86 protein-coding genes, 4 tRNA genes, 2 pseudogenes and 1 riboswitch are annotated in these 99,927 nt (G+C 69.7%); of the genes and pseudogenes, 50 read left to right on the top strand and 42 right to left on the bottom strand.

The features are described from left to right. Window positions 1-314: 314 nt before the first annotated feature. From ACFYX0_RS28650 to ACFYX0_RS28630, 5 genes are all read right to left on the bottom strand, one after another. Window positions 315-854: a hypothetical protein gene (locus ACFYX0_RS28650; RefSeq protein ID WP_388974279.1), complete on the bottom strand. Its 540-nt coding sequence runs from the start codon at window positions 852-854 to the stop codon at window positions 315-317. 1,606 nt (window positions 855-2,460) lie between these two features. Next, the gene (locus ACFYX0_RS28645) at window positions 2,461-3,510 is read right to left on the bottom strand and encodes a peptidase (RefSeq protein WP_388974277.1); all 1,050 of its coding nucleotides are present in this window, start codon (window positions 3,508-3,510) and stop codon (window positions 2,461-2,463) included. A 30-nt stretch (window positions 3,511-3,540) separates the two neighbouring features. Next, window positions 3,541-4,074, bottom strand: a complete 534-nt coding sequence (locus tag ACFYX0_RS28640; RefSeq protein WP_388974275.1) for a hypothetical protein — start codon at window positions 4,072-4,074, stop codon at window positions 3,541-3,543. 400 nt (window positions 4,075-4,474) lie between these two features. Next, window positions 4,475-5,152, bottom strand: coding sequence for an AAA family ATPase (locus ACFYX0_RS28635; RefSeq protein WP_388974273.1), 678 nt, complete (start codon window positions 5,150-5,152; stop codon window positions 4,475-4,477). Further along, window positions 5,149-5,907, bottom strand: a complete 759-nt coding sequence (locus ACFYX0_RS28630; protein WP_388974271.1) for a GntR family transcriptional regulator — start codon at window positions 5,905-5,907, stop codon at window positions 5,149-5,151. The genes ACFYX0_RS28635 and ACFYX0_RS28630 overlap by 4 nt, the downstream gene beginning before the upstream one ends. A gap of 546 nt (window positions 5,908-6,453) precedes the next feature. Here ACFYX0_RS28630 and ACFYX0_RS28625 point away from each other — a divergent pair. From ACFYX0_RS28625 to ACFYX0_RS28575, 11 genes and pseudogenes are all read left to right on the top strand, one after another. Next, on the top strand, window positions 6,454-6,609 hold the full coding sequence (locus ACFYX0_RS28625; protein WP_388974269.1) for a hypothetical protein: 156 nt from the start codon (window positions 6,454-6,456) through the stop codon (window positions 6,607-6,609). A gap of 167 nt (window positions 6,610-6,776) precedes the next feature. Then, window positions 6,777-7,046 carry a DUF6284 family protein gene (locus ACFYX0_RS28620; RefSeq protein WP_388974267.1) on the top strand — a complete coding sequence of 90 codons (270 nt, stop codon included), beginning with the start codon at window positions 6,777-6,779 and terminating at the stop codon, window positions 7,044-7,046. Further along, window positions 7,043-7,903 carry a protein spdB gene (locus tag ACFYX0_RS28615; protein WP_388974265.1) on the top strand — a complete coding sequence of 287 codons (861 nt, stop codon included), beginning with the start codon at window positions 7,043-7,045 and terminating at the stop codon, window positions 7,901-7,903. Before ACFYX0_RS28620 ends, ACFYX0_RS28615 begins: the two co-directional genes overlap by 4 nt. Then, a pseudogene (locus tag ACFYX0_RS28610) lies at window positions 7,903-8,244 on the top strand (RRQRL motif-containing zinc-binding protein); the annotation flags it as partial. The gene ACFYX0_RS28615 and the pseudogene ACFYX0_RS28610, both read left to right, overlap by 1 nt. Before the next feature lie 8 nt (window positions 8,245-8,252). Continuing rightward, on the top strand, window positions 8,253-8,570 hold the full coding sequence (locus ACFYX0_RS28605; protein ID WP_388974263.1) for a hypothetical protein: 318 nt from the start codon (window positions 8,253-8,255) through the stop codon (window positions 8,568-8,570). Between the two features lie 101 nt (window positions 8,571-8,671). After that, window positions 8,672-10,789 carry an FtsK/SpoIIIE domain-containing protein gene (locus tag ACFYX0_RS28600; RefSeq protein ID WP_388974261.1) on the top strand — a complete coding sequence of 706 codons (2,118 nt, stop codon included), beginning with the start codon at window positions 8,672-8,674 and terminating at the stop codon, window positions 10,787-10,789. A gap of 204 nt (window positions 10,790-10,993) precedes the next feature. Beyond that, window positions 10,994-11,458 (top strand): hypothetical protein, encoded by a 465-nt coding sequence (locus tag ACFYX0_RS28595; RefSeq protein WP_388974259.1) that lies wholly within the window; start codon window positions 10,994-10,996, stop codon window positions 11,456-11,458. Between the two features lie 91 nt (window positions 11,459-11,549). After that, window positions 11,550-12,428, top strand: coding sequence for a bifunctional DNA primase/polymerase (locus ACFYX0_RS28590; RefSeq protein WP_388974257.1), 879 nt, complete (start codon window positions 11,550-11,552; stop codon window positions 12,426-12,428). 2 nt (window positions 12,429-12,430) lie between these two features. After that, window positions 12,431-13,903: an ATP-binding protein gene (locus tag ACFYX0_RS28585; protein WP_388974255.1), complete on the top strand. Its 1,473-nt coding sequence runs from the start codon at window positions 12,431-12,433 to the stop codon at window positions 13,901-13,903. A 417-nt stretch (window positions 13,904-14,320) separates the two neighbouring features. Next, on the top strand, window positions 14,321-14,518 hold the full coding sequence (locus tag ACFYX0_RS28580) for a helix-turn-helix domain-containing protein (protein ID WP_266995284.1): 198 nt from the start codon (window positions 14,321-14,323) through the stop codon (window positions 14,516-14,518). Beyond that, complete coding sequence (locus ACFYX0_RS28575) at window positions 14,518-15,798, top strand: tyrosine-type recombinase/integrase (RefSeq protein WP_388974254.1); 1,281 nt, start codon at window positions 14,518-14,520, stop codon at window positions 15,796-15,798. The genes ACFYX0_RS28580 and ACFYX0_RS28575 overlap by 1 nt, the downstream gene beginning before the upstream one ends. A gap of 80 nt (window positions 15,799-15,878) precedes the next feature. Here ACFYX0_RS28575 and ACFYX0_RS28570 read toward each other — a convergent pair. Together ACFYX0_RS28570 and ACFYX0_RS28565 are read right to left on the bottom strand one after the other, a co-directional pair. After that, window positions 15,879-15,951: transfer RNA gene (locus ACFYX0_RS28570), tRNA-Arg, on the bottom strand. A 230-nt stretch (window positions 15,952-16,181) separates the two neighbouring features. Next, a tRNA-Ser gene (locus ACFYX0_RS28565) sits at window positions 16,182-16,272 on the bottom strand. A 177-nt stretch (window positions 16,273-16,449) separates the two neighbouring features. On the opposite strand from ACFYX0_RS28565, the gene ACFYX0_RS28560 reads away from it, so the two are divergent. Together ACFYX0_RS28560 and ACFYX0_RS28555 are read left to right on the top strand one after the other, a co-directional pair. Further along, complete coding sequence (locus ACFYX0_RS28560) at window positions 16,450-17,091, top strand: SSI family serine proteinase inhibitor (protein ID WP_388974252.1); 642 nt, start codon at window positions 16,450-16,452, stop codon at window positions 17,089-17,091. 189 nt (window positions 17,092-17,280) lie between these two features. Continuing rightward, window positions 17,281-21,420 (top strand): PAS domain-containing protein, encoded by a 4,140-nt coding sequence (locus ACFYX0_RS28555; protein WP_388974250.1) that lies wholly within the window; start codon window positions 17,281-17,283, stop codon window positions 21,418-21,420. Between the two features lie 99 nt (window positions 21,421-21,519). Here the strand turns inward: ACFYX0_RS28555 and ACFYX0_RS28550 are convergent, their stop codons facing one another. The 5 genes and pseudogenes from ACFYX0_RS28550 to ACFYX0_RS28530 form a co-directional block, all read right to left on the bottom strand. After that, window positions 21,520-23,196, bottom strand: a complete 1,677-nt coding sequence (locus ACFYX0_RS28550; RefSeq protein ID WP_388974248.1) for a long-chain fatty acid--CoA ligase — start codon at window positions 23,194-23,196, stop codon at window positions 21,520-21,522. A 90-nt stretch (window positions 23,197-23,286) separates the two neighbouring features. Then, window positions 23,287-23,850 carry a SigE family RNA polymerase sigma factor gene (locus tag ACFYX0_RS28545; RefSeq protein WP_388974247.1) on the bottom strand — a complete coding sequence of 188 codons (564 nt, stop codon included), beginning with the start codon at window positions 23,848-23,850 and terminating at the stop codon, window positions 23,287-23,289. Window positions 23,851-24,001: 151 nt separating this feature from the next. Further along, window positions 24,002-25,168, bottom strand: a complete 1,167-nt coding sequence (locus ACFYX0_RS28540; protein WP_388974245.1) for a lipid-transfer protein — start codon at window positions 25,166-25,168, stop codon at window positions 24,002-24,004. Between the two features lie 440 nt (window positions 25,169-25,608). Then, a pseudogene (locus ACFYX0_RS28535) lies at window positions 25,609-26,598 on the bottom strand (bifunctional MaoC family dehydratase N-terminal/OB-fold nucleic acid binding domain-containing protein); the annotation flags it as partial. 268 nt (window positions 26,599-26,866) lie between these two features. Further along, a complete protein-coding gene (locus ACFYX0_RS28530; protein ID WP_355916094.1) occupies window positions 26,867-27,178 on the bottom strand; it encodes a hypothetical protein in 312 nt (103 codons plus the stop codon). 363 nt (window positions 27,179-27,541) lie between these two features. Between ACFYX0_RS28530 and ACFYX0_RS28525 the strand changes: the two genes are divergently transcribed. Together ACFYX0_RS28525 and ACFYX0_RS28520 are read left to right on the top strand one after the other, a co-directional pair. After that, complete coding sequence (locus tag ACFYX0_RS28525) at window positions 27,542-28,423, top strand: bifunctional DNA primase/polymerase (RefSeq protein WP_388974243.1); 882 nt, start codon at window positions 27,542-27,544, stop codon at window positions 28,421-28,423. A gap of 246 nt (window positions 28,424-28,669) precedes the next feature. Beyond that, window positions 28,670-29,257: a hypothetical protein gene (locus ACFYX0_RS28520; protein WP_388974241.1), complete on the top strand. Its 588-nt coding sequence runs from the start codon at window positions 28,670-28,672 to the stop codon at window positions 29,255-29,257. Window positions 29,258-29,303: 46 nt separating this feature from the next. On the opposite strand, the gene ACFYX0_RS28515 is transcribed toward ACFYX0_RS28520, so the two are convergent. Then, a complete protein-coding gene (locus ACFYX0_RS28515; protein WP_388974239.1) occupies window positions 29,304-30,215 on the bottom strand; it encodes a TolB family protein in 912 nt (303 codons plus the stop codon). A gap of 339 nt (window positions 30,216-30,554) precedes the next feature. Between ACFYX0_RS28515 and ACFYX0_RS28510 the strand changes: the two genes are divergently transcribed. Further along, window positions 30,555-30,860 (top strand): hypothetical protein, encoded by a 306-nt coding sequence (locus tag ACFYX0_RS28510; RefSeq protein WP_388974237.1) that lies wholly within the window; start codon window positions 30,555-30,557, stop codon window positions 30,858-30,860. A gap of 579 nt (window positions 30,861-31,439) precedes the next feature. Here ACFYX0_RS28510 and ACFYX0_RS28505 read toward each other — a convergent pair. After that, window positions 31,440-31,661, bottom strand: a complete 222-nt coding sequence (locus tag ACFYX0_RS28505; protein ID WP_388974236.1) for a hypothetical protein — start codon at window positions 31,659-31,661, stop codon at window positions 31,440-31,442. 1,133 nt (window positions 31,662-32,794) lie between these two features. On the opposite strand from ACFYX0_RS28505, the gene ACFYX0_RS28500 reads away from it, so the two are divergent. Then, on the top strand, window positions 32,795-33,466 hold the full coding sequence (locus tag ACFYX0_RS28500; protein ID WP_388974234.1) for a hypothetical protein: 672 nt from the start codon (window positions 32,795-32,797) through the stop codon (window positions 33,464-33,466). 268 nt (window positions 33,467-33,734) lie between these two features. On the opposite strand, the gene ACFYX0_RS28495 is transcribed toward ACFYX0_RS28500, so the two are convergent. Continuing rightward, a complete protein-coding gene (locus ACFYX0_RS28495) occupies window positions 33,735-34,055 on the bottom strand; it encodes a hypothetical protein (RefSeq protein WP_388974232.1) in 321 nt (106 codons plus the stop codon). 519 nt (window positions 34,056-34,574) lie between these two features. Between ACFYX0_RS28495 and ACFYX0_RS28490 the strand changes: the two genes are divergently transcribed. Continuing rightward, window positions 34,575-35,438, top strand: coding sequence for an HAD family hydrolase (locus ACFYX0_RS28490; RefSeq protein ID WP_388974231.1), 864 nt, complete (start codon window positions 34,575-34,577; stop codon window positions 35,436-35,438). 137 nt (window positions 35,439-35,575) lie between these two features. On the opposite strand, the gene ACFYX0_RS28485 is transcribed toward ACFYX0_RS28490, so the two are convergent. Continuing rightward, window positions 35,576-35,660, bottom strand: a tRNA-Ser gene (locus ACFYX0_RS28485). Between the two features lie 250 nt (window positions 35,661-35,910). Here ACFYX0_RS28485 and ACFYX0_RS28480 point away from each other — a divergent pair. Further along, a complete protein-coding gene (locus ACFYX0_RS28480; RefSeq protein ID WP_388974229.1) occupies window positions 35,911-36,522 on the top strand; it encodes a DUF1707 domain-containing protein in 612 nt (203 codons plus the stop codon). A 209-nt stretch (window positions 36,523-36,731) separates the two neighbouring features. Here the strand turns inward: ACFYX0_RS28480 and ACFYX0_RS28475 are convergent, their stop codons facing one another. After that, window positions 36,732-38,246: a trypsin-like peptidase domain-containing protein gene (locus tag ACFYX0_RS28475; RefSeq protein ID WP_388974227.1), complete on the bottom strand. Its 1,515-nt coding sequence runs from the start codon at window positions 38,244-38,246 to the stop codon at window positions 36,732-36,734. A gap of 279 nt (window positions 38,247-38,525) precedes the next feature. On the opposite strand from ACFYX0_RS28475, the gene ACFYX0_RS28470 reads away from it, so the two are divergent. The 3 genes from ACFYX0_RS28470 (at window position 38,526) to ACFYX0_RS28460 (ending at window position 41,533) form a co-directional block, all read left to right on the top strand. Beyond that, complete coding sequence (locus tag ACFYX0_RS28470) at window positions 38,526-39,335, top strand: glycerophosphodiester phosphodiesterase (protein WP_388974225.1); 810 nt, start codon at window positions 38,526-38,528, stop codon at window positions 39,333-39,335. 350 nt (window positions 39,336-39,685) lie between these two features. Further along, window positions 39,686-40,315, top strand: a complete 630-nt coding sequence (locus tag ACFYX0_RS28465; protein ID WP_388974223.1) for an ATP-binding protein — start codon at window positions 39,686-39,688, stop codon at window positions 40,313-40,315. 252 nt (window positions 40,316-40,567) lie between these two features. Beyond that, window positions 40,568-41,533: a DUF5926 family protein gene (locus tag ACFYX0_RS28460; protein WP_388974222.1), complete on the top strand. Its 966-nt coding sequence runs from the start codon at window positions 40,568-40,570 to the stop codon at window positions 41,531-41,533. Window positions 41,534-41,789: 256 nt separating this feature from the next. On the opposite strand, the gene ACFYX0_RS28455 is transcribed toward ACFYX0_RS28460, so the two are convergent. Next, on the bottom strand, window positions 41,790-42,398 hold the full coding sequence (locus ACFYX0_RS28455; protein ID WP_388974220.1) for a hypothetical protein: 609 nt from the start codon (window positions 42,396-42,398) through the stop codon (window positions 41,790-41,792). 57 nt (window positions 42,399-42,455) lie between these two features. Further along, the gene (locus ACFYX0_RS28450; protein WP_311693918.1) at window positions 42,456-43,121 is read right to left on the bottom strand and encodes a bifunctional DNA primase/polymerase; all 666 of its coding nucleotides are present in this window, start codon (window positions 43,119-43,121) and stop codon (window positions 42,456-42,458) included. Between the two features lie 485 nt (window positions 43,122-43,606). Here ACFYX0_RS28450 and ACFYX0_RS28445 point away from each other — a divergent pair, with 485 nt between their 5' ends. After that, window positions 43,607-45,124 carry a PP2C family protein-serine/threonine phosphatase gene (locus tag ACFYX0_RS28445; protein ID WP_388974219.1) on the top strand — a complete coding sequence of 506 codons (1,518 nt, stop codon included), beginning with the start codon at window positions 43,607-43,609 and terminating at the stop codon, window positions 45,122-45,124. 129 nt (window positions 45,125-45,253) lie between these two features. Next, on the top strand, window positions 45,254-46,744 hold the full coding sequence (locus ACFYX0_RS28440; protein ID WP_388974217.1) for an aminopeptidase P family protein: 1,491 nt from the start codon (window positions 45,254-45,256) through the stop codon (window positions 46,742-46,744). Between the two features lie 223 nt (window positions 46,745-46,967). Here ACFYX0_RS28440 and ACFYX0_RS28435 read toward each other — a convergent pair whose 3' ends face one another. Further along, entirely contained in the window at window positions 46,968-47,423 is a 456-nt protein-coding gene (locus ACFYX0_RS28435) for an ATP-binding protein (protein WP_355916139.1), read from the bottom strand. A 244-nt stretch (window positions 47,424-47,667) separates the two neighbouring features. On the opposite strand from ACFYX0_RS28435, the gene ACFYX0_RS28430 reads away from it, so the two are divergent. From ACFYX0_RS28430 to ACFYX0_RS28390, 9 genes are all read left to right on the top strand, one after another. Next, window positions 47,668-48,516: a hypothetical protein gene (locus tag ACFYX0_RS28430; protein ID WP_388974216.1), complete on the top strand. Its 849-nt coding sequence runs from the start codon at window positions 47,668-47,670 to the stop codon at window positions 48,514-48,516. Window positions 48,517-48,666: 150 nt separating this feature from the next. Next, a complete protein-coding gene (locus tag ACFYX0_RS28425) occupies window positions 48,667-49,413 on the top strand; it encodes a YcnI family protein (RefSeq protein WP_388974214.1) in 747 nt (248 codons plus the stop codon). 105 nt (window positions 49,414-49,518) lie between these two features. Beyond that, on the top strand, window positions 49,519-50,193 hold the full coding sequence (locus ACFYX0_RS28420; RefSeq protein ID WP_388974212.1) for an SCO family protein: 675 nt from the start codon (window positions 49,519-49,521) through the stop codon (window positions 50,191-50,193). After that, a complete protein-coding gene (locus tag ACFYX0_RS28415) occupies window positions 50,190-50,642 on the top strand; it encodes a copper chaperone PCu(A)C (RefSeq protein WP_388974210.1) in 453 nt (150 codons plus the stop codon). Before ACFYX0_RS28420 ends, ACFYX0_RS28415 begins: the two co-directional genes overlap by 4 nt. A gap of 127 nt (window positions 50,643-50,769) precedes the next feature. Further along, complete coding sequence (locus tag ACFYX0_RS28410; RefSeq protein WP_388974285.1) at window positions 50,770-52,764, top strand: copper resistance CopC/CopD family protein; 1,995 nt, start codon at window positions 50,770-50,772, stop codon at window positions 52,762-52,764. Window positions 52,765-52,772: 8 nt separating this feature from the next. Continuing rightward, entirely contained in the window at window positions 52,773-54,146 is a 1,374-nt protein-coding gene (gene efeB / locus ACFYX0_RS28405; RefSeq protein WP_388974208.1) for an iron uptake transporter deferrochelatase/peroxidase subunit, read from the top strand. Between the two features lie 90 nt (window positions 54,147-54,236). Next, window positions 54,237-55,169 carry a prephenate dehydratase gene (gene pheA, locus ACFYX0_RS28400; RefSeq protein WP_311693900.1) on the top strand — a complete coding sequence of 311 codons (933 nt, stop codon included), beginning with the start codon at window positions 54,237-54,239 and terminating at the stop codon, window positions 55,167-55,169. Window positions 55,170-55,703: 534 nt separating this feature from the next. Beyond that, window positions 55,704-56,981: a serine--tRNA ligase gene (gene serS, locus ACFYX0_RS28395; RefSeq protein WP_355916160.1), complete on the top strand. Its 1,278-nt coding sequence runs from the start codon at window positions 55,704-55,706 to the stop codon at window positions 56,979-56,981. Continuing rightward, window positions 56,978-57,796, top strand: a complete 819-nt coding sequence (locus ACFYX0_RS28390) for an HAD family hydrolase (RefSeq protein WP_388974206.1) — start codon at window positions 56,978-56,980, stop codon at window positions 57,794-57,796. The genes serS and ACFYX0_RS28390 overlap by 4 nt, the downstream gene beginning before the upstream one ends. A 38-nt stretch (window positions 57,797-57,834) precedes the next feature. Here ACFYX0_RS28390 and ACFYX0_RS28385 read toward each other — a convergent pair. The 6 genes from ACFYX0_RS28385 to ACFYX0_RS28360 all read right to left on the bottom strand — a co-directional run bounded on the left by ACFYX0_RS28385 (window position 57,835) and on the right by ACFYX0_RS28360 (window position 62,184). Next, window positions 57,835-57,920 (bottom strand) — tRNA-Ser (locus ACFYX0_RS28385). A gap of 345 nt (window positions 57,921-58,265) precedes the next feature. Beyond that, complete coding sequence (locus ACFYX0_RS28380; protein ID WP_311693894.1) at window positions 58,266-58,505, bottom strand: hypothetical protein; 240 nt, start codon at window positions 58,503-58,505, stop codon at window positions 58,266-58,268. Window positions 58,506-58,685: 180 nt separating this feature from the next. Beyond that, entirely contained in the window at window positions 58,686-59,405 is a 720-nt protein-coding gene (locus tag ACFYX0_RS28375; RefSeq protein ID WP_388974204.1) for an ABC transporter permease, read from the bottom strand. A gap of 10 nt (window positions 59,406-59,415) precedes the next feature. Then, a complete protein-coding gene (locus ACFYX0_RS28370; protein WP_388974202.1) occupies window positions 59,416-60,327 on the bottom strand; it encodes an ABC transporter ATP-binding protein in 912 nt (303 codons plus the stop codon). Beyond that, window positions 60,324-61,232, bottom strand: a complete 909-nt coding sequence (locus ACFYX0_RS28365; protein ID WP_388974200.1) for an ABC transporter permease — start codon at window positions 61,230-61,232, stop codon at window positions 60,324-60,326. The genes ACFYX0_RS28370 and ACFYX0_RS28365 overlap by 4 nt, the downstream gene beginning before the upstream one ends. Next, window positions 61,222-62,184 (bottom strand): ABC transporter ATP-binding protein, encoded by a 963-nt coding sequence (locus ACFYX0_RS28360; RefSeq protein WP_388974283.1) that lies wholly within the window; start codon window positions 62,182-62,184, stop codon window positions 61,222-61,224. Before ACFYX0_RS28360 ends, ACFYX0_RS28365 begins: the two co-directional genes overlap by 11 nt. 316 nt (window positions 62,185-62,500) lie before the next feature. Here ACFYX0_RS28360 and ACFYX0_RS28355 point away from each other — a divergent pair, with 316 nt between their 5' ends. The 4 genes from ACFYX0_RS28355 to ACFYX0_RS28340 all read left to right on the top strand — a co-directional run bounded on the left by ACFYX0_RS28355 (window position 62,501) and on the right by ACFYX0_RS28340 (window position 67,162). After that, window positions 62,501-64,255 (top strand): SDR family oxidoreductase, encoded by a 1,755-nt coding sequence (locus ACFYX0_RS28355; protein WP_388974199.1) that lies wholly within the window; start codon window positions 62,501-62,503, stop codon window positions 64,253-64,255. 359 nt (window positions 64,256-64,614) lie between these two features. After that, window positions 64,615-65,175: an RNA 2'-phosphotransferase gene (locus tag ACFYX0_RS28350; protein WP_388974197.1), complete on the top strand. Its 561-nt coding sequence runs from the start codon at window positions 64,615-64,617 to the stop codon at window positions 65,173-65,175. Window positions 65,176-65,253: 78 nt separating this feature from the next. After that, the gene (locus ACFYX0_RS28345; RefSeq protein ID WP_388974195.1) at window positions 65,254-66,156 is read left to right on the top strand and encodes an LLM class flavin-dependent oxidoreductase; all 903 of its coding nucleotides are present in this window, start codon (window positions 65,254-65,256) and stop codon (window positions 66,154-66,156) included. A 136-nt stretch (window positions 66,157-66,292) separates the two neighbouring features. Further along, on the top strand, window positions 66,293-67,162 hold the full coding sequence (locus ACFYX0_RS28340; RefSeq protein ID WP_388974193.1) for an HAD hydrolase family protein: 870 nt from the start codon (window positions 66,293-66,295) through the stop codon (window positions 67,160-67,162). Window positions 67,163-67,171: 9 nt separating this feature from the next. On the opposite strand, the gene ACFYX0_RS28335 is transcribed toward ACFYX0_RS28340, so the two are convergent. From ACFYX0_RS28335 to hisC, 5 genes are all read right to left on the bottom strand, one after another. After that, a complete protein-coding gene (locus ACFYX0_RS28335) occupies window positions 67,172-68,230 on the bottom strand; it encodes a peptidoglycan DD-metalloendopeptidase family protein (protein WP_388974192.1) in 1,059 nt (352 codons plus the stop codon). Between the two features lie 165 nt (window positions 68,231-68,395). Then, window positions 68,396-71,929, bottom strand: coding sequence for a thiol reductant ABC exporter subunit CydD (gene cydD / locus ACFYX0_RS28330; protein ID WP_388974190.1), 3,534 nt, complete (start codon window positions 71,927-71,929; stop codon window positions 68,396-68,398). Window positions 71,930-71,989: 60 nt separating this feature from the next. Next, window positions 71,990-73,003, bottom strand: coding sequence for a cytochrome d ubiquinol oxidase subunit II (gene cydB, locus ACFYX0_RS28325; protein WP_388974188.1), 1,014 nt, complete (start codon window positions 73,001-73,003; stop codon window positions 71,990-71,992). A gap of 20 nt (window positions 73,004-73,023) precedes the next feature. Beyond that, complete coding sequence (locus ACFYX0_RS28320; protein ID WP_388974186.1) at window positions 73,024-74,532, bottom strand: cytochrome ubiquinol oxidase subunit I; 1,509 nt, start codon at window positions 74,530-74,532, stop codon at window positions 73,024-73,026. Window positions 74,533-74,866: 334 nt separating this feature from the next. Further along, entirely contained in the window at window positions 74,867-75,946 is a 1,080-nt protein-coding gene (gene hisC, locus ACFYX0_RS28315) for a histidinol-phosphate transaminase (RefSeq protein WP_388974184.1), read from the bottom strand. 452 nt (window positions 75,947-76,398) lie between these two features. Here hisC and ACFYX0_RS28310 point away from each other — a divergent pair, with 452 nt between their 5' ends. The 4 genes from ACFYX0_RS28310 (at window position 76,399) to ACFYX0_RS28295 (ending at window position 80,628) form a co-directional block, all read left to right on the top strand. Further along, window positions 76,399-77,511, top strand: a complete 1,113-nt coding sequence (locus ACFYX0_RS28310; RefSeq protein WP_388974182.1) for a LacI family DNA-binding transcriptional regulator — start codon at window positions 76,399-76,401, stop codon at window positions 77,509-77,511. Window positions 77,512-77,837: 326 nt separating this feature from the next. Continuing rightward, complete coding sequence (locus ACFYX0_RS28305; RefSeq protein WP_388974180.1) at window positions 77,838-78,929, top strand: metallophosphoesterase; 1,092 nt, start codon at window positions 77,838-77,840, stop codon at window positions 78,927-78,929. Window positions 78,930-79,123: 194 nt separating this feature from the next. Continuing rightward, a complete protein-coding gene (locus ACFYX0_RS28300) occupies window positions 79,124-79,996 on the top strand; it encodes a hypothetical protein (protein WP_355906765.1) in 873 nt (290 codons plus the stop codon). Between the two features lie 263 nt (window positions 79,997-80,259). Next, complete coding sequence (locus ACFYX0_RS28295; RefSeq protein ID WP_388974178.1) at window positions 80,260-80,628, top strand: NUDIX domain-containing protein; 369 nt, start codon at window positions 80,260-80,262, stop codon at window positions 80,626-80,628. Between the two features lie 71 nt (window positions 80,629-80,699). On the opposite strand, the gene ACFYX0_RS28290 is transcribed toward ACFYX0_RS28295, so the two are convergent. Continuing rightward, window positions 80,700-81,197, bottom strand: coding sequence for a hypothetical protein (locus ACFYX0_RS28290; RefSeq protein ID WP_388974177.1), 498 nt, complete (start codon window positions 81,195-81,197; stop codon window positions 80,700-80,702). Between the two features lie 370 nt (window positions 81,198-81,567). After that, on the bottom strand, window positions 81,568-83,370 hold the full coding sequence (gene thiC / locus ACFYX0_RS28285) for a phosphomethylpyrimidine synthase ThiC (RefSeq protein ID WP_388974175.1): 1,803 nt from the start codon (window positions 83,368-83,370) through the stop codon (window positions 81,568-81,570). After that, window positions 83,363-83,519, bottom strand: a riboswitch (TPP riboswitch). Its footprint overlaps the gene before it by 8 nt. Before the next feature lie 71 nt (window positions 83,520-83,590). Between thiC and ACFYX0_RS28280 the strand changes: the two genes are divergently transcribed. Continuing rightward, complete coding sequence (locus ACFYX0_RS28280; protein WP_388974173.1) at window positions 83,591-85,000, top strand: YibE/F family protein; 1,410 nt, start codon at window positions 83,591-83,593, stop codon at window positions 84,998-85,000. A gap of 177 nt (window positions 85,001-85,177) precedes the next feature. Here ACFYX0_RS28280 and ACFYX0_RS28275 read toward each other — a convergent pair whose 3' ends face one another. The 4 genes from ACFYX0_RS28275 to ACFYX0_RS28260 all read right to left on the bottom strand — a co-directional run bounded on the left by ACFYX0_RS28275 (window position 85,178) and on the right by ACFYX0_RS28260 (window position 87,536). Continuing rightward, entirely contained in the window at window positions 85,178-85,615 is a 438-nt protein-coding gene (locus ACFYX0_RS28275; protein ID WP_355906754.1) for an SsgA family sporulation/cell division regulator, read from the bottom strand. Window positions 85,616-85,715: 100 nt separating this feature from the next. Beyond that, window positions 85,716-86,453 carry an IclR family transcriptional regulator gene (locus tag ACFYX0_RS28270; protein WP_388974281.1) on the bottom strand — a complete coding sequence of 246 codons (738 nt, stop codon included), beginning with the start codon at window positions 86,451-86,453 and terminating at the stop codon, window positions 85,716-85,718. A 387-nt stretch (window positions 86,454-86,840) separates the two neighbouring features. Continuing rightward, window positions 86,841-87,053: a DUF5326 family protein gene (locus tag ACFYX0_RS28265; RefSeq protein WP_311693870.1), complete on the bottom strand. Its 213-nt coding sequence runs from the start codon at window positions 87,051-87,053 to the stop codon at window positions 86,841-86,843. 165 nt (window positions 87,054-87,218) lie between these two features. Next, window positions 87,219-87,536 (bottom strand): cupin domain-containing protein, encoded by a 318-nt coding sequence (locus ACFYX0_RS28260; RefSeq protein WP_388974171.1) that lies wholly within the window; start codon window positions 87,534-87,536, stop codon window positions 87,219-87,221. Window positions 87,537-87,595: 59 nt separating this feature from the next. Between ACFYX0_RS28260 and ACFYX0_RS28255 the strand changes: the two genes are divergently transcribed. The 5 genes from ACFYX0_RS28255 to ACFYX0_RS28235 all read left to right on the top strand — a co-directional run bounded on the left by ACFYX0_RS28255 (window position 87,596) and on the right by ACFYX0_RS28235 (window position 91,394). Further along, window positions 87,596-87,976, top strand: coding sequence for a phage holin family protein (locus tag ACFYX0_RS28255; RefSeq protein ID WP_311693865.1), 381 nt, complete (start codon window positions 87,596-87,598; stop codon window positions 87,974-87,976). A gap of 9 nt (window positions 87,977-87,985) precedes the next feature. Continuing rightward, entirely contained in the window at window positions 87,986-88,477 is a 492-nt protein-coding gene (locus ACFYX0_RS28250) for a low molecular weight protein-tyrosine-phosphatase (RefSeq protein WP_388974169.1), read from the top strand. Continuing rightward, window positions 88,474-89,628, top strand: coding sequence for a cystathionine gamma-lyase (locus ACFYX0_RS28245; RefSeq protein ID WP_388974167.1), 1,155 nt, complete (start codon window positions 88,474-88,476; stop codon window positions 89,626-89,628). Before ACFYX0_RS28250 ends, ACFYX0_RS28245 begins: the two co-directional genes overlap by 4 nt. Window positions 89,629-89,876: 248 nt before the next feature. Then, a complete protein-coding gene (locus ACFYX0_RS28240; RefSeq protein WP_355906743.1) occupies window positions 89,877-90,782 on the top strand; it encodes a LysR family transcriptional regulator in 906 nt (301 codons plus the stop codon). Window positions 90,783-90,911: 129 nt separating this feature from the next. Then, window positions 90,912-91,394 carry an NUDIX hydrolase gene (locus tag ACFYX0_RS28235; protein ID WP_311693857.1) on the top strand — a complete coding sequence of 161 codons (483 nt, stop codon included), beginning with the start codon at window positions 90,912-90,914 and terminating at the stop codon, window positions 91,392-91,394. Between the two features lie 47 nt (window positions 91,395-91,441). On the opposite strand, the gene ACFYX0_RS28230 is transcribed toward ACFYX0_RS28235, so the two are convergent. Further along, window positions 91,442-92,767 carry a globin domain-containing protein gene (locus ACFYX0_RS28230; protein ID WP_388974165.1) on the bottom strand — a complete coding sequence of 442 codons (1,326 nt, stop codon included), beginning with the start codon at window positions 92,765-92,767 and terminating at the stop codon, window positions 91,442-91,444. A gap of 579 nt (window positions 92,768-93,346) precedes the next feature. Between ACFYX0_RS28230 and ACFYX0_RS28225 the strand changes: the two genes are divergently transcribed. Continuing rightward, a complete protein-coding gene (locus ACFYX0_RS28225; protein WP_388974163.1) occupies window positions 93,347-94,213 on the top strand; it encodes a GNAT family N-acetyltransferase in 867 nt (288 codons plus the stop codon). Between the two features lie 70 nt (window positions 94,214-94,283). Here ACFYX0_RS28225 and ACFYX0_RS28220 read toward each other — a convergent pair whose 3' ends face one another. Then, the gene (locus tag ACFYX0_RS28220) at window positions 94,284-95,495 is read right to left on the bottom strand and encodes an MFS transporter (protein WP_388974161.1); all 1,212 of its coding nucleotides are present in this window, start codon (window positions 95,493-95,495) and stop codon (window positions 94,284-94,286) included. 142 nt (window positions 95,496-95,637) lie between these two features. Here ACFYX0_RS28220 and ACFYX0_RS28215 point away from each other — a divergent pair, with 142 nt between their 5' ends. Then, entirely contained in the window at window positions 95,638-96,096 is a 459-nt protein-coding gene (locus ACFYX0_RS28215) for a MarR family winged helix-turn-helix transcriptional regulator (RefSeq protein WP_388974159.1), read from the top strand. Between the two features lie 53 nt (window positions 96,097-96,149). Next, on the top strand, window positions 96,150-96,602 hold the full coding sequence (locus ACFYX0_RS28210) for a GNAT family N-acetyltransferase (protein ID WP_388974157.1): 453 nt from the start codon (window positions 96,150-96,152) through the stop codon (window positions 96,600-96,602). A gap of 104 nt (window positions 96,603-96,706) precedes the next feature. Here the strand turns inward: ACFYX0_RS28210 and ACFYX0_RS28205 are convergent, their stop codons facing one another. From ACFYX0_RS28205 to ACFYX0_RS28195, 3 genes are all read right to left on the bottom strand, one after another. Next, window positions 96,707-98,092: a serine hydrolase domain-containing protein gene (locus ACFYX0_RS28205; protein WP_388974155.1), complete on the bottom strand. Its 1,386-nt coding sequence runs from the start codon at window positions 98,090-98,092 to the stop codon at window positions 96,707-96,709. 152 nt (window positions 98,093-98,244) lie between these two features. Then, window positions 98,245-98,826 carry an AAA family ATPase gene (locus ACFYX0_RS28200; RefSeq protein ID WP_388974153.1) on the bottom strand — a complete coding sequence of 194 codons (582 nt, stop codon included), beginning with the start codon at window positions 98,824-98,826 and terminating at the stop codon, window positions 98,245-98,247. Further along, a complete protein-coding gene (locus ACFYX0_RS28195) occupies window positions 98,813-99,799 on the bottom strand; it encodes a hypothetical protein (protein WP_388974151.1) in 987 nt (328 codons plus the stop codon). Before ACFYX0_RS28195 ends, ACFYX0_RS28200 begins: the two co-directional genes overlap by 14 nt. Between the last annotated feature and the right edge of the window lie 128 nt (window positions 99,800-99,927).

Genomic DNA, 99,927 nt, shown 5'->3' with positions numbered 1-99,927 from the left:
CAACTTGAGCCTAGACACCTCAAGGATCACAGGAGGCGGCGTGTTTCCTGTATCGGGGCAGTTCAGGGCGCCCACACATACGGCAGGAGAGCCTCTTTTGGCTAGTCCACTGATTGCCGGAGTGTCACAGTGCGCGGCTGTACGCCTCTGTTGATGTCAGCTACTGATGTCACGCAACATGCCCTGGAACTGCGACTTCGCTCGTGAAGCCGTGACCCCCCGGAGTAAGCCGGACGCGAGGTCGGCCTGCAAGACTGCCGTACGCGCACCGAGTGGGCATCCCCAGTGCCTACTTGACACCCGAGCCCTTCGTATCAGCCGTCCGCTTCGCACATGAACGCGTTCCCGTCAGAACTAATGTCGTCGAACGGCCACAGGTTGCGGAGCGTCTGAAGCCTCTCTGCGGGCGTCGGTAGCGGTTCAGTGCGCAGATAGGCGCCGAGGCAGGCAATGGCGTCAGCGCACAGGAGCATGATGTCAGCCCGCCTCTCTTGGCTCGTTCTCGTGTCCTCAGGCGGCGCGAGAGGCATGAAGAGGGTGTCGTCCCGCACTCGAGTACGGAGGGCGGCGTCGGGAACACGCTGCATCAGGACCTGTACATGCAAAACTCGCTCATGAAGTCGATGCATACGGTCCTCATCCAAAGGACCTGCCCGCCGTGCATCACGCTGGACTTCAAGCAGCTCCGCCAGCGCTGCCTCAACTGCCGTGGCCGCGCGCATCTGCTGATGTTCCTCACGCGCACGAACCGCTTGCTGTCGCTGAGCCATGGCGGAGGACCAGACAGACAGTCCTCCTCCGACCCCGGTGCCGACCAGGCCGAACACCGCCCCCACCCATACAGATGCGTCCATGCCAGCATCGTGGCCGAGGGCGTGGCGGGAGGAAAGATGCCGCCGTTCGAGCTGGGATCGAATCTTGCGCCGAGTAACCGGGAGCCTGGCAGCCTGTGGTGCTAGGGCGACCTGACAACGCAAGGTCGGCGGAGCGGCTTTCAAGAGCGGTGCGCTTACTGAGCGCAAACCCAAGCTGACCAGTATGTTTCTCGCTCACCGCCGCGGTGCGGATGGGCTCCTGGCCAGAGGATGGCCACAGGGCCCCGAACGATGTGTTGTTCCGTCGCCGCGCTAGACCCCCCACCGCGCCGACGAGAGGAGCCCGCAAGTGGCGCCGTACCAACTGGGTGTTGCGTTAGGACACTGGACACCCTGGATCGCCTTGGGCCTCGCGGCGGTCTGGGTGGGGACAGGCCGATGGCGAGACCACCCGCGCCCTGAAGGCAGGAGCGCCGAAGAGGCCTCATCAGTATTGTATGTCCCCTTCTGCTAACGCAGACTCGCCGAATGAGATGACCTCTTGGATCCCTTTCTCCGGCCCTGGTGCTTTCCACGGTCGGGCGCTTTTCTGCCGTGGCCATGGCAGCGCCCCTTGTGGCCGCTATGACCGTGCCCGTGGTAGTGACCGTGGCAGTCGTTCTTATGGTGCTTTTTCCTCTCCTTCACCGTAAACATGATTCCGGTGGAGGCGCTGGATTTGGCGGGCTCCGTCTGCGGGGCGGCGCTGCTAGCGCACACCCCGTCGGTGAGGGTGGCGCAGGGGTTGACGGCGGTGGTGCCGGGGGTAGCGCCTCCGGCTCGCGGATCCAGGATGCCACTCGACTCATGCCGCAGCCGGAATGCGACTCCAGTCAGTGGGGTTTCCGGATCGGTACCCTGCTTCACCGCAGGTACCGCTTCCGTGTCGGAAGCGGCCCCGCAAGCGGGAAGGCCGCCCCTGGAAGGATGCGAGTGAAGCACTTCATCCCCACCCCTGCTGTCCGGTGAGGTGCGGGCGGAGCATCCGGTGGTGACGGTACCGCCGTTTGTGCTGGACAGGCGCATGGTGACTGTACTGGCTGGGTCGCCCTCACGGGCGCTGCTCTGGAAGTTCGCACTGCCCATGGCCGTGAAAGAAGCCGCGTCGAGCTGGTTCGACGGGTCACTGTCGTCGGTACCCCTGCCGCTGTAGACCGACTTCCCTCCCCTCGGCTTGTCCCTGGCAGACGAGCCGAGCGTCAACACATGTCTATCTGCTTGCTTGACGTGGCCATATGTTTGAAAGCCGGGGGATACCGAGAACGGGCCATTGCCGCCCGACAGGCCTGCAGCCGGACACTTCGGACTAGCGCAATGGCTCAGTCTGCCAGGGGGCGGATCTGCGGAGACGGCCGGTGTCATGGTGAAAGCAAGGGACGAAGAAACAAGCCCCGTGACGATGGCGGAGCGAACTGCTCCCCTGGAGGAGTTGCGCAGCCGCCTGGCAGGCGCCGATCTGCTGTCTGGTTTCACCTTGCTCCTAGCGCAGTGCTGAAAAATCGAGTGGCTTGAGTACCACGCTCAAATGCACCAGAGTGGCGACGGGCTCACCCCAGGTCTTCCCATATGCGATCAGACAAGGGATTCGCTGCCGCTGCCAGGGCAGCTACCGCGTCGCTCCCGGTTCTCCCTGCCCCTGTTGACGGCGCCTACGCCGCCATGACATCACCGCAAAGGGGAAAGCGGCAGTGGCCAGTACCGCCCCGGCGACCTCTCCATAGAGGACCGAGTGGCTGCTGCTGGCATCGGCATGCGCCCGGGCCGGGTGCCCATATCCTGTATGAGCAGGGAAAGTTACGCGGGCGCTGTATGTCTCGTCATACATGCCGCTCTCGAGGTGAAGCCTGGCGTTCCAGGGGCCGTTCGCCATCTGGTCGGTCACTGGTACCGTCACCGGCTCGGACTCACCGGGCGCGAGGGTGGTGCCGAGTTGGATGGCGTAAGGACCGGCGCTGACGCTCCCCTTTACCTTGGTCAGATTCAGGGTTCCGTTCAAGTCCAGAGCGCGGCCTCCGGTGTTGTGGACCTGGGCCCTGACGATTGCCCGGCCAGCCTGGTCCCGTTCGCCGGTCATCGTGCTGACACTGAATTTGGTGGGCGGCGGATTGTGGCCTTCCACGGAAAGGTATACGCGGATTCCGGCCCGGTTGACGAGGGTGACACCAGGGCCGTTCCCGGAGGACATCTGTGCCCAGATAACGCCGTATCGTTCGCCGGGGGCCGCGTCCCCGGGCACGTGAATCGTCACGGTCGTACGAGCCTTGGAGTGGGCTGGCAGCACGAGCCGCTTGCTGCTCAGTGAGGTCCATGAGGTCAGTTCGCTTCTTCGGCCCCCAGGGGCCCCGATGAACGAACCTTTTCTGATTTCCGCAGCGCCGGGATACATCACCACGCGTGCCGGTCTGCTGGAGGTGTTCGCTACCTCCACGCGTCGGCGGATGGTGGTACCGGGGCGCAGGTCGTCGATGACGTAATAGCGTGCCCGTGTGTCGTCCACCAGGGACGCTGGAATGTCGACGAGCCGTACAGAGAAGCTGTCATGGCCGCCAGTCCCTTCCGCCGCGATCCGCGGGGATGCGGTCGCGGACGGAGGGGCGCTGATGGTCCCGACGAGCGCCAGCAGGCACAGCGCTCCAGCCGGAATGTACTTGTGCACGAAAGAGCCTCGGGTCGGGTTTCGGTTACGTCATGCCACGGAATGCGTGACCGTCGAGCTGTACGTCCCCGCGAGCGCGTTCGCAGGGATCGTCACCGAGATGGTGGGGTTCCAGGTGGCCGTGTTGTTGCCGCTGACACCGGTGGCGGTTACCACGGCGCCCGGCGGATACAGCGGGGACAGGGTCGTCCCGTTCGCTGTGACGGTACCGGTCGTGGTCACATTGCCCGGCGTGTAGGAACTGGAGCCCGGTGCGGAGACCGAGATGTTCTGGGGGCCCGTGAAGTCCACTGCGTTCGCCGTGACCGTCCAGCCTGCGGTGCCGGAGCGAAGGTCCGTGACAGTGACGTCACCCAGCTGACCGCTGATCTGCTGCGGGCTGCCGCTGGAAGCCACCGTGCCGAGGCTGGTTGTCCCTGTCGGCACTGTGATACCCAGGGTGCCCTGGCCGGCCACCGACAGCGTCACAGGGGTACCCCCGCTCGTGTCGGCGGAGGCCGGTGCGGGATAGCCCAGAGTGGCCACAGTGCACAGCATGACGGCCAGGGGAATGCGACGGCGCATTCTCTTTTTTCCTCTCAGGAGGAGACGAAGCAGCGTCTCGCTGCATGATCAATTGCGATTGTGGAGTGGCCGCCTCAGCGTGCACGATGGTTCCTCGTGGCGACACGATCGCAGTTAACCCTCTGGGGTAATATGCGTATATTCTCCATGAGTTCAGCCGCTGGGCATGCCAGGGACTGGTCACCTACAGACCCCATGCCCAGCCTGATCCCGCCCCTACTGGCGGAGCCTCTTACTATTCGCCCGTAGGGCCTTAAGGGACGGACTCGCTGATTGCGTTATCGAGCGCGATTGCGGGAGTGATGGTCACTCCACCCTAAAGGTGTGGCAGAACTCGCATAGCTGTGAGTCTCCCTCGCGAGAGAGAGTCACACTCTCGTCCGGGGAGGTGCATTCAGACTCAGGATCGAGTGCCGTCCAGTGCCGCGATCACGGCCGCAGGATCACCGTCGTACGTGAGGTGCGCTTCGTCCGCCTCCGGAGGGACGAAGCGAGTGCGGTAGCGCCGAAGATCACTCTCAGAGAAGTAGATCGAGTTGGGATCCTGCGCGTGGGCTTCGTTGCGTTTACTGATCCTTGACCAGAGCTCATCGTGGCTCGCTGCGAGATAGACCAGCACCGGAATAGCGCCGGCGTCGGTGGCAATGGCTCGCCATCGAGCGCGATCGTCCGGCGTCCAGAAGCCATGGTCAACCACGACGTCATGCCCGGCCTGGAGATGTTCCCGGAGTTCAACCGCGACATCCTCAAGGATCGGACGTTCGAGGGTGGGGAAGGTGCCCCGTGGAAAGTCCACCCCGTACACGCCATGGCGGCGGTACATCTCCTCATCTGGGCAAAGCCGCACGAACCCGCGAGCGGTGAGAGCGCGGGAAAGCGTGGTCTTGCCGGAGCCGGGGAGCCCGGCCATAAGGACGCAGAACGGCGGGCGTTGGAGCATCGGTCTCGTCAGGGTCTCGGAGATGGCGGAGATTTCCGCTTCGGCTTCAGGGGCGAGCGGGCCGGTACGACGCCTGGCGAGCAGGGTGTCCAACCGGTCTTCAAGCACGCTCAAGAGCGTGTCGTCCACGGTCGTCACGGAGAAACCTCCGATTCTGTCCGCCAGGTGCGACCAGGACCCCCGAGATCAACACCGTATTCCACGACGTTGCCCTCGGTGTCGGTGAACTTTGCCGTCATCACCACCACGGGTTCCACAGGTGGGTTCTCAGGGTCCAGCTCCAAGAGCCGCGCGTCTTCCGCTGTCAACAGGCGTGCCGAGGCGGTGTCGGTCCGATGACTGATCGGGAGGCCAGTTGCTTCGGCAATGAGCTGGAGAGACGTTCCCCCGGTCAACCGATCGCTCTTTGCGAGCTGGGGGATCAGCTTCCCGTACCGGGCTGGGATCCACGACGTACTGTGCGCCACGATGCCGTGCCGATCCCTGTAGACCCGGCGACGGCGGATCACGTCAGAGCGAGGCTCGACGCCGAGCGCCTGTGCCACGTCCAGTGGCGCAGGGACCACGGCAGCTTGGTGTGAGTCGGACCTTTCGCCTGATCCCCAGCTTGACCCAGTACGGCGCCCTCGGTCCTGACGCTGCGATCCCGAGGACATCGGGGCGGGTTGGTCGAGTACCTCCGTCCCGATGCCGTGGATCCCCCTGACCAGCCCTTCGTTGCGCAGCTTGCGCAAGGCCTTCTCGGCCGTTGCGGTGCTCACGCCCCACGCTTCCGAGAGGTTCTTGATGCTCGGCAGAAGTGCTCCCGGCTCTAGCTGGCCGGACGTGATCTGTTCCGTGTAGTGAGCGGCAATCTTCGCGTACGGCGCTCGATTGTCGGCCTGACCGGCCATTTCGCCAGCTCCCTCGTATCGGTTCCCTGCGGTTCCCTAGCTTACTACTTGACACCGCAGGGAACCCTAGGGAACCTTAGGGATGTGCCCGCCGGTCGGAACGAGCGATCGGGGGTCACTGCATCCCGGTGCGCCCGTGCTCAAAACGGGCGCACCGTCCTGGAGCGGCCTCAACGCTCGAAGGAAAGCCCCACGGGGTGAGTACGGAGACAGCGTCAGTTGGTTGAGAATTCAACAGAGATTCTGGTTTGACGGGACTTCGGTCCCGTCCCCTCAGCGGCCGGGTGATGGCCGCCGGCAGCCACTTCGTGGCAGGTGAACCTGTCCTGCCCTGCGCATCAGCCCTGGAGAACAGCCGTACGGATCATCCCTTCCTTGCGGGGAGGTCAGTCGTGCGACTGCCACCTGGTCCGCGCTGCCCTGCTGGCGTCAGAGCAGTGACGATGACGCGCCCGATTCCCCGGCTCGGGATCTGTGCTCCGTAGCAACGGCGCGCAGGTGAAGCCGGCCGCCAACCACCACCCACAAGGTCCGGGAGGACTGCGAATGTCCGGCAAGAGTCACCGCGTCTCCGTCGTGCCCGCTCGGGGTGGCCGCAAGTACGAGTACCGCTGCTCCTGCGGCGCCCGCGGCTGGGAGGCGGCGACCTACTCCAGCGCTCAGCAGCAGGGCGAGCAGCACAAGGCCATGGCCCGCCGCTGACCGGTGCCCGCCGGACCCGTCACCGCACGGGCCCGGTCGAGGGGAACCTGCCAGCGGCTCCAACCCAACGAGACCGCCCCATCCACACCACAACGGCGCGCACCCCCGGAGTTGCCTCTCCGGGGGTGCTGTTTGGGCCGTTCCACCTGTGAGAGGAACCACGACCCATGAGCCCCATCGTCACTGTTCAGGACGTTGTTACTGCGTTCGCGGACTGGATCGAGCCGACGGACGCTGAGCTGGACGCGATCGAGGAGGAGATGCCCGTCATCCTGGCGGACGTCGACCTGATCGACGCGCAGATCGTCACCTTGGACCGCACGCCGACCGAGCTGGACGCTCAGCGCATCCGCCGCGCCCGGCGCCGCCTGCTGACGGTCCGCCGCGAGCTGGCCAACCGCACCGCCAGCGCGAGCCTGCCGGGTGGCGCGGCGTGAAGGCCAGGACTGTACTGCCCGCCGTCGCGATGACGGCGGTGTCCATGGTGCTCACCCTCGCCGTGGTCGTGATGTGGCTGGGCACCGCGATGCCGTGGCCCGTCGCCCTGGTCGTCGGTCTGGGCATCGACGGCGGATGGCTCGCCACCCTCGCCTACGAACGCCGCCTCGCGGCACAGGGCGACCACAACCGCACCGTGACCGGTGTCGGCTGGTCGTTCGGCCTCATCGCGACCGGCGTCCTGATCGCCCACGCGCTCACCGCCGAACACTCTGCCGGTGCATGGCTGGCCGTGGCATGGCTGCCCGTCGCAGCCAAGGCGCTGTGGCTGGTGCACGGCATGTGGGAGCGCACCGCGCTCACCCCGAACGCCCTGGACACCATCCGGGGCATCCAGCAGGAGGCCCGTGATGAGGCAGCCGTGGCCCGCGCCCGGCTGCGGGCCGAGGCGTCCACCGAGGAGACCCGGCTGACGGCCGTGACGGCGGCCGGCGCCCGCGTCGCCCACGTCCAAGCGCGGACCGCGCAGACGCTCTCTCAGGCGTGGTCGACGCTGGAGATGGCCCGGCAGCGCGAGGAGACCGGCAGGGCACTGACCAGCGTGACGAGCCCCGTCACACCCGGCGTCACGGCCCGCTGGGAACTCCCGGTGTGGGGCCCGAGCGAGCCGACCGGAACACCCGCGCTGGAAGCCGCACCCGCACTCACCGACGACGCGCTTGACGTACTGGTCGACGAGATCCGTCACAGCCAGACCCCGCCCCTGTCCTACCGCGAGATGGCCGCCCGCTTCCGCGCGGCCGGCCACTCCGCATCCGAGGTCCGCCTACGTGCCGCCTGGAAGCGCGTCGCCTGATGGGCGCGCTACCGGTCTACCGGTGGCGCCTGGCCCCGGACGGCTACGCCACTCGCCGCCAACTCAGGGCACGCGGCTTGCGGCCCGGCGGTCAGGGCGTGGCCGCTCAGCTCGAACGGCCGCGCCGCCGCCGGGAACCGCTGGTCGCCTACCTCTACCGCATCGACCTCGCCAAGCCGGTCCGGCCGATGACCCCGGGCCGGTGGGCGGCCCTGGGGAAAGCGAACGCCGCCCGCCGCATCTGCCCGCAGTGCCGCCGCGATGCGGGCTACGTCATCCCCGCCTCGCTCGGTACCTGCGTGCCCTGCGCCTACCCCGACCCCGCCGACTCCCCGAGGAGTACCTGGCCATGCGCAACGCCGACATCCGTCGCCTGGACCGTGAGATCCAGGCGACGACGAAGAAGCTCGAAGCGGTCCGCCGGGGCGAGTGGTGGCCGCTGAACGGCAGCGAGCGCCGGGCCATGGCCCGCGCCCTGGCCGGCGGCGCCTACAAGGTGGCCCGGGGCCGTAGCGCGGGCCGTGCCGAGGAGCGGATGGACGCCACCGGCAATGCGGCCGAGATGCGGCTGAACGCGGAACTGACCGCCTTGCACGCCGAACGGCAGCGCCTCATCACCGAGGCCGCCCGCGACAAGGCCGCCAAGAAGTCGTCCGGCTGGTTCTGACCAGCCATCACGCCGGGGTGGCCGCTCTTTCCACGGACCCGGCCACCCCGGCCCTCTCCCTTACTCCCGCCCCTGTCGGGGCAGTCAGGAGCACTTCCAGCATGTCTGAGAACGTCGTCCACCTCCACAAGCGCACCGACCCCCCGACTGACGACACCGCCCCCACGGTGCTCACGGTCGTGCCGGACGCGCCGCCGGTCCGGCCCGTGCCGCTCTGGGTCCGCTCCGGGCGGGCCCTGAAGACCGCCGCCACGCACGAGAAGACCAAGGCGACGATGCGGGCGGCGGCCCGGCACAGCCTCTACACCTTCAACGGCAGCCGGATCGTGGCCCGCCGTACCTGGGACGGCCGTACCGGCTCCCGCTACGAACGCATGATCCGGGCGGCGGAAGCCGCGGGGAACCTGGAAGCGGCCGAAGAGTGGGAGGAGCGGTTGCAGCGCTTCCGCGCCGCCCGCCATCACCGCCGCATGGACCTCCTGCACTCGCCCGTGGAGGCCGCCAAGGGCGTGGCCGTCGGCGCCGGCATGAGCGTCGGAGTCCTCGTCGCCCTCGGAGTCGTCATGGCCATCAACACCGGCCACGTCGCCGACGTCGTCACCCCCCTGTCGGCGACGATCGACTTCATCGCCTTGCTCATCCGGATCGTGCAAGTCGTGTGGGGTCCGGCGCTCACGATCGGCCCGTTCCTGGCCCTGCTGGCCCTGTGGTCCGTGGGCCGCAAGCAGCAGGCCGCCCCGAACTGGGCACTGCCGGCGAACGTCCGCAACGGCGAGGGTGAGCCCATCACGCCGTCCATCGTGGTCAAGGCGCTGCGCGACCTCGGAGTCCCCGCCCTGCGCAACGCCATCAAGGAGATGGGTGACGCCGGCGCGAGCATGCTCGGACCGATCACCATCGCCGGATGCGGCGTCGAGGTCGACGTGACCCTTCCCTCCGGGGTGTCGACCAACGAGGTGCAGAACAAGCGCCGGAAGCTTGCCGAGAACCTGACCCGGCACGAGCATGAGGTGTTCATCACCATCCCGACCGCCGCGCGGACGGTGCGGCTGTGGATCGCGGACTCGGGCGCGCTGGATGAGCCGATCGGCCCGTCTCCGCTGGTCACCGACGACACGATGACCGCCGACTACGCCAAGGGCAAGGCCCCGTGGGGTCAGGACCTGCGCGGCGACGCCGCCGCACTGAGCCTCTACCAGCGCCACCTGCTCATCACGGGTCTGTCGAACCAGGGCAAGACCGTGGCCCTGCGCTCCCTGGCCCTGTGGCTCTCGCTGGACAAGTCGGTGCAGTTTCTCATGGGCGACCTCAAGGGCGTTGGTGACTGGGCCATGTTCGACGGGCTCGCCACGACCCTGATCCAGGGACCGACGGATGAGCACGTGATCCAGGTGACCGAGATGGTCGAGGGCGCCGTCGATGAGATGAACCGCCGTATCCAGGCGCCGCCCGGCACCGTGTTTCCGCCGCTGATCGTGCTGGTCGACGAGGCACAGGTGGCGTTCATGTGCCCGGCCAAGGATGAGGACAAGCGGCCCTATGGCGGGTCGAAGGCCAACTCCCGGTATTTCATGGCCGTCCGGAAGATTCACAACCAGGGCCGTGCGGTGAACGTGCTGATGTGGCAGGGCACCCAGGACCCGACCAACGAGAACCTTCCCAAGCTGGTCCGCGAGGGCGCCCACACCCGCGCCTCCCTCGCCCTGGGCACCGAGTCGCAGGCCCGCATGGCGCTGGGAGACAAGGCGGTCGACGGCGGGGCGGCGCCGAACCTGCTGCGTCCGGGTCTGGACCGGGGAACCCTGGTCGTCGCTTCCGACGGCATCACCATCCCGGCCGGACAGTCGTCCATCACGGTGCGCACGCACTACATCGACGACGACGCCGCCGCGGCCATCACCGACCGGGCCAAGGCGATGCGCGACGGCGTGACCACCCTGCACGCCATCGAGCGGGGCGACGAACACGATCCGCTCGCCGACATCGCCGCCGTCGTCGGCGACGCGCCCCGCGTGCGGACCAAGGACGTGCTGGCGCGGCTCGCCACGCGGAACGCGGACGCCTACGGCGGCTGGTCGTTCATCGACCTCAAGCGCGTCCTGGACGACGCCGGCGCGGAGCCCTACAAGTCCGACGGCGTGATGGTCGTTGCCCGCGACCGGGTTGCCCGCGCCCTCGCCAACCGCGACACCGAGGGTTCCGCTTCCGCCGACGGATGACAGGGAGCGCAACGCCGACGGGTCAGGGAGGCAGGGAGAACTCCCTGAACACCTCCCTGCCCCGCATCCCTGGCCCTGACCTGCACAAATGATCGCTCAGGGAGTCAGGGAGGCACCCCAGGTCAGACCCCTCAAACCCCCCTCTCAGCACCCCCGGCAGGGGGTGTCTCTGCCTCCCTGAACCGACACCGGAAGGAATTCCGCATGTACCCCGAGCACACCGGCCACGCCCCCGCCGTACGGGCCCCGGAAGTCCACTACCCCGCCCCCATCACCCCCGCCGCGCCGTACGCGGCGCCGCTCGTTCCCGTCCAGCCGCACGGCATGCCGGCGGTCGCGAGCGTCGTCCTCCCAGACGGCCGTGTCGTCACCGGCTACGCCATCGAGCCCGCCAAGCCGGAACCAGTCGCGGCCAAGCCGGCCGTCTCCCGCGCAGCGGTCAACGTCGCCCTAGGAGGTGTCGGGTTCCTCGCGGTGTGCGGCGGGCTGCTCCTACTGACCACGTTCATCGCCGCCCTCACCGCGCTGGTCACTCAGCTCATCGTGCTCGCCGCCGTCATCTTCGGCGGTTGGATCGCCGTGCAGGTCTTCAGTGCAGGTCGCAACGGCGCGGGGACGACGGTCAACATCCGCAAAGCCGTCTTCAAGCGCAACCACTTCCACGGCTAGCCACGCCAAGGGCGGCCCCTCATCGTCTCGCCAAAGACCGGGGCCGCCCTTGCCCAACCAGCCCTCTCAGACCTGTTGGAGGTCACCCAGAATGACGCAACCGACGGCCATTCGGCGAGCGCTCGCCACGACCGGCGAGCATCTGCCCACTGCTCTGCGTCTCGCGGCCGACGGCCTGCCGGTGCTGCCCCTGCGCCGGGGCAAGCTGCCGTTCGGGAACTGCCCCGCCTGCGCGCACAACGCCTGCGGGGGCCGGCCGAACATGAAGACCCCCGGATCCTGCGCCTGCCCGCAGCCGTGCCACGGCTGGGCCGCCGCCACCACTGACCCGCACGTCATCGCCTCCCCCGCGTGGACGACTGCATGGCGGCACGCGGCGGCCGTGGCCTACCACCCCGGCGGCGCCGGCGTGACCGTGGTCGACCTGGACGACCCCGCCGCCGTCCAATGGGCCCGCGCGACTCTCCCGGCGACCCGGACCGTGACCACCACCCGGGGCGAACACTGGATCTACCGGGGAACCATGCCGTCCTCGAACGCTGTACGACCCGGCATCGACATCAAGTCCCTTATGCAGTACGCCCGTTGGCTCGGAAACGGCGCGGGCGTCACGGCCCCTCTCCCGGCCGTGGTGCGCGCGCTGGCAGTAAAGGAACCGGCCCCGGCCCGTAGGACGCCACAGAGCCTCACAATGCCTCTGAGGGGCCGTGAGGGCGAGTGCCCGCACCGCACGCCCACCTACCTGGAGCGGGGCATCGCCATGGGCGTGCAGCGGATCAGCGAGGCCCGCAGCGCCGTCCACGCGACCGTGTACCAGACGTTCCTGGCCGTGCTGTCCACGCACGGCCGGTGCGGCTGCCTCACCGACGCCCATGTCACGCGGCTGTTCACCGCCGCGCAGGCCAAGGGCGAAACCGTCCGGCACTGCACCGACGCGTGGAGCAACGCCCTGACCGCGTTGGGACTGTGACCGTGGCCGACGACGACAAGAACCCCGCGCGCGAGGTCATCACCGACTACGCGCAAGCGCACTTCCGGTACTTCCGCACCGCTGACGGCACCGTGTACGCGCAGCGCAACGGCCACCCCGTCGCCCGCCCCATCCGCTCCCAAGGCACCACCGGCAGCCACCGCCAAGAACTCATGGTCGGCCTGTTCCGGGACGGGCTCGGGGTGTTCAACGGGACCGCGTTGAAGGAGGCACTCGACTTGATCGAAGCACTCGCGCTCACCGAGGACGTGCAGCCCGTGCACATCCGCGTCGCACCCGGATTCGACGGCGCCAGCTGGTTGGACCTGGGCCGCGCCGACGGGCAGTCCGTCCGTATCCACCCCACCGGCTGGGACATCGCCGTCCCCGACCCGCGTGAGGTGTGCTGGCGACGCACCCAGCTCACCGGCGAACTCCCGCTGCCGGTCAAGAACACCGACGGCAAGGGCATCGACCTGCTGCTTAGGCTCTGCAACTTCGCCACCGCCGAAACGGAGTGCCTGGCCATCGCGTGGCTGGTCGGATGCCTCGGGCCGTCCGTGCCCGTCCCCGCGCCGTTCCTCACCGGCCCGCAGGGCGCGGGCAAGTCGACCGGCGGGAGGATGCTCGTGCGGATCATCGAGGGCATGACCGGCGACCTCCGCCGCGCCCCGAAGGACGAAGAGAACCTGCTCGCGGCGGTGGCGGCCGGCTGGGTGACCGCGCTCGACAACCTCTCCCACATGAGCCCGGACCTTTCCGACGCCATGTGCTGCATCGTCACTGGAGCCGAGAACGTCAAGCGCGCCCTGTTCACCGACGGAGACGTCTTCCGCGTCGGCTACCGCCGGCCCCTGCTCCTGACCGGCATCGACGTCGGCGTGATCCGGCCGGACCTGGCGGAACGGCTGCTGCCCTTGCGGCTGGAGCGGCCCCAGGTGCGGCGCACCGAGGATGAGCTGTGGACGGAGTACGCAGAGGTTCTGCCCGTGATCCTCGGATCGCTCCTGGACCTGACGGTCAAGGTCCGGGCGGTGGAAGCAGAGACTCCCACGGACCTGCGAATGGCGGACTTCGCTCACCTATGCGCGCAGCTCGATGCGGCGACCGGTCTGGGTGCGCTCGCTGCCTACCGGGCCAGTCTGGACGATCTCAACGACGACGTCATTGAGGGGGACCTGTTGGCACAGACGGTGTTGCAGCACGCCGCCAGCATCGAACCAGGTGCCGAGCAGCGGATGACGTCCACGGAGTGGCTGCACTGCCTCAGCCGCGTCTACACCGGCGACGACTTCCGTCCCCTGCCCAAGGGCTGGCCGACCACGGGCAAGGTGCTCTCCGACCGGCTCAAGCGGCTTCAGCCCACCCTCGCCGCGCGGGGCGTGGTCATCGATTCGGGCCGCACCCGGGAGGGCCGCTACATCGTCATGACCCGCACGCTCAACGCGCGGCCGCACGAGCAGCAGGCGTTCTGACCGGCGCCACGGCCGTACAAGCAAGAGGAGCACCACGCCCCCGCGTGCTCCTCTTGCTGTTCGGCGCTCGCGCCGCCCAAAGGTCGCGCCGCGAAGCGGCTCCTTCTTCACACCCTGAGCCGCTACAGCACTACAGGCACCCCCTCTTTTTCCTAAGTAGGGGAACGCCGCGTCACAGCGTCACACGATCTTGGAAAACGGCCGGTCACCTGCACAGACAGGCGTGACGCAGACGCCCCATCTCTGCGTCACGCCGCGTCACCTGCGTCACGCGTGACGAACAGCCTGCGTCACGCGTGACGCACCCCCACCCCTCTCCGTCACCTCAAACCCGCAGGTCAGAAACCTGCGTGACGCAGGTGACGCTGTGACGCAGAAATCCACACCTCGGACAGACCGCCCCAGAGGAGTCCCCGCATGACCACCGCCATGCCCCCGAGCCACGAGGCGCTCAAGGTCCCCGAGGTCATGTCCGCCCTGCGCCTCAGCCGCAGCAAGGTCTACGACCTCATTCGCTCGAAACAGCTCGAAAGCTTCACGTCCGGCCGCGCCCGCCGCGTCCCGGTCGACGCCGTACGCCAGTACATGCGCAACCGCATTGAGGAGAGCGACTGATGGCCAAGCGCGCCAACGGTGAAGGAACGATCAGCAAGCGCGCGGACGGCCGGTATCACGCCGCCGCCTACGTCTACCGCCCCGACGGCACCCGCACCCGGAAGTTCGTCTACGGCAAAACCCGCAAGGAAGTGGCTGACAAGCTCACGGAGTTGCAGGAGAAGACCCGCCACGGCATCCCGGCCGCAGAGTCCACCATGGCGTTCGGCGACTACCTGACCTACTGGCTCGCCACCATCGCACCGGCACGGCTCAAGCCGTCCACGCTGAACAGCTACGAGGGTCTGACCCGCCTGTACATCCGCCCCGCCCTCGGTAAGAAGCGGCTCAACCGGTTGTCGCCGGCGGACGTGCGCCGATTCCTGGCGGAGTTCAAGGACTCCTGCCTCTGCTGCCTACGCGGTGCAGACCAGGAGCGCCCCGAGGGCAAGCGTTCGTGCTGCGCCGTGGGCCGCTGCTGCAACCGTCGCCCGTCCGCCCGGACCGTCCAGTACATCCACGCCGTCCTCCGGTCCTCGCTTCAGCAGGCGATCCGGGAAGAGCTGATCGCCCGGAACGTCGCGCGGATCGTGGAAACCCCCACCGTCGCCCGCAAGGAGGTGCGTCCGCTAGACGCCGCAGAGGCACGTCTCATGCTCAAGACCGCCCGGTCCCACCGCCTCAACGCCCTGTGGCTGCTGCTCGTGTCCACGGGCCTGCGGCGGGGCGAGGCGCTCGCCCTCACGTGGGCAGACGTCGACCTGCCGAACGGTCAGCTTCGCGTCCGGCGGAACGTGCAACGCATCCGACGTGAGCTGATCTTCGGCAGCCCCAAGACGATGCGCTCCATCCGTACGGTGTCCCTCCCGAAGCGCTGCATCCAGGCACTCACTCACCACCGAGCCCAGCAGGAACGGGAACGCATGGTCGCGGGGAAGAAGTGGCGGCCCGCCCCGGGGCAGCCCGACGGGCTGATCTTCACCACGCCGACCGGCCGCGTCACGGACCCCCGCAGCCTGAACCGGATGCTCACCATCCTGTGTCGGGACGCCGGCGTACGACGCGTGCGCGTGCACGACCTCCGACACACGTGCGCCTCACTCCTGCTCGCGCAGGGCGTGGACGCTCGCACGATCATGGAAACCCTCGGGCACAGCACGATCACGATGACGCTCGACACCTACGCTCACGTCATGAGCACGACACTCAAGGCCGCCGCCGACCGGATGGACGATGCCCTCGGACTCGACGAGTTGGAGGAGGAATCAGACGGCGAGCAGGAGCCGCGCGCCGAGGAGTAGTCGGCACTTCGGGCCGCGTTGATGTCAGCGGTTGATGTCAAAGGCCCCTTGGGATCATCCCAAGGGGCCTTTGACCTGTGCGCACTCGGCAGGATTCGAACCTGCAACCTTCTGATCCGTAGTCAGATGCTCTATCCGTTAAGCTACGAGTGCTTGTTTTTTGTTTTTTGTCTTCGCTCCCGGCCCTTCCGGCCCGCTCGCGGCGACAGGAAGAACATTACATGACTGCCGCCGCCATGTGAAATCCATTAGGCACACCCCTTGTGACCTGCGAAAACACCCTGCGGGTGAGTGGGGAGGCGGTGAGCCGCGGGGGCACCGAAGCCCCGGGCCCGGGAACGCCGAAGCCCCGGTCGCGGGGACCGGGGCTTCGGGATGAGGTGCGGAGGCGGAGGGATTTGAACCCTCGATGGGCTTTAAGGCCCAAACCGCATTAGCAGTGCGGCGCCATAGACCGGACTAGGCGACGCCTCCAGCACAACCATCCGCGCGAGCGCGAATGGTGCGTGCAGATGATGACACAGCCGAGTGGGCTGTCACCAATCGCCCCCCACGGTACTAGGCAGGAAGGCCACGGGGCAAAGCACAGGGCCGCTGATCCGGGGCGGGATCCGTCGAAGGTGGCACCGGGGGGACGGCGAGGGGCGGTTCATGACCGTTCCGCCCGGCTTTTCCGTGGATCTCCCCAAGTGGATCTCCCGGCCGGGCGTCCTCGCGATCACCGTCGAGGTGCTTTCCGGTTCGCCACGGCAGCCACCTCCGCCACTCGGGTCACATCCGAAACCGTCCCGCTCCGCCACCGTTAGTCAGGGCATGCTCCAGTTCTCCTCGCGCGCCGTGCTCCTCGGGGCCGTCGCCGTCCTCGCCGCCGTGGCGGCGCCCGCACCGGCGAACGCCCACGGCACCCCGCCCCTGCCCCGCGGCGACCAGCTCGTGATCACCGTCCGGAACGCCGGGCGCGCCGACGGGACGTATGTGCTGCGCTGCCACCCGTCGCACGGCACTCACCCGAGCCCCGCCGCCGCGTGCGCCGCGCTCGACCGGCGCACCGTCTGGGGCCGCGACCCCTTCGCCCCGGTGCCGCCGCGCGCCCTGTGCACGATGCAGTACGGCGGCCCGGCCACCGCGCGTATCTCCGGGACCTGGGCCGGCCGGCCGGTCGACGCGCGCTACGACCGCCGCGACGGCTGTCAGGTGGCCCGCTGGGACAACCTCGTGCCGCTGCTGCCGGTGGTGCGTGCGCGGGACGAGCACCACCCGGCCACCGCCGACGCCGGGACGCGTCCGAGCTGATCTCGGGGGGGGTTCCGCGACGACCTGCGCGGTCACAGCTTCTGCGTCACTTCCGCGTGCGACCTCCCTCTCATCCGGCGCCGCACGCCGGGCCGGTGCCCGTAGACTCCCTCGCGTGACACGCTGCGGGCCGGTTGGCAAGATGGCCTCCGCGGTCGGCAAGGTGCGGTAACAGGGAGGAAGCGTCTCGTGAGCAGCAGGCCATCCCGAGGGGCTGCTCGCCTCGCTGCCATACTGGACGCGCTTCCCGACGCATTGGTGCTGGTCAACGCCAACGGGACGGTCGTCAACGCCAACACCATCGCCCTGGAGGCCTTCGAGACGCCCGGCACCGCCCTGGTCGGACGCGGGCTGCTCGACCTGCTGCCGGAGTTCGACTCGCGGCTGATCCCCGGGTCCATGCGGCGCCCCGACTCCACGGACACACGCGGACGCACCAAGCCGACGCGGATGATCGCGCGGCGCACGGACGGGAGCGAGTTCCCCGTCGAGGTCACGAGCGCCAACCTGGAGGACGGCCGGCAGGCCTACGACGGCTACGGCTACACCGGCGACGAGCTGCTCATGCTCGTCGTCCGCGATCTGTCCGGCACCGTCGACACCGAGGCCGAACTCGCCCGCTCCCAGCGGCAGACCGAGATGATCCTGCGGGCTGCGGCCGAGGGCGTGGTGGGCACGGACACCGACGGGCGGATCGTGCTCGTCAACCCCGCAGCCGCCCAGATCCTCGGATACCGGGCCAGCGACCTGGGCGGCAAGGAGCTGCACACCCTCGTCCTGCACTCGCGGGAGGACGGTGGCCCCTTCCCGTACACGGAGTCGCCGCTGCACGACACCCTGCGCTCCGGGCGCAAGCACCGGGTGCGCGGGCAGGTGCTGTGGTCGAAGTCCGGGGGCAAGGTGCCGGTCGACCTGACGACCTCGCCGGTGCGCGACGGCGACCAGATCGTCGGCGCCGTGATGACGTTCACCGACCGGCGCCCCTTCGACGCGCTCGCCGCGGAGAAGGAGGAGGCGGACCAGCAGCACCAGCAGGAGCTGGAGCGGATCACCAAGGAGCACGAGGAGGAGCTCGCGCGGCTGCGCGAGGAGCACTCCGCCGAGCTCGCCGAGGTGCGCGAGCGGCACGCGGAGGAGATCGCGGCCGGTGAGGAGCGCTACGCCGCGCTCGGCGAGCGCGAGAAGGACCGCTTCGAGGCCCTGAGCGCCCGGCACGACCAACTGCTCGCCGTGCTCGGCCAGTCGCTGCGCGGCCCCCTCGACGAACTGCGCGGCGAGCTGGCCAAGCTCGCCGCGGACGACGCCGGACAGCTGTGGCCCGAGGCCAACCAGGTGCTCCACCACCTCGCGGCCGGCTACTCGCGGATCACCACGCTCGTCGACAACGTGCTCGGCTACCAGCAGCTGGACGCGGGCGACGACCAGCTCGTACGGGCGACCGTCATGCTCGACGCGGTCGTCGCCGCCGGTGTCGACGGCGCCGTCGAACTGATCGGGCCCGGACGGGTGCAGTTCGCCGTCCACGCCCCGCCCATCGAGGCCGAGGTCGATCCCCGGCGGCTCGCCCAGGCGCTCGCGCATCTCGTCGCGGACGTGACGGGTGTCGACGCCACGGGCAACGCGCCCGTCTCGGCGGGCGGTTACCTGGACAACACCGTCGTCGTGGCGGCCGCGCAGCGCGGCGAGGTCGTACGCATCGAGGTGCGCGGCCCGTACGCCGGGGGAGACCCGGTGCACCAGCCGATCGTCGCCGGGATCGTGCGCGCGCACGGCGGTGTGCTGCAGACGCACGAGGTGCCGGGGATGAGCGGCAGCGCGTATGTGCTCGAGGTGCCGCTCGGCGGCGGCGCCGGCACGGTCGCGCCTCCGTCGATGGCGATCGCCGTGGTGGAACCCGGCGGCGAGAGCGCGCAGCCGGAGCAGCAGCCCGCCCAGCAGAGCGGCGGCCGGCGGCGGGCCCGCCGGTCGTCCGTGGACGCGTTCCTGGAGAGCGAGGTCGGCGCCGCGTCGGCCCCGTCCGCCGAGCCGGCTGCGGCGCCCACCGGGCGGCGCAGGCGGCGTGCGGCGGAGGAGGCGGCCGAGGCGCCGGCTCCGGCAGGGACCCCCGAGAGCGAGAACGCGGTGGACGCCCCGGCCTCCGGTGGCACGGGACGGCGGCGCGGGCGGCCGAGCCCCGCCGAGGGCGTGTCCGAGGGCGCGGTGGTGACCGCGGCGGAGCATGCCGCCGGAACCCCCGCGTCGGCCAGCGGACTGGGCGAGGCCGTACCGCCGCAGGGGGTGCCGGTGCCCACCGGCCGTCGCGCCCGCCGGGACAGCGAGCCGCAGGCACTGCCACCGGCGCTGCCTGCGGCCCCCGATACGTCGTCCCCCCAGGACTCCGGTGCCGCGGACACACCGGCCGGACGCCGTCGGCGTGCGCTGGCCGCCGCGAACGAGCGGGCCGCCGCCGCGGATTCCGGTCCCCGGCCCGTGTTCGCACTGCCGCCGGCTGAGGCGGACCGCACTCCGGAGCAGCCCGCCCCTGCCGCCCTCGTTCCCGCTCCCGGCCCTGCGGACGACAGCCGCCATGACGCGGTGGCGCACGACACGGCCAACGACCACACCCCGCCGCAGCCGCACCCGGTCGCCGCGCCCACGGGCCGCCGCCGCGCCCGTCCGGCCGCCGCACCCGGGCAGCAGCCGGACGCCGCAGGAACCGTGCCCGCCCAAGGTGTGCCGGCACAGGGCGGCCCCGCACCCGAGGTCCCCCAGCCCGTCCCGGTGCCCGGCCTGCCCGGGGCGCCTCCGTCGGCCGTGCCCCCGCAGGGGCTTCCGGCGCGGACCGCACCGGAGCTCCCGGGACAACCCCTTCCGGTCCAGGCGGGAGCAGACAGGTCCGGCGCCGCTGACCAGCGCCTGCCCGCCGTCGCGGGTCGGCCGGCCCCCGCAGTCGGTCAGCCCGTCCCCGGTCAGCCTTCCGTCGCTCCGCGGCCCGCGGCACAGGCGGAGCCGGTGCTGCCCGCCCAGGCCACGCCCGCGACCCCGGTGCCCCCGCGGACCTGGTCCGGCTCGGGTGAGACCTCCGGGGCCGGGGCCGGGATCCCGCTGCCGCAGCCCACGCCGTCGGCGGGTACGCCGCTGCCTCCGGAGCGCGCCGCCCAGCCGCGGGCCGCCCAGCCGCTGCCGGCCGAGGCCGCCGCGTCCATGGACTCCAACTCGACGCAGGGCCGGGCGATCAGCGTGCGGACGCTCGGACAGGGCGTGCCCTTCGCGCGTCAGGGGACGGCCCAGCCGCCGGCCCAGCCCCGCCCCCAGTCGTCCACGCCGCCGCCGCACGCGTCGAACGGTTCCGGACGTCGTCGCAAGCTCGGCACGCCTCCGGACCCCGCGGGCGAGCGCCCGGAGACGGCGGCGCGTCCGCACCCCCAGTCCGCCACGGCTCCGCTCCCGCCGCAGCCCTCCCTGGCCGGGCAGTCGCGCCTGGCCGGCACCACCGAGGGCAACGGGCGGTCGTACGCCATAGGGGCTCCGGACGTGAACGCCGCCGAGGGGCCCGAGCCGCTGGACGGTCCCGGTGGCGCCGTGGAGATCGCCGACCAGCCCCAGTCACGGCCGATGGACGACGAGCTGCCCCCGGAGCCGCTCGACAACCCGCGTCGGCTGCTCGTGTGGCCCGCGCCGGACGTGACGACTCAGCAGGCGCTGAGCGACCGCGGCTACCGGCCCGTCATCGTCAACTCCCGTGAGGAGGTCGACGCGCAGATCGCCGCCTTCCCGGCCGCGCTCTTCGTCGACCCGCTCACCGGCCCGATCACACGGACCGCGCTCCAGTCCCTGCGTCAGGCGGCGGTGGCCGCCGAGGTCCCCGTGCTCGTCACGGCGGGGCTCGGGCAGGCGACGCGTGAGGCGGCGTACGGCGCCGACCCGGCCGTGCTCCTGAAGGCCCTCGCCCCGCGCGACTCCGAGCAGCACCCGCCGCGGGTACTGCTCATCGAGGAGCACGCGGAGATCGCGCTGGCCATGACGGCGACCCTGGAACGGCGGGGCATGCAGGTCGCGCGGGCCGCGTCGGACGCGGACGCGGTCACTCTGGCGGCGCAGATGCGGCCGAATCTCGTGGTGATGGACTTGATGCAGATGCACCGCCGGCAGGCCGGGGTGGTCGACTGGCTGCGCGCGAACAACCTGCTCAACCGCACCCCGCTCGTCGTCTACACCGCGGCCGTGGACCAGGCCGAGCTGCCCCGGCTGGTTTCGGGTGAGACCGTCCTGTTCCTGGCGGAGCGCTCGACGAGCCCCGGGGTGCAGGACCGGATCGTGGATCTGCTGGCGCGAATCGGCACCAACTAAGGCATTCCGAAGGGGACTTAACGGCTCATACGTCGCGTGGGGCGCTGTTTCACGTGAAACAGCGCCCCACACGCACATCCAACGGGCCTGCGTGCGGCCCTAGATGTGCGTGACGTCCAGCTCGCCCGCCGCGTACTGCCGACGCAGCAGCTTCTTGTCGAACTTGCCGACACTCGTCTTGGGCACGGTCCCGAGGATCGTCCAGCGCTCCGGGAGCTGCCACTTGGCGATCCTCGCCTCCTCGGCGAGGAAGGTCCGCAGGGTGGTGAAGTCCGCGGTGGACCCCTCCTGTAGCACGACGATCGCCAGCGGACGCTCACCCCACTTGTCGTCGGGCACGGCGACCACGGTGGCCTCGGTGACATCCGGGTGGGACATCAGCGCGTTCTCCAGGTCGACCGAGGAGATCCACTCGCCGCCGGACTTGATGACGTCCTTGGCCCGGTCGGTGAGGGTGAGGTAGCCGTCGCGGTCGATGGTGCCGACGTCCCCGGTCTTGAGCCAGCCGTCCTCGCTGAACTTGTCGTCGGGACGCAGGGGCTCGGCGTCGGGGCCGTTGTAGTACGCGCCCGCGATCCACGGTCCGCGCACCTCCAACTCGCCCGCGGACTCGCCGTCCCAGGGGAGCCGCTCCCCGCCGGGGCCGGTGAGGCGGGCCTCGACGCCGGCCGGGAAGCGCCCCTGGGTAAGCCGGTAGGCGAACTCCGCCTCCGTGCCCAGCACATGGGCGGGCGGCCGGGCCACCGTGCCGAGCGGGGAGGTCTCGGTCATGCCCCAGGCGTGGATGACACGCATGCCGAGCTTGTCGAAGGCCGTCATGAGCGAGGGCGGACAGGCCGAGCCGCCGATGGTGACATGGGCGAGGGAGGCGACATCCCGGGGCCGGGCGGTCAGCTCGGCGAGCAGGCCCTGCCAGATGGTGGGGACGGCGGCGGCGTAGGTCGGCCGCTCCTTCTCGATCATCTCGGCAAGTGGCCCAGGCTGCAGGAAGCGGTCCGGCATGAGCAGGTGGACGCCGGTCATGAAGGTGGCGTGCGGCAGGCCCCAGGCGTTGACGTGGAACTGCGGGACCACGACGAGCGCGGTGTCCTCGTCGGTCAGGCCCAGCGACTGGGCCATGTTGCACTGCATGGAGTGCAGGTAGACGGACCGGTGGGAGTAGAGGACGCCCTTGGGGTCGCCGGTGGTGCCGGAGGTGTAGCACATGGCGGCGGCCTGGCGTTCGTCCAGCTCCGGCCAGTCGTAGGTGGTCGGCTTGCCGGCGAGGAGGTCCTCGTACTCGTGCACCTGGGCGGAGACCTCGGCGAGCAGCGAACGGTCTCCCGGGCCGGACACGATCACATGCTCGACGGTCTTCAGATGCGGCAGCAGCGGAGCGAGCAGCGGCAGCAGTGAGCCGTTGACGATGACGACCCGGTCGGCGGCGTGGTTGGCGATCCACACCAACTGCTCTGCGGGCAGGCGCAGGTTGAGGGTGTGCAGGACGGCGCCCATGGAGGGGATCGCGAAGTACGCCTCGACGTGCTCGGCGTTGTTCCACATGAGGGTCGCGACCCGGTCGTCGTCCCGGACGCCGATGTCCTCACGCAGGGCGTGGGCCAACTGAGCCGCGCGGGCGCCGATCTCGGCGTAGGAACGGCGGTGTGGTTCACCCTCACCGGTCCAGGTGGTCACCTGAGACGATCCGTGGACCGTCGACCCGTGGGTCAGGATCCTCGAGATCAGCAGCGGTACGTCCTGCATCGTGCTCTGCACGGCGTCCTCCCGGGGCAGCATTGCCTACGCGGTGGTAGGGGGGTTGCGCTGATTCTGCGCACATACCACGCGGTATGTCACTACTCCCCGGCATGATCGATCAGGTTCCGGTCATGATGCCCAGCGCACCGGCTCCAGTTCAGGATCCTCACGGAGCTTGCCCAGCGCCCTGGACACCGCGGACTTCACCGTCCCGACGGAGACACCGAGCACCTCGGCCGTCTGGGCCTCGCTCAGGTCCTCGTAGTACCGCAGGACGACCATCGCCCGCTGACGTACCGGAAGCTTCGTGATCGCCCGCCACATTGCGTCGTGCAGTGCCTGTTCCTCGGCCGGGTCCGTGGCGGGCATCCCCTCCGGCTCGGGCAGCTCGTCGCAGACGAACTCGTCGACCTTGCGCTTGCGCCACTGCGAGGTCCGCGTGTTGAGCAGTGCGCGGCGCACATACCCGTCGAGCGCCCGGTGGTCCTCGATCCGCTCCCATGCGGCATAGGTCTTGGCGAGGGCGGTCTGCAGCAGGTCCTCCGCATCGCTCGGGTTCGCGGTCAGCGACCGGGCGGTACGGAGCAGCACCGGCTGGCGTGCCTGGACGTACGACGAGAACGACGGATAGGGAAGGGTCTGCCTCGCCGATGCAGCGGCGTTCGGAGCGCTGGTGCAGACGGGTGTGGTCATGGCTCCACGCTAGGTTCGACACCCCGTGCGGCGGATCGGCCGCAGGTCCCGAAGCCGTCTCCCCCTCAGGTTGTATGCGGGGGGTCATCCACACCTCCTGAAGGTGGACGAGCCGGTACCCCCGTCTGAGGGTTCCCCCCTGAGGGACGCCTCAGCCGTCCGCCGCCAGGATCAGACCGGAGGTGGGGACACCGGTGCCCGCGGTGACCAGGGTGCGGGCGGCGCCGGGGATCTGGTTCACCGCGGTGCCGCGCAGCTGGCGCACGGCCTCCGCGATGCCGTTCATCCCGTGCAGATACGCCTCTCCCAGCTGCCCCCCATGGGTGTTGAGCGGCAGCGTCCCCGATGCCACGAAGTCCGCCGCCGCGCCCGGTGCGCAGAACCCGAACTCCTCCAGCTGCATCAGCACGAACGGCGTGAAGTGGTCGTAGAGAATGGCCACGTCGATGTCCGCGGGCCCCAGGTCCGACGTCCGCCACAGCTGTCGGGCCACCACGCCCATCTCCGGCAGCCCGGTCAGGTCGTCCCGGTAGAAGCTCGTCATCTGCTCCTGGGCGCGGCCCGCGCCCTGCGCGGCGGCCGTGATCACCGCGGGCGGGTGCGGCAGGTCGCGCGCCCGCTCGACGGAGGTGACCACCAGCGCCTGACCGCCGTCCGTCTCCTGGCAGCAGTCGAGCAGCCGCAGCGGCTCCACGATCCAGCGGGAGGCCGCGTGGTCGGCGAGGGTGATGGGGCGGCCGTGGAAGTACGCCGCCGGGTTCGTCGCCGCGTGGCGGCGGTCCACCACGACCACCTCGCCGAACGCCTCCGGGGTCAGCCCGTGGACGTACAGGTAGCGCTGGGCCGCCATCGCCACCCAGGACGCCGGGGTGAGCAGCCCGAACGGCAGCGACCAGCCCAGCGCCGCCCCCTCCGCCGACGGCTCCCGGTGCTGCACCCCGGCGCCGAAGCGACGGCCCGAGCGTTCGTTGAACGCGCGGTAGCAGACCACGACCTCGGCCACCCCGGTCGCCACCGCGAGCGCGGCCTGCTGGACCGTCGCGCACGCGGCGCCGCCCCCGTAGTGGATCCGCGAGAAGAAGGACAGCTCTCCGATCCCGGCCGCCTGGGCCACGGTGATCTCGGGACTGGTGTCCATCGTGAACGTGACCATGCCGTCGACGTCCGCGGGCGACAGCCCCGCGTCGTCCAGCGCGGCCCGTACCGCCTCCACCGCCAGCCGTAGCTCGCTGCGGCCGGAGTCCTTGGAGAACTCGGTCGCGCCGATCCCGACGACCGCCGCCCGTCCGCCGAGGGCGTCCCTCGTCCGTACGCTCATCGGGCGCCCCCGCCCGGGACGGTGACGATGACCGTGCCGGTGACATGCCGGCCGATGCCGTTGTCCCCGACCACCCGCACCGTCGCGGTGTCCCCGTCGACCTCCTCGACCGTGCCGGTCAGCACCATGGTGTCCCCCGGATAATTGGGCGCGCCGAGCCGGACGGCGACCCTGCGCAGCACCGCCGCCGGACCGAAGTGGTCCGTGACATACCGCCCGACCAGGCCGTTCGTGGTCAGGATGTTCATGAAGACGTCGGGGGAGCCCTTCTGGCGGGCCAGCTCCGCGTCGTGGTGCACGTCCTGGTAGTCACGGGAGGCGATCGCCCCGGCCACGATCAGCGTGCACGTGATCCCGATCGTGAGCGGTGGCAGCCGCGTTCCCGGCCGAAGCTGCGCGTCCGGTTCGAGCTCGCTGTCCATGGCGGAGATCAGCCCCGTTCCGTCCTGGGCCCGGAACACCGGGAGCTCCAACTCGTCGTCGTACCGGACGAATTCCAGGCGGACCGGCACACCGATCCGCACCTTGTCGTACGGCACCCCGATCACATTGCTGACGATCCGCACGCCCTCCGCCAGTTCGATCAGGCCGACCGCGTAGGGAGGGGAGAAGGCCGGGAAGGGCGGATGGTGCATGACCACGTACGAGTGGACCGTCCCGGCCCCGGCCGCCTCGACCGTGTCCCACTCGGGGGATCCGCACGCGCTGCACCCCGGCAGCCAGGGGAAGCGGAGGGTGTCGCAGCCGGTGCACCGCTGGATCAGCAGCCGGTGCCGGGCCACGCCCTCCCAGAACCCGGCGTTGTCCCGGTTGATCACTGGGCGCGGCCTTCGGTGGGCGGGTCGGTCGGGGGCGGGCGTGCGCTGCGTGGACGCGTCCTTCGTCAGCGCGTTCTTCGTCAGCGCGTCCTTCGTCAGCGCGTCCTTCGTGGGCGTGTGCCGCGCCGGTGCGTACTTGAGGATGCGGAACCGGTGGGTCCCCACCCGCTCCCCGTCCACCCGTACGTCCATCCGCGTCGTCACGAAGTAACCGGCGCCGAGTCTCGTCCGCTTCCGGTCGGAGACCGACTCGATCACCGCGTCGAAGGTGACCTCGTCGCCGAGCCGCAGCAGGCGCAGATACTCCTGTTCGCAGTCCGTGGCGACGACCGACGTGCAACCGGCCTCGTCGAGCAGTCCGAGCAGCTCGTCGTACGCCCCCGTGCGTCCCGTGTGCCCGCTGAGCCCGCCCATCGTCCACGCCTGGAGCATGGTGGGCGGGGCGATGGCGTCCGGGCCGGTGTATGCGGCGTTGGTGTCGCCCATCGCCTCGCACCAGTGCCGGATCATGGGCGCGTTGACGCGGTCCTTGCCGACGCCCGCGACCGCGGCCGGCCGGCCCTCGTACGCCTTCAGCCGTGCGGCGAACGCACCCCCGCCCGCGTCGTCCATCGGCTCCCCCTCTCCTGGAGCATCCCGGCGCATCCCGGCGCATTCCGAAGCATCCCGGATGGATCCCGGAGCAAGACTTTCTGACTGTCCGTCAGTTATCGTCGACTGTCAAGGTGGACGGGCATGCCGGCCAGGCGAACGGGCACGCGCGCGTGGATATCGAAAAACGCCCGCGCGGCGGCACCGAAGTACCGCCGCGCGGACGCGTGATGACCCCTGAAAGCACACAGACGAAATCAGGACCGGCGACGGCGCGCCGGTCCCCCGCTCACCACAGACGGGTGAAGTGGATGAGCACGGTCTGGCTCCGCTGGTTGATGGACGTGAAGGCGGAGTGGTTCACCTGGGCCGTGTTGCTCTGGTTCGAGGCACCGGTGCCGACCGCTTGTTGCTGTGTGGTGGACGAGTTGCCGTTGTTGTCGTGGCCGACGCCGCTGCCGACGATGCTCGCCGCCGCCGCGTTCGATCCGTCGTCCGCGAGGGCCCCGTTGTCCGCCGAGGCGACGCCCGTGAAGAGGGCGGCGGCGAGGGGGAGCGCCGCGACGGCGGCGAGGACGCGGGCGGTACGGATGCTTGCCATGTATTTCCTCCAGAACCCTGTACGCGCCGGACGGGTGCCGATGCGTACGCGAAGTACGGCTTTGCCAAGGCAGTTGGCCGACCGCCTCGGACGATGTACGACGTCGCGCCTCCAGAGTTGCCCACCGCACCCTCGGCGAATCTCCCCGGAAGCAGTGATTCGCCCCTAAGCGTGAGAAGTGGTCGATAAACCCTTTTCGCGACCCTTCCCCGCCGGGCGCCGCGACGGCGAACGCCGAGGCCGCCGGATTCCGTACGCCCGAAGGACTGAGACCGACCCGTCGGAGATGGAGGCCACCCCGGCGAAGCCGGCCGGACACCGACCCCCCTTTCTTTTTTCGAACATACGTACGAACATAGAGCCATGGCCACCATCGACCGGAAGGCCACCACCCTGGCCCTGGCCCATGCCCTGTCCGCCGCGGAACGCGGACTGGCGGTGATCCCGCTGTCCCGGGCGAAGCTGCCCGCCCTGCGCTCCCCCCACCGTGACGACCCCGATCCGACGGCCTCCGTGTGCCACGGCGAGTGCGGCCGCTTCGGCCACGGGGTCTACGACGCCACGACCGACCCCCGCCGCATCCGCGCGCTGTTCGCCGCCGCGCCCTGGGCCACCGGCTACGGCATCGCCTGCGGACTTCACCCTCACCATCTGATCGGCATCGACCTCGACACCAAGTCCGGCACCGACTCCTCGGCCGCCCTGCGCGAACTGGCGCTGCGCCATCTGTTCACCATCCCGGAGACGGTGGTCGTCCTGACCCCGAGCGGCGGCCGCCACCTGTGGCTGAGCGGGCCACCGGACGTCGTCGTCCCCAACTCGGCGAGCCGTCTGGCCCCCGGCATCGACGTCCGGGGCGCCGGCGGCTATCTGGTCGGCCCTGGCTCACGCACCGAGCACGGCACGTACGGTACGGCGCCGGGCACCGCGCACCTGGCGCCCGCGCCCTGTCCGCCCGCCCTGCTGCGCCTCCTCACGCCCCCGCCGCGCACCCGGCACCCCACGCCCTCGTCGACCGGGCGGCACGGCCAGGGCCTGGTCCAGTTCGTCCTGGCCGCACATCAGGGTCAGCGCAACACCCGTCTCTTCTGGGCCGCCTGCCGGGCGTACGAGAACGGCATCGGCCCCGAGCTCACCCCGGCCCTGGTCGACGCGGCGATCCGCACCGGCCTCACCCGGCGAGAGGCCCGCTCGACGATCGCGTCGGCGGCACGGATGACGGGGACAGCGGCGCGCAACAGGTGACGGATGACGGGACAGCGGCGCGCAACAGGTGCCTGACGCGAGGGCGACAGCCCTCTTCCCTGGGCCGCAGGTCAGACACGTGCAGGCACGCCCGCCAAGCCGTCGTCATCGCCGTCGCGCCCGCTACGTGCCCCTGGCCCGTGATCGTGCCCGCTGAGCCAGGAGTCCGCTGCTCTGCCGGCCGGCCGGCCGTGGATCAAAGCCGGGCGGTGGTGCGCGGGCCGGAATGCCTGGTAGGCATGGGACGTGCGCTTCGAGACCGTTCCCATGCCGCCGACTGTCGCGGCGCGGCCCCGCGACACCCGCGGCTATCCCGTCCCCGCCATCACGCCGTGGGAGGGGGAGTCGCCGCAGTTCGCGCTCACCGACTACGCGCGCAGCGCCGAGTGCGCCCGCAAGCGGCTGTGCTCGGTGTGCAACGAACCCATGCCGGGCGGGCCGGTGTGGAGGGTGGTGGGCGCAGCGGAGAGCGCCGCGATCGGCGAGGCGCTGGCCGCCGGACGCCCGTACCGCAATCTCGCGCCGACCTGGGAGGGCCCGGGGCACCGTGCGTGCATGCTGTACGCCTCGATGGTGTGCCCCTACCTGGCCCGGCCCAACGCCCGGCGCGGTCTGACGGCACAGCAGCCGGACGAGATGAACGCGCATGTCGTCAAGGGCGCCGTCAGGGGTTCGATGGGCGCGGTGGTGGGGTTCGCGGAGTACGAGTTCGCAGTCACCGACAGCCAGGTGCTGTTCCGCTTCCTTGACGTGATCGAGTTCCTGCCGCACGACACCGCGGACGCGCACCTGGACGAACTGCGGGCCGACCTCGCCCGGTCGGCGACGACATGACGTCGCGCTCCGGACGGGCCCGGCCCGGTTCCGCAGCGGACGGGGATCAGGGACGGTAGGCGGGCAGGCCGACCGCCGAGGTGACCTTGGACGGGCGGCCCTTGCCGCTCGCCGGGATCGTCACGATGCCGTTCGGGGTCCGCACGGCGAGAGTGGCGCCGTTGGGGGACCAGGCCGGCTCGGTGTAGTCGGTGGTGGCGTGCGGGGTGAGGTCCTTGGCAGCGCTGTTGTGGGTCAGGCTCTCCACGAAGACGTGGTCGTGGCCGGCGACGGAGCGCACGAACACGACCTCGTCCCCGCTGGGCGACAGGGCGGGCTCGTAGCCCTTGGTGAGCGCGCCGCCCTGCTGGCGGATGTAGTCGTCGCGGATGTAGACGTCACCCGTGTGGACGTTCGCGTAGACCGACGTGCCGTACTTGCCGCCGCCGTTCGGCCACACGTTGCCGGTCTGCGGCAACGGCGCCTCGCCCGGGCCGGGTTCGCCGATCAGGGACAGCGTCTTGGGCGTGCCGTGGACGGCCTTGGCGGAGACGTATTCCAGCCGGGACACGCCCTTGACGCGGGCGGCGAAGATGAGGTTGTCCACGCCGGGGATGCCGTTGCGGGTGTCGGTGGCCCGCACCTGCCAGGTCGGGTGGGACCAGTTCTGGTTGCCGGGGTTTCTGGCGACGACGACGCGCCCGCTGCCGTCGGGGTTGGCCACGTCCAGGTTCCCCGAGCCGTCGACGAAGGCCGCCTTGTTGCCGTTCGGCGCCCAGGCGAGGTCGCGGACGGGCACCCCGAAGTTCACCCGGCGGCCGTTGACGAGTACGTACTTGGTGCCGTTGCTGATGGTCAGGGCGCCGTGCGCCCCGCTGGTGGCGGCGTTTGCGGAGACGGAGACGCCGAGCAGCGTGGTGCCGGTGACGGCGGCGGCAACGGCGACGGCGGCAACGGTGTGCCGGATGCGCGTGGACATGACGGGCTTCCCCCAGGAACGTCGGCTGATGCTGGCACAAATCTGGCAGCCCCTGATCCCCGAATCGTCCGTCCGGCGTCACAGACGTGCAACACGCGAGACGGGAACGCCGGTGAACGCTCCTGCGCACAGCCCAACCCCCCGCCAGCGTTGTCGACCCAGCACCCTTGATGCCCTGACCGGCAACTACTCCTGGCACCGGAGGACTTTCCGGGGGCGTGTGCGCCTCTTGATGACGGCCAATCAGATTCTTTACCTGGAGTCATAGTTGACAGTCATACGATCTGCTCACGCTCGTGATGGCACGGCGTGAAGCGGAGGGATCATGAGGCTTTTCAGGTGGGGCTCGCAGCCGTGGCCGCAGGGGTGAGCGTGCTGACCATGCCTCCCGTCACGGTTCAGGCAGCAACGGCGGCTCCCGTCAGTTCCAAGCCGACCTGCACGTATGGCGAGATAACCGGTTCGGGCAATTCGTCCAACGAACCGATCTCCACGAGGGCAGGCCAGAACCTGGTCACGTACACCATTGTGCGCAACGCCAAATCGGCACCGTTGTCCGGTGTGTTCTTCGACTACCAGATGGTGCGGCCCAGCAACCACAAGGGTGCAGCGCCCACCGTCTCCCTTCACTTCTTCGGCTTCTGATGTAAGTGGCCCACCCGTCGACACGCGTGGCCGTGCCCCATCCGTGCCCGATCGTGCGGGGAACCGCGGGGAATCACGGTGCCGAGCAGGCACCATTCGACGTAACGGCCCCTGACCGTCTCACCTGGTCAGAGGCCGTTCACCTGCGCGGTGGGTGTGGGATTTGAACCCACGGTGACTCGCGCCACGACGGTTTTCAAGAGCGTCGCGGTTGCACTACCTCTGGGACCGGTGACCTGCAGAAACGACGTGGTATGTAGCGAGAGGGCCGCAGCTGGCCCACACATGGCCCACAGAGGCGCCAACCCGGTCCATCTGGGGATGTCCAACACGCTTTCCAACTGTCCGCCCGACCGTACGGGGACGTGCGTGGAGGTTCGTGTTGGGCCCTTTGTCAGCCCTTCTGAACAGGCAGTTCGACCCGTGTCTCCGCGTCCTCCTGTCCCGCGCGGGCAGGGTAGACGGGCCACGTCTGAGCGTGCCCGACGGGTCGGCACAGTCCCTGCGACTCTCCCGGCTGCGCTCGCGCGGGAGCGCCCCGCGGCGCGTGGCGCGTGGCTGCGGGGCGCCTTGTGGGGTTTAGTCGACGATGAGCCTGCCGTCGTCCGCACCGCCCACGCAGCCGAAGCCCTCTACCGTTCCGCCGCCCTCCCTGCACTGATCAGGGGTGACCTGAGAAGGGGTGACGTAGGTTGGCGCACCCTGTGCGGTGGTGGCGGTGGCGGTGGCGGCGCCTGTGAGGCCGAGTCCGGCGAGGGCTGCCGTGGCGAAGACGGCGGCGAGGATTCGTCGAATGCCCATTTGGTTCCCCTTTCACGGATTGCCTCGGTTGGGGCACTAGCCAGCTTGATCTTCACCCGTATGAGTGGCACGTCGTGGTGCGCCATTCGGGTGACAGTGCCGGCGGGTGCGGGGTCGGTGACACGACCCGTCGGACAGCACACCTAGAACGAAGAGACCACCCATTGCGCTCGCGCGCGACGGCGTTCGGGTGCTCCCCGCCCGCCGCGGACTTCCGGGCCGACTCGGACCTGGTGTGCCCGACGGGTCGGCACAGTCCTGCGACTCTCCCGGCTACGCTCGCGCGGGAGCGCCCCGCAGCGCGTGGCTGCGGGGCGCCTTGTGGGGGTTTAGTCGACTATCTGCCCGTTGTGCGTACCGCCCACGCAGGTCCCGGTGAGCAAGGTGCCAACGCCAACCAAGATGGCCGCGATCGCACCGGGGTTGACCCTTCTGCGTGGGTCACTAGGCTCGGGCTCGGTAGGGATCTCAGGCATCGCCATGAAGCCTCCTTACTGTCGGCTGGCCGCTTGGGCCGGGTCGGCCATGCCCCGCCCCCTCAGACACACGCCAACCCGCTAAGTCCGACGCGGCAAGGGCCTTCATGATGGTCAATAATCGAACAAATGCTTGAATTTGGACATGTGACCGTTCACCGACGATCTCCGCTCCATCGCGCGCGGCGACGGTGAGTCATGACCGAGCTGCCGTCTGATGTACCGCGACTCCGAGTGATCCTCGCGTTTCTCGAGGAACGGATCGCCGAGAGCGAGACCGTCGGCGTCTATCTGCGCCTGCAGCGTGACTCCATGCGGGAGGAGCTGGCCCGCACGGAAGGCGGGCCAGCATCCAGGCGCTCCCGTGGGCCCGAGCCCGGGGGACGCCCCGCCGTAGCGCCTCGCGCTTCCCGCGCCCCTTCAGTGAAACAGTTGAAGCTTCAATGAGATTGCCGGAATCTGAACTTCCGGTAATCCGTTTGTGACCTTGACCTGCTGTTTCTTGTCATGTAAAAATCCCTGTCGCATCCCAACGTGATGGGCGCATGACGAGCCTGACCAGCCCGTCAAAGATCGCTGCCGAAGTCGTCACAACCGCTTTCGGCGCACATTTGGGGGAAACATTTGAAGACTAATATTTCGCGCGCCACTGTATTGGTGCTGGCCGTTGCAATGTCGGGCACGCTTATCGGGGGATCCGTCGGCACGGCATTCGCGGCGTCGAAGGTCGCTCAGGTCACCACTGAAGCGCAACCCGAGCGGACTGCGCTCACGCCGGTTCCCTCAGCCGAGTACGCACCCTCCTCGAGCCCGCTGCACGCGCTGAATGGCTACGTCTCGTACTCACAAGACGGCTACCGCATTGATGCCCCGGCCTCCGCGCTAGCCGACGTTCCGCAGGCCGATCTCGAAAAGCTCAATGCCTACATTGGCGCTGTGAACAGTGACATCAAGAGCGGCAAGCTCGTGATGTCAGCCGAGGGGGTGGCGGAAACTGCTTCGAGCGAGGCACCCGCACGCCAAACCCTGGCTGTCGCGCAGAAGGCCGTATCGAAGCGCCATGGGTACATCAAGACTCACTGGTACGGTGTCGAAGTTGGACTTGACAGCTGGCTGACCAACAAGGTGGAAGGGGGTACTTGGCTCGCCTCCGGGGCCGGGGGGCTTGCCACCTTGTTGGGCGGGGGAACTACTGCCGGTATTGTTGCGGCGGCACTGGCTACTGCAGCGGGCGCAATACAGGTCTGCCAGCATAAGGACGGCTGGACAATCTTGTACTGGGTCGGCCCGATTGGTGCCGGCGGGTTCGTATGTAACCCATTTGGCTAACATGGAGAAACTCTGATGAGTCCAGCAGTAAAGCAGGTCATAGCCACGACGACCGTCGGGGTCCTGGTACTCCTCGCTCTAATCTCATTCTTCGCTCAACTGCACTCCTCGGAGAACTACGCGAAGGCCTTCGGGTCGGCTGCCTTTGTCGCGACCGTTGTCTTCTATGCGCTCGGCTGGGTGAAGCGGAGGGATTAATTTAGTAGCGGTTCGATTCCTGAGTAGCTTAGGAGTCGAACCGCTGTTGAAATGCTGCGGGGACTCGGTTTCATTCACGCCAAACAGGCTTGATCAGATCGGGATTGAAGATGCGATTCCCTCTTCCCGCCGGGTGGATAATCACCGCCGACAGGCTGTGAAGGCTGATCTCCTGTTGGCACTCAATCGGGAGATCGAAGAACTCGTCTTCCGTCAGATCCTCGGTGCGGCCCTGTGCCTCCCGCTGCTTCTGCTCCTTGCTGAACCGTGACCGCTCCAGCTTCAGCTCGTCGCGGAGCCTCTCCTTGGCCGGCAGTAACTGCAGGAGTGTGGACACGGTGATCTGCTTGGACTTCTCTGCTTCCATGAGCTGGCTGATGTCGGCGATCACGTCCGCCAACTCCTGTTCCCTTGGCCACTGCCGCTCGACCGGCACACCCGATGCGCTGGCCTTCTCGCGCTGTTCTTCGAGTACCAGCCGTGATTAGAGCGCGTGTTCGATTTTCTGAGCAAGGTGGGCGAGCATCTCTCGCGGCGTGGGTGAGGTCCGCGGCAAGCAGCACCAGCCGCCCGCTGCCGGCCGCGGGATGTTGAACATGGTTCACCCTTCGCTGGTCAAGCCACCGATACCCCACTCAACAACCTTCTGGAGCGGCTCGCGGCTCGCCGAAAGCATCGTCTCCGAACATCGCGCCAAGCCCATGCGCTACGTCAGCGGAACAACGGTGCCGACGACAGCCGTGGTTGTATCGATCAGGGCTGGCCCAACTGTGTGTATGGCTGTACGGGGCTGTTCATGGACGTTCGCGCGGCGGGTCAGAGTGGGTGCACGTACGGCAGTGGACAGTGGCGTCCGTCAGCGAACTGGACAACGATCAGGACAACGGGCGGGGCGGGTAGCGTTCGCCGTGTGCTGGCACTCTTCGATCTCGACGACACCCTGATTGACCGACAGGGCGGCTTGGACGCATGGGCAGGTGCCTTTGCTCATTCCCGTGGACTGCCGGATCAGGCCGCGGCGCATGTGACTGCCAGGCTGCGAGACCGGGCGGCCCCTGAGGACTTCGATTATCTGCGAGACGTCCTACGGCTCACGGACGGCGCTGAGGACCTGTGGCGTGAGTACGTCGACGGAGTGACTCGATCAGTGCACTGCTTTCCCGGAGTCCTAGAAGGTCTCCAAGAGCTCCGCCGCGAGGGATGGAGACTGGGGATTGCGACAAATGGGGCGGTCGATATCCAGAGTGCCAAGCTCGACGCGACCGGGCTCGCCGGGCTCTTCGACGGAGTCGCCATCTCGGAAAGTGTCGGAGCACGGAAGCCAGAGCGCGCCCTCTTTGATGCCGCAGTCGCGATCTGTGGCGTCCCGCGTAAGCGCGGCGCCACACGGACTGTGCCCATCCCGCCTGTCCTTGTACATCTACTCCGAGAGCACATTGCCCGATACGGCACAGCCGACGACGGCCGACTCTTCCGGGCGGCGCGGGGAGGTCGGGTGGCGTCCACGGAGTACTGCGATGTCTGGGAGAGAGCACGTAAAGCAGTGCTCTCCCGCCGTGAAGCTGCGTCCGCACTCGCAGCGGTCCCGTACTCCCTGCGGCACGCGGGGGTGTCACTCTGGATCAAGTCGGGGGTGGACCCCGCGGAGGTCGCAGCCCGTGCCGGCCACAGCATCGCCGTGCTCTACCGCTTCTACGCCAAGATCCTTAAGGGCGGTCAGCAGCACTCCAACAACTTGATCGCTCGCGCACTCGACGTGGGAGATCAGCGCTGACGCTGGCCCACAGATGGCCCATACGCACTGGTCAGAGCTGGGATACGGGCGAGAAAGGGTGAGACAGCCTGTACGCGAAAGGGGTGCCCCAATGACCGGGGCACCCCTTCTGACCAGCACCTACGCTGACCTGCAAGCGGTGGGTGTGGGATTTGAACCCACGGTGGCTCGCGCCACGACGGTTTTCAAGACCGTTCCCTTAGGCCGCTCGGGCAACCCACCCCTGCACCGCCCACCTGGGGCGGAGCGGATACAGCGTACCGGCCGGACGGGGTTCGCGGGGCCGTGGTCCACCACAGGTCCAGATCCTGGAGCCGGACCCCGCGGCGGGGCCTGCCGGCGCCGGACCGGGCTGCCCATCGGGCTTCCCTGAGATCCGTCAGGGTCTTCACCCATTTCCGCGGTCGGACATTGCCCGTCCCCTGAGCCCGCCAGCACACTGAACCCATGCCAGGCGACATCTCCGGAGCGGATGACACCTCCCCGTAGCCCCATGTCCGAGCAGCGGGTGTCTCATCGAGACCGTGACCAGGCCGTGGAGATCCTCCGAGTCGCGGCAGGGGACGGCCGGCTGACCGCCGCCGAGCTGGACGAGCGCGTCGAGGCGGCACTGGCGGCACGCACTGCCTCCGACCTCGCGGTGCTGGTTGCCGATCTGCCGCTCGAAGGGATGCCGCAGCAGGCCCGCGAGGTGATCCGGATCGACCAGCGCTTCGGAGAGGGCAAGCGCACCGGTCGCTGGCTGGTGCCGCGCCGGATGGAGATCCGGCTGAAGTTCAGTGAGCTGAAGCTCGACTTCACCGAGGCCGTGATCACCCACGACACCCTGTACATCGACGTGGACCTGCGCATCGGCGGACATCTGACGCTGATCACCGGACCGGGGATCGTGGTCGACGCCGACGACGTCAGCTACAGCCGCGGCGACATCAAGGTCGCCCCGGCCATCGACCCGGACACTCCGGTGCGGCTGCGTGTGGTGCTGACCGGCAGATCGACCGGCGGCGACATCGTGGCCCGGCCGCCGCGGCGCGCGCCCTGGCAGTTGCTCCGCCGCAGGCCCCAGGCGGGCGACGACCGCTGAACGGCTGACTTCCCGGTACGCGGAAGGGGCACCGCTCGGTGAGCGATGCCCCTTGCGATCCGTAGGTCCGTCCCCTGACCAGTACGTCTGTGACGTGCGGGGGCGGTGGGGACGGACTCGCGGGTGCGCTGTCGCACCACCGCGGCTTTCCGGACCGTCCCGTTGGGCCGAACGGGTGACCCGTCCCGCCCGCGCCGCGGCCCGCAGGCTCAGTCGTCGCCGGCGCGGGAGCCCAGGGTCACGTCGGTGGTGTGGGTCTTGCCGTCGCGCTCGTAGGTGATCGTGACCTTGTCCCCGGGCTTGTGGGTCCAGATCTCGCCGATCAGGGTCGGGCCGCTGTCGATCACCGTGTCGTCGAGCTTGGTGATCACGTCACCCGGCTTCAGGCCCGCCTTGTCCGCCGGGCCGCCCGACTCGACCGGGGCGGAACCGGCCGCGCCCTGGTCGGTGATCTTCGCCCCGCCGCTGCTGTCCTCCAGCGAGACGGAGGCGCCGATCTTGGCGTAGACCGGCTTGCCCGTCTTGATCAGCTGCTGGGCGACGTACTTGGCCTGGTTGATCGGGATCGCGAAGCCCAGACCGATCGAACCGGACTGGCCGCCGCTGCCGAGGCCGCTGCTGCCCGTGGACTGGATCGCCGAGTTGATGCCGATGACCGCGCCCTGCGCGTCCAACAGGGGGCCGCCGGAGTTGCCCGGGTTGATCGAGGCGTCCGTCTGCAGGGCGCTCATGTAGGACGCCTTGCTGGAGGAGCTGCCGTCGCTGGAGGCCACCGGGCGGTGCTTGGCGCTGATGATGCCCGCGGTCACCGTGTTCGACAGGCCGAAGGGGGCGCCGATCGCGATCGTCGCGTCACCCACCGCCACCTTGTCGGAGTCGCCGAGCGCGAGCGGCTTGAGGTCCGACGGGGGGTTCTTGAGCTTGATCACGGCGACGTCGTAGCCCTGGGCGTGCCCGATGATCTCGGCGTCGTACTTCTTGCCGTTCGGGAAGGTCGCCGTGAGCTTGCCGCCGTCGACCGCGTCCGCCACCACGTGGTTGTTGGTGACGATGTGGCCCTGGGCGTCGAAGACGAAGCCCGTGCCGGTGCCGCCCTGGCCGTTGGTGCTCTCGGCCTCGATGGTGACCGTGCTCGGCAGGGCCGCAGCGGCCACGGCCGCGACGGAGCCGTTGTCGTGTCTGGCGTCGCCGCCGCTGGTGGCGGCGGACACGGTCGTCGAGCCGGTGGAGTCGTCGTTCTTGGCGAGCTGGTAGCCGATGCCACCGCCCACGCCGCCCGCGACCAGCGCGGCCACGAGGATCGCCGCGACCAGGCCGCCGCGGCCCTTCCTCTGCTTCGGAACCGGCTCCTGGTACGAGGCGCCCCAGGCGCCGCCCGCACCACCACCGCCGCCCGCGTAGGAGGGGACCACCGGCCCAGGCGGCGGCCAGTCCGCCCCGGCCGTCGAGGGGGCGCCGGGCTGCCCCGGAGGCACCGGCGGGAACTGCGTGGTCGGCGCGCCCTCCGACGGGGCGGCGTACGGCGCACGCTCCGGCCGGGCGGGGTACGGCGCGCCCTCCGGGGACGGAGTGCTCCCCGCGTCCGGACCGGGCGCGCCCGCGCCCGGTCCGGACGGCGCGTGCCCCTCAGGAGTTGCGCCCGGCGCGGAAGCGGGAGCGTCCACCGGCACGGGAGGTGCAGACGGGGCCGGGGGTACCGCAGTGCCCTCGTTCTCGGTGCTCACAGCTCTTCTCCTCGTTCCACGGCTGTTCCAATGGGTCGCACTCGGCCGCCTTCGCTCACCCTGCGCGGCGCCGGGCGCGTATCAGCTGTGCAAGTCTTTTGTACGTCGTCAAGCTTTTCCCACGGGACGTCAGGGCACCATAAGCGGCTGCTGTGGGTCCGCGTCCTCTTTTTATATCGGACCTGTCCGAACAAAAATCTGCATCCCCGACACCTCGCCGATACCGTCACGTCGTCTCCCGATACCGCACCTTCCCCCGGACGGTGACACCATGACGCGGTGACCCACGCACGACAGCACCTGGTCCAGGTCGTCGCCCACCGCGGAGCCTCCGAGGAGGCCCCCGAGCACACCCTGGCCGCGTACAAGAAGGCGATCGAGGGCGGTGCCGACGCCCTCGAGTGCGACGTCCGGCTGACCGCGGACGGACACCTCGTCTGCGTCCACGACCGACGCGTCAACCGTACGTCCAACGGCCGCGGCGCGGTGTCCGCCCTGGAGCTGGCCGACCTCGTCGCTCTGGATTTCGGCTCCTGGAAGAGAAGCGACGAGGAGCCCGACTGGGAGCACCGCCCGCAGGACCCCGAGGACACCTCCGTCCTCACCCTGGAGCGTCTGCTCGAACTCGTCGCCGACGCCGGGCGCCCCGTCGACCTGGCGATCGAGACCAAGCACCCGACGCGCTGGGCGGGGCAGGTCGAGGAGCGGCTGCTGCAACTGCTGAAGCGATTCGGCTTGGACGCCCCGGCATCCCCGGAGGAGTCCTCGGTGCGCCTCATGAGCTTCTCGGCGCGCTCGCTGCACCGGGTACGGACCGCCTCCCCGAACCTGCCGACGGTCTATCTGCTGCAGTTCCTCTCGCCCCGGCTGCGGGACGGACGGCTGCCCGCGGGTGTCCGGATCGCGGGCCCCTCGATGCGGATCGTGCGCAGCCACCCCGCGTACATCCAGCGGCTGAAGCGGGTCGGCCACCAGGTGCATGTGTGGACCGTGAACGAGCCCGAGGACGTCGACCTCTGTGTCGAGCTGGGGGTGGACGCCATCATCACCAACCGCCCGCGCGCGGTACTGCGCCAGCTGGGCCGCTGACCGGCTCCGCCGCCCCGACCCGGAGGGCCGCGTCGTCCCGGAAGGCCCCACCGACCCGGAAGTCCACGCCGTCCCGGAAGCCTGCGCCGTCCCGGAAGCCCGCGCCGTCCCGGAGGGCCGCGTCGTCCCGGAAGGCCACGCCGTCCCCGGGCGATCCCGTTCACATCACCGGACGGGTCCTGCACATGTCGCTGTGGCGATCCCGTCACAACACGGTGGCGATCCCCGTCACATCGCCGGACGATCCCGCTCACAGAGCGGCACGATTCGACCTCCCATAAGGGATGGAATCCGGCCACGCGATGACAGGGTGTGCACCGGCGCGTTCGCTGCGTGTTCGGCCGTTAGCAATGCGTCAGCGCGGGAACGCGGTCCGGTTTCCCGGCCATTGCCATGGGGCATTCACACCGTGGCGTGGGGCGAAGGAGGTCTCGGGGGTGGCGTTGGTGGTGGCACAGGAGGTGCCCACGTCGTCGAGCATGGCCGTACCCCATGGTCCTGCGGGCGTGGGGGAAGCAAGACATCGGATGCGCGATCAACTGCGAACCGGTGGCGTGGCGGAATCGGTCATCGACGATGCCGTACTGATCCTTTCGGAACTGCTCAGCAATGCGTGTCGCCATGGCAGACCACTGGGCGACAGGCTCCACTGGGACGGGGACGTACGTGCCGCATGGCGCGTCGACGTCTCCGGGCGACTCACGGTCGAGGTGACGGACGGTGGAGGCCCCACTCGTCCGGTCCCCGCGACCCCCTCGGTCACCGCGCACGGCGGCCGCGGGCTGAACATCATCACGGCGTTGGCCAAGGACTGGGGCGTCCGGGACGGCGTCCGCGGCGAGGTCACGGTCTGGGTCGTCGTCCAGAACGACGTCGGAGCGGCACACCGACGCGATGATTTCGCTACGCGCGTCACGGCCCCCTCCGTCTCGGAGCTGCCCGACCTGGACTTCACGGACGCGTTCGAAGAGCTGGACTGACCGCGAACCGCATCGAGCCGGACCCGGCTGAAGCGACCGGACTGGGACGGTACCGCGTCCCGGGGCGTGTGCGAAGGCTCCCGGCAAGGATCGGGACAGCCCGAACGCCGCTCCCACGGACACTTTGCGACCTGGAACGGAGCACCGCTTCGAGGACGCCTCGGTGCGTTGTCCACAGGATCCCGTCGGGCGTCGTACGAGCGGCTAGGCTCGCGCCCGTACGAAACGAGCCGTAACCGGGAGACACCCACGATGGCCAAGAAGCGACCCCAGACCCAGGCCAAGCGCCCGCAGCTCACGGATGCTGAGATCCCGGTCGTCGGCGCCCGTGAGCCCTGCCCCTGCGGCAGCGGCCGGCGTTACAAGGCCTGCCACGGCCGGGCCGCCGCGCACGCGGTGACCGAGCTGGTGCAGCGTCCGTTCGAAGGACTCCCGGGCGAGTGCGACTGGATCGCCCTGCGCGAGCTGGTGCCGGCGGCGACCGTCGAGCTGAAGCTCAAGGACGCCCTCCCCGAGGACGTCCCCTCGGTCACGCTCGTCACGGTCCTGCCGATGGCGTGGCCGGCCCTGCGCCGCGACGACGGCTCGGTCCTGCTCGGCCTGCAGAACGACACGGCGTCGGGCGACATCAGCCGCGACCTCGCGGACACCCTCCAGCGCGCCATGACCGCCGAGCCGGGCACCCCGGTCCAGGGCCGCCGCGCACCCGCCGACGGACCGCGGCTGCAGGACCTGCTGGACCCCGAGGGCCCCTTCGAGCCGGTCGTCCACAGCGGCTTCGAGTTCTGGGTCCCGGACGCGCAGAACACGACGCCGGAGGTGGCCGCCTCCCTGGAGCGGGCCAACGCCGCGGCCATCCCGACGGTGAAGCTGGAGGACGTCGACGCCGCCTACTGGTGCGAGACCTCCGAGAAGAACCATCTGCGGTGGGTCATGCCGCACTCCGAGGAGCGGCTTCTGGACGCTCTCGCGCGGCTGCACGCGGCGGGGCAGTCGAGCCTCGGCGAAGGCACCCGCCTGGTCGGCTCCTTCCGTGCGCACGGGCTCACGGTGCCGGTCTGGGACCTGCCGAGCGAGGTGCGCGCGGAGGACATCGAGAAGCCGGCGGCCGAGTTCGCCGAGCGCCTCGCGACCGCCCTGGCGTCGGACGCACCGCTCACCGCGGACGAGCGCCGGGCGCGCGGCGGGCTGACCAACCGGCAGGTGACGCTCAGCTGACGCACGGCCTCCGCCTGACCGACCGGTCAGGCGGACCGGGGTGTCCTCCCCTGGGTGACGCCCGTCACAAGTCGCCATCGCGACAGGCAAATCCGTGCCGGAATGGCCGAGATCGAATTTGCGAACCGCCGATCTCTTGTTACCGTTCCAGTAGCCCGGTTGCTGGTGCATCCCCCGTCGCCAGCAACCGGGCCTTTCCATGCACAGGTGCGCCCACCCGTCGGCGCGACGCCAACTGTCCCAAGCGGCAGCCGGTTTACCCGTCGTCCGACGGAGGCCGGTCGCTTCCGGAGCGCAGCAGCAGCGGTCCACCCCCGTCGCGCCGGGCGAACTCCGCGACCGCCGCATACGCCCCCGGGTCGCCCGTCAGCTGCTGCCGGGGCGTCTCGCAGATCCCCGGTGCGTCCGCGCCGGCGACCACGCAGCGCATCTCGACGGTGCGCCCGTCGGGTGCCATCAGATTCAGGACGGAACTCAGTTCCTCGCCGCCCGCGTTGCGGTAGTACGTGCGCGCCCAGATGTCCTGCCCCCGTGTCAGCACACAGGTCTGCGCCTCGATGCCGTCGCCGGAGGAGATCTGGCGTCCGCAGCGGGCGGCGGTGGCGAGAGCCGAGCCGGACAGCAGCGAGGAGCGGGCGGAGACCGGCCGCTTCGCGTCATCGTGCGCGGACGTGCGGGCCGCGAACCGGCTCGCGTCGCCGACCGGCCCGGCGGAGGCCACCGTGAGCGGAAGCGCGGCCAGGACCGCGACCACCCCCAGGAGCGCGAGCAGCCGGATCCCACAGGGGTCCGGCCGGTCGGGGCCCGGCGTGTCCTCGCTGAGGCCGAGCCCCCGCTTCCCGTGCCCCAAAGGACGCATCACCATGGGGGCGAAGATATCCGCCGATCAGGGGCGCCCGGTCCGGTGCGCGGCCGACACCCCCTACAACTCGGGGGCGCTCACACCCTTACGAGTGAGGGCCTCCACGGCGGCGTCCACGACGGCCTCCACATCGGGGACCCAGGGCGAGGCGGAGCCGGGCAGCGGAGCGCGTTCCCAGCGGATCTGCCCGTGGCCGGTCTCGGACGGGGGGAGGGCCAGATAGCCGCCCTCCCCGTGGAAGCGCAGCGAGCCGGGGACGAAGTCCTGGGCGTAGAGCAGTTCGCCCAGTTGCTCCATGGAGTACGGCGCCACGAGGATCGCCCAGCGGTGCGGCCCGGCCACGACCGGGCCGAGGCGCATGCCCTTGCGGTCGAGCGCGGCCAGGGCGCGGGAGGCCGCGAGGGCGGGCAGGCTCACCGCGCAGGGCGCCGTGCCCCCCGTGGCCAGCACGATCGGTGCGGACGGACGGTTGGTCCACCACCAGCGCACCATGCGCTCGTCGGTGGTGGCCGCGAGCAGCCCCGGGTCGAAGGGGTGCGCGCCGGGCACCGTGCACTCCGGGTCCGGGCATCCGCAGCGGGCACGTCCCTGCGGGTCGGGTGCCACACCCGGGAGAACGGGCCACTGCCATTCGGTCGCGAAGGTCAGGGCCGCGCCGATCTGCTCAGGCTTCCGGTCCCTCCGCCTGGACAGGAGCCTGCGTCGCCTTCCGAGGATCTCGCGCATGAGCGCTCGTTCCTTTCCGTTGCACGCCTGGCAACACCGAGGGCCACATCACACCATGTGTCGATCACTTCACTGTGCGTACCTGCTGGCGCATCACACCTCTGTCATGGACAGAGGGAACCCCTATGGGCCGAGTGTCGGCTGTGTCCGTGTCCATACTGCGCCCACACAAGCATGGGCATGGCATGGCGTGGGGTGGCGGCGCCTGGCGATATGCCGTCCCGCTCTTGCTCGGCGCCTCCGCCACGGGAGGATGGGGCTCGGCCGTCGGTGGTTAAGACGCCCGGGTCCGGCGCCAGGTTCCGGGTGATCCCCAACCACCCCTGGCCTTCACCGAGTACGTACCCATCACGACCGTTGTGACGCTCTGTCGAGCAAGGCCAGTCGACCGCAATGGGGTGATACCCGAGGCAGTTTTAAGCCAACTTTGCTTCCTCACAAGAGAGTAAGAGCACCCCGCGGACACCAGGAATCCCAGCAGGACAATGCTGGACATCCCCTTACGAGTCCGTGTACATGTGGAGACACCGCTAGCGGCGCAGATTGACATGGGGGTTTGCGATGCTATCAAGCAATACGCACCGGTTCGAAAGCCGGACACCATGAACGCCCCTCACCCTCCGAAAGTGGCCGGAATCGATTCAACGGTTCCCTCGCCCGCACACACTGTCGCGCCGACGCCTGCCGCCACGGATGCCCCCTCGGCCGTCCCCGTCGCGCCCATCGGCCCGGGAGCGGTCCTCCAGGACCGGCTCGCCGCCTGGGTCTCCGATCTGACGACCCTCCATGAACTCACCGAGTGCCTGGCGCGCACGACCTCGCTCGCCGATGCGCTCCAGGAAGTGCTGCGCGCCGGAGCCGCCCTCGTGGGCGCCCGGCGCGGTCTCGTCGTACTGGAGCCCCGCGACGGCCTCGGACCCGAGACCACGATCGGTCTCGGCCTCGCCCGCGCCGATCTCGGGCACATCGAGACCGTGCCTCGCAGCGCGCTGTCGTACGGCAGGATCCTCGACGGACTGCCCGGCGGTGAGCGCGAGATCGCGCAGCCGGATCTGTTCGCCGAGGACGGGCTCGACCCCCGCCACCGCGAGGTGGCCGCCCGGATCGGCTACGCCGCGAGCTACGCACTCCCCCTTGCCAGCGAGACGGCAGGCCGTCTCGGCGCCGCCGTGTGGCTCTACGACGAACCCGCCGAACCTGTCGAGCGCCAGCGCCATCTAGTCGGCCTCTACGCCCGCTACGCGACCGAACACGTGGCGCGGATGGTCGAGATCGAGCGCACGCGCGCGTGCATGACGACGATCTCCGAGGAGCTGCTGCCCACCCGGCTGCCCCGGGTCGCCGGCGTCCAGCTCGCCGCACGGCGCCGCACCGGCCCGCGCGGCGGCGGCGACTGGTACGACGCACTGCCGCTGCCCGACGCCGCGCTCGGCCTCGCCATCGGTTCCGTGACCGGATCCGGGCCCAGCGCGGTCGCCGCGATGGGACGGCTGCGGGCCTCCCTACGCGCGTACGCCGTGATGGAGGGCGAGGACCCGGTGGCGGTCCTGTCCGATCTGGAGCTGCTGCTGCGGCTCACCGAGTCCGCCCGTTCCGCCACCGCCCTGTTCGCGTACTGCGAGCCCGCGCTGCGCAGACTCACCCTCGCCGGCGCCGGACACAGCCCGCCGCTCGTGATCGGCCCCCGGCGCACCGAGTTCGTCGAGACCTCGCTGTCGGCTCCGCTCGGGATGCTGGCCTGCTGGGAGGCGCCGAGCATCGAGCTGGTCGCGGAGCCCGGCGAAACCGTCCTGCTGTACACCGACGGGCTGCTGCACCGCACCGGCGACTCCCTGGACCGCGCCTTCGCCCGGCTGCACGCGGCGGCCGCCGGTGTGCCGAGGCCGCTGCGCACCGACCCGGGAGCGGTCGCCGACCACGTGCTGCGCACGGTGCTGCCCGACGGGCTGGACGAAGCGGACAGCGCGGAGGACGTGGTGCTGCTGGCGGCGCGGTTCGAGTGAGGGCACGACTGCCCACGGTGACCTGTGCGGTCCCGGTGGCACGGCATCTCGGGTAACAGGTGCTCCGGCCCTGGACCCCCTTCCGTACGACCGTACGATGATGGAGGCCCAGTGCCGTACCAGAGGAGGATGACCGTGGCGGACCAGCTCATTCCCGCCGTATCGGATCCTGCTGCCGACGCAGCGGGTCCGGACGAGGCGGAAGAGCCGATCAAGCAGCGCAAGAACGGCCTGTACCCGGGCGTTTCCGACGAGCTGGCCGAGAGCATGAAGTCGGGCTGGGCCGACACCGAGCTGCACGACCTGCAGCCGATCGCCCAGGCCGCCGAGACCGCCGCCCGCCGCGCCGCCCTGTCCGCGCGCTTCCCGGGCGAGCGTCTGGTGATCCCCGCCGGCAATCTGAAGACCCGCTCGAACGACACGGAGTACGCGTTCCGCTCCTCCGTCGAGTACGCGTACCTCACCGGCAACCAGACCGAGGACGGCGTCCTCGTCCTCGAGCCGGCCGCGGACGGTCACACGGCGACCCTCTATCTGCTGCCCCGCTCCAACCGGGAGAACGGCGAGTTCTGGCTCTCCGGCCAGGGCGAGCTGTGGGTCGGCCGCCGCCACTCGCTCACCGAGGCCGAGCAGCTGTACGGCATCCCCGCGTCGGACGTGCGCGAGCTGCCCGAGAAGCTGAAGGAGGCCACCGGCCCGGTCCGGGTCGTCCGTGGCTACGACGCGGGCATCGAGGCCGCGCTGCACGACAAGGTCACCGCCGAGCGCGACGAGGAACTGCGCGTCTTCCTCTCCGAGGCCCGTCTGGTCAAGGACGAGTTCGAGATCGGCGAGCTGCAGAAGGCCGTCGACTCGACCGTGCGCGGCTTCGAGGACGTGGTGAAGGTCCTCGACAGGGCGGAGGCCACCTCCGAGCGCTACATCGAGGGAACGTTCTTCCTGCGTGCCCGGGTGGAGGGCAACGACGTCGGCTACGGCTCCATCTGCGCGTCGGGCCCACACGCCTGCACGCTGCACTGGGTGCGCAACGACGGCCCGGTGCGCTCCGGGGACCTGCTCCTGCTGGACGCGGGCGTGGAGACGCACACGTACTACACGGCGGACGTCACCCGCACGCTGCCGATCAACGGCACCTACAGCGAGATCCAGAAGAAGATCTACGACGCCGTGTACGAGGCCCAGGAGGCCGGCATCGCGGCGGTGAAGCCGGGCGCCAAGTACCGCGACTTCCATGACGCCGCCCAGCGGGTGCTGACCGAGAAGCTGGTCGAGTGGGGCCTGGTCGAGGGCCCGGTGGAGCGCGTCCTGGAGCTGGGTCTGCAGCGCCGCTGGACCCTGCACGGCACGGGCCACATGCTCGGCATGGACGTGCACGACTGCGCGGCCGCCCGCACGGAGACGTACGTGGAGGGCACGCTGGAGCCCGGCATGGTGCTCACGGTCGAGCCGGGCCTGTACTTCCAGACGGACGACCTGACCGTCCCGGAGGAGTACCGGGGCATCGGCGTCCGCATCGAGGACGACATTCTGGTCACCGAGGACGGCAACCGGAACCTTTCGGCGGGGCTGCCGCGGCGCTCCGACGAGGTCGAGGCGTGGATGGCGTCCCTGAAGGGCTGACCCCGGACGTCCTCGACGAACCGATACGGGCGGAAGGGCCGGGTCACCGCGGAGCGGTGGGTCCCGGCCCTTTCCCTGTTCCGGGTCACCGCGGAGCGGTGGGTCCGGGCCCTTTCCCTGTTCCGCCGCCCCTTCTCCGCTCTACCGCCCGCTGGCGAACGCGGCGCCCACGTAGGGGACTTGACCGGAAAGCGCGGTGGCCGCGGCGGCCGGTGCGCTCCGGCTACACCGCCGCCAGCGGGGCACCCTGCTTCCACTTGAGGATCTTGTCGAAGCTCACCACCGCCCCGCCGCGCCCCGGCGTGCTGCCGATGTGGACGTGGTCGGCGAGCTCCTCGATGAGGCACAGGCCCCGTCCGTGCTCCGCGTCTGCGCAGCTCGGCAGGGTGAGGGGACGGGACTGGCCGGCGGGGAACCCCGGGCCCGAGTCGGCGACTTCGATGCGGCAGGTCTCACCGTCGAGATACGCCGTGACCCGGTACGCCTCCGACATGCCGCCGTGGGCGGTGTCCCCGCCGTGCTCGACCGCGTTGGCGCAGGCCTCGCTCAGGGCGACGGAGAGGTCGTAGGAGACGTCCGGGTCGACGCCCGCGGTCTCCATCGTTCCCATCAGGAGCCGCCGGGCGAGCGGCACGCTCGCAGCTTCACGCCGGAGATGGAGTGACCACCAGATGCTCATGCTCCAGCCTCCTGGCCGCGGCTCGACATACCGTTACGTATTGCCGCCCGTACGCGGCCGCAATCACCCCGGCGACGAGATCCCGCCCGTACGGCGGATGCGCCGGAACCGGGAAGGGGTGTATGCACGCGGCCCGCATCACCGGAATGCGATCTTCCGGCACACCGGAGCGCATACCGCCCGAAAGCCATCTTGTGGACCTGCCGCACGAGCCCGGGACGGGCAGTGCGATGATGAGGCCGCCATGAGTGCCCCCCACCAGCGCACGGCGCGCACCGGATGGGATCTGCGGATCCTGCGGGCCGCGGTGTTCTCCGCGGTCTGCGTCGTGCTGGCCGGGGCCGGGCACGCCTTCGCGTCCTGCGCCATGGTTCCGCTGTGGGCGCTGGCCGTCGGCTTCCTCGGCGTGTTCGCCTTCACGGCAATGCTCGCCGGACGGGAACGCTCGCTGCCGGGCATCGCGGGACTCCTCGCGGTGGGCCAGACCGTGCTGCACACCCTGTTCGGGCTCGGACAGCACGCCGGTGCGGGGTCGATGGCGTCCATGTCGTCCATGGGCTCGATGACCTCGAACGCCACGGCGACGGCCGACGCCACGCTCGTGGCACGGGCCGCGCATCTGCTGTGCGGCACCACCGCGGCGGCGATCTCCCCCGCGAAGGCCCAGAAGATCCTCGCCGACGCGCGGCTCACCACCGGGACGGACACCACCGTCATGCACCACCCCGCGGACGCGGTGTCGACCGCGGCCGGTTCGTGGTGGTCGATGCTGCCGTCGGTGCCCATGCTGCTCGGCCACGTCCTCGCGGCCGTCGCCGCCGGGTGGGTGCTGCGTCACGGCGACAGGGCGCTGCTGCGCCTCATGCAGCTGTCCGCGCACGGGGTCGCGGAAGGGGCGCTCGTACGGGCCCTGCGATCGTCGCTCGCCCTGGTGCGCGCCCTGGTGGCCGGGCTCCCCACGACTCCTGGCGCGGGCGTGCGCGCCCCGCGCACCGCCTTCCTCCTGCCGCCGAAGCCGCGCACGACCGCACTGCGGCACGCGGTGATCCGGCGCGGCCCGCCCTCCTCCGCTCCCTGCGTCCTCGCTGCCTGACGCGACGCGCCGCTCCCTCGTCCTTGCGCAAGGGGCCGCCGTCGCGCGGCACGCGCGCGTGCCCGTGAGCCGCCACGACCGTGGCGATCCCCGTGCACGCGCCCTCTCTTCGCCAACGGACTCTCACTCGGAGTGGAGTGTTCTCACGTCATGAAGGCCATCAAGGGTTCCCTGAAGACGTCCCGTGTCGCCGTCACCGGTGCCGCCGCCGCATCGGCCGTGCTGTTCCTGTCCGTCCCCGCGTTCGCACACGTCACCGTGCAACCGGAGGGCGCGGCCGCCAAGGGTGACTACGCGGTCGTCGACTTCAAGGTCCCGAACGAGCGCGACAACGCCTCGACCACCAAGCTGGAGGTCGCCTTCCCGGCCGACCATCCGCTCGCCTCGGTGATGCCGCAACCCCTCGACGGCTGGAGGGTGCAGGTCACCAAGTCCAAGCTCGACAAGCCGCTGACCCTGCACGGCCGTCAGATCGACGAGGCGGTCACCAAGGTGACCTGGACCGCCACCGGCAAGGGCATCGAACCGGGCTACTTCCAGAAGTTCCCGCTCTCCGTCGGCCAGCTCCCCGAGGACACCGACCAGCTCGTCTTCAAGGCCCTCCAGACGTACTCCAACAACGAGGTCGTGCGCTGGATCGAGCCGCAGAAGGAGGGCCGGGAGGAGCCCGAGAACCCGGCCCCGGTGCTCCAGCTGAGCGCCGCGTCCTCCGGCCACCACGGCTCCACGGCCCAGGACGCCTCCGCGCAGGACAGCACCGAGGACACCGCCTCCGCGGCCTCCACCGGCACCAGTGACACCACCGCCCGCGTCCTCGGGGTCGTGGGCATCGTGGTCGGTGCGGCGGGCGTGGCGTACGGCGTTCTGGCCGGCCGCCGACGCACCCACCACGCCTGAGGTCCGACTCACCTCCGGACATGCGCCGGGGTCGTACGGCATCGCCGCGACGCGCCCCGTACGACCCCGGCGCCACCGGACCGCCTATATCTGGGACATTTCTCTATGCGCAAGAAGAAGACGCTCACCGCGGCCGCCGTCCTCGCCGCCGCCGCGTTCACCCTCTCCGCCTGCGGATCCGGCGACAGCGGCAGCAAGCCGGTCGCCGTGGTCTCCGCCGAGTCCGGCTCGGCCAAGGCCGCCACCGTGCTCGACCAGCCGTTCACGAAGCCGGACCTCGTCCTCACCGACACCCACGGCAAGAAGTACGACCTGCGCGCGCAGACCAAGGGCAAGCCGACGCTGCTCTACTTCGGCTACACCCACTGCCCCGACGTCTGCCCGCTCACCATGAACAACCTCGCCGTCGCCAAGAAGGAGGTGGAGAAGAACAAAGAGCTGACCCAGGCGCAGAAGGACTCGCTGCAGATCGTGTTCGTCACCACCGACCCCGAGCGCGACACCCCGGCCGCGCTCGGCAAGTGGCTCCAGGGCATCGACCCCCAGGTCGTGGGTCTGACCGGCGACTTCTCCACGATCCAGGCCGGCGCCCGCAGCCTCGGCATCACGATCGAGCCGCCGCGGAAGGAGAAGGACGGCAAGATCGTCTCCACCCACGGCACCCAGGTCATCGCGTTCTCGCCGAAGACCGACGGGGGTTATCTGCTCTACGGCGAGGACGCCACCGTCGACGACTACACCAAGGACCTCCCCAAGATCATCAAGGGGGAGAACCCGTGAAACTCCGCCTCGGCCGGATCGCCGCGCTGACGGCGGCGGGTCTGGTGATCGCGGGCTGCGGCGGCTCGTCCTCGGCCAAGCCCGAGCTGAAGATCACCGGTGCCTATATGCCCGCGCCCGTCGCCGGTGACATGGCGGCCGGCTTCTTCACCGTCACCAACTCCGGCGGTGCGGACACCCTCACCTCCGTCACGAGCAGCCTCGCCGGAGACGTCACGATGCACTCCACCAAGGACGGCGCGATGCAGGACGAGAAGTCGTTCGCCGTACCCGCGGACGGCAGACTCGACTTCGCGAGCGGCGGCAACCACCTCATGTTCGAGAAGCTCGCCCACAAGCCGGCCCAGGGCGACACGGTGCCGGTGCAGCTGCACTTTGCCAAGTCCGGAACGGTCACGGTCGAGATGCCGGTGAAGTCGGCCACGTACAACCCGATGACCGGGCACTGAGAGAGGGATCACCGTGACGCAGGCCATCGCTCCCGACGCGCAACGCCGGAGAGACATCCGCACGGCGCCGCCGCGCACGCGCCGTCTCCGGGCGCTCCCCGCCCTGCTGGCGCTGCTGCTCGCCGCCATGGGCGTGCTCTTCGGCGGGGTCGCGCCAGCCTCCGCGCACGCCGCCCTGATCGGCAGCGACCCGGCGCAGGGAACGGTGGTCGACAAGGCGCCCACCGAGGTCACCCTCACGTTCTCCGAGCAGGTCGCGCTCTCCGACGGCTCGCTGCAGGTCCTCGATCCGCAGGGACGGCGCGTCGACACCGGCAAGCCGTCCAATCTGAGCGGGACGATGTACGGGGTGCAGGTGCGCACGGGGCTGCCCAAGGGCACGTACACCGTCACCTACCAGGTGGTGTCCGCGGACAGCCACCCCGTCTCCGGCGCCTTCACCTTCTCCATCGGCGCGCCGTCCGCGACCACGGTCTCGTCCTCCGGGCCGACCGCGGGCGGCGGGGTCGTCGGCTGGCTCTACGGGTTCGCCCGGTACATCTCCTACGCCGGGTTCATCGTCCTGGTCGGCGGCGCGGCCTTCGTGCTGGCCTGCTGGCAGCGGGGGGCCGGCGTACGGGCGGTGCAGCGGCTCGTGGTCTCCGGATGGGTGGCCCTCACCTCGGCGACGCTCGCGCTGCTGCTCCTGCGCGGTTCGTACACCGGCTCGGGGAAGGTCGCGGACATCTTCGACGTGTCCCTGATCGGCCAGGTGCTCCAGACCAAGGCCGGGGCGGCGCTGGTGTCCCGGCTGCTGCTGCTCGCGGCGGGGGCGCTGTTCATCGCGGTGCTCTTCGGGGCGTACGTACGACGGGACGCGGGCGCCGAGGGCGAGACGGACGGTTCCGCGGACCTCGACGGCCACGGCGACGGACGGGAGACGTCCGACAGCGACTCCTCCGGCGAGAGCGCCGCGCGGGACGCCGAGAAGCGGGACCTCACCTTGGGGCTCGCCCTCGGCGGAACCGTCGTGGCGGCGGGGCTCGCGGCGACCTGGGCGATGGCCGAGCACGCCTCGACCGGCATCCAGACCGGGCTCGCGATGCCGGTCGACATCCTGCATCTGCTGGCCGTCGCCGTCTGGCTGGGCGGGCTCGCGGCGCTGCTCGTGGCACTGTTCCGGGCCCCCTCGATCGAGGCGGCGGCCGTCGGGCGCTTCTCGCGCCTCGCGTTCGGGAGCGTCGTGGTGCTGACCGCGACCGGTGTCTACCAGGCGTGGCGCCAGCTCGGCTCGTGGTCCGCCCTGACCGGGACGTCGTACGGACAACTGCTGCTCGTGAAGGTCGCGCTGGTCGCCCTGCTCGTGGGCATCGCCTGGATCTCACGGCGCTGGACGGCGCGGCTGGCGGATGCGCCGGCCGACACGCCGGACACGGCCGAAGAGGAACACACGGCGGGGAAGAAGCGCGCGACCGTGGCGGCGAAGGCCTCCGCTCGGACAGCGACCCGGACACCGGCCAAGGGGTCGGCGAAGGTGTCGGCCAAGGGAAGCGCGCAGGACGGTGACGGCGGTTCCGAGCGTGCCGCGCAGCTTGCCCGGCAGCAGGCCGCCATGGCCGCGGCCCAGGCCAAGCGCACCCGCGAGGCCGACCCGGTCCGTTCCGGGCTGCGCCACTCCGTGCTCGCCGAGGCGGGTGTCGCCGTCGTCCTCCTGGCCGTCGCCACCGCGCTGACCACGACCGAGCCGGGGCGTACGGAGGAGGCGGCCAGGGCGGCCACCGCGTCCGCCTCGCAGCGGTCCGGCCCCCTGTCGCTGAAGATGCCCTTCGACACGGGCGGCCAGGACGGCAAGGGCACCGTGGAGGTCACCCTCGACCCGGCCCGCGTCGGCAGCGACGAGATGCACGTCTATGTGGTGCGTCCCAACGGCAAGGCCTTCGACGTCCCCGAGGTCAAGGTCGCCTTCACTCTGGAGTCCAAGGGCATCGGACCGCTTCCGATCGAGCCCGACCGCATCGCGACCGGGCACTGGTCGGCGAGCGGCGTGCAGGTCCCCATGGCGGGCGACTGGAAGATCGCGGTGACCGTCCGAACCTCCGACATCGACCAGACCACCGTGAACAAGAACGCAAAGATCGGCTGAACCGCACCATGGCTGACCAGTCCACGCCGGAGGCGTCCCCCGAGGACATCCCGTCCCAGAAGTCGCCGGGCCGTCCCAGCGCCCGGCGCTCGCCCAAGGGAGCCGCGGCCAAGACGTCCTCCACGAGCACCCCTGAGGACACCGACTCCGGCACCGCCTTCCCCCGGAGCGTGATCTCACGGCGCCGGCTCCTCGGGACCGCCGGGGCCACCGGGCTGGCGCTGGGGGCTGCGGGCGGCGCCGCCGGCTACGCGGCGGCGCCTTCCGACAAGGCCCTGCCGCTGACCTCGCTCGGCACGGACCGGGCGATGTTTCACGGGAAACATCAGCCCGGCATCACCGACGCCGTCCAGGCACGTGGTCATCTGGCCGCCTTCGACCTGGCGGCGGGGGCGGGCCGCACGGAGGCCGCCGCGCTGCTGCGCCGCTGGTCGGCGACCGCCGAGCGGCTGATGGCGGGCGAGGCCGCGCCGCACGACGACACCGACGTCGCCCGGGACGCCGGTCCCTCGTCCCTGACGATCACCTTCGGCTTCGGGAACAGCTTCTTCTCCCGTACGGGACTGGAGAAGCAGCGCCCGTCCGCCCTGGATCCGCTGCCCGACTTCTCCTCGGACCGGCTGGACAAGTCCCGCAGCAACGGCGATCTCTGGGTCCAGATCGGTGCCAGCGACGCGCTCGTCGCCTTCCACGCCCTGCGCGCACTCCAGAAGGACGCGGGCAGCGCGGCGCGGCTGCGCTGGCAGATGAACGGCTTCAACCGCTCCCCGGGTGCCACCGCACACCCCATGACGGCGCGCAACCTGATGGGCCAGATCGACGGCACCCACAATCCGAAGCCGGCCGACGCCGACTTCGACCGGCGGATCTTCGTCCCCGCCTCCGGTGACCCCGCCTGGATGGCGAACGGCTCGTACGTGGTCGTACGCCGGATCCGTATGCTCCTCGACGACTGGGAGAAGCTCTCGCTCCAGGCCCAGGAGGCGGTCATCGGGCGCCGCAAGGACACAGGGGCACCGCTGAGCGGCGGCACCGAGACGACCGAGATGGATCTGGAGAAGTCCGCTGCCGACGGCTCCCCGGTCGTGCCGCTGAACGCGCACGCGCGCATCACCCGGCCCGACCAGAACGGGGGCGCGGCGATGCTGCGCCGCGCGTTCTCCTTCCACGACGGCTTCGACCCGGACGGGACGCCGGACGCGGGCCTGCTGTTCATCTGCTGGCAGGCGGACCCGCTGCGCGGTTTCGTCCCGGTCCAGCGCAAGCTCGACCGGGGCGACGCGCTGTCGCAGTACATCCGTCATGAGGCGAGCGGCCTGTTCGCGGTGCCGGGCGGGGCGGCGCAGGGCGAGTACGTGGGGCAGCGGCTGCTGGAAGGATGACGAACAGCGACCGCGCAGTGGCCGGAGAGGCGCGATCATCGTTTTCCGCAGGTTCGAGCCGGGTCCGTCGAGGCCCATTAGGGTGAGGTCATGCCAGCCAGCTATGCGTATCTCGGTCCCGAAGGCACCTTCACCGAGGTCGCCCTGCGCACGCTGCCGGAGTCCGCGACCCGGGAGCTCGTCCCCATGGTGTCGGTCCCGGCGGCGCTCGACGCCGTCCGCAACGGCGAGGCGGAGGCGGCCTTCGTACCGATCGAGAACTCGGTGGAGGGCGGCATCACGACCACCCTCGACGAGCTGGTCGCCGGCGAGCCTCTGATGATCTACCGGGAGGTCCTCCTCTCGATCACTTTCGCGCTGCTGGTCCGCCCCGGCACCAAGCTCTCCGAGATCAAGACGGTCACCGCGCATCCCGCCGCGCAGCCGCAGGTGCGCAACTGGCTGAAGGCCCATCTCCCGGACGCCGTCTGGGAGTCCGCCGCGTCCAACGCGGACGGCGCCCGCCTGGTCCAGGAGGGCCGCTACGACGCGGCGTTCGCCGGCGAGTTCGCCGCCGCGCGCTACGGCCTGGAGGCGCTGGAGACCAACATCCACGACGCGGAGAACGCGCAGACGCGCTTCGTGCTGGTCGGCCGGCCCGCCCGGCCGGCGGCTCCCACCGGCGCGGACAAGACGTCGGTCGTTCTCTGGCAGCGCGACGACCATCCCGGCGGTCTGCGCGACCTGCTGGGCGAGTTCGCCGTCCGCGGGGTCAACCTGATGCTGCTGCAGTCCCGCCCGACCGGAGAGGGCATCGGGAACTACTGCTTCTGCATCGACGCCGAGGGCCATATCTCCGACCGCCGGGTGGCCGAGGCCCTGATGGGACTGAAGCGCATCTGTCTCCAGGTGCGGTTCCTGGGGTCGTACCCGCGCGCGGACATCACCGCGGCCGATGCCCGGGTCCCGTCGACGGGCACGTCGGACGACGAGTTCATGGCGGCCGCGGACTGGGTGGCGCGCTGCCAGGACGGCCGGTTCTAGGACATCGGGTTCCCGAGCGGCCGATACGACCTGCGGATTTTCGTTGTCCACAGAAGTTATCCACAGGTGGGCTTCTCGATCTGGGGACAAGTCGACAACATGGCGCATCCCGGTCGACAAATCTCTCCATCGAGCCCCGGCTGTCCATCATCGCGTTCGACGCAGTTGTCCACCCGTTTCTCTCGATCACCCCTTGAGGGGGACCCTTTTACACCCGAAAGTGCAAGTAGTGGGGCTTTGCACGGGGAATTCTCCCCTTCTGAAGGACCTTCGGAATGATCAGTTCCGAAGTCCACAGATCTTCCGCACAGCCTGTGGATAACTTTCTGGGCCCTGTGGATGACTGTGGACAAGTGGATCTCAAATCCCGCTGCCCACAAGGAATTCCGGTCAACCGAGTACACCCGGAGCGCCTCCTTCCGGCGACAGTGGACCTTTTCTTGACACGCTGCGTAATTGCCGCACAACGGGACATGCGCCACGGATAGATAAACGGAGTCGTAAGCCGGAACTCCGCACCGGTAGCCTTGAGGGGTGATTGACCTTCGCCAGCTCCGTGAGGACCCCGACCGTGTTCGCGCTTCCCAGCGCGCCCGTGGTGAGGATGTCGCGCTCGTCGACGCCCTCCTCTCCGCCGACGAGCGGCGCAGGTCGTCCGGCGTCCGCTTCGACGAGCTCCGTTCCGAGCAGAAGGCGCTCGGCAAGCTGATCCCCAAGGCCTCCGGCGACGAGAAGGCCGAGTTGCTGCAGAAGGCGAGCCGGCTCGCGGCCGACGTCAAGACGGCCGACGCCGAGCAGCACGAGGCCGACGAGGAGGCCAAGCGGCTTCTGCTCCAGCTCGGCAACCTGGTGCACCCCGATGTCCCGGTCGGCGGCGAGGAGGACTTCGTCGTCCTGGAGACGCACGGCACCGTCCGCGACTTCGGCGCCGAGGGCTTCGAGCCCAAGGACCACCTGGAGCTCGGCGAGGCACTGGGCGCGATCGACGTCGAGCGCGGCGCGAAGGTCTCCGGATCGCGCTTCTACTACCTGACGGGTGTCGGCGCCCTGCTGGAGCTGGCGCTCGTGAACGCGGCGATGGCGCGGGCCGTGGAGGCCGGGTTCACCCCGATGCTGACCCCCGCCCTGGTCCGCCCGCGCGCCATGGAGGGCACCGGCTTCCTCGGCCAGGCCGCGGAGAACGTGTACCACCTGGAGAAGGACGACTTCTACCTGGTCGGCACCTCCGAGGTACCGCTCGCCGCGTACCACATGGACGAGATCATCGACGCGGACAAGCTGCCGCTGCGCTACGCGGGCTTCTCCCCGTGCTTCCGCCGCGAGGCCGGCACCTACGGCAAGGACACACGGGGCATCTTCCGCGTGCACCAGTTCGACAAGGTCGAGATGTTCTCGTACGTCGACCCCGAGGACGCCGAGAACGAGCACAAGCGGCTCCTGGAGTGGGAGAAGGAGTGGCTCACCGCCCTTGAGCTGCCGTTCCAGGTCATCGACGTGGCGACGGGCGACCTGGGCGCGTCCGCCTCGCGCAAGTACGACTGCGAGGCCTGGATCCCCACCCAGGGCAAGTACCGCGAGCTGACGTCGGCCTCGAACTGCGACGGCTTCCAGGCCCGCCGTCTGTCGGTCCGCATGCGCGACGGCAAGAAGGTGCAGCCGCTGGCGACGCTGAACGGCACGCTGTGCGCCGTACCGCGGACGATCGTGGCGATTTTGGAGAACCACCAGCTGGCCGACGGCTCCGTGCGGGTGCCCGAGATCCTGCGCCCGTACCTGGGCGGCCGGGAGCTGCTGGAGCCCGTGGCCAAGTGAGCACGGCCGAAGGCGCCCGACTTCCGTACCCACTGATCGCGACCGACCTCGACGGGACGCTGCTGCGTTCCGACGAGACGGTCTCCGCGCGCACCCGTGCGGCGCTCGCCGCGGTCACCGAGGCGGGCGCGGCGCACATCGTCGTCACCGGCCGCGCGGTCCCCTGGACCCGTCCCATCCTCGACGACCTCGGATACCGGGGGCTCGCGGTGTGCGGCCAGGGGGCACAGGTGTACGACGCGGGGGAGCAGCGGCTGCTGACGTCGGTGACGCTGGACCGGCAGATAGCGGGACTCGCACTGGCGAAGATCGAGGCCGAGGTGGGCCCGCTGCTGCTGGCGGCGAGCCGGGACGGTCTGGACGGGGAGGTCCTGGTCGCCCCCGGCTACCGGGTCCATGAGGGGCCGCTGCCCTACCACCCGATCCGGGACGCGGCGGAGCTGTGGTCGGCGCCGCTGAACAAGGTGTACCTCCAGCACCCGACCCTGAGCGACGACGAACTGGCCGAGGCGGCACAGCAGGCCGCCGGGGGCCTGGTCGGAGTGACCATGGCGGGCGAGGGGATAGTGGAGATCCTGCCGCTGGGTCTGACGAAGGCCACGGGTCTGTCGCTGGCGGCCCGGCGACTGGGCATGAAGGCCGCGGACACGATCGCCTTCGGCGACATGCCGAACGACATACCGATGTTCGCGTGGGCCGGCCACAGCGTGGCCATGGCCAACGCGCACGAGGACCTCAAGGCGGTGGCAGACGAGGTGACGCTGTCCAACGAGGAGGACGGCATCGCGGTCGTGCTGGAGCGGTTGCTGGGCTAGTGCCCCGAACGGGCGCACCAGACGGTGTCTGTGTCTCGCGGAGGATGCGCGGATCGAACGCGCGCGGGGACTGACCCCGACCACGGCTTAGCAAGCCGGTGCCTTACCACTCGGCCAATCCTCCGGGTGGGCGGCCCGCGCGAAACCCGTCGCGCGCTCGAAGCGGCCGCCCCGGGCAGCTCCCCGTGCGAAGCGGGGCTCGACGGAGAGGTGGCTACTCCGGAACCCGCCGCGGGCTGCCCTGTCGGGAGCTGGGTGTACTGCCGTGCATGGACATCACCCGGCTCCTCTCCCAGAACATGGCGCCGGCTCGGTCCGGCGTCGTGGACTCCACTGTGCCCGTTCCGTCGTATCGGACGCCACCGAATAAAACGCACCGGCCGCGCGAGTAGAGCGGACCGGTCGTCTAGCTAGTACAGCGCACCGGCCCCGCGGGCAGGGCGCACCGCTCTCGCGGCGGCCACGGCCGCTACCGGCGGCGCCACCTGCGACGGCGCGCCTTGCTGAAGAACCACCCGGCGGGCGGCTCGTCCGAGCGCCACGGCTGGGGGTCGGGCGCCTCGTTCCGCCAGCGCGCTGCCAGCATCCGGGCGCGCGCGGAGGGCTCCGTCGTCGGCGCGGACCGTATGAAGTCCTCGTCGAACACGGCGCCGTCCCAGGCGTCGCCGGCCTCGCCCGGCCCTTCGCCTCCTGGTGCCTCCGCTGTCATCCCCAGTCCTTTCGCAGCACATCCCCTTTGCCCAGTGTGCCCAGGCAGATGTGAAGCCGCTGTCAAAAACGTCTTCGAAAAGGGCAAGAGCGACGGCCCGCCGCCGAGCCCGGTGCGGGGTGCGGCCCTCTGCCCGGCCGCACCCCGCACCTGAGGCCCGTCAGGGCCCCGGGGGGTCTGTCACTCCTCGCCCGCGAGGGCCAGTGTCCGCAGTTTCTGGCCCGCGTACCAGGTGGTCGCCAGGGTCACCACGATCAGCAGCACCGTCGCGGTGGGCAGCCCGACGTCCGACGTGACGAGCGAGCTGTCGGAGACCTTGTGCGCCACCGCGAGCGCCCACTGCTGGATGCTGAGCGTGCGCGCGCCGGAGACCAGGGAGCCGAAGAGCGCCTCCCAGACCAGCGCGTAGACCAGCCCGAAGACCACCGCGTGCCGGCTGACCGTGCCGAACAGCAGGAACAGCGCCGCGTAGGCGATGGAGGCGACCAGCGCCGCCACCGTGTACGCGACCGCGATCTGCTGGCCGTTGCCATTGAGGATCATGCCCGCGATGAACGTGGGCAGCGCCGAGAACGCCATGGTGACCGCGATGGCGACGATCAGCTTGGTGATGATGATCGTGGGCCGCTTCACCGGCTTGGCCAGCAGATACACCACCGAGCCGTCGTCGATCTCGGGCCCGATCGCGCCGGTGCCGGCGATGACGCCGATGATCGGCACCATGGTGGCGAGCGCGAATCCGCCGAGCACGTCATGGGCCACCTGGTCGTCGGCGCCGGTCAGCGCCCGCACGACCACGGAGATCACGATCAGCAGGGCGGGCAGCGCGCCGAGGATGAGGGCCCGGCGGCGGCCGAGCAGGCCACGGTAGGTGAGCCGGGCGACTGTGGGGTCGTACATCTTCGGCCTCCTACGCCGCGACCAGATACGAGAAGACGGACTCGAGGGACTCGTCGGACGGGGAGACCGTGAGCAGCCGGATGCCGTGCTCGCGCGCGACCTTCGGCAGCAGGACCGTGAACCGGCCGAAGTCCACTGCCTGGATGCGCAGCGCGCCCTCGGCGAGGTCGACCTCGATCCCGGACGTCGACGGGTCGGCGATCAGCGCGGCCGCGAGGGCCCGATCGTCGCTGGAGCGCACCAGGTAGCGGTGCGGCCGGTCGGTCATCAGACGGCGGATCTTCCGGAAGTCGCCGCTCGCCGCGTGCCGTCCGGCGACGATCACCTCGATGTGCGAGGCGAGCTGTTCGACCTCTTCGAGGATGTGGGACGAGAAGAGCACCGTGCGGCCCTCGGCGCCCATGCGCCGCAGCAGGTCCATCAGCTGCATGCGCTGGCGCGGGTCCATGCCGTTGAACGGCTCGTCGAGCAGTAGCAGCGACGGATCGTGCACCAGGGCGGACGCCATCTTCACGCGCTGGCGCATGCCCTTTGAGTACGTGGAGATCTTCCGGTCCTGCGCGTACTCCATCTCGACCGTGGCGAGCGCCCGCTGGGCGGCCTTCGCGCCCAGGCCGTGCAGCTCCGCGTTGGCGACGACGAATTCCTGGCCGGTGAGGAAGTCGTACATCGCCTCGCGCTCGGGGACGATGCCGATGTGCCGGTAGATCTGCTCGTTGCGCCACACCGGTGTGCCGTCGAGGGTGACGGAACCGGTGGAGGGGGCGAGGAAGCCGCCCATCATGTTGATGAGGGTGGACTTGCCCGCGCCGTTCGGGCCGAGCAGGCCGGTGACACCGGGGCCGATCGTCATCGTGACGTCGTTGACGGCGACCACGTTGCCGAACCAGCGCGAGACGTGGTCGATGGTGAGCGTGGTCACAGTCCGGCCTTTCGGTAGCGGCGCATCAGCAGGCCGTAGCTGCCCGCGATGAGTCCCAGGACGACGAGGAGGTAGACGACTCCCTGCGCGGTCGAGGGTCCTTGCCCGCCGGGGAAGGAGGAGCTCGCGCCCAGGAAGGCGGTCTGTACGCCGTCGATCAGGGTGACGGGCGAGAACAGGCCCATCCAGACGATGGCGGCGGTGTCGCCCGACTGGGCGTCCGCGATGGCCTGGATGGTGGAGACGGCGCCGTACGAGATGGTCAGGACGGCGATGACGGCCGCGATGCCGAAGCCGCGCCGGGGGGTGGCCGCCGCGATGAGCAGGCTTATCCCGGAGAACAGCAGGGAGAGCAGGGCCACGGAGACCAGTCCCTCGGCGAATCCCTTCGTCTGGTGGCCGAAGTCCAGCTTGGCGAGCAACGCGCCCACATAGAGGACGAGCAGCGGCGTGGCCGTCAGGACGAACATCGCGGAGGCCAGGGCCGCGAACTTGGCGATGACGTAGTCGGAGGTCTCGATGGGGCGCGAGAAGTACAGGGGCACTGTCTTGAAGCGCAGGTCCCGGGAGACGGACTGGGGCGCCTGGGAGGCGACGTACAGACCGATGACGGCCTGCATGATGATCGCGTAGCGCGTGTACTCGACCGGCAGGTCCTTCGCCTTCGTGGCGACGGCGACCGCGACCATGATCAGCGCTGGGGTGCACATCACCACGAAGAGCAGCATCGGCAGCACCTTGGACTTCACCGAGCGGCCGAGGCCGTAGGCGCCGCGCAGGGACTGCGAGTACAGCGAGCGACGGGCGTAGGCACGGCCCAGACGCGGGCCGTCGTACGAGCGGTAGCCGATGTTGTGGATCCGGGTCTGCTCGGCCTGATGGGCCGTGGGCTGCTCAACCGCCATGGCCGACCGCCTCCTTCCGCTGCTCGTCGCTGTCCTTGAAGACCTCCGCGATGTGGTGCCTGCGCTGTTCCATGCGGACCAGGCCGAGGCCCAGGTCGGCGACGACGTCCCGGACCAGGTCGTACGTCTGCTCCCCCTCCGCCGTCAGCAGCAGGACGTGCCCGGCGCCCGGCAGCCCGCTGCCGTCGTGGGCCGTCACCCCGCGCGCGTGGAGCGCCTCGCGCACCGCGCGGGTGCCGTCGGGGTGCGCGTCGGTGTCGGTGACCTCGATCGCGAGGGTCGTGGTGGTCTGGGTGAAGTCCCGGGTGGAGCTGGAGCGCAGCAGCTTGCCGCCGTCGATGACGACGACGTGGTCGCAGGTGCGCTCCAGTTCGCCCAGCAGGTGCGAGGTGACCAGGACCGAGATGCCGAAGTCGGTGTGGACGCGGCGGATCAGGCCGAGCATCTCGTCGCGGCCGACCGGGTCGAGACCGTTGGTCGGCTCGTCCAGGAAGACCAGCTGGGGGTCGTGGACCAGGGCCTGCGCGAGCTTCACGCGCTGCTTCATGCCGGTCGAGTAGCCGCCGATGGGGCGATAGCGCTCCTCGTAGAGGCCGACATGGCGCAGGGTGTCCGCGGTGCGCTCACGGGCCGCGGCCGGGGGCAGCCCGGACATCCGCGCCATGTGGACGACGAACTCGGTGGCGGACACATCGGGCGGCAGGCAGTCGTGCTCCGGCATGTACCCGACGCGCTCACGGATGGCGCCGCCCTTGGTGGCGACGTCGAGGCCGAGCACTTCGGCGCGGCCCTCGGTGGCGGGGGACAGACCCAGCAGGATCTTGATCAGTGTGGACTTGCCGGCTCCGTTGGCACCGACGAGCCCCGTCACACCGGGTCCGACGTCCACGGAGAGCCGGTCAAGCGCGGTCACCCGGGGGAACCGCTTGCTCAGGCTTTCGGTCGCGATCACAGTCACACCGTCGACGGTAGTGACGCGTACCACTGCCGTCGTCAGACCGCAGAGCTGTCTACGGGTCAGCCTCCAGTCGTACAGGCCCGTAGGGGTCACCCTGAGGTCGAACAACCGGCCGGCCGAACCGGCTCGCATTGCCCTCCTTGCCCAGGTTGTCCACAGCTGGACCGGGACCTGTTGACGCACTCTCTAACAACTGCCAGATTCGCCGGTGTCACGCGACGGACACCAACTGTGGTCGGCGCGGACGGCGGTGCGGTCGGGGCAGGCGACCCGGCGCACCGCTGTGTCCGCGGGGCCGGGCGGAGGGCAAGTGACTCTTGAGGGGGCGCGGGAGCGCCGGGTGCGGACGGGCGGGGTCGAACTGAGCGTGGCCGAGCTGGGGGATCCCGGCCAGCCCACGGTGGTGCTCGTCCACGGCTATCCGGACAGCAAGGAGGTCTGGTCCGAGGTGGCCACCCGGCTGGCCGGCCGGTTCCATGTGGTGCTCTACGACGTCCGGGGCCATGGCCGGTCCACGGCGCCAAGGCCGCTGCGGGGCGGGTTCACGCTGGAGAAGCTGACGGACGACTTCCTGGCCGTCGTGGACGCGGTCAGCCCGGACCGGCCGGTGCACCTCGTGGGGCACGACTGGGGCTCGGTGCAGTCGTGGGAGTTCGTCACCGTCCGGCGCACCGAGGGCCGGATCGCGTCCTTCACCTCGATGTCCGGACCGTCCCTGGACCACTTCGGCCACTGGATCAAGAAGCGGATGCGTCGGCCGACCCCGCGCCGGGCGGGCCAGTTGCTCGGCCAGGGCGCTCGGTCCTGGTACGTGTATCTGCTGCACACCCCCGCCCTGCCGGAGCTCATGTGGCGCGGCCCGCTCGGCAGCCGCTGGCCGGAAATGCTGCGGCGCGCCGAGAAGATCGCGGCCGACGACTACCCGGCCCCGACGCTGCCCTCGGACGCGTCCCACGGCGCCTGGCTGTACCGCGACAACGTACGGCCGCGGGTGCGCCACCCGCGCGCCGACGCGTACGCGCACGCGCCCGTCCAGCTGATCACTCCCCTCGAGGACCAGTTCCTGTCGCAGCGGCTCTACGACGAACTGGAATGGTGGGTGCCGCAGTTGACGCGCCACACGCTGCCGACAGGCCACTGGATCCCGCGCACCCGGCCCGACCAGGTCGCCTCCTGGATCGGGGAGTTCGTGACGTCCGTGGAGGGCGGAGATCCGGCACCGGCGGCAAGCGGACCGTACGCGGAGCGGTTCGGGGGACAACTCGTACTGGTCACCGGCGCGGGCAGCGGCATCGGGCAGGCCACGGCCCTCGCGTTCGCCAGGGCGGGGGCGCGCGTGGTGGCCGTCGACCGGGACCCGCGCAGCGCGGCCGGCACCGCGGAACAGGCCCGGCTGCACGGCGCCCCCGAGGCATGGGCCGAGCAGGCCGACGTGTCGGACGAACAGGCCATGGAGAAACTCGCCGAGCGCGTCGCCGCGAACCACGGGGTCGTGGACGTGCTGGTGAACAACGCGGGGATCGGCCTGTCGGGATCCTTCTTCGACACGACCGCCGAGGACTGGCGCACGGTGCTGGACGTCAACTTGTGGGGCGTCCTGCACAGTTGCCGTCTCTTCGGGAAGCAGATGGCCGAGCGTGGCCAGGGCGGCCACATCGTCAACGTCGCGTCCGCGGCCGCGTATCAGCCGTCCAGAACGCTGCCCGCCTACAGCACCTCCAAGGCGGCGGTCCTGATGCTCAGCGAGTGCCTGCGCGCCGAACTGGCCGATCAGGACATCGGCGTTACGGCGATCTGTCCCGGTTTCGTCCACACGAACATCACCTCGACCGCACGCTTCACGGGCGTCGACGCGGAGGAGGAGAAGCGCCGACAGAAGCGGGCCACGCGTTTGTACGGTTTGCGAGGGTATCCGCCGGAGAAGGTCGCCGCCGCGATCCTGCGTGCGGTCGCACGCAATCAGCCTGTCGTGCCGGTGACTCCGGAGGCGCATGCGCTTCGCCTGGTATCGCGCTTCGCTCCAAGTGCGCTGCGCGTGATGGCTCGTTGGGAACCGCGGTTGTGACGGGTTTGATGGCGCCGGGAGTTGGAGCGTGGTGATCGGTGGTACTGCCTTCTGACGTCTCGTCAACTTCTCCTCGCTGTAAGGCTCGCCGCCAACCCGTCCGGCCCGCCATCGAGATTGATGCGCTCACGAGTCACCGATGGGTTGCTTACGCCTCAACCGCACACAACCACAGCACATTTGCTCCTAAATCATCCAACCCGCCCTCAACAGGACACTACTTGACGAATGCCACTTAGCCGCAAGCCAGTTGTCCACAGTGGCGCCAATTACCCTGTGGATAACTGCACTTGCTTGTGGATCAAACATCCGGGACAAAATCAAATGCGTGATCCGCGTCTCTCCTGCACGCTGGAAGGATGACAGAAGGGAACGACGAGAGACGCACCGTGAAGGTGTCGAAGTACCTCTCGAAACACCTGCGGCACCAGCCGGAGCGGATCGGCCTCGCCCTCGACGAAGGCGGCTGGGTGGAGATCGACACGCTGCTCGCCGCGGCGGCCTCGCACGGCTTCCGGATCACCCGCACAGAGCTGGACCACGTGGTCGCCACCAACGACAAGAGGCGCTTCGCGATCGAGGGAACCCGGATCCGTGCCATCCAGGGACACAGCATCGACGTCGAACTGGGGCTGCCCCCGGCTACCCCGCCCACGTACCTGTACCACGGAACCGTGGCGCGCCATCTGGACGCCATCCGGGCGGAGGGCCTCCGGCCCATGAACCGGCACGACGTCCATCTGTCCCCGGACCGCGAGACCGCCACCCGGGTCGGGGCCCGCCGCGGCCGCCCCGTCGTCCTCACCGTGGACGCCGGCGCCATGCACCGCGACGGCCATGTCTTCCATGTGAGCGCGAACGGCGTGTGGCTCACCCAGGCCGTCCCCCCGCGCTACCTGCGATTCCCGGGGCCGCACTGACGCTGCGCCTCCGATGCCCAGGCCCGGCCGATCAAGCCCGCGCAAAAAGCACACCGCGCCTCCGCTTACGCTCGAAGCATGAGTCTGCGTCTGAGCACCGTGATCCTGCCGTACCTGCGCTGGCACGAGGGCGGGCGTTCCGCATGGCAGCGCGCGGAGCAGCTCGGCTTCCACACCGCGTTCACCTACGACCACCTGTCGTGGCGGTCCTTCCGCGACGGCCCCTGGTTCGGCGCTGTGCCGACCTTGACGGCTGCCGCGTCCGTCACCGACCGGCTGCGTCTGGGCACCCTGGTGACCTCGCCGAACTTCCGGCACCCGGTCACCCTCGCCAAGGAGCTGATCTCCCTCGACGACATCTCCGGTGGCCGGATCACGCTGGGTATCGGAGCGGGCGGCACCGGCTTCGACGCCACCGCGCTCGGCCAGGACCCCTGGACGCCGCGCGAGCGCGCCGACCGGTTCGGCGAGTTCGTACCGCTGCTCGACCGGCTGCTCACCGAGGATTCCGTGTCCCACGAGGGCGTCCACTACTCCGCCCACGAGGCGCGCAACATCCCCGGCTGCGTCCAGCGGCCCCGACTGCCCTTCGCGGTGGCCGCGACCGGGCCCCGCGGACTGAGGCTCGCTGCCCGCCACGGCCAGGCGTGGGTGACGACCGGTGACCCGAAGCTGTACGAGACCGGCACCCCGGAGCAGTCGGTGGAGGCCCTGCGCGGCCAGACCGAGAAGCTGGCCGACGCGTGCGCCGCGATCGGCCGCGATGTGACGGACCTCGCCAAGATCCTGCTCACCGGCTTCACCCCAGACCGGGGGCGGCCGCTGGAGTCCCTCGACGCGTTCGTCGACTTCGCCGGCCGGCACGCCGAGCTCGGCTTCACCGACATCGTGATCCACTGGCCCATCCCCGACTCCGACTTCGCGGCGGACGAGAAGGTCTTCGAGCAGATCGCCATGGAGGCCCTGGCCCAGCTCGACTGATCACGACCGGGCACGCCGGGGTACCGCGCGGCATGCCGAGGTGTGACGTGTTGTGACGGCGCTGGTGAGGAGCGTCACCACTCACGTGTGCGGACTCACGCACGCCCGTGCGGGCATATGCGCGAGAATGGCGCCCGTGACCTCAGCGACCCGACAGCCCGAGACCCCGGCTTCCACCGTTCAGCCCCGGCTGATCGCGACAGACCTCGACGGCACCCTGCTGCGCGACGACAAGTCGGTCTCCGAGCGCACGGTCGCCGCACTGGCCGCCGCCGAGGAGGCCGGTATCGAGGTGTTCTTCGTCACCGGCCGCCCGGCCCGCTGGATGGACGTCGTCAGCGACCACGTCCACGGCCACGGGCTGGCCATCTGCGGCAACGGCGCGGCCGTGGTGGACCTGCACGGCGGCCCCGGCACCCACCGGTTCGTCAAGGTCCGTGAGCTGGCCCGGGAGAACGCGCTCGACGCGGTACGGCTGCTGAGGGACGCCGCACCGGGGACGGCGTACGCGGTCGAGCAGACGTACGGCTTCTACCAGGAGCCGGCGTACCCGAAGCTGCACCTGGAGATCCCCGACCTGCGCGCGCCCGCCGAGGAACTGCTGGCGCCTGACGCGCCGGGCGCCGGCGAACCGGTGCTGAAGATCCTCGCCTACCACCCGAAGCTGGACCCGGACGCCTTCCTCACGCTGGCCCGCCTCGCCGTCGGCGACCGCGCGACCATCACCCGGTCCAGCCCCAGCGCCCTGCTGGAGATCAGCGGCCCCGGCGTCTCCAAGGCGAGCACGCTCGCGCTGTGCTGCGCCGAGCGGGGCATCTCCCACGAGGAGGTCGTCGCCTTCGGCGACATGCCGAACGACGTGGAGATGCTCAGCTGGGCGGGCCGGTCGTACGCGATGGGCAACGCTCATCCGGACGTGGTCGCCGCGGCGTCCGGGCGCACGGTCGCCAACAACGAGGACGGGGTGGCCGTGGTGATCGAGCAGATCCTCGCGGACCGCTCGTAGGCCTCCGGCTCACCGGGCCGCCGAGGGCCTGACCAGGCGCACGCCGTGCGCCGCCAGCCAGGGCACGGGGTCGATGCCCGACCCCCACTCCGGGGTGGACCGGACCTCGAAGTGCAGATGCGGTCCGGTCGAGTTGCCGGTCGTGCCCGACTGGGCGATCAGCTGCCCGGTTCTCACCCGGTCGCCCGGGTCGACGGTCACGGCGGCGAGATGGGCGTACTGCGTGCAGTAGCCGCCCGGATGTCTGATGACGACCTCCATGCCGAACGCGCCGCCGCACTTCACCCGTACCACCTGCCCGGACCCTACCGCCCGCACCGGCGTCCCGATGGGCACCGCGAAGTCCTGGCCCGTGTGCCCGTGCGACCAGTGGTCGCCGCCGCTGCCGAAGCCCGCTGAGAGCCGGTACGCCTCCACCGGCGCGACCCAGGGGTGGCCGGTCTTGCGGCCCGGCAGATCCAGGCGGACTGCCGCCCGGCACGTCCCCGAGGCCGCTGACACGTTGGCCTGGCTCTGCAGGGCCCATCGCGCCTGCTCCAGCTTCGCCTCGAGGGCCTGCTTGCGCGCCACCAGTTCCCCGTTCCGCTGCTGCAGCGCCCGCCACCGTGCCGATGCCTGTGCCCGCTCGGCGGCGAGGCCGGCCTCCGTCAGACGGCTCCGGATGACCGCGTTCGCGACCGCGAGGTCCAGCCGGGCGAGGGTGCTCTGACTCGCTATCAGCTCCTTCGCGCTGTCCGGGAGCAGGGTCTGCGCGCTGTACGGCAGTCCGCCGCCCTGCCGGTACTGGGCCCGGGCCACCCGGCCGAGATCCTGGTGCAGGGCGGCTATCAGCCCGTGCTCATGGGTGAGGAGCTTCTCGTCCCGCCCGGCTATGGCGCGCTGCTTCGCGGCTTCCTGGCGCCCGGTGTCGTACTGCCGTGTCACCGCCGCCGAGTCCTCGTACAACCGCGCCACCCTGCCGCTGAGGCCGGTGTCCGCACCGTCGCCGGCTGCCCTGTTCCCACCCCCTGACGTGGCGGGCCAGGCGGGATTCACCGCCACCGCACCCAGGAGAAGCGGAACAAACATGGAAGAAAGGAGAAATGAAGGCATGTCAACGATCGTGGCCCGTGTCCCGGCCATCGTCCTGCTGACGTCCCACGGCCGGGGGAACGGGCGGCCGCAGATGGCCCAGCGGCGTCCCCCGGCCGGCGGTCGAACGCGCCGCGCCCCGTGCCGTAGGGGTGCTGTCCGTCAGGCGTCGGCGAGCGCGGCCCTTGTCCGGCCCCCGTGTCCCGCCCGGTCGACCAGCAGATCCCCTCGGACCTCCCGATCCACCATCGCGCGCAACGGCCCCTCGACCGCCGTCAGTTCCGCATACGGGCCGCACTGGACCACCCGGCCCTCCGCCAGCACGATCACCTCGTCGACCGTGTCCAGCCCGGCCAGCCGATGGGTGATCAGCACCGTCGTACGGCCCTCCGTGGCCGCCAGCAGGTCCCTGGTGAGCGCGTCCGCCGTCGGCAGATCGAGGTGTTCCGCGGGCTCGTCGAGGACGAGGACGGGGAAGTCGGCGAGCAGGGCTCGGGCCAGCGCCAGCCGTTGGCGCTGACCGCCGGACAGCCGTGCGCCGTGCTCGCCGATCAGCGAGTCGAGGCCGTCGGGCAGCCCGTCGGCCCAGTCCAGCAGGCGCGCCCGCGCGAGCGCGTCACGCAACTGCCCCTCGCTCGCGTCCTTCCGTGCGAGCAGCAGGTTCTCCCGTACCGAGCTGTCGAAGAGATGCGCGTCCTGAGCACACAGTCCGACCATGCGGCGCACCTCGTCGCCATCCAGCGCCTGGGCGTCCGTGCCGCCCAGCGTGTACGTGCCCGCCGCCGGGTCCAGGAAACGCAGCAGCACCTGCGCGAGCGTCGTCTTGCCCGCGCCGGAGGAGCCGACCACGGCGATCCTGCGGCCCTGTTCGAGGGTCAGCCCGAGTCCGGTGAGCGCGTCGCGCCGCTGTCCGTCGTGGCGTGCGGTCAGCCCCTCCAGGACGAGCGGGAAGGGCGACGACGGCCGCGCCAGCGGCCGTTTCGGCTCGCGTACGGGCTCCGGGGCGTCCAGCACCTCGTACACCCGCTCCGCGCTCCTGGACACCCGCTGCCGGTGCTGCACCGCGAGCGGCAGCCCCAGGACCGCTTCGAACGCGGCCAGCGGGGTGAGCACCACGACGGCCATGGTGACGCCGCCGAGCCTTCCGTCGGCGACGGCCTGCGCCCCCACGAGCGCCGCCGCCGCGACGGTCAGTCCGGTGACGAGCGCGGTGAGCCCGTCGCCCAGGGCGGTGGCGGTCGCGGCACGCGAGGCGATCCGCGTGAGCACCCCGTCGGCCCGCCGTACCTCGGCGGTCCGCGCCGGCAGCGTACCTGCCACCGTGAATTCGGCGGTTCCCGTGAGCAGATCGGTCACCCGGGTCGCCAGCGTTCCCCGAGCCGGGGCCAGTTGGCGTTCCGCCCGACGCGCCACGGCACCCGTCACCAGGGGCACGCCGACTCCGGCCGCCAGCAGCCCGGCGGCGAGGACGGCACCGGCCTCGGGCAGCAGCCAGGCGGTGAAGCCGACCGATCCCGCCGAGACGACCAGCGCGGCCCCCACGGGCAACAGCCAGCGCAGCCAGTAGTCCTGCAGGGCGTCCACGTCGGAGACGAGCCGCGACAGCAGATCGCCGCGCCGGGTCGTGCGCAGTCCGGCCGGTGCGAGACGTTCCAGGCGCCGGTAGACCGCGACCCGGGTGTCGGCCAGCATCCGCAGCACGGCGTCGTGCGACACCAGCCGCTCCGCGTACCGGAACACGGCCCGTCCGATGCCGAACGTCCGCGTGGCCGTCACGGCGACCATCAGATACAGCACCGGCGGCTGCTGAGAGGCCCGCGAGATCAGCCAGCCGGAGGTGGCCATCAGGCCGACGGCGCTGCCGAGTGCGAGGCCCCCGAGCAACAAGGCGAGCACCAAGCGCCCCCGGTGGGGGCCCGCCATCGCGCGGACGCGGGCGAGCACGCCGCCGCGCTCTGCGGGTGCGGGGACGGGGGGCTGTTCGTCGTGGGTCGTGGGCGCCTCCGGCGTCCGGGGGCGGGGCAGCCGTGCGACTTCGGAAGGCACAGGACCGTCCGAGGGGCGCTCGTCCACGTCCAGGCGGACGATCCGGTCGGCGAGGCCGAGCAACGCCGGACGGTGCACGACCAGCAGCACCGTCCGTCCAGCCGCCAGCCGGCGCACCGCCGCCACGATCTCCGCCTCGGTCGCCCCGTCCAGGGACGCGGTCGGCTCGTCGAGCAGCAGCACCGGGCGGTCGGCGAGGAAGGCCCGGGCCAGGGCCAGCCGTTGCCGCTGACCGGCGGAGAGCCCCGCCCCGTCCTCACCGAGCAGGGTGTCGGCCCCGGCGGGCAGCGTGTCCACGAACTCCAGCGCACCGGCATCGGCCAGCGCGCCACGCACCGCCGCGTCGTCCGCGTCGGGCCGGGCCAGCCGTACGTTCTCGGCGATGGTCCCCGCATACAGATGCGGCCGCTGCGGCACCCAGGCGATCCGCGAGCGCCACTCCTCCAGATCGGCCGTGGCGAGATCGACTCCGCCGACCCGTACCCGCCCCTCGGTGGGCGTCACAAACCCGAGCAGCACGTTCAGGAGCGTCGACTTGCCCGCGCCGCTCGGTCCGACGAGAGCGACCGTCTCCCCCGGTGCGACCGCCAGGGACACCGCGGACACCGCGTCGGACGACCGGCCCGGGTAGCGCACGGTCAGCTCCTCGAAGGCGATCTCCCCTTGGGGGAGACGCTGCGTCCCCGAGGCCGGCACCGGTGTCTCCAGCACCGTGAAGATCTCCTCGGCCGCGGAGAGTCCCTCCGCCGCCGCGTGATACTGCGTGCCGACCTGACGCAGGGGCAGATACGCCTCCGGTGCGAGCACCAGGATGACCAGCCCGATGTACAGGTCCATGTCGCCATGGACGAGCCGCATGCCGATGGTCACCGCGACGAGTGCGACCGAGATCGTGGCCAGTAGTTCGAGTGCGAAGGACGACAGGAAGGCGATCCGCAGGGTCCGCATGGTCGCCTGCCGGTACTCGGCGGTGATCTTCTTGATCGACTCGGCCTGCGCCTTGGCCCGGCCGAACACCTTCAGAGTCGGAAGACCGGCGACCACATCGAGGAAGTGACCGGACAGCCTGGAGAGCAGGCGCCATTGACGGTCCATCTGTGAACGCGTGGCCCAGCCGATGAGCATCATGAAGATCGGGATCAGCGGCAGCGTGCCGACGATGATCGCTGCAGACACCCAGTCCTCGGTCACGATCCGCGCGAGCACGGCCGCCGGCACCACGACCGCGAGTCCCAACTGGGGGAGATAGCGCGAGAAGTAGTCGTCGAGGGCGTCGACTCCTCGTGTGGCCAGAGCGACCAGCGACCCGGTCCGCTGTGCGCTCAGCCATCCCGGACCGAGTGCCCCCGCACGCTCCAGCAGCCGCCCCCGCAGCTCGGACTTCACGGCCGCGCTGGCTCGGTGGGCGGCGAGTTCGGTGAGCCACGACACCAGCGCACGGCCCACCGCGACGGCCACCAGAAGCAGCAACGGTGTACGCAACGCGGCGACCGAGTCATGGTGCTGGAAGGCGCCGACCACCACCGTGGCGATCAGCATCGCCTGGGCGACGACCAGACACGCTCCGACGACGCCCAGACCTACCACTGCCACCAGGAAATGGCGGGTGGCACGGGCGTACCGGAGGAGACGGGAATCGATCGGTTTCACGTGAAACACGCCCTTCGGTCCAGGTGGGGTGTTTCACGTGAAACACCCCACCCATCAGACTCAGTGCATGGCTCCGGCGGCATCGGCGATGTGCTGCGTTCCGATGCGCTTGCGGAACACCCAGTAGGTCCAGCCCTGGTAGAGCATGATGATCGGCATGGCGATGCCCGCGCACCAGGTCATGATCTTCAGGGTGTAGGGGCTCGACGAGGCGTTGCTCACCGTCAGGCTCCAGGCGGGGTTGAGCGTGGACGGCATGACGTTCGGGAAGAGCGTCAGGAAGAGCATCGCGACCGCCGCCACGATGGTGAGGCCAGAGAGCGCGAACGCCCATCCCTCACGCTTGGCCTGGTTGGCCACGAGCGCCCCGACAACAGCGGCGACCGCCACCCACAGGGCGACCAGGCTCTTGCTGTCGCCCTGGTCGATCTGCGCCCAGCCGAGGAAGACCACCGCCGCCACGGCGGCCACCAGGCCGACTCCCAGAGCCAGCCTCTGCGCCCGCCGCCGGATGTCCCCGACGGTCTTGAGCGTCGTGAACACCGCCCCGTGGAAGGTGAACAGGCTCAGGGTCACCAGTCCGCCGAGAAGCGCGAAGGGGTTCAGCAGGTCCCAGAAACCGCCCACGTACTCCAGATGCTGATCGATCTTCACCCCCCGGACGATGTTGCCGAAGGCCACACCCCACAGGAATGCCGGGATCAGCGAGGTCCAGAAGATCGCGGTCTCCCAGTTGCGCTGCCAGTTCTCCTCGGGCCGCTTGGCCCGGTACTCGAAGGCCACACCGCGCACGATCAGGCTGACCAGGATGATCAGCAGCGGGAGATAGAACCCGGAGAAGAGGGTCGCGTACCAGTCGGGGAACGCGGCGAAGGTCGCGCCGCCCGCGCTGAGCAGCCACACCTCGTTGCCGTCCCAGACCGGGCCGATCGTGTTGATCAGCACCCGACGCTCGGGCCGGTCGCGGGCCAGCAGCTTGGTGAGGATACCGACTCCGAAGTCGAAGCCCTCCAGGAAGAAGTAGCCGGTCCAGAGAACCGCGATGAGGACGAACCACACGTCGTGAAGTTGCATGATGTGAGCGCTCCCTCGGCCTAGTACGAGAAGGCCATCGGCTTGTCGGCGTCCTGGGGGTCGCCGCCGATCCTGGTGGGCGGGTTGAGATCGGACTCGGTGAGCTCCGGAGGTCCGGCCTTGACGTACTTCGCGAGCAGCTTGACCTCGATGACCGCGAGGATCGCGTAGAGCAGCGTGAGCACGGTCATCGAGGTGATGACCTCACCTTGGGAGACACCGGGGGAGACCGCGTCACGGGTACGCAGCACGCCGTAGACGACCCACGGCTGGCGGCCCATCTCGGTGAAGATCCAGCCCCAGGAGTTGGCTATGAGCGGGAACGCCAGGGTCCACACGGCGATGCGCCAGAACCACCTGGTGAGCACCGGGGCGAGGGCCTTGTTCCTGAAGAGGACCAGATGCGGCACCTCGTCCTCACCGACCCGCAGATGCGAGGCCAGCATGAACTTCTTGCGGGTGAGCCAGAGTCCGGCCACGCCGAGGGCGAAGGACGACATTCCGAAACCGATCATCCAGCGGAAGCCCCAGAAGGTGACGGGGATGATCGGTCGGTAGTCGCCCGGGCCGTACTTCTGCTGCTCCGCCTTGTTGGTGTCGTTGATGCCGGGGACATACGAGGTGAAGTCGTCGTTGGCGAGGAAGGACAGCACTCCGGGAACGGACAGCTCGACGCTGTTGTGGCCCTTGCTCACATCGCCGTAGGCGAAGATCGAGAACGGCGCGGAGTCCTGGCCGTCCCAGAGCGCCTCGGCAGCGGCCATCTTCATCGGCTGCTGCTTGAACATCACCTTGCCGAGCGTGTCACCGCTGATCGCGGTCAGCAGGCCGGCTATGACCACGGTGATCAGGCCCAGCCGCAGCGATGTCTTCATCACGGCGACATGCTTCTTGCGGGCCAGGTGGTAGGCGGCGACGCCGACCATGAACGCGCCGCCCGTGAGGAAGGCCGCGGTCAGGGTGTGGAAGGCCTGGGCAAGTGCGGTGTTCTGCGTCAGGACGTGCCAGAAGTCCGTGAGTTCGGCCCGCCCCCTCGCCTTGTTGATCCGGTAGCCGACGGGGTGCTGCATCCAGGAGTTGGCCGCGAGGATGAAGTACGCCGACAGGATCGTGCCTATGGAGACCATCCAGATGCAGGCGAGGTGAAGCTTCTTCGGCAGCTTGTCCCAGCCGAAGATCCACAGCCCGATGAAGGTCGACTCGAAGAAGAAGGCGATGAGGGCCTCGAACGCCAGGGGCGCCCCGAAGATGTCACCGACGAAGCGTGAGTAGGCGGACCAGTTCATGCCGAACTGGAACTCCTGGACGATGCCCGTGACCACGCCCATCGCGATGTTGATCAGGAAGAGCTTGCCCCAGAACTTCGTCGCTCGGAGGTACTTCTCCTTCTCCGTCCGCACCCAGGCGGTCTCCAGGCCGGCGGTCAGCGCGGCGAGCGAGATCGTCAGCGGAACGAACAGGAAGTGGTAGACGGTGGTGATGCCGAACTGCCATCGCGCCAGAGTCTCCGGCGCCAAAGCCAGGTCCACGTCGTCTCTCCTTACCGTGGTCGCAAGCGGCAGCTTGCTCCCGTTTGGCACACCCCTGGGGAGGGGGCTTGTGAACGCGTTCACATTCACAAGCAATTATGGCGCATATGGGTCCGAGGGCTGACGAGCGGGGGGTCCCTAAGAGGGCTACTGGGCGGCGGCCCCCTCTAGGCCCCCGGCACCTGCCCCACATTCCAAGATCGCTGTCACGTACATGCCATACATATAAACGCGAGGCGGCACGTGTCCGCCCCGCCGCACCTCACGGGTGCTGCCCCGTGCCATCTCACGGCACTGGGCAGCACGGGAGCATCGCCGACCCGCGCCCGGGAGGTCAGAGGTCCCTGCGGAAGCCCTCCGCCACCTTCACGAAGATGTCGTTCGCCTCGGACTCGCCGATCGTCACGCGCACCCCTTCGCCCGCGAACGGCCGGACGACCACGCCGGCCTGCTCGCAGGCGGCCGCGAAGTCCACCGTGCGCTCCCCCAGCCGCAGCCACACGAAGTTCGCCTGGGTCTCGGGGACCGTCCAGCCCTGGGCACGCAGGGTGTCGACCACACGGGTGCGCTCGCAGACCAACGAGCCGACCCGGCCCAGCAGTTCGTCCTCCGCGCGCAGGGACGCCACCGCCGCCACCTGGGCCAGCTGGCTCACGCCGAAGGGCACCGCCGTCTTGCGCAGCGCCGCCGCCACCGGCTCATGGGCGATCGCGAAACCGACCCGCAGACCGGCGAGGCCGTACGCCTTGGAGAAGGTGCGCAGCACGCAGACGTTGGGCCGCTCGCGGTACAGCTCGACGCCGTCCGGGACCTGGATGTCGCGGATGAACTCCCGGTACGCCTCGTCGAGCACCACCAGCACATCGCTCGGCACCCGGTCGAGGAAGCGCTCCAGCTCGGCCCGGCGCACGACCGTGCCGGTCGGGTTGTTGGGGTTGCAGACGAAGATCAGCCGGGTCCGGTCCGTGATCGCGTCCGCCATCGCGTCGAGGTCGTGCACGTCGTCCGGAGTCAGCGGCACCTGGACCGAGGTCGCGCCGCTGATCTGCGTGATGATCGGGTACGCCTCGAAGGACCGCCAGGCGTAGATCACCTCGTCGCCCGGACCGCTCGTGGCCTGCAGCAGCTGCTGGGCGACGCCGACCGAGCCCGTCCCCGTCGCGAGGTGCGACTGCGGCACACCGAAACGCTCCGCCAGCTCGGCCATCAGCCCCGTGCACGCCATGTCGGGGTAGCGGTTGAAGGACCCGGACGCCTCGATCACGCTCTCCATCACGCCCGGCAGCGGCGGATAGGGGTTCTCGTTCGAGGACAGCTTGTAGGCCGCCGGGCCGCCGGACGCGGCGGGCTTGCCGGGCCTGTAGGTGGGGATACCCTCCAGCTCGGCACGCAGCCTCGGGCTCGTCTCGCTCACCGCTGTCCTCCTCGCGCACGCACCGGCTCATGACCGCCACCGGCTTCCAATGCTTCTCACCTTATGAGGATTCGGCGCCGCTGCGAATGGGCTGTGGACAACCGAATCGGCTCGCGTGCCGCCGTCCCGGAGACCGGGCCGGCGACGCCGTAGAACCCGGGCGCATCGTCACAGGGAGGCGCGTGGATGAGGGGGCGCGTCGCCTTTCGTCGCACGCGCCCGTGGCTCGCGCCGTGGCGCGCATCCCTCGTGAAGGTGAGTTGAGACCTCTTCGAAATATGGCCACCTTGGCAGGCCCATGCGCGTCAACACGTCACGTACTGCCCTTGGATCGTTCAAGCCCCTTACATTCCAAGGCTTTTCCCCACTACTCACCATGCAGAAACGTGCCTGTCAACGCGTGCATATGCGTCCGCACTACCCCACCACATGAGCCCTACTATCGGCTCGCCATGACAGCAGCAGGGAAGCACCAGGTGAGCCGGGCGGAGACCGCCCGCCGAGGCAGTCGGCCGGGCCGGGCAGGCATCAGAGACGTGGCCGCTGCCGCCGGAGTCTCCATCACGACCGTCTCCGACGCCCTCAACGGCAAGGGCCGGCTGCCGGACGCCACCCGACGCCATGTCCGCGAGGTCGCCGACCGGCTGGGCTACCGGCCCTCGGCCGCGGCCCGCACCCTCCGCACGGGCAAGTCGGGCCTCATCGGCCTGACCGTGACCACGTACGGGGATGAACCTTTCACCTTCACCGAGTTCGCGTACTTCGCGGAGATGGCCCGGGCCGCCACCTCCGCGGCGCTCGCCCGGGGCTACGCCCTGGTCATCCTGCCCGCCACCTCGCGCCACGACGTGTGGTCCAACGTCGCCCTGGACGGCACCGTCGTCATCGATCCGTCCGACCAGGACCCGGTGGTCAGCGAGTTGGTCCGGCAGGGGTTACCCGTCGTCTCCGACGGCCGGCCCGCCGGCACCCTCCCGGTCACCGCCTGGGTGGACAACGACCACGAGGCCGCGGTCCTCGGCATCCTCGACCATCTGGCCGCCGCCGGCGCCCGGCGCATCGGGCTGCTGACCGGCACCACGACGGACACGTACACCCATCTGTCCACGACCGCCTACCTGAACTGGTGCGAGCGCGTCGGGCAGGATCCGGTCTACGAGGCCTATCCCGCCCACGATCCCTGCTCGGGCGCCGTCGCCGCCGACCGGCTGCTGGCCCGCCCCGACCGCCCCGACGCGGTCTACGGGCTCTTCGACCCGAACGGCACCGATCTGCTCGCCGCCGCGCGCCGCTACGGACTGCGCGTCCCCGAGGACCTGCTCCTCGTCTGCTGCAGCGAATCCGCCGTCTACGCGAACACCGAGCCGCCCGTCACGACGCTCTCCCTGAAGCCGCGCCGGATCGGTACGGCAGTGGTCCAGCTCCTTATCGACGCCATCGAGGGCATCGAGTCGGACCAGCCGGTCGAGCAGGTGATACCGACGGAGCTGATCGTGCGCACCTCGTCCCAGCGACGGCCGCCCCGGACCACGGTCAGCCCGCCCCGGTCGCCCGAGCACGGATGAGGGCTCCGAACGAGACGGGCGCCCGGCCCGCTTTCCCGTTCCGTTCGGAGCTCCGAGCCGTCGGTGTGCCACGGGTCACGCACAGGCTGCCCACGGTCGGGTGACGCGCAGATGGCCCGCGGGCGCGTGAGGTACCGGGTCACAGGGGAGAAAGCCCCGCCCATTTAGGGCGAAAGCCGCGGTGAGGCGGGGTCCTTCCCCGATTCACCACCCCTGGGTCATCACATGGCGCGATCCGCATTCCTATGATGGGCCCACGACACCGCGGACCGCTGCGACCAGGCAGTCCGATGCGGTGCAGATGCGGCGCGATGGTGGAGGGGTCGATGACTCAGGGGGCCGGTCAGGGACCCGAGGCGGAGCGGGCAGCGACGTTGCGTGACTTCCGGGTGCCCGCGTACGTCCACGAGACCGGCCCGTACGCGCAGAGCACGCCCCCCGGCGAGGTCCCCGGACCCGTCGCACCCCCCGAGGCCTACCCCCACGGCTACTCCGACGCGTACACGCCCACCGAGCGGGACCTCCCGGTCATCAACCGCGGCGACACGCTCCAGGTGACCGTCGACCCGGCGTCCGAGCCCGCCCCGCTCCCCGCCGAAGGGCCCGGACCGCTGTTCGTGGTCGGGGACGTCCACGGCTATCTCGACCAGCTCATGGCGGCGCTCCAGGAGAAGGGGCTCATCGACGCCCAGGGCAACTGGTCCGCGGGCACGGCCAGGCTGTGGTTCCTCGGGGACTTCACCGACCGCGGCCCCGACGGCATCGGCGTGATCGACCTGGTGATGCGGCTGTCCGCGGAGGCGGCGGCGGCCGGTGGCTACTGCAAGGCGCTCATGGGCAACCACGAGCTGCTGCTGCTCGGCGCCAAGCGGTTCGGCGACACACCCGTCCACTCGGGCGCGGGGACCGCGACCTTCCAGGCCGCCTGGCTGCTCAACGGCGGCCAGAAGACGGACATGGACCGTCTGCAGGACCACCATCTGCAGTGGATGGCCCGTCTCGACGCGGTGGAGGAGGTCGACGGCCACCTCCTGGTCCATTCCGACACCACCGCCTACCTCGACTACGGCGACTCCATCGAAGCGGTCAACGACACCATCCACGAGACGCTCACCCGCAATGACGCGGACGAGGTGTGGGACCTCTTCCGGAAGTTCACCAAGCGCTTCTCCTTCCGGGACGAGGGCGCCGAAGCCGTGCGCTCCCTGCTGGGGACCTACGGCGGCCAGCGGATCGTCCACGGCCACAGCCCCATCCCCTATCTGCTGGGCGAGGTCGGCTCGGAGGAGGGCGACGACGCCTCGGGTCCGGTCGTCGAAGGTCCTCACGTCTACGCGGACGGACTAGCGATCGCGATGGACGGCGGCGTGACCATGGCCGGAAAGCTGCTGGTCCAGCAACTCCCCCTGGATAGCTGAGGATTCACCGGGCAGGCATCTCCCGGACGGGGGCCGTCCGAGGAATGCCCGGGCCGTGGGGCAATTTCTGGAAACCCCCTGTCACCGTGTGCCGTCGCCGCTCTACCATCGGCTTATCCGTAGCAGGCTCCCCTCCGTTTCTGCCCGACGGCTCGTCAGCATGCCGAGCCACCAGCCCTACGGAGCATCGGGGGATGCACATGAACAGCGTTCCGCAGCACCTGCTGAGCGAGGACCGCCAGGACTATGAGCGGGTCCTCGGTGAGGCGCTGCGCTCCGCACCACACCACCCGGAACTGGCCGCAGTGGGACAGCGGCTCAATGCCGAACAGCTGCGCACCATGGCACTGAACGCCACCGCCCTCATCACCGCCGCGGCAGCCGCCGAATACCAGCACTATGTGCTGGTGCGGGAGGAAATGCGCCGACCGGCACCACCCACCCCGCCCGTCCACGAGAGCACCGACGACAGCGACTCCACGGAACCGGACGCGGACGGCCAGGGACTCGCCGCCACGATGGGGGAGGCGACGGCGAGCGCCGGAGCCGGTGCCGTAGTCGCCGTCCTCGCCCCGTTCCTCGCCGGCGCCGCCGCGGCGATCTTCCTGCTCGTGGGCTACATCCTCAAGATGGTCAACCCGCACCAGGCGTTCGCCCGGACCCTCCTGACCACAGGGTGGGTCTTCGGCGCGGTCACCGCGGCGGCGATCCTGGTCGCCGCGACCGGCCTGCTGCTGACCGCCCTGCGCAACAGTTCGTCGGCGCACGATGCCGACGCCCAGAGCGAGTTGATCGCGGAGGTGACCCGGGCCCGGGAGCTCTGGCACGCGGCCCTGCTGGAGCGCGGCATCCTGCCGTTCCTCCGCGAGGCGCTCGCCGACCCGGGCACGGCCGTGATGAGCCGGAAGGAACCGGAGACGGCTCCCAGCCGTATCCCGCACCTCGGCTACGACCGCCCGGGCTTCAGCAGTCCCGACAGCGGCCCCGCCGCGGGCACGCGTCCCAGCTTCAGCAGCCCGGACTTCACCAGCCCGGACTTCGGAGGCCCCGACCACCAGCCGGAGTGACGGGTCTCGCGCGACAATCGGCCGGCCGTGCCGAGCAGGCGGCGCAGGGGGCCATGGGGCCTTCCCGCACCCCGGGCCGTCCCCTGGACCGCCCCGGCCCGAACCACCCGCCGAAGCCCGGCCCGCCCCTCACAAGGGACCGCGGGCCGGTACTTCAGCCTGCGCCCGCCGCCGAACGCATTGTCGCCATGGACATGAGGGTCCGGCCACAAGGTGCGCGCGATTCTGCTCGACGGTGATCACCTGGTGTTCCTGCGCCGGGGGTGGCCGGACGGCTCCCGTACTGGACGACCGTCGGGGGCAGCGTCGAACCCGACGACGCCGATCTCGAAGCGGCACTGCGCCGCGAGGTCATGGAGGAGATCGGGGCCACGATCGGCCCCGTCACCGAGGTCCTGACGGTGACCAAACCGGGCGAGAGCGTCACCGTCACCCAGCACTACTTCCTCGCCGACTTGCTGGAGATGCGCCTGGACCGCCGCAACGGTCCCGAGCTCGACACCCCGGACACGGGTGACTTCGAGCCGACCCGGGTCCCGCTGCATGCTCCGGCCGTGACGGCGCTCGGCCTTCAACCCCCCGAACTCTCCGACTACGTGCTTGACCACGTCGAGGTATGGAGAGCCGGATAACGGGTCCGCCCCGAGCACCGATGGCGGCCCGGCGCGTGGTCGAGGAGGTCAACGGCACCGCCCCTGCGTCGCTACGGCTGCTCGGTGGTGAACCGCTGCCAGACGTTCGATGCGAAGCGTTCGGTGCCGGGTTCTGCCGGTTCCGCCCCGAGGAAGCGCCAGAAGTCGAAGACGGCCTGGGCCTCCATACGGCCCCAGAGGTCGCCGTCACGGACCGGTCGGTTCCACGGATCGTCCTCTTCCCACAGGAAGTCCGGGTACGACTCGTCGCCGTAGTCGTAACCGGTGATATAGCCGCGAGCATGCTCCAGGTCCAGCTTCAGCGCCGGGAACTGCGCCACCAGCAGTTCCGGGCGCCCGTGAACAGGGCGATCGTCGAAGAAATGCTGATCTCCGTCGGTCCACTGGACGAACTGATCCACCGCAGCGCCGTGATGAAAGAGCTCGTATCCCCAGTAGTCCCCGTCGTACATGAAGGTCAGCAGTCCGGGACAGTCGTACGTCCGCGAGACATGGAACTGCGCGCGCCGCCGCAGCTCCCATTCCCAGCCACGCGTCCACTCCAGCACGGTCCAGCCGTTGTACTGCTCGTGCAGGGTGTAGAACGTCCGTCGCCTTCTCCGCGGCGGGCGGGAGTCGATATCCCTCGCCCTGCCAGAACTCGGACAGTGCCTCGTACACCTGTAGGTGATCGACACCGTGAAAGAGGTTGCACCGCAGAAATCCACCCATGCGCATCACTCCCGGCCAAGAGGGCATGGACGATGTCCGCGAGCCGCCCCGTCGTCCACAGCACCGGTCACAGGGCCCAGAGGAGCAGGTGTTCCTCCAGGCGGCGCGAGTATCGTGGCTTACCCCAGAGGCGATCCGCGAGCCATTTTGACGGTCCACCGGACTGCGCTGGAGCCCTCCTCGAGAGCCCCAGCGCCACGTTGGCCGTCAGTCGGCGACAGGCAGGTACACCCGGTTCCCCGCCTCCGCGAACTCCTTCGACTTCTGGAGCATTCCCTCGGCGACCTCCTGCGCCGACGCGCCCTCAGCCGTCGCACCACCGAAGCGCTGCGTGATGTCCCGGCTGATCTTCATGGAGCAGAACTTCGGACCGCACATCGAGCAGAAGTGAGCCGTCTTGGCCGGCTCCGCGGGGAGGGTCTCGTCGTGGAAGTCGCGGGCCGTGTCCGGGTCGAGGGCCAGGTTGAACTGGTCCTCCCAGCGGAACTCGAACCGCGCGTCGGACAGCGCGTCGTCCCACTCCTGCGCGCCCGGGTGCCCCTTGGCGAGATCGGCCGCGTGGGCGGCGATCTTGTAGGTGATGACGCCGGTCTTGACGTCGTCACGGTCGGGCAGGCCCAGGTGCTCCTTGGGCGTGACGTAGCAGAGCATGGCCGTGCCCCACCAGGCGATCATGGCGGCACCGATGCCGGAGGTGATGTGGTCGTACGCCGGCGCGATGTCCGTGGTCAGCGGGCCGAGCGTATAGAACGGAGCTTCATCGCAGATCTCCTGCTGCAGATCGATGTTCTCCTTGATCTTGTGCATCGGGACGTGTCCCGGGCCCTCGATCATCGTCTGTACGTCGAAACGCCTGGCCACACGGCCGAGTTCCCCGAGGGTGCGCAGTTCCGCGAACTGTGCCTCGTCGTTGGCGTCCGCGATCGAACCCGGCCGCAGACCGTCGCCCAGCGAGTAGGTGACGTCGTAGGCCGCGAGGATCTCGCAGAGTTCCTCGAAGTTCTCGTACAGGAACGACTCCTTGTGGTGGGCGAGGCACCACGCCGCCATGATCGAGCCGCCGCGCGAGACGATGCCGGTCTTGCGGTTCGCCGTCAGCGGCACGTACGCCAGGCGCACACCCGCGTGGACTGTCATGTAGTCCACGCCCTGTTCGGCCTGCTCGACGACCGTGTCCTTGTAGATCTCCCAGGTCAGTTCCTCGGCCTTGCCATCGACCTTCTCGAGCGCCTGGTAGAGCGGCACCGTGCCGATCGGCACGGGGGAGTTGCGCAGCACCCACTCACGGGTGGTGTGGATGTTGCGGCCGGTGGACAGGTCCATGACTGTGTCGGCGCCCCAGCGGGTCGCCCAGGCCATCTTCTCGACCTCCTCCTCGATGGAGGAGGTCACCGCGGAGTTGCCGATATTGGCGTTGACCTTCACCAGGAACCGCTTGCCGATGATCATCGGCTCGATCTCCGGGTGGTTGACGTTGGCCGGCAGCACCGCGCGGCCCGCCGCGATCTCCTCACGGACGACCTCGGGTGAAACGTTCTCCCGGAGAGCCACGAACTCCATCTCCGGCGTGATCTCCCCGCGGCGCGCATAGGCGAGCTGCGTCACCGCGTTGCGCTCGCGACCGCGGCGCGGCTGACGCGGGCGCCCCGGGAACACCGCGTCGAGGTTGCGCAGGCCTCCACGCGGGGAGGTGTGCTTGATCCCGTCGTCCTCGGGACGGACGGGGCGACCCGCGTACTCCTCGGTGTCGCCGCGAGCGATGATCCAGTTCTCCCGCAGCGGCGCGAGGCCCCGGCGGACGTCGGTCTCGGCTACTGGATCTGTGTACGGGCCGGAGGTGTCGTACAGGGTGACCGACTGCCCGTTGGTGAGATGCACTTGACGGACCGGCACCCGCAGATCGGGGCGCGAACCCTCGATATACGCCTTGTGCCAGCCGATGGACTTCCCGGCCCCCTGGGGCTCTTCCTCCTGAGCGGAGGCAGGCGTGCGTACGTCCTTGACGGTCATAAGACCTACTCCCTACGCCGGCATTACCCGGTAACAGGTTCAGCGGTCGGCACAGCCGTCTCCACTCGCTGATGTTCCACGTGAAACATCGCGTCTACGGAGGTCAGTGCCCTCTCAGCCCGGTGCTCCGAGCTCCCGCGTGTGCAAAAGTCCCTTCACGCTAGCGTCTAATTGGGTGAGCTGAACAGTGGGCCCTGCGCCTTCTTGCGATGATCGGGCGGTGCCCCCGACGCAGCATCTCCCCTCGCACCCGTCGCCCGAGCCGCCGCACCACCATGGCCCGGACGACAGACACAGCCGCCGAGACGGGCACGGCCACGGGCCCGGCGGTGGACACGGCCACTCCCACAGTCACAGCCATGGCCCCGCGGCCCCCGTGTCGCGGCATCTGCGCAAGGTCATCGCCGCGATCCTCATCCCGTTCACCGTGGCGGTCATCGTCGGTCTCGTGGTGCTGTGGCCCGGCGGGGTCCCGTCGCACAAGCGCTCCGGCGTCGGCTTCGACCAGCAGACCCAACAGGCCACGGTCACCACGGTCGTGGCGGTGGACTGCAAGTCCGTGAACGCCTCGGGTGGGGGCCCGATCGGCGACACCTCCCTCACCGGCGGCTCGTCGGCCCCGCAGACACCGTCCGGCACCTGCAAGAAGGCGACCGTCCGCGTCGACACCGGCAAGGACAAGGGCCGTACGTTCACGGAGATCGTCCAGCCGGACCAGTCACGACAGCTGCACCAGGGCGAGAAGGTCGTGGCCGCGTACGAGCCCTCCGCGCCGAAGGAACTGCAGTACTCGGTGACCGATGTGGACCGCACGTTCCCCATGGCCCTGCTCGCCGGCATCTTCGCCGTGGCGGTGGTGGTCGTGGGCCGGATGCGCGGGGTCATGGCACTCGTCGCGCTGTCCGTCAGCTTTCTGCTGCTCAGCCTCTTCATCCTGCCCGCGATCCTGGATGGCTCGAATCCGCTGCTCGTGGCCGTGGTCGGGTCGAGCGCCATCATGCTGATCGCCCTCTACCTGTGCCACGGTCTGTCGGCCCGTACCTCCGTGGCGGTGCTCGGCACCCTCGTCTCCCTGTCGCTGATCGGTCTTCTCGGCTCGGAGTTCATCGGCTGGGCCGCGCTGACCGGCAACACGGACGACAGCACCGGCCTGATCCACGGCCTGTACCCGCACATCGACATGAGTGGCCTGCTGCTCGCCGGCGTCATCATCGGATCCCTCGGCGTGCTCGACGACGTCACGGTGACCCAGACGTCGGCGGTCTGGGAGCTGCACGAGGCCAACCCGACGATGGGCTGGCGAGGGCTCTACCGCGCGGGCATCCGCATCGGCCGCGACCACATCGCCTCGGTCGTCAACACGCTCGTCCTGGCGTACGCGGGTGCCGCCCTGCCCCTGCTGCTGCTCTTCTCGATCGCGCATAGCAGTGTGGTGTCGGTCGCGGGCAGCGAGCTGGTCGCCGAGGAGATCGTGCGCACCCTGGTCGGCTCGATCGGGCTGGTCGCGTCGGTGCCGGTGACTACGGTCCTGGCGGCGATCGTCGTCTCGGCGGACCGCCCGGCCACACTCGACGCCGCCCCGGCTCCCGTCCCGGCCCGTGGCGGGAGAGGGCGCCGCCGCAAGCACTGAGACTCCCTGCCGCGCTCCAGCTCCACCCTGAACTCACCGAGGCCATCGGGGACTTCACCCGGACCACCGCGATCCTCGCGATCGAGATCCGCAGAAGCGTTACGCCTGCCACCGCGCCCGTACCGCCGGCCAGGAACCGTCACGGCGTGAGGAACCGTTCCGGCGCGGCACGCGGTCTCAGCCCGCGCTCTGCTCCTCCGCCAGGATCCGGTCCAGTGCCTCGTCCAGATGCGCGTCGAAGTCGGCAAAAGAGCCCTCCTGCCCCAACGGCACCAACTTGTCGGTGCGGTCGAGGAACGCGACCAGAGGCACCGCGCCGGACCGGAACAGTGCCCGGTCGGCGCCCACCTGGAGCCGGATCAGCACATCGCCGAAGATGTCCGGCTCGGCGGGCGCGATGTGCACATCGCCGTCGCCGCACGGCCGGCCCACCCCGTCCACCAGCAGTTCGCGACCGAACGCCCACGTCACGGGGGCGTCGCCGGGCAGATGGAAGGTCAGCCGCACCGCATAGGGATCACAGGTCTCGTAACACAGCTCCACCGGAATGCGGAAGGAGAGCTCCTCCGACACGAGAAAGCTCATCATGACCTCTGCCTGCACCGACTCGCGCATCGCCTACCCCGTCAGTAGCCGTCGACTGGCCAGGAATGATCCCCCTGACACCTGCTGGAAGTTTGCTGAAAGTGCATGGCAGATCACAAGGAGTGAGTTTTCAGATGCTGATAGAGATGGCGAGTGTCCCTGTCAGTCTGTCGATCTCCGACTGCAGCCGACGGGCCGTCGGCAGCAGCCGGTCGGCCTGGTGGGAGGGCAGGGAGATGGCCACCGCGGCTGCCGTCGCACCCGTGGTGAGGGGGACCGCCGCACAGGCAGTACCGAGCGCGTACTCCTGCCGCTCGACGACCGGTTCCGCATGCTCCAGGTACTCCAGACGGCGCAGCAGGCTGCGATTGTCACGCAGCGTGTAGGGAGTGATCGGCCGCACCGGATAACGGTCGAGATGGTCGCGCCGGGCCTCCTCGTCGAGCTGCGACAGCAGGCACTGACCGAGCGCGTGCGCGTGCCCGGTCTCGCGGAAGTCGGCCCACTCCTCGGCCGCCGGGATGCCCGGGCTGTCGGCAACACCGAGGAGCTCGATCTCACCCTCGCGGTAGACCGCGTAGTAGACGGGTGCACCGATCGAATCACGCCATTGTGCGAGCACGTCGTTCACCATGCCGCGACGTTTCTGCTGGGTCGCGCTGCCGCTCAGTCGCTCGGCGGCCTCCCCGAGGAAGAACAGGCCCTTCTCCCGCCGCAGATAGCCCTCGTGGGTCAGGGTGCGCAGAAGGTGGTACGCCGTGGGGAGCGCCAGGCCGACCTCGCGGGCCAACTGCTTGGCGGGGGCCCCGTATCCATGGTCGGCGACGGCCTCCAGCAGCCGCATCGCCCGCTGCACCGACCCGATCAGGGTGGTGGACTGCGCCGGTGTCGGCGGAAGGTCCGCTTCCGCCGGTGAGGTGCGCCGCTGTGCGGGTGGGGCGGTTGAGTGTGCGGGTGCGGTGCCAACCGTGGCCAAAGGTCACTCCCGGAGCACGAGGTCGGCCTCCCGTGGGAGAACACGGGAGGGGATGCACCGCGCGCGGGGCCTGCCGCGCGCGGGGCTCCGGACTTTAACGGCCTCCCACCGGCCGTCGATGACGTCCACGGGAAAACTTCCCCCGCCCGAGGGAACCTCAAATTCCTGTTACCGGCGGCCTCTTGCCGACCGCCGGCCCCGCCCTGTGCCGTCCCCGGTGTGGTCCCCGGCCCGGTACGCCCCGGAAGGGGCCTCCGGGCCCTCACGCCCGGGGGTGGCTCACCAGTCGCCGCGTGACGACGAACTCGACATGAACTTCCGTACGACGTAGATCAGTCCGCCCACGAGAGCGACGAAGAGCAGCACCTTGAACAGCAGCAGGACGACGAACCCGACGACGGTCGCTATCAGGCCGCCGAAGACGACCAGGGCGATGACCGGCACCGCGATCCACTTCACCCACCACGGCAAACCCGCGAAGATCTCTCGCATCGCCCTTGTCCTTGTCTGTCCGCCCGTTGCCCCGCGCCTTTTCGGGGGCTCCCCAACCGGGTCGTTCCGTTCTGCTTCGATGCTAGGTCCGGTCGGGGGCCGAGCGTGGGTCTCGCGCCCCTTGTCCTCCCCTGATCGTCCCCTGAGGGAACCCCGAGACGGGACTCAGCTCTCCGGCGGAGAGAACACCACCAGAACCCTCAGATCCTCGGTGATGTGGTGGAATTTGTGGGCGACGCCGGCAGGCACGTAGATGACGCTTCCGCGAGCGACCTGAGTGGTCTCCAGGCCCACGGTGATCGAGGCGCGGCCGCTGACGATGAAGTACACCTCGTCCTGCTGGTGCGGCTTCTGCGGGTCGAGCTCGCCCGCGTCCAGCGCGTACAGGCCGGCCGACATGTTCCGCTCCCGCAGGAACTGCAGATAGGCGCCGTCGTTGGCGGCACGCTCCGCCTCCAGTTCGTCCAGCCGGAAAGCCTTCATCGCTCCTGCCCGCCCTTGCTCGCTATTCGTCGCTGATCTCGTCTGCCACGATCAGACACATGAAGAATTTCGTAGTCAAGACGATCGCCAACGCGGGGGCTCTGGCCGTCGCCGTCTGGGTACTCGACAAGATCACGCTGACGGGTTCGAGCACCGGCAAGAAGGTCGGCACGCTGATCGTGGTCGCGCTGATCTTCGGACTGGTGAATGTCCTGGTCAAGCCGATCGTGAAGGTACTGACCTTCCCCCTGTTCATCCTGACGCTCGGCCTGATAACCCTTGTCGTCAACGCCCTGATGCTGCTGCTCACCTCGTGGGTGGCGGGCAAGCTGAACCTGAGTTTCCATGTCGAGGGCTTCTGGACCGCCGTGCTGGGCGCCCTGATCATCTCGATCGTCTCCTGGGCGCTGCACCTCGTGCTGCCCGACGACGAGGACTGAGAGAGCCGCATGACCTATCGCGTCTGTTTCGTCTGCACCGGCAACATCTGCCGCTCGCCGATGGCGGAGTCCGTCTTCCGCGCCCGTGTGGAGGAGGCCGGCCTCGTCGACCTGGTCGAGGCCGACAGTGCGGGCACGGGCGGCTGGCACGAGGGGGACGGGGCGGATCCGCGCACCGTCGCCGTCCTGGGGGAGAACGGCTACGGCAGCGAGCACACCGCGCGCCAGTTCCAGCCCTCCTGGTTCTCCCGGCTCGATCTGGTGATCGCCCTGGACTCCGGCCATCTCAAGGCCCTGCGCCGTCTCGCGCTCACCCCCGAGGACGCGGCCAAGATCAGGCTCCTGCGCTCCTACGACCCGGCCGCCGCCGACGACCTCGATGTGCCCGACCCGTACTACGGAGGGATGGACGGGTTCCGGCAGTGTCTTGAGATGGTGGAAGCGGCGAGCCCCGGCCTGCTCGCCGCGGTACGCGAGCACATGGAGGGACGGGCGGCATGACCACACGGGATGCGAACGCGTCCGGTCCGGGGACCGGCGACGGTACACGGGCGGTGCGGGCGGGGCTGCCCGAGCCGGTCAAGCACGAGCCGACCCTGCCGGGTCCGGTCTTCGCCGCGCACTTCCATCTGCCCGGCGAGCCGACCGGCCCATACACCTACGGCCGGGACGAGAACCCCACCTGGACGCATCTGGAGCGTGCCATCGGCGAGCTGGAGGCGCCCGGCGAGGAGGGTGTCGAAGCGCTCGCCTTCGCCTCCGGCATGGCCGCGATCTCGGCGGTGCTCTTCTCCCAGCTGCGCGCCGGCGACACGGTGGTGCTGCCCGAGGACGGCTACCAGGCCCTGCCTCTGGTGGGCGAGCAGCTGACCGCGTACGGCATCGATGTCCGCACCGCGCCGACCGGGGGCGACGCCCAGCTCGGCGTGCTCGAGGGCGCGAAGCTGCTGTGGATCGAGACCCCGTCGAACCCGGGGCTCGACGTCTGCGACGTGCGCCGGCTCGTCGCGGCGGCCCATGCGCAGGGCACCCTCGTCGCCGTCGACAACACCCTGGCGACGCCGCTCGGCCAGCGGCCCCTGGAGCTGGGCGCCGACTTCTCCGTGGCCAGCGGCACCAAGATGCTCACCGGGCACGGGGACCTCCTGCTCGGCTATGTGGCGTCCCAAGACGGCGGGCTGATGGCCGCCGTACGGCGCTGGCGCAAGATCGTCGGCGCGATACCGGGTCCCATGGAGGCCTGGCTCGCGCACCGCTCGCTGGCCACGCTGCAGCTCCGCGCGGACCGGCAGTCGGCCAACGCGCTCGTGGTCGCCGAGGCGCTGCGCGGCCGGGCCGGGGTGACCGGGTTGCGTTATCCGGGTCTGCCCGACGACCCCTCGCACAAGATCGCCGCGCAGCAGATGCGGCGCTTCGGGTGCGTGGTGTCGTTCGCGCTGCCCTCACGCGCGCGTGCCGACCGTTTTCTGGACGCGCTCCGCCTCGTGGACGACGCGACCAGTTTCGGAGGGGTGCGGTCCACCGCCGAACGACGGGGACGCTGGGGCGGCGACGCGGTCCCGGAGGGGTTCATCCGCCTCTCCGTCGGGGCCGAGGATCCCGAGGACCTGGTGGCCGATGTGCTGCGCGCGCTCGACGCATCGGCGGGATGACCAGGTCCTACAGCGTCCGGCTACGCCCGTCCAGCGGGCGACGTGTCTCTTCTGGGCCCGGCTGCGTACGACGGACGGTCCGAACCTCCCCCCTCGTGGCTCGGACCGTCCCGGTTCCGCGCGCGAAGAACCGCGCAGACAAGGCTAGTTGACTCTGTGTCAGTGTCCAATCACAGTAGCGACAGAGACCTATCGACTTATTTATACTTGCGCGTGGCAGCGGGGTGCCCGGGACAGGAGGAAGCACCATGGATCTGGCCCTGCTGCGCACCTTTGTGACGGTGCACCGGGCCGGTTCCTTCACGCGCGCCGCGGCCCTGCTCGGCCTCTCCCAGCCGGCGGTCACCTCCCAGATACGCACGCTCGAACGACAACTGGGCCGCCCCCTCTTTCTGCGCCAGGCCCGCGGGGTGACCCCCACCTCCATCGGCGACGAACTCGCCCACAAGGCCGCTCCCCATCTGGACGCCCTGGTCGAGATCGCCGAGACCGGCCTCGACGAGTACTCGTCGCTGCGCACGCTCCATCTGGCGGGGCCGCCGGAGTTCACCGCCGAACGTGCCCTGCCCGCGCTGGCCGAGCTGACCGACGAGGACGGCCAGGGGCTCGCCCTCCGCGCCTCCTTCGGGAACGCCGAAGAGACCCTGGAAGGGCTCGCCGCCGGGCACCACGACCTGGCCATCACCACGACCCGGCCCCGCGGGGCCCTGCTCACGGCGACCCCTCTCTGCGACGAGGAGCATGTCCTGGTCGCGGCCCCCCGCTGGGTCCCCCGCATCGGTTCCGGCAGGGTGCGCCGCGGTGGCGCGCATCTGCTGGAGAACCTTCCGGTGGTCGAGGTGCACGAGTCGCTGCCCTTTGTCTCCCGCTACTGGGCCTCCGTCTTCGACTCCCGGCCCGCCGCCTCCGGTACGGTCGTCGTCCCCGATCTGCGGGCGGTTCTCGCCTGTGCGGTCACCGGCGCGGGGCTCGCCGTGCTGCCGCGCTACCTGTGCACCGCCGCACTGGAGCGGGGCGATGTCGTGGCCCTTCACGAACCGGCGGTACCCCCGCTGCGGACGTACTTCCTCGTGGTCCGCACCGGGACACTCGCCATGCCCCATATAGCCCGTGCCCATGAATGGCTGCTGCGGTCCGCGGCCGCCTGGGGCTGACACCCCGGGGCCTGGACGCCGCCTCCGGTGCCGCGGACCCGGCCCGTTCCACCCGCTGTTCACGCCAGGTTCGACGCCATGTGGGGTGCGGGATGTTTCACGTGGAACAGGCTGGGCCACATTTCACCCATGACCGTTCGCCCCGTGGTCAAGCGCACTGCCCGCGCCATCCTGCTGGATGGTGACGACCTGATTCTGATCAAGCGGACCAAGCCCGGAGTCGACCCCTACTGGCTCACGCCGGGCGGCGGGGTCGAGCCGACGGACGCGACCGTGGTCGACGCCCTCCACCGCGAAGTGCACGAGGAGCTCGGGGCCAAGATCATCGACGTGGTCCCCTGCTTCGTGGACACGGTCGAGCACATCGGTGAGAACGGCGGGGCGACCGGCGTGAAGGTCCAGCACTTCTTCGTCTGCCGTCTCGAGTCCATGGACGAGCGCCTACGGCACGGCCCCGAGGTCGAGCAGCCCGAGGGTGAGTACGAGATCGTGCGAGTGCCCTTCACCCGCGTCGGGATCGCGTCCGTCCATCTTGTCCCGCTGTCGCTGCGGCACTACCTTGACGGGAACATCGAGGGAGTACGCGCGATGCACGCGCCCGACCTGGGCTGACCCCTCGTACGGGAGCGTCCTGAGGAGCCGCTCGCGGGAGGGCGGCCCTACGGGCCCTGCACGTCGGCCAGGATCAGTTCCTCCACCGCGTCGTGGCGTATGCGTTCCGACGGGACGCCGACGTTCCGGAGCACATGCACACCGCTGCGGATCATGCCGGGCGGACCCGAGAGATACACGTCGTACTCGTTCCACGGTCCGTATGCGCGTATGGCGTCCGGCCACTGGACGCGTGCCTGCTCGTCGACGACCGGGCGGACCGCGAGCCAGGGATGGTTGTGCTGGAGTCGCAGCATGGTGTCGATGTCGTACAGATCGTGGCCGGTGCGGGCGCCGTAGAAGACCTCGACCCGGCGCCGCGCACCGTGCTCGGCGACGTCCTCGACCAGGGCCTTGATGGGGGCGATGCCGGTGCCGCCGCCTAGGCAGAGCAGCCCGCTGTCCGTGGTGTGGTCGACGGTCATGGTGCCGGTCGGCGGACCGAGCCGGATGATGTCGCCGGGGCGGGCCCGGTGGACCAGCGCGTTGGAGACCCAACCCGCCGGGACCGCCTTCACATGGAACGTGAGCAGTCCGTCGGAGCGTGGTGCCGAGGCGAAGGAGTAGTGGCGCCACACCCGAGGCCACCAGGGGGTCTCCATGCTCGTGTACTGACCGGCCAGGAACGGGTACGGCTGGTCGGGGCGGACCGTGATCACCGCGATGTCCCGGGTCCGCAGCTCGTGCGAGACGACCTCCGCGTACCACCAGGCCGGGGCGCGCAGCTCGTCCGCGGCCGCCGCATCGATCATCACCTGGGACATGGTCGTGTACGCCCGCACCCAGGCGGCCTCGGTCTCCTCGTCCCAGATCGCGGAGACGTACCTGCTCAGCGCTCCGATGAGGCACTCCCCGACGGCCGGATAGTGCTCGGCCCGGGTGCCGTACTTGCGGTGCCCGCGGCCGAGGTTCTGCAGATACGCGACCAGGACCTCGGTGTTGTCGATGTTCTCCGCGGCGGTCAGCAGCGCCCTGAGCAGCCGGTCCCGTTGGGTGTCCATCGCGGCGGGGAACAGCGACCGCAGTTCGGGGTGGCGCACGAAGAGCAGTGCGTAGAAGTAGGAGGTGACCTTGTCGGCGATGGGTGCGACCTCGGCCATGGTCCGCCGGATCAGCACGGCGTCACGGGATGGCCCGGACTCGAGGGCCGGTCGCCGGACGGATATCTGTGACAGGGCGGGGTCGGTGGTTCTTGGTGCCTCCTGTTCTCCGCTCGGGGGCGTCTGGGGGTGGGCGCGGGACGCGAACCAGCCGCCCCCGTCGTCGCCACCGGACGCGCCCTTGTCGGCCGACGTGGTGGTCGGAGCCTCCATGGTGTGCCTCGTCTCGAACATCTTTCGGTCGGTCTGCGCACTTGCCCCTGTCGGCGGGCGTCAGTATCCACGCCGAGGGCTTTGCTTCTTTTCCCCGTTGTATCCGTGAGGGTCAATGCGGCCACATTCCGCCGGCGTTCCCGCCGCGTGCGGACAAGTAAGAAGAGAGTGTGACGGTGACCGCGGTACTCAGACCGCAGCATCGCACTCCGGACCTCCACCCGGCCGCGTAACGGAAAATGCGGGTCTTTGATCTCTCCGTCCCGTTAGGCTGCATCGACCTGCGTTCGCACCCTGCAGAACGTGCGCACTTCACGCCGGACACGAACCGGACTCGACCATACCGGTCGCTGTCGCACATACAAGTCCCCCCTTGGCCCAGCGCCAAAGGACGGCTGTTCCAGCAGGGAATTTCCACAACCACCAGGCGTACCGCGTGAATTCACGAAGACTGTTCCGGAACGATCCCGATCGGTCTCTCACCGTTTCACGTGAAACGTCCGCCCTTGTGCGGTGTTGGGGCATGACTTGGCCAAAAGCATGTGCGTTCGGCAGCAAACGGGTGGACGTCGGTGGCCCCTGTCGGACAGCCTGACCTGCGTGTCGACACCTCCCCTCAGCGCTCTGCCCATCCGCCGCCTGACGCCTCGCGATCTCATCGCCTGCGCCGACTTGTCCGAGGACCGGGGGTGGCCCCGGGAGGAACACAAATGGGGCCTGCTCCTGGCCGCCGGAAAGGGGTACGGCATCGACGACCCCGAGGGGGGCCTTGTCACGGCCTGCGTCGTGATGGAATACGGATCGCTGTCACGCCCGGACCTCTGCGGCATCGGCATGGTGCTCGTCGCCCAGCGGCATGCACGCCAGGGCGTGGGCCGTCGACTGATGCGTCATGTGGTGGCGGACATGGGAGCCGCCCCTCTCACGCTCTACGCGACCCCCTACGGCCGTCCCCTCTACGAGGAGCTCGGTTTCAAGACCATCGGGAGCTCCGAGACGGTGCAGGGACACTTCACCGCCGGTGGGCCGCCGTCCTCCGTCCCGACCCGCCCGGCCACCGGGGAGGACCTCGCCACGCTCGTCAGGCTCGACGAGGAGGTCTTCGGTGCCGACCGCACCCATGTGATCACCCGGCTGCCGGCCTTCGCCGACCAGCTGCGGGTCGCCGAGGAGAACGGGCAGATCATCGGGTACGCCGCCGCCTGGCCCAATATGAACACGCATGTCGTGGGTCCGCTCATCGCCCGTGACACCGAGACGGCCAAGGCACTCGTCGCGTCCCTCGCCGCGCACACCGATCGCCCGCTGCGCACGGACGTCGATGTGCGGCACGAGGACCTGCTGAGGTGGCTGAAGGAGCGTGGGCTCGCCACCGTCGGCACGAACGCGGTCATGACGTACGGCATCCCGGACCTTCCCGGCGACTGGACGCGCCGCTTCGCTCCGGTCACGGTGGCGGCCGGCTGAGCCCATCAGCACGCAACGCGTGCCTCCGGCAGTCGAAGGCACGCGTTCGGGCTTGTGGTGGCGGATCCGCTCAACGCTGGAGAGCGGCTCCCTGCCGTTCACTCGGCGCGCCTTCCGCGACGGGAGTGCCCGGGGCCGTCTCGCGGCGCTCCAGGGCGGCCGAGAGGAATGCCAGCAGCAGGGCGGCCACGGCGAGAACGGCGCCGACCCAGTTCGGGGCGGTGTAGCCGAAACCGGCAGCGATGACGATGCCGCCGAGCCAGGCCGACAGCGCGTTGCCCAGGTTGAAGGCGCCGATGTTCGCGGCCGAGGCCAGGGTCGGGGCGCCGTGTGCGTGGTCCAGGACCCGCTTCTGCAGCGGAGGCACGGTCGCGAACCCAAGTGCGCCGATCAGCACGATGGTCGGCGCGGCGAGGGCCTTGTGGTGCGCGGTGATCGTGAACAGGGCGAGCACGAGGGCGAGGCCGCCGAGCGACACGTACAGCATCGGCATCAGCGCACGGTCCGCGTACCGGCCACCGACGAGGTTGCCGCCGACCATGCCGAGGCCGAAGAGGACCAGCAGCCAGGTGACCGAGCCGTCGGCGAAGCCGGCCACATGGGTCATCATCGGCGCGATGTAGGTGATGGCGGCGAAGACGCCACCGAAGCCGAGCACGGTCATCGCCATGGCGAGCAGCACCTGCACGTTCTTGAAGGCGGCCAGCTCATGGCGCAGGTGTACGCCCTCCGGCTTGGGCATCTCGGGCACGAGCTTCGCGACTCCGAGCAGGCCGAGCACGCCCAGCGCGGCGACCAGGGCGAAGGTGATCCGCCAGCCGGCCGACTGCCCGATGAGCGTGCCGAGCGGGACACCGATGACGTTGGCCACGGTCAGACCGCTGAACATCATGGAGATGGCGCCGGCCTTCTTCTCCGGGGCGACCAGTTCGGCGGCGACCACCGAGCCGATGCCGAAGAAGGCGCCGTGGGCCAGAGAGGCCACCACCCGGCCCAGCAGCATCAGCCCGAAGACGGGGGCGACGGCGGAGATCAGGTTGCCGATGATGAACAGGCCCATCAGCACCATCAGCATCCGCTTGCGCGAGACCTTGGTGCCGAGCGCGGTCATGATCGGCGCACCGAGCATCACCCCCAGGGCGTAGCCGGTCACGAGCAGTCCGGCGGTGGGGATGGAGACGCCGAAGTCACCCGCCACCTCGGGCAGCACGCCCATGATCACGAATTCCGTGGTTCCGATTCCGAAGGCCCCGATCGCAAGGGCCAGAAGCGCGAGAGGCATCCGGACTACACCTTTCAGACGATTGCATGAGCGCTTTGCGCCCTCCCAACGTTAATTGCAAACGCGGGATACATGCAACAGCTGTCTATTGCGAGCGTGCTCTATCCTGTACAGGAGCCACTCCGGGATGGAGGAGAACGCCATGACAGCGACGGACCCCGCGCTCACCGCCCTTGCTCAGGGCTGGTGCGCCCTCTCCCTGCTGCACGGGAGAATCGAGGTTCACCTCGAACGAGCCCTGCAGGCCAAGCACGGACTGAGCGTGCGGGAGTACTCCCTGCTCGACGTCCTCAGCCGGCAGCACGACGGTGTGGGCGGCCATCTGCAGATGAAGCAGGTCGCCGATGCGGTCGTCCTCAGCCAGAGCGCCACCACCCGACTGGTCACCCGGCTTGAGGACCGCGGACTGCTCGCGCGCTACCTCTGCCCCACCGACCGCCGCGGCATCTACACCAACGTCAGCGAGTCCGGCCTCAAGCTCCTCGAAGAGGCCCGCCCCACCAACGACGCCGCGCTGCGCGAGGCACTCGACGAGGCGGCGAAGAACCCGGAGCTGGAGCCCCTCGTCCGTGTGGTCGAGTCACTGAACGTGCCCATCTAGAACTGGCTACTGCCTGCGCGCCTGGAAGTGCCTGTCCCGCATAGGCTGCGGATATGGAAGATCTTGAGATACGGCGCGCTGTCGTGGAGGACGTCCCGGCGATCGTCGCCCTGCTCGCGGACGATCCGCTCGGCGCCCAACGGGAGTCGCCGGACGATCTGACGGCCTACCTGGCAGCGCTGGACCGGATCGACAGCGATCCGAACCAGCATCTGATGGTCGCCGTCCGGGACGACCGCATCATCGGCACCCTTCAGCTCACGATCATCCCGGGACTGTCCCGCAAGGGCGCGAACCGCTCGATCATCGAAGGGGTACGCATCCACGCCGAGGAACGCGGCAGCGGCCTGGGCACTCAGCTCATCGAGTGGGCCATCGATGAATCGCGGCGTCTGGACTGCCAGTTGGTCCAGCTCACCTCCGACATCAGTCGCACCGACGCCCACCGCTTCTACGAGCGGCTGGGCTTCGAGGCCTCACACGTGGGCTTCAAGATCCGCCTCTGACACGGCGAGACCCTCGGCCGGACGAGCGATGCCCCGGCCGGACACGCTAAGGGTCCTGTTTCACGTGAAACAGGACCCCTGCCGGATCAGCCGAGCGACAGCCCCTAGCCGATCCCCCGCCATCCCTCCGGATCCACCCCGCCGGGCACCGGAGCGCCCTCGTCGTACGGCTGACGCGTGAAGACGAACGATCCGAGGTCCAGGTGGCTCGGGGACCCGTCCGGGCGCCGTACGGCCCGTAGCTGCTCTCCCGCGTAGTAGCCCCCCAGCCCCGTCCATGTGCCGTCGCCGTTCGCCCGGAACCGCGAGCGTCGGCCGCCGCCGGCGAGCGGTCCCAACGACAGAAACCCGTCCGCCGTGAGCCGCAGGGCGAAGGCCTGTGTGCCCCAGTACCACTGGCCCGCCAGCTCCAGTACGGACGGATCGATGTCCTTCAGCGGGCGCCACGGCTCGGGGATCCTGGGTTCGGCCTCAGCCACGATTCTGACGAGATCCGCGCCGAGGGCCGACAACAGCGGGCCCGAGGTGCAGTTGGCCAGGACCACCGCGGCGACATCGTCCTCCACGCTGAAGGTGAGGCACGCGAGAAAGCCCGGCAGGGAGCCGGTGTGCCCGACGAGGAGCCGTTCACCCGAACGCCGGATCTCCAGCCCCAGGCAGTAGGCGTACCCGGCCCCCACATCCGCGGCCTCGGGGGGAGCCGCCGGCGTGCGCATCTCGCGCAGCGACTCGGCACTCAGCACCCGGTCGTCACCCTGGACCAGAAAGGCTGCGAAGCGCCCCAGGTCTCCCGTGGTGGACCAGAGTTGCCCGGCCGGTGCCATCCGACCGAGGTCCTCGGCCGGTTCGGGCAGCATGACATCGGCCCAGGGATGCACCGCCCAGCCCCCGGCGTGCGGCGCCTGCGGGTGCGCACTCGTGCGATGCAGGCCCAGGAGTTCGAGCACCTCGCGGCGTAGGACTTCCTCCCACGGGGCTCCGCGCAGTTCCTCCACCAACGCTCCGAGGAGGGTGTAGCCGGGGTTCGAGTAGTGGAACCGCCGCCCGGCCGTATGCAGGAGCGGCTGTTCGCCGAGCACATCCGTGAGCGCTGGGCGCAGCGAGCCGGGTGTGCGTTCCCACCATGGCCCGGGGGCCTCGGCCGCGAGCCCGCCCGTGTGCGCGAGCAGTTCGGCAATCGTCGCCTCCCCCGCCCCGGTGCCAGGCAGATGCTTCTCCAGCGGATCGCCGAGATCCAGAACGCCCTCGTCACGCAGCCGCATCACAAGGACAGCGGTGAAGGTCTTGGTGATCGAGCCGATCCGGTACTGCACGTTCTCATCCGGGGCATGGCCGTCCACGGAGGTGCGCGAGCCGTACCACACCGCCCGTCCGTCCCGGACGACCGCGGCGACCAGTGACGGCGCCCGCCCCTCGGCCTGGGCCACGGCGATCCGGTGCAGCAGAGCCCGCCGCGTGGCGGGGAGCAGTTCTTCCTGCGATGTCGTCATGACACCCAGTCCACCCGGCGAGGAACCCCACGTCGAATCCATTTCCGTGGAGTCCTCGCCTGCGTTGTAGGGTCTCGCGGCTCATGTCCTAGGTCGTCGCTGTGACCTGCGGATTTTCCGGCTGTCTCACCGAGTGTCCGCCAAGCTCCGTCTCACGGAGATGTCATTTCCTCACGAAACGCCTGGCGTACTCGGGCCGCGACATCGGGCACGTCGGTGGGTTGGGTGGTGTCCACGTTGATGACGGGGCCATATCCGAGCGGCTGGTCGTACTCCGCCAGGACTTCGGCTGAGAGTTCGTGGACAACATGGACCGGGTGCACGGTGGCCGCTCGTGCTGCGTAACGTCGGGCTGCCTCGGCGGGTGGGCACCAGCAGTAGACCTCGACTACATCTGCTGCGAGGGATTCCAGGTGGGGACGGGTGGCGGGGTGGCGGGGCAGGAAGTTTGCTTCGAGGATCGCCTCGGGGCAACGCGCGGCCAGTGCCCAGATCAGATTCATGGCAGCAGCGCCCAGGCGACGTGACGATGCCAGGTCACCCGCGGGTGCTTCCAAGGAATCGTGCAGGGTCTCCTTGATGTGGTCCTTGGACAGCAGGGAGAAGCCGAGTTCTTCCGACAGCGGCAGGGCCAGGGTGCTCTTGCCGGCCCCGGGAGCCCCGGAGACGATCACGATGCGGCGAGTCACAAGTCCGATCATGCCGGTTCGTCGGTGCTCGTCATAGTGCTTCATCCGTTGGTGCCGGCCGCCCGCCTGGCCTGTGCTTCACCAGGTCGTTGAGTTCTTCGGCATTGAGTTGTCCGAGGGCTTTCAAGACCTGCTTACCTAGGCCAGTCGGCTGCAGCGGGCACCCGTTTTCGAAGGGGTCCAGTAAGGGCCATCCAAGGTCATACTCCAGGCGATGGATCTGAATGGCCAACGTGTCCTCGCCGCACCGATCTGGTTCGCAGCGGAGCGCAGTGTCGGATGTTTGGCTGCTTGGGCGAAACGGAGGAGCCGTTCGCAGGAGTATGCGCTGGTCATGGCAGGTCTGAGGAGAGCGGGGGCCGCTTCGGCAAGGCGGGCTGCGCGAAGCGCGACCCCGTGGCTTGCCCCTCCGGGAGAGCGCATGGGGATGCAAGCCGGCCAAGCGATCGAGTGCTCTGTGGATGTCGGGCCAGCAGTGATCGTCCCGCAGGACTTGCAGGATCCGGGAGATGGTCGCTTTGTCGGTGGCCGAGCCGAGCTGGCCGGCGGCGTCATCCCGTTCTGATCTGCTGCCGATCATGAGGAGAGCACTCGACAGAGTCGGCTGCAGTGCGCTGTGGCTGACGCCGGAGGCGGGGGTGAGGCGGATGGTCCAAGCCGGCCAGAACATGGTGGGCACTTTGTTCAGCCGCCGTGCCGTGAGCTGGCTGCCCGACGCGGGCCGGGCGGGGAACGCTGTGATCGTGCGGTATCGGAGTTGATGGCTGGGCCGCATGGACGGACCGAGAGCCGCGAGATGGACGGCGTGCAGGAAGGGGCTGGAGTCCTTTCCCCAGTGGTAGATGTCGCTCGCGGTAGCTGTCCGGTCTTCCCGTTTCATCGGCCGGAGGAGGTCACGCATGATGCTGCCTGCCTGCTGGATGTCCGGTTCACTCAGGGCTTTCAGGGCTGCTGCGACCGCAACGGCGGTGCTGACTGCGGTGGGAGGTGCCATGAAGCCTGGTCGTTTGAGTGCCATGCGGCGTCCGCGGGGGATGGCGTCCCTTCTCGTGCAACACCGTTGCGTTAGGCCGACGGGCGGGTCGTCAAGGGGGGAACATCAGGACGGGACCTCGGGTAAGTCCCTTGGTGTCGAGCCAGGGCGAG

It is taken from the genome of Streptomyces sp. NPDC002573 (assembly GCF_042889625.1).
Lineage (GTDB): Bacteria > Actinomycetota > Actinomycetes > Streptomycetales > Streptomycetaceae > Streptomyces > Streptomyces gibsoniae.
The sequence above is the reverse complement of the archived record's forward strand: the minus strand, read 5'-3'. Positions and strand labels throughout refer to the sequence as shown.

Excerpts from the sequence above, each read along its gene's own strand:
- ACFYX0_RS28650 (WP_388974279.1), bottom strand. The coding sequence starts at position 854 with ATGGACGCATCTGTATGGGTGGGGGCGGTGTTCGGCCTGGTCGGCACC.
- ACFYX0_RS28640 (WP_388974275.1), bottom strand. The coding sequence starts at position 4,074 with ATGCGCCGTCGCATTCCCCTGGCCGTCATGCTGTGCACTGTGGCCACT.
- ACFYX0_RS28630 (WP_388974271.1), bottom strand. The coding sequence starts at position 5,907 with ATGGCCGGTCAGGCCGACAATCGAGCGCCGTACGCGAAGATTGCCGCT.
- ACFYX0_RS28625 (WP_388974269.1), top strand. The coding sequence starts at position 6,454 with ATGTCCGGCAAGAGTCACCGCGTCTCCGTCGTGCCCGCTCGGGGTGGC.
- ACFYX0_RS28620 (WP_388974267.1), top strand. The coding sequence starts at position 6,777 with ATGAGCCCCATCGTCACTGTTCAGGACGTTGTTACTGCGTTCGCGGAC.
- ACFYX0_RS28605 (WP_388974263.1), top strand. The coding sequence starts at position 8,253 with ATGCGCAACGCCGACATCCGTCGCCTGGACCGTGAGATCCAGGCGACG.
- ACFYX0_RS28600 (WP_388974261.1), top strand. The coding sequence starts at position 8,672 with ATGTCTGAGAACGTCGTCCACCTCCACAAGCGCACCGACCCCCCGACT.
- ACFYX0_RS28595 (WP_388974259.1), top strand. The coding sequence starts at position 10,994 with ATGTACCCCGAGCACACCGGCCACGCCCCCGCCGTACGGGCCCCGGAA.
- ACFYX0_RS28590 (WP_388974257.1), top strand. The coding sequence starts at position 11,550 with ATGACGCAACCGACGGCCATTCGGCGAGCGCTCGCCACGACCGGCGAG.
- ACFYX0_RS28580 (WP_266995284.1), top strand. The coding sequence starts at position 14,321 with ATGACCACCGCCATGCCCCCGAGCCACGAGGCGCTCAAGGTCCCCGAG.
- ACFYX0_RS28575 (WP_388974254.1), top strand. The coding sequence starts at position 14,518 with ATGGCCAAGCGCGCCAACGGTGAAGGAACGATCAGCAAGCGCGCGGAC.
- ACFYX0_RS28560 (WP_388974252.1), top strand. The coding sequence starts at position 16,450 with ATGACCGTTCCGCCCGGCTTTTCCGTGGATCTCCCCAAGTGGATCTCC.
- ACFYX0_RS28550 (WP_388974248.1), bottom strand. The coding sequence starts at position 23,196 with ATGCTGCCCCGGGAGGACGCCGTGCAGAGCACGATGCAGGACGTACCG.
- ACFYX0_RS28545 (WP_388974247.1), bottom strand. The coding sequence starts at position 23,850 with ATGACCACACCCGTCTGCACCAGCGCTCCGAACGCCGCTGCATCGGCG.
- ACFYX0_RS28540 (WP_388974245.1), bottom strand. The coding sequence starts at position 25,168 with ATGAGCGTACGGACGAGGGACGCCCTCGGCGGACGGGCGGCGGTCGTC.
- ACFYX0_RS28530 (WP_355916094.1), bottom strand. The coding sequence starts at position 27,178 with ATGGCAAGCATCCGTACCGCCCGCGTCCTCGCCGCCGTCGCGGCGCTC.
- ACFYX0_RS28525 (WP_388974243.1), top strand. The coding sequence starts at position 27,542 with ATGGCCACCATCGACCGGAAGGCCACCACCCTGGCCCTGGCCCATGCC.
- ACFYX0_RS28515 (WP_388974239.1), bottom strand. The coding sequence starts at position 30,215 with ATGTCCACGCGCATCCGGCACACCGTTGCCGCCGTCGCCGTTGCCGCC.
- ACFYX0_RS28505 (WP_388974236.1), bottom strand. The coding sequence starts at position 31,661 with ATGGGCATTCGACGAATCCTCGCCGCCGTCTTCGCCACGGCAGCCCTC.
- ACFYX0_RS28480 (WP_388974229.1), top strand. The coding sequence starts at position 35,911 with ATGACACCTCCCCGTAGCCCCATGTCCGAGCAGCGGGTGTCTCATCGA.
- ACFYX0_RS28465 (WP_388974223.1), top strand. The coding sequence starts at position 39,686 with ATGCGTCAGCGCGGGAACGCGGTCCGGTTTCCCGGCCATTGCCATGGG.
- ACFYX0_RS28460 (WP_388974222.1), top strand. The coding sequence starts at position 40,568 with ATGGCCAAGAAGCGACCCCAGACCCAGGCCAAGCGCCCGCAGCTCACG.
- ACFYX0_RS28455 (WP_388974220.1), bottom strand. The coding sequence starts at position 42,398 with ATGGTGATGCGTCCTTTGGGGCACGGGAAGCGGGGGCTCGGCCTCAGC.
- ACFYX0_RS28450 (WP_311693918.1), bottom strand. The coding sequence starts at position 43,121 with ATGCGCGAGATCCTCGGAAGGCGACGCAGGCTCCTGTCCAGGCGGAGG.
- ACFYX0_RS28445 (WP_388974219.1), top strand. The coding sequence starts at position 43,607 with ATGCTGGACATCCCCTTACGAGTCCGTGTACATGTGGAGACACCGCTA.
- ACFYX0_RS28440 (WP_388974217.1), top strand. The coding sequence starts at position 45,254 with ATGACCGTGGCGGACCAGCTCATTCCCGCCGTATCGGATCCTGCTGCC.
- ACFYX0_RS28435 (WP_355916139.1), bottom strand. The coding sequence starts at position 47,423 with ATGAGCATCTGGTGGTCACTCCATCTCCGGCGTGAAGCTGCGAGCGTG.
- ACFYX0_RS28430 (WP_388974216.1), top strand. The coding sequence starts at position 47,668 with ATGAGTGCCCCCCACCAGCGCACGGCGCGCACCGGATGGGATCTGCGG.
- ACFYX0_RS28425 (WP_388974214.1), top strand. The coding sequence starts at position 48,667 with ATGAAGGCCATCAAGGGTTCCCTGAAGACGTCCCGTGTCGCCGTCACC.
- ACFYX0_RS28420 (WP_388974212.1), top strand. The coding sequence starts at position 49,519 with ATGCGCAAGAAGAAGACGCTCACCGCGGCCGCCGTCCTCGCCGCCGCC.
- ACFYX0_RS28410 (WP_388974285.1), top strand. The coding sequence starts at position 50,770 with ATGGGCGTGCTCTTCGGCGGGGTCGCGCCAGCCTCCGCGCACGCCGCC.
- efeB (WP_388974208.1), top strand. The coding sequence starts at position 52,773 with ATGGCTGACCAGTCCACGCCGGAGGCGTCCCCCGAGGACATCCCGTCC.
- pheA (WP_311693900.1), top strand. The coding sequence starts at position 54,237 with ATGCCAGCCAGCTATGCGTATCTCGGTCCCGAAGGCACCTTCACCGAG.
- ACFYX0_RS28380 (WP_311693894.1), bottom strand. The coding sequence starts at position 58,505 with ATGACAGCGGAGGCACCAGGAGGCGAAGGGCCGGGCGAGGCCGGCGAC.
- ACFYX0_RS28375 (WP_388974204.1), bottom strand. The coding sequence starts at position 59,405 with ATGTACGACCCCACAGTCGCCCGGCTCACCTACCGTGGCCTGCTCGGC.
- ACFYX0_RS28365 (WP_388974200.1), bottom strand. The coding sequence starts at position 61,232 with ATGGCGGTTGAGCAGCCCACGGCCCATCAGGCCGAGCAGACCCGGATC.
- ACFYX0_RS28350 (WP_388974197.1), top strand. The coding sequence starts at position 64,615 with ATGACAGAAGGGAACGACGAGAGACGCACCGTGAAGGTGTCGAAGTAC.
- ACFYX0_RS28345 (WP_388974195.1), top strand. The coding sequence starts at position 65,254 with ATGAGTCTGCGTCTGAGCACCGTGATCCTGCCGTACCTGCGCTGGCAC.
- ACFYX0_RS28335 (WP_388974192.1), bottom strand. The coding sequence starts at position 68,230 with ATGTTTGTTCCGCTTCTCCTGGGTGCGGTGGCGGTGAATCCCGCCTGG.
- cydB (WP_388974188.1), bottom strand. The coding sequence starts at position 73,003 with ATGCAACTTCACGACGTGTGGTTCGTCCTCATCGCGGTTCTCTGGACC.
- ACFYX0_RS28310 (WP_388974182.1), top strand. The coding sequence starts at position 76,399 with ATGACAGCAGCAGGGAAGCACCAGGTGAGCCGGGCGGAGACCGCCCGC.
- ACFYX0_RS28305 (WP_388974180.1), top strand. The coding sequence starts at position 77,838 with ATGACTCAGGGGGCCGGTCAGGGACCCGAGGCGGAGCGGGCAGCGACG.
- ACFYX0_RS28300 (WP_355906765.1), top strand. The coding sequence starts at position 79,124 with ATGCACATGAACAGCGTTCCGCAGCACCTGCTGAGCGAGGACCGCCAG.
- thiC (WP_388974175.1), bottom strand. The coding sequence starts at position 83,370 with ATGACCGTCAAGGACGTACGCACGCCTGCCTCCGCTCAGGAGGAAGAG.
- ACFYX0_RS28275 (WP_355906754.1), bottom strand. The coding sequence starts at position 85,615 with ATGCGCGAGTCGGTGCAGGCAGAGGTCATGATGAGCTTTCTCGTGTCG.
- ACFYX0_RS28265 (WP_311693870.1), bottom strand. The coding sequence starts at position 87,053 with ATGCGAGAGATCTTCGCGGGTTTGCCGTGGTGGGTGAAGTGGATCGCG.
- ACFYX0_RS28260 (WP_388974171.1), bottom strand. The coding sequence starts at position 87,536 with ATGAAGGCTTTCCGGCTGGACGAACTGGAGGCGGAGCGTGCCGCCAAC.
- ACFYX0_RS28255 (WP_311693865.1), top strand. The coding sequence starts at position 87,596 with ATGAAGAATTTCGTAGTCAAGACGATCGCCAACGCGGGGGCTCTGGCC.
- ACFYX0_RS28250 (WP_388974169.1), top strand. The coding sequence starts at position 87,986 with ATGACCTATCGCGTCTGTTTCGTCTGCACCGGCAACATCTGCCGCTCG.
- ACFYX0_RS28245 (WP_388974167.1), top strand. The coding sequence starts at position 88,474 with ATGACCACACGGGATGCGAACGCGTCCGGTCCGGGGACCGGCGACGGT.
- ACFYX0_RS28240 (WP_355906743.1), top strand. The coding sequence starts at position 89,877 with ATGGATCTGGCCCTGCTGCGCACCTTTGTGACGGTGCACCGGGCCGGT.
- ACFYX0_RS28235 (WP_311693857.1), top strand. The coding sequence starts at position 90,912 with ATGACCGTTCGCCCCGTGGTCAAGCGCACTGCCCGCGCCATCCTGCTG.
- ACFYX0_RS28230 (WP_388974165.1), bottom strand. The coding sequence starts at position 92,767 with ATGTTCGAGACGAGGCACACCATGGAGGCTCCGACCACCACGTCGGCC.
- ACFYX0_RS28220 (WP_388974161.1), bottom strand. The coding sequence starts at position 95,495 with ATGCCTCTCGCGCTTCTGGCCCTTGCGATCGGGGCCTTCGGAATCGGA.
- ACFYX0_RS28215 (WP_388974159.1), top strand. The coding sequence starts at position 95,638 with ATGACAGCGACGGACCCCGCGCTCACCGCCCTTGCTCAGGGCTGGTGC.
- ACFYX0_RS28210 (WP_388974157.1), top strand. The coding sequence starts at position 96,150 with ATGGAAGATCTTGAGATACGGCGCGCTGTCGTGGAGGACGTCCCGGCG.
- ACFYX0_RS28205 (WP_388974155.1), bottom strand. The coding sequence starts at position 98,092 with ATGACGACATCGCAGGAAGAACTGCTCCCCGCCACGCGGCGGGCTCTG.
- ACFYX0_RS28200 (WP_388974153.1), bottom strand. The coding sequence starts at position 98,826 with ATGAAGCACTATGACGAGCACCGACGAACCGGCATGATCGGACTTGTG.
- ACFYX0_RS28195 (WP_388974151.1), bottom strand. The coding sequence starts at position 99,799 with ATGGCACTCAAACGACCAGGCTTCATGGCACCTCCCACCGCAGTCAGC.